The sequence below is a fragment of the Nocardioides sp. Root151 genome, from assembly GCF_001427925.1.
Classification (GTDB): domain Bacteria; phylum Actinomycetota; class Actinomycetes; order Propionibacteriales; family Nocardioidaceae; genus Nocardioides.
In genome coordinates this window covers 938638-1052133 of sequence record NZ_LMGG01000007.1, presented here as the reverse complement: position 1 = coordinate 1052133, position 113496 = coordinate 938638, and the positions used below count along the sequence as shown (strand labels likewise).

Annotated in this window: 102 protein-coding genes, 2 tRNA genes and 1 riboswitch (1 of these 105 only partly in view); of the genes, 32 read left to right on the top strand and 72 right to left on the bottom strand. The window is 70.5% G+C overall.

Translation table 11 applies throughout. The features are described 5' to 3' along the window. The 3 genes in view from gatB to gatC are tightly spaced (each overlapping or abutting the next) and all read right to left on the bottom strand, a layout consistent with a single transcriptional unit that may run on beyond the window. On the bottom strand, positions 1-388 hold the 5' end (the start) of the coding sequence (gene gatB / locus ASD66_RS22530) for an Asp-tRNA(Asn)/Glu-tRNA(Gln) amidotransferase subunit GatB (protein ID WP_056675950.1). Its footprint begins 1112 nt before the window's first position; only the first 388 of its 1500 coding nucleotides appear in the window; the start codon lies at positions 386-388; the stop codon falls past the left edge of the window. Beyond that, complete coding sequence (gatA, locus tag ASD66_RS22525) at positions 385-1965, bottom strand: Asp-tRNA(Asn)/Glu-tRNA(Gln) amidotransferase subunit GatA (protein ID WP_082599675.1); 1581 nt, start codon at positions 1963-1965, stop codon at positions 385-387. Before gatA ends, gatB begins: the two co-directional genes overlap by 4 nt. Further along, positions 1962-2306: an Asp-tRNA(Asn)/Glu-tRNA(Gln) amidotransferase subunit GatC gene (gatC, locus tag ASD66_RS22520; RefSeq protein WP_056675946.1), complete on the bottom strand. Its 345-nt coding sequence runs from the start codon at positions 2304-2306 to the stop codon at positions 1962-1964. Before gatC ends, gatA begins: the two co-directional genes overlap by 4 nt. An 84-nt stretch (positions 2307-2390) precedes the next feature. Here gatC and ASD66_RS22515 point away from each other — a divergent pair, with 84 nt between their 5' ends. The 4 genes from ASD66_RS22515 (at position 2391) to ASD66_RS22500 (ending at position 6369) form a co-directional block, all read left to right on the top strand. After that, entirely contained in the window at positions 2391-2909 is a 519-nt protein-coding gene (locus tag ASD66_RS22515; protein WP_056675943.1) for a SigE family RNA polymerase sigma factor, read from the top strand. Beyond that, on the top strand, positions 2902-4047 hold the full coding sequence (locus ASD66_RS22510; protein WP_056675942.1) for a YncE family protein: 1146 nt from the start codon (positions 2902-2904) through the stop codon (positions 4045-4047). The genes ASD66_RS22515 and ASD66_RS22510 overlap by 8 nt, the downstream gene beginning before the upstream one ends. Positions 4048-4111: 64 nt before the next feature. Beyond that, the gene (locus ASD66_RS22505) at positions 4112-5482 is read left to right on the top strand and encodes a mycothione reductase (protein ID WP_056675939.1); all 1371 of its coding nucleotides are present in this window, start codon (positions 4112-4114) and stop codon (positions 5480-5482) included. Next, positions 5479-6369, top strand: a complete 891-nt coding sequence (locus ASD66_RS22500; RefSeq protein WP_056892293.1) for an SGNH/GDSL hydrolase family protein — start codon at positions 5479-5481, stop codon at positions 6367-6369. Before ASD66_RS22505 ends, ASD66_RS22500 begins: the two co-directional genes overlap by 4 nt. Here ASD66_RS22500 and ASD66_RS22495 read toward each other — a convergent pair whose 3' ends face one another. Further along, the gene (locus ASD66_RS22495; protein ID WP_200950148.1) at positions 6370-6918 is read right to left on the bottom strand and encodes a chloramphenicol phosphotransferase CPT family protein; all 549 of its coding nucleotides are present in this window, start codon (positions 6916-6918) and stop codon (positions 6370-6372) included. Then, a complete protein-coding gene (ligA, locus tag ASD66_RS22490) occupies positions 6915-9023 on the bottom strand; it encodes an NAD-dependent DNA ligase LigA (protein ID WP_056892292.1) in 2109 nt (702 codons plus the stop codon). The genes ASD66_RS22495 and ligA overlap by 4 nt, the downstream gene beginning before the upstream one ends. 111 nt (positions 9024-9134) lie before the next feature. Between ligA and ASD66_RS22485 the strand changes: the two genes are divergently transcribed. The 3 genes from ASD66_RS22485 (at position 9135) to ASD66_RS22475 (ending at position 12193) form a co-directional block, all read left to right on the top strand. Beyond that, positions 9135-9755, top strand: a complete 621-nt coding sequence (locus tag ASD66_RS22485) for an alpha/beta hydrolase (protein WP_056675929.1) — start codon at positions 9135-9137, stop codon at positions 9753-9755. A gap of 115 nt (positions 9756-9870) precedes the next feature. Next, positions 9871-10467, top strand: a complete 597-nt coding sequence (locus ASD66_RS22480) for a TetR/AcrR family transcriptional regulator (RefSeq protein ID WP_056675927.1) — start codon at positions 9871-9873, stop codon at positions 10465-10467. Between the two features lie 76 nt (positions 10468-10543). Next, positions 10544-12193: an MFS transporter gene (locus ASD66_RS22475; protein WP_082599674.1), complete on the top strand. Its 1650-nt coding sequence runs from the start codon at positions 10544-10546 to the stop codon at positions 12191-12193. Positions 12194-12294: 101 nt separating this feature from the next. Here the strand turns inward: ASD66_RS22475 and ASD66_RS22470 are convergent, their stop codons facing one another. The 13 genes from ASD66_RS22470 to ASD66_RS22410 all read right to left on the bottom strand — a co-directional run bounded on the left by ASD66_RS22470 (position 12295) and on the right by ASD66_RS22410 (position 27721). Further along, positions 12295-13563 carry a hypothetical protein gene (locus ASD66_RS22470; protein WP_056892291.1) on the bottom strand — a complete coding sequence of 423 codons (1269 nt, stop codon included), beginning with the start codon at positions 13561-13563 and terminating at the stop codon, positions 12295-12297. Further along, positions 13556-14071 carry a SigE family RNA polymerase sigma factor gene (locus tag ASD66_RS22465; protein ID WP_056892290.1) on the bottom strand — a complete coding sequence of 172 codons (516 nt, stop codon included), beginning with the start codon at positions 14069-14071 and terminating at the stop codon, positions 13556-13558. The genes ASD66_RS22470 and ASD66_RS22465 overlap by 8 nt, the downstream gene beginning before the upstream one ends. A gap of 154 nt (positions 14072-14225) precedes the next feature. Continuing rightward, positions 14226-15239, bottom strand: a complete 1014-nt coding sequence (locus ASD66_RS22460) for a methionine synthase (RefSeq protein WP_235530205.1) — start codon at positions 15237-15239, stop codon at positions 14226-14228. After that, positions 15236-16342, bottom strand: coding sequence for a tRNA 2-thiouridine(34) synthase MnmA (gene mnmA / locus ASD66_RS22455; RefSeq protein ID WP_200950147.1), 1107 nt, complete (start codon positions 16340-16342; stop codon positions 15236-15238). The genes ASD66_RS22460 and mnmA overlap by 4 nt, the downstream gene beginning before the upstream one ends. A 1-nt stretch (position 16343) precedes the next feature. Then, positions 16344-17522 carry a cysteine desulfurase family protein gene (locus ASD66_RS22450; RefSeq protein WP_056675915.1) on the bottom strand — a complete coding sequence of 393 codons (1179 nt, stop codon included), beginning with the start codon at positions 17520-17522 and terminating at the stop codon, positions 16344-16346. A gap of 26 nt (positions 17523-17548) precedes the next feature. Further along, positions 17549-18181, bottom strand: coding sequence for a nucleotidyltransferase domain-containing protein (locus tag ASD66_RS22445; protein ID WP_056892288.1), 633 nt, complete (start codon positions 18179-18181; stop codon positions 17549-17551). Between the two features lie 101 nt (positions 18182-18282). Further along, on the bottom strand, positions 18283-19398 hold the full coding sequence (gene proB / locus ASD66_RS22440) for a glutamate 5-kinase (RefSeq protein ID WP_056892287.1): 1116 nt from the start codon (positions 19396-19398) through the stop codon (positions 18283-18285). Continuing rightward, positions 19395-21041, bottom strand: coding sequence for a GTPase ObgE (gene obgE / locus ASD66_RS22435; protein WP_082563485.1), 1647 nt, complete (start codon positions 21039-21041; stop codon positions 19395-19397). Before obgE ends, proB begins: the two co-directional genes overlap by 4 nt. 89 nt (positions 21042-21130) lie before the next feature. Beyond that, entirely contained in the window at positions 21131-21385 is a 255-nt protein-coding gene (rpmA, locus tag ASD66_RS22430) for a 50S ribosomal protein L27 (RefSeq protein ID WP_056675906.1), read from the bottom strand. A 75-nt stretch (positions 21386-21460) separates the two neighbouring features. Then, complete coding sequence (gene rplU / locus ASD66_RS22425) at positions 21461-21763, bottom strand: 50S ribosomal protein L21 (protein WP_056675903.1); 303 nt, start codon at positions 21761-21763, stop codon at positions 21461-21463. 191 nt (positions 21764-21954) lie between these two features. Beyond that, entirely contained in the window at positions 21955-25419 is a 3465-nt protein-coding gene (locus ASD66_RS22420; protein ID WP_056892286.1) for an Rne/Rng family ribonuclease, read from the bottom strand. Between the two features lie 342 nt (positions 25420-25761). Then, positions 25762-26469 carry a TIGR03936 family radical SAM-associated protein gene (locus tag ASD66_RS22415; RefSeq protein WP_056892285.1) on the bottom strand — a complete coding sequence of 236 codons (708 nt, stop codon included), beginning with the start codon at positions 26467-26469 and terminating at the stop codon, positions 25762-25764. Positions 26470-26539: 70 nt separating this feature from the next. Further along, on the bottom strand, positions 26540-27721 hold the full coding sequence (locus tag ASD66_RS22410) for a winged helix DNA-binding domain-containing protein (protein WP_056892366.1): 1182 nt from the start codon (positions 27719-27721) through the stop codon (positions 26540-26542). A gap of 142 nt (positions 27722-27863) precedes the next feature. Between ASD66_RS22410 and ASD66_RS22405 the strand changes: the two genes are divergently transcribed. From ASD66_RS22405 to ASD66_RS22395, 3 genes are read left to right on the top strand one after another with little or no spacing between them, the layout of a single operon-like run. Beyond that, positions 27864-28733: a hypothetical protein gene (locus tag ASD66_RS22405; RefSeq protein ID WP_056892284.1), complete on the top strand. Its 870-nt coding sequence runs from the start codon at positions 27864-27866 to the stop codon at positions 28731-28733. Further along, the gene (locus tag ASD66_RS22400) at positions 28730-29539 is read left to right on the top strand and encodes a DUF4190 domain-containing protein (protein WP_056892283.1); all 810 of its coding nucleotides are present in this window, start codon (positions 28730-28732) and stop codon (positions 29537-29539) included. Before ASD66_RS22405 ends, ASD66_RS22400 begins: the two co-directional genes overlap by 4 nt. Beyond that, positions 29536-30786, top strand: coding sequence for a CynX/NimT family MFS transporter (locus ASD66_RS22395; protein WP_235530203.1), 1251 nt, complete (start codon positions 29536-29538; stop codon positions 30784-30786). Before ASD66_RS22400 ends, ASD66_RS22395 begins: the two co-directional genes overlap by 4 nt. A gap of 64 nt (positions 30787-30850) precedes the next feature. Here the strand turns inward: ASD66_RS22395 and ASD66_RS22390 are convergent, their stop codons facing one another. Together ASD66_RS22390 and ASD66_RS22385 are read right to left on the bottom strand one after the other, a co-directional pair. Next, positions 30851-31228: a nuclear transport factor 2 family protein gene (locus ASD66_RS22390; RefSeq protein WP_056892282.1), complete on the bottom strand. Its 378-nt coding sequence runs from the start codon at positions 31226-31228 to the stop codon at positions 30851-30853. Positions 31229-31361: 133 nt separating this feature from the next. Continuing rightward, a complete protein-coding gene (locus tag ASD66_RS22385; RefSeq protein WP_235530201.1) occupies positions 31362-33329 on the bottom strand; it encodes a TIGR03960 family B12-binding radical SAM protein in 1968 nt (655 codons plus the stop codon). 208 nt (positions 33330-33537) lie between these two features. Here ASD66_RS22385 and ASD66_RS22380 point away from each other — a divergent pair, with 208 nt between their 5' ends. Next, on the top strand, positions 33538-37368 hold the full coding sequence (locus ASD66_RS22380) for an adenylate/guanylate cyclase domain-containing protein (protein WP_162254305.1): 3831 nt from the start codon (positions 33538-33540) through the stop codon (positions 37366-37368). 3 nt (positions 37369-37371) lie between these two features. On the opposite strand, the gene ASD66_RS22375 is transcribed toward ASD66_RS22380, so the two are convergent. Further along, positions 37372-38277 carry a hypothetical protein gene (locus ASD66_RS22375; protein WP_056892280.1) on the bottom strand — a complete coding sequence of 302 codons (906 nt, stop codon included), beginning with the start codon at positions 38275-38277 and terminating at the stop codon, positions 37372-37374. 219 nt (positions 38278-38496) lie between these two features. On the opposite strand from ASD66_RS22375, the gene ASD66_RS22370 reads away from it, so the two are divergent. The 4 genes from ASD66_RS22370 (at position 38497) to ASD66_RS22355 (ending at position 43850) form a co-directional block, all read left to right on the top strand. After that, on the top strand, positions 38497-41658 hold the full coding sequence (locus ASD66_RS22370; protein ID WP_162254304.1) for an MDR family MFS transporter/patatin-like phospholipase family protein: 3162 nt from the start codon (positions 38497-38499) through the stop codon (positions 41656-41658). Positions 41659-41792: 134 nt separating this feature from the next. Further along, on the top strand, positions 41793-42434 hold the full coding sequence (locus tag ASD66_RS24605) for a sensor histidine kinase (protein WP_156388847.1): 642 nt from the start codon (positions 41793-41795) through the stop codon (positions 42432-42434). Further along, on the top strand, positions 42431-43156 hold the full coding sequence (locus ASD66_RS24600) for a response regulator (RefSeq protein ID WP_056892277.1): 726 nt from the start codon (positions 42431-42433) through the stop codon (positions 43154-43156). The genes ASD66_RS24605 and ASD66_RS24600 overlap by 4 nt, the downstream gene beginning before the upstream one ends. A 16-nt stretch (positions 43157-43172) precedes the next feature. Then, positions 43173-43850, top strand: a complete 678-nt coding sequence (locus ASD66_RS22355) for a response regulator (protein WP_056892276.1) — start codon at positions 43173-43175, stop codon at positions 43848-43850. Positions 43851-43998: 148 nt separating this feature from the next. On the opposite strand, the gene rodA is transcribed toward ASD66_RS22355, so the two are convergent. Genes rodA through ASD66_RS22330 form a run of 5 tightly spaced genes read right to left on the bottom strand, consistent with a single transcriptional unit; the run spans position 43999 to position 49757 of the window. Further along, positions 43999-45183, bottom strand: coding sequence for a rod shape-determining protein RodA (gene rodA, locus ASD66_RS22350; protein ID WP_056675867.1), 1185 nt, complete (start codon positions 45181-45183; stop codon positions 43999-44001). 3 nt (positions 45184-45186) lie between these two features. Then, positions 45187-47301 carry a penicillin-binding protein 2 gene (mrdA, locus tag ASD66_RS22345; protein WP_056892275.1) on the bottom strand — a complete coding sequence of 705 codons (2115 nt, stop codon included), beginning with the start codon at positions 47299-47301 and terminating at the stop codon, positions 45187-45189. Beyond that, the gene (gene mreD / locus ASD66_RS22340) at positions 47301-47813 is read right to left on the bottom strand and encodes a rod shape-determining protein MreD (RefSeq protein WP_056675861.1); all 513 of its coding nucleotides are present in this window, start codon (positions 47811-47813) and stop codon (positions 47301-47303) included. Before mreD ends, mrdA begins: the two co-directional genes overlap by 1 nt. Position 47814: 1 nt before the next feature. Further along, positions 47815-48729 carry a rod shape-determining protein MreC gene (gene mreC / locus ASD66_RS22335; RefSeq protein WP_056892274.1) on the bottom strand — a complete coding sequence of 305 codons (915 nt, stop codon included), beginning with the start codon at positions 48727-48729 and terminating at the stop codon, positions 47815-47817. Continuing rightward, positions 48729-49757, bottom strand: coding sequence for a rod shape-determining protein (locus ASD66_RS22330; protein WP_056675856.1), 1029 nt, complete (start codon positions 49755-49757; stop codon positions 48729-48731). The genes mreC and ASD66_RS22330 overlap by 1 nt, the downstream gene beginning before the upstream one ends. Before the next feature lie 303 nt (positions 49758-50060). Between ASD66_RS22330 and ASD66_RS22325 the strand changes: the two genes are divergently transcribed. Then, entirely contained in the window at positions 50061-50648 is a 588-nt protein-coding gene (locus ASD66_RS22325; RefSeq protein WP_056892273.1) for a YciI family protein, read from the top strand. Between the two features lie 88 nt (positions 50649-50736). Beyond that, positions 50737-51276, top strand: a complete 540-nt coding sequence (locus ASD66_RS22320) for a DUF937 domain-containing protein (protein ID WP_056892272.1) — start codon at positions 50737-50739, stop codon at positions 51274-51276. Positions 51277-51344: 68 nt separating this feature from the next. Here the strand turns inward: ASD66_RS22320 and ASD66_RS22315 are convergent, their stop codons facing one another. From ASD66_RS22315 to ASD66_RS22275, 9 genes are all read right to left on the bottom strand, one after another. Beyond that, positions 51345-51974, bottom strand: coding sequence for a PepSY domain-containing protein (locus ASD66_RS22315; RefSeq protein ID WP_056892271.1), 630 nt, complete (start codon positions 51972-51974; stop codon positions 51345-51347). A 207-nt stretch (positions 51975-52181) separates the two neighbouring features. Next, entirely contained in the window at positions 52182-53552 is a 1371-nt protein-coding gene (locus ASD66_RS22310; RefSeq protein ID WP_056892270.1) for a sensor histidine kinase, read from the bottom strand. After that, entirely contained in the window at positions 53545-54222 is a 678-nt protein-coding gene (locus ASD66_RS22305; protein ID WP_056892269.1) for a response regulator transcription factor, read from the bottom strand. The genes ASD66_RS22310 and ASD66_RS22305 overlap by 8 nt, the downstream gene beginning before the upstream one ends. A gap of 82 nt (positions 54223-54304) precedes the next feature. After that, on the bottom strand, positions 54305-55294 hold the full coding sequence (locus tag ASD66_RS22300) for a hypothetical protein (RefSeq protein ID WP_056892268.1): 990 nt from the start codon (positions 55292-55294) through the stop codon (positions 54305-54307). Next, positions 55294-55722, bottom strand: a complete 429-nt coding sequence (ndk, locus tag ASD66_RS22295; RefSeq protein ID WP_056892267.1) for a nucleoside-diphosphate kinase — start codon at positions 55720-55722, stop codon at positions 55294-55296. Before ndk ends, ASD66_RS22300 begins: the two co-directional genes overlap by 1 nt. 42 nt (positions 55723-55764) lie before the next feature. After that, positions 55765-56259: a VTT domain-containing protein gene (locus tag ASD66_RS22290; RefSeq protein ID WP_056892266.1), complete on the bottom strand. Its 495-nt coding sequence runs from the start codon at positions 56257-56259 to the stop codon at positions 55765-55767. A gap of 4 nt (positions 56260-56263) precedes the next feature. After that, complete coding sequence (locus ASD66_RS22285; protein ID WP_235530199.1) at positions 56264-56632, bottom strand: DUF4233 domain-containing protein; 369 nt, start codon at positions 56630-56632, stop codon at positions 56264-56266. Then, positions 56629-57993 carry a bifunctional tetrahydrofolate synthase/dihydrofolate synthase gene (gene folC, locus ASD66_RS22280; RefSeq protein WP_056892265.1) on the bottom strand — a complete coding sequence of 455 codons (1365 nt, stop codon included), beginning with the start codon at positions 57991-57993 and terminating at the stop codon, positions 56629-56631. Before folC ends, ASD66_RS22285 begins: the two co-directional genes overlap by 4 nt. Positions 57994-58032: 39 nt before the next feature. Then, the gene (locus ASD66_RS22275; protein WP_056892264.1) at positions 58033-58947 is read right to left on the bottom strand and encodes a GNAT family N-acetyltransferase; all 915 of its coding nucleotides are present in this window, start codon (positions 58945-58947) and stop codon (positions 58033-58035) included. A gap of 117 nt (positions 58948-59064) precedes the next feature. Here ASD66_RS22275 and valS point away from each other — a divergent pair, with 117 nt between their 5' ends. Then, positions 59065-61689, top strand: coding sequence for a valine--tRNA ligase (valS, locus tag ASD66_RS22270; RefSeq protein ID WP_056675817.1), 2625 nt, complete (start codon positions 59065-59067; stop codon positions 61687-61689). Positions 61690-61768: 79 nt separating this feature from the next. Here the strand turns inward: valS and ASD66_RS22265 are convergent, their stop codons facing one another. The 4 genes from ASD66_RS22265 to ASD66_RS22250 all read right to left on the bottom strand — a co-directional run bounded on the left by ASD66_RS22265 (position 61769) and on the right by ASD66_RS22250 (position 65218). Continuing rightward, the gene (locus ASD66_RS22265; RefSeq protein WP_056892263.1) at positions 61769-62443 is read right to left on the bottom strand and encodes a hypothetical protein; all 675 of its coding nucleotides are present in this window, start codon (positions 62441-62443) and stop codon (positions 61769-61771) included. Positions 62444-62597: 154 nt separating this feature from the next. Next, positions 62598-63884 carry an ATP-dependent Clp protease ATP-binding subunit ClpX gene (clpX, locus tag ASD66_RS22260; RefSeq protein WP_056675811.1) on the bottom strand — a complete coding sequence of 429 codons (1287 nt, stop codon included), beginning with the start codon at positions 63882-63884 and terminating at the stop codon, positions 62598-62600. 88 nt (positions 63885-63972) lie between these two features. Beyond that, on the bottom strand, positions 63973-64581 hold the full coding sequence (locus ASD66_RS22255) for an ATP-dependent Clp protease proteolytic subunit (RefSeq protein WP_056675808.1): 609 nt from the start codon (positions 64579-64581) through the stop codon (positions 63973-63975). A gap of 4 nt (positions 64582-64585) precedes the next feature. Continuing rightward, entirely contained in the window at positions 64586-65218 is a 633-nt protein-coding gene (locus ASD66_RS22250; RefSeq protein ID WP_056675805.1) for an ATP-dependent Clp protease proteolytic subunit, read from the bottom strand. A gap of 170 nt (positions 65219-65388) precedes the next feature. Continuing rightward, a riboswitch (SAM riboswitch) is annotated at positions 65389-65502 on the top strand. A gap of 37 nt (positions 65503-65539) precedes the next feature. On the opposite strand from ASD66_RS22250, the gene ASD66_RS22245 reads away from it, so the two are divergent. Then, positions 65540-66751, top strand: a complete 1212-nt coding sequence (locus tag ASD66_RS22245; RefSeq protein ID WP_056892262.1) for an aminotransferase class V-fold PLP-dependent enzyme — start codon at positions 65540-65542, stop codon at positions 66749-66751. Positions 66752-66773: 22 nt separating this feature from the next. On the opposite strand, the gene ASD66_RS22240 is transcribed toward ASD66_RS22245, so the two are convergent. The 11 genes from ASD66_RS22240 to ASD66_RS22190 all read right to left on the bottom strand — a co-directional run bounded on the left by ASD66_RS22240 (position 66774) and on the right by ASD66_RS22190 (position 75490). Beyond that, on the bottom strand, positions 66774-67235 hold the full coding sequence (locus tag ASD66_RS22240; protein WP_056892261.1) for an SRPBCC family protein: 462 nt from the start codon (positions 67233-67235) through the stop codon (positions 66774-66776). Continuing rightward, on the bottom strand, positions 67232-68401 hold the full coding sequence (locus ASD66_RS22235; protein WP_056892260.1) for a lipase family alpha/beta hydrolase: 1170 nt from the start codon (positions 68399-68401) through the stop codon (positions 67232-67234). The genes ASD66_RS22240 and ASD66_RS22235 overlap by 4 nt, the downstream gene beginning before the upstream one ends. Before the next feature lie 114 nt (positions 68402-68515). Beyond that, positions 68516-69385, bottom strand: a complete 870-nt coding sequence (locus tag ASD66_RS22230) for an esterase/lipase family protein (protein ID WP_156388846.1) — start codon at positions 69383-69385, stop codon at positions 68516-68518. Between the two features lie 290 nt (positions 69386-69675). Then, a complete protein-coding gene (gene tig, locus ASD66_RS22225) occupies positions 69676-71076 on the bottom strand; it encodes a trigger factor (RefSeq protein WP_056892258.1) in 1401 nt (466 codons plus the stop codon). A gap of 50 nt (positions 71077-71126) precedes the next feature. Continuing rightward, positions 71127-71199 (bottom strand) — tRNA-Pro (locus tag ASD66_RS22220). A gap of 34 nt (positions 71200-71233) precedes the next feature. Then, a tRNA-Gly gene (locus ASD66_RS22215) sits at positions 71234-71307 on the bottom strand. Between the two features lie 83 nt (positions 71308-71390). Further along, positions 71391-72416 carry a PP2C family protein-serine/threonine phosphatase gene (locus tag ASD66_RS22210; RefSeq protein ID WP_056892257.1) on the bottom strand — a complete coding sequence of 342 codons (1026 nt, stop codon included), beginning with the start codon at positions 72414-72416 and terminating at the stop codon, positions 71391-71393. Between the two features lie 107 nt (positions 72417-72523). Further along, positions 72524-73372: an Fpg/Nei family DNA glycosylase gene (locus ASD66_RS22205; RefSeq protein WP_056675780.1), complete on the bottom strand. Its 849-nt coding sequence runs from the start codon at positions 73370-73372 to the stop codon at positions 72524-72526. Continuing rightward, positions 73365-73874 carry a ribose-5-phosphate isomerase gene (locus ASD66_RS22200; RefSeq protein ID WP_056675778.1) on the bottom strand — a complete coding sequence of 170 codons (510 nt, stop codon included), beginning with the start codon at positions 73872-73874 and terminating at the stop codon, positions 73365-73367. Before ASD66_RS22200 ends, ASD66_RS22205 begins: the two co-directional genes overlap by 8 nt. A gap of 87 nt (positions 73875-73961) precedes the next feature. Continuing rightward, positions 73962-74882: an alpha/beta hydrolase gene (locus ASD66_RS22195; RefSeq protein WP_056675775.1), complete on the bottom strand. Its 921-nt coding sequence runs from the start codon at positions 74880-74882 to the stop codon at positions 73962-73964. 38 nt (positions 74883-74920) lie between these two features. Continuing rightward, entirely contained in the window at positions 74921-75490 is a 570-nt protein-coding gene (locus ASD66_RS22190) for a hypothetical protein (RefSeq protein WP_056675772.1), read from the bottom strand. 250 nt (positions 75491-75740) lie between these two features. Here ASD66_RS22190 and ASD66_RS22185 point away from each other — a divergent pair, with 250 nt between their 5' ends. Both ASD66_RS22185 and ASD66_RS22180 read left to right on the top strand, forming a co-directional pair. Next, the gene (locus ASD66_RS22185) at positions 75741-76841 is read left to right on the top strand and encodes a S1C family serine protease (RefSeq protein ID WP_162254303.1); all 1101 of its coding nucleotides are present in this window, start codon (positions 75741-75743) and stop codon (positions 76839-76841) included. A gap of 41 nt (positions 76842-76882) precedes the next feature. Continuing rightward, a complete protein-coding gene (locus ASD66_RS22180; protein ID WP_082599667.1) occupies positions 76883-77254 on the top strand; it encodes a DUF2568 domain-containing protein in 372 nt (123 codons plus the stop codon). A gap of 20 nt (positions 77255-77274) precedes the next feature. Here the strand turns inward: ASD66_RS22180 and metG are convergent, their stop codons facing one another. Both metG and ASD66_RS22170 read right to left on the bottom strand, forming a co-directional pair. Then, a complete protein-coding gene (gene metG, locus ASD66_RS22175; RefSeq protein ID WP_056892254.1) occupies positions 77275-79068 on the bottom strand; it encodes a methionine--tRNA ligase in 1794 nt (597 codons plus the stop codon). A gap of 225 nt (positions 79069-79293) precedes the next feature. Beyond that, on the bottom strand, positions 79294-80022 hold the full coding sequence (locus tag ASD66_RS22170; protein WP_056892253.1) for a lysophospholipid acyltransferase family protein: 729 nt from the start codon (positions 80020-80022) through the stop codon (positions 79294-79296). 146 nt (positions 80023-80168) lie between these two features. Between ASD66_RS22170 and ASD66_RS22165 the strand changes: the two genes are divergently transcribed. Continuing rightward, complete coding sequence (locus tag ASD66_RS22165) at positions 80169-80750, top strand: GOLPH3/VPS74 family protein (RefSeq protein ID WP_056892252.1); 582 nt, start codon at positions 80169-80171, stop codon at positions 80748-80750. A gap of 18 nt (positions 80751-80768) precedes the next feature. On the opposite strand, the gene ASD66_RS22160 is transcribed toward ASD66_RS22165, so the two are convergent. Beyond that, the gene (locus tag ASD66_RS22160; RefSeq protein WP_156388845.1) at positions 80769-82052 is read right to left on the bottom strand and encodes an N-acetylmuramoyl-L-alanine amidase; all 1284 of its coding nucleotides are present in this window, start codon (positions 82050-82052) and stop codon (positions 80769-80771) included. Between the two features lie 98 nt (positions 82053-82150). Then, complete coding sequence (locus ASD66_RS22155) at positions 82151-82750, bottom strand: DsbA family protein (protein WP_056675750.1); 600 nt, start codon at positions 82748-82750, stop codon at positions 82151-82153. A 112-nt stretch (positions 82751-82862) separates the two neighbouring features. Here ASD66_RS22155 and pepN point away from each other — a divergent pair, with 112 nt between their 5' ends. Continuing rightward, positions 82863-85406, top strand: a complete 2544-nt coding sequence (gene pepN, locus ASD66_RS22150) for an aminopeptidase N (protein WP_056892364.1) — start codon at positions 82863-82865, stop codon at positions 85404-85406. 122 nt (positions 85407-85528) lie between these two features. Here the strand turns inward: pepN and ASD66_RS22145 are convergent, their stop codons facing one another. Continuing rightward, positions 85529-85918 (bottom strand): DUF5130 family protein, encoded by a 390-nt coding sequence (locus ASD66_RS22145; protein WP_056675747.1) that lies wholly within the window; start codon positions 85916-85918, stop codon positions 85529-85531. Beyond that, positions 85905-86252, bottom strand: a complete 348-nt coding sequence (locus ASD66_RS22140) for a hypothetical protein (protein WP_156388844.1) — start codon at positions 86250-86252, stop codon at positions 85905-85907. Before ASD66_RS22140 ends, ASD66_RS22145 begins: the two co-directional genes overlap by 14 nt. 88 nt (positions 86253-86340) lie before the next feature. Between ASD66_RS22140 and ASD66_RS22135 the strand changes: the two genes are divergently transcribed. After that, on the top strand, positions 86341-87396 hold the full coding sequence (locus ASD66_RS22135; protein WP_082563474.1) for a mechanosensitive ion channel family protein: 1056 nt from the start codon (positions 86341-86343) through the stop codon (positions 87394-87396). On the opposite strand, the gene ASD66_RS22130 is transcribed toward ASD66_RS22135, so the two are convergent. Continuing rightward, positions 87385-87810, bottom strand: a complete 426-nt coding sequence (locus ASD66_RS22130; RefSeq protein ID WP_056675739.1) for an OsmC family peroxiredoxin — start codon at positions 87808-87810, stop codon at positions 87385-87387. The genes ASD66_RS22135 and ASD66_RS22130 overlap by 12 nt on opposite strands. Before the next feature lie 116 nt (positions 87811-87926). Between ASD66_RS22130 and ASD66_RS22125 the strand changes: the two genes are divergently transcribed. After that, positions 87927-88313 carry a globin gene (locus ASD66_RS22125; RefSeq protein ID WP_056892250.1) on the top strand — a complete coding sequence of 129 codons (387 nt, stop codon included), beginning with the start codon at positions 87927-87929 and terminating at the stop codon, positions 88311-88313. Here ASD66_RS22125 and ASD66_RS22120 read toward each other — a convergent pair. Next, positions 88297-89166 carry an acyl-CoA thioesterase gene (locus tag ASD66_RS22120; RefSeq protein ID WP_056892249.1) on the bottom strand — a complete coding sequence of 290 codons (870 nt, stop codon included), beginning with the start codon at positions 89164-89166 and terminating at the stop codon, positions 88297-88299. The two genes, ASD66_RS22125 and ASD66_RS22120, sit on opposite strands and share 17 nt — an antisense overlap. 118 nt (positions 89167-89284) lie before the next feature. On the opposite strand from ASD66_RS22120, the gene ASD66_RS22115 reads away from it, so the two are divergent. After that, positions 89285-90499: an acetyl-CoA C-acetyltransferase gene (locus ASD66_RS22115; RefSeq protein WP_056675729.1), complete on the top strand. Its 1215-nt coding sequence runs from the start codon at positions 89285-89287 to the stop codon at positions 90497-90499. 101 nt (positions 90500-90600) lie between these two features. Next, positions 90601-91119, top strand: a complete 519-nt coding sequence (locus ASD66_RS22110; protein WP_056892248.1) for a MarR family winged helix-turn-helix transcriptional regulator — start codon at positions 90601-90603, stop codon at positions 91117-91119. 142 nt (positions 91120-91261) lie between these two features. Here ASD66_RS22110 and ettA read toward each other — a convergent pair whose 3' ends face one another. After that, positions 91262-92944, bottom strand: coding sequence for an energy-dependent translational throttle protein EttA (ettA, locus tag ASD66_RS22105; protein ID WP_056892247.1), 1683 nt, complete (start codon positions 92942-92944; stop codon positions 91262-91264). A gap of 139 nt (positions 92945-93083) precedes the next feature. Between ettA and ASD66_RS22100 the strand changes: the two genes are divergently transcribed. Both ASD66_RS22100 and ASD66_RS22095 read left to right on the top strand, forming a co-directional pair. After that, complete coding sequence (locus tag ASD66_RS22100; RefSeq protein WP_056892246.1) at positions 93084-93608, top strand: SigE family RNA polymerase sigma factor; 525 nt, start codon at positions 93084-93086, stop codon at positions 93606-93608. Then, complete coding sequence (locus ASD66_RS22095; protein WP_056892245.1) at positions 93605-94579, top strand: hypothetical protein; 975 nt, start codon at positions 93605-93607, stop codon at positions 94577-94579. The genes ASD66_RS22100 and ASD66_RS22095 overlap by 4 nt, the downstream gene beginning before the upstream one ends. 39 nt (positions 94580-94618) lie before the next feature. Here ASD66_RS22095 and ASD66_RS22090 read toward each other — a convergent pair whose 3' ends face one another. The 4 genes from ASD66_RS22090 to ASD66_RS22075 all read right to left on the bottom strand — a co-directional run bounded on the left by ASD66_RS22090 (position 94619) and on the right by ASD66_RS22075 (position 99913). Beyond that, entirely contained in the window at positions 94619-95119 is a 501-nt protein-coding gene (locus tag ASD66_RS22090; RefSeq protein ID WP_056892244.1) for a single-stranded DNA-binding protein, read from the bottom strand. Between the two features lie 217 nt (positions 95120-95336). Then, positions 95337-96992: a GTPase family protein gene (locus tag ASD66_RS22085; RefSeq protein ID WP_056892243.1), complete on the bottom strand. Its 1656-nt coding sequence runs from the start codon at positions 96990-96992 to the stop codon at positions 95337-95339. A 57-nt stretch (positions 96993-97049) separates the two neighbouring features. Beyond that, complete coding sequence (locus ASD66_RS22080; RefSeq protein WP_235530197.1) at positions 97050-98783, bottom strand: dynamin family protein; 1734 nt, start codon at positions 98781-98783, stop codon at positions 97050-97052. Then, on the bottom strand, positions 98780-99913 hold the full coding sequence (locus tag ASD66_RS22075) for a PrsW family intramembrane metalloprotease (protein WP_056892242.1): 1134 nt from the start codon (positions 99911-99913) through the stop codon (positions 98780-98782). Before ASD66_RS22075 ends, ASD66_RS22080 begins: the two co-directional genes overlap by 4 nt. Positions 99914-99962: 49 nt before the next feature. On the opposite strand from ASD66_RS22075, the gene ASD66_RS22070 reads away from it, so the two are divergent. Further along, entirely contained in the window at positions 99963-101408 is a 1446-nt protein-coding gene (locus tag ASD66_RS22070) for an aminopeptidase P family protein (RefSeq protein ID WP_235530196.1), read from the top strand. After that, positions 101408-102196, top strand: a complete 789-nt coding sequence (locus ASD66_RS22065; protein ID WP_056892241.1) for an endo alpha-1,4 polygalactosaminidase — start codon at positions 101408-101410, stop codon at positions 102194-102196. The genes ASD66_RS22070 and ASD66_RS22065 overlap by 1 nt, the downstream gene beginning before the upstream one ends. Positions 102197-102210: 14 nt before the next feature. Here ASD66_RS22065 and ASD66_RS22060 read toward each other — a convergent pair whose 3' ends face one another. Beyond that, positions 102211-102969 carry a class I SAM-dependent methyltransferase gene (locus ASD66_RS22060; protein WP_056892240.1) on the bottom strand — a complete coding sequence of 253 codons (759 nt, stop codon included), beginning with the start codon at positions 102967-102969 and terminating at the stop codon, positions 102211-102213. A gap of 153 nt (positions 102970-103122) precedes the next feature. On the opposite strand from ASD66_RS22060, the gene pyk reads away from it, so the two are divergent. Continuing rightward, a complete protein-coding gene (pyk, locus tag ASD66_RS22055) occupies positions 103123-104571 on the top strand; it encodes a pyruvate kinase (protein WP_056892239.1) in 1449 nt (482 codons plus the stop codon). A 194-nt stretch (positions 104572-104765) separates the two neighbouring features. On the opposite strand, the gene ASD66_RS22050 is transcribed toward pyk, so the two are convergent. From ASD66_RS22050 to ASD66_RS22015, 8 genes are read right to left on the bottom strand one after another with little or no spacing between them, the layout of a single operon-like run. Then, on the bottom strand, positions 104766-105470 hold the full coding sequence (locus tag ASD66_RS22050) for an SDR family oxidoreductase (RefSeq protein ID WP_056892238.1): 705 nt from the start codon (positions 105468-105470) through the stop codon (positions 104766-104768). A 16-nt stretch (positions 105471-105486) separates the two neighbouring features. After that, positions 105487-106329 (bottom strand): bifunctional allantoicase/(S)-ureidoglycine aminohydrolase, encoded by an 843-nt coding sequence (locus ASD66_RS22045; RefSeq protein WP_056892237.1) that lies wholly within the window; start codon positions 106327-106329, stop codon positions 105487-105489. Next, positions 106326-107699, bottom strand: coding sequence for an allantoinase AllB (gene allB, locus ASD66_RS22040; protein ID WP_056892236.1), 1374 nt, complete (start codon positions 107697-107699; stop codon positions 106326-106328). The genes ASD66_RS22045 and allB overlap by 4 nt, the downstream gene beginning before the upstream one ends. Positions 107700-107706: 7 nt before the next feature. Continuing rightward, a complete protein-coding gene (locus ASD66_RS22035; protein WP_056892235.1) occupies positions 107707-108582 on the bottom strand; it encodes a fumarylacetoacetate hydrolase family protein in 876 nt (291 codons plus the stop codon). A gap of 59 nt (positions 108583-108641) precedes the next feature. Continuing rightward, positions 108642-109823 (bottom strand): glycerate kinase, encoded by a 1182-nt coding sequence (locus ASD66_RS22030; protein WP_082599663.1) that lies wholly within the window; start codon positions 109821-109823, stop codon positions 108642-108644. An 11-nt stretch (positions 109824-109834) separates the two neighbouring features. Next, positions 109835-111610, bottom strand: a complete 1776-nt coding sequence (gene gcl / locus ASD66_RS22025) for a glyoxylate carboligase (RefSeq protein WP_056892234.1) — start codon at positions 111608-111610, stop codon at positions 109835-109837. Position 111611: 1 nt separating this feature from the next. Continuing rightward, a complete protein-coding gene (locus ASD66_RS22020; protein WP_056892233.1) occupies positions 111612-112514 on the bottom strand; it encodes a 2-hydroxy-3-oxopropionate reductase in 903 nt (300 codons plus the stop codon). A 20-nt stretch (positions 112515-112534) separates the two neighbouring features. Beyond that, complete coding sequence (locus tag ASD66_RS22015; RefSeq protein ID WP_235530226.1) at positions 112535-113182, bottom strand: hydroxypyruvate isomerase family protein; 648 nt, start codon at positions 113180-113182, stop codon at positions 112535-112537. Positions 113183-113496: the final 314 nt, after the last annotated feature.

Genomic DNA, 113496 nt, shown 5'->3' with positions numbered 1-113496 from the left:
CGCGCACGATCTCGCCCCCCTCGAGCTCGACGTCGAGGTAGCCCTCGAACGCGATCGGCTCGTCGTACTGCGAGGTCTGGAAGTTCTTTGGCATGTCCGGGTAGAAGTAGTTCTTGCGCGCGAAACGGCACCACTCGGCGATCTCGCAGTTCAGCGCGAGGCCGATGCGCATCGCCGACTCGACGGCCTTGGCGTTGACCACCGGCATCGCGCCGGGCAGGCCCAGGCAGGTCGGGCAGACCTGGCTGTTGGGCTCTCCGCCGAACACGGCCGGGCAGCCGCAGAACATCTTGGTGTTGGTGTTCAGCTCGACGTGGACCTCGAGGCCCATCGCCGGGTCGAACTTCTCGAGGGACTCCTCGAAGGACAGCAACGTGTCGGTGCTCATGCCATTTCTCCGGTGGTCGAGTAGGGAGGTCTCGATACGGGCGCAGAGCGCCCTACTCGACCACCGGGACCCGTGTCGAGACTGGGGGCCTGCGCCAGCAACGGGCCGCCCCACTTCTTCTCCAGCAACGTCTCGAGGGCAGCACCCACGCGGTAGAGCCGGTCGTCGGCCAGGGCCGGTGCCAGCACCTGGAACCCGGCGGGCAGGCCGTCCTCGGAGGCCAGGCCGCTGGGCAGCGAGATGCCCGGGACACCGGCCAGGTTGGCGGGGATCGTGGCGAGGTCGTTGAGGTACATCGCCAGCGGGTCGTCGAGCTTCTCCCCCAGCTTGAACGCCGTGGTCGGCGCGGTCGGCGAGACCAGCACGTCGGCCTTCTCGAACGCGGCCTCGAAGTCGCGGCTGATCAGCGTGCGCACCTTCTGCGCCTGGCCGTAGTAGGCGTCGTAGTAGCCGCTCGACAGGGCGTAGGTGCCGAGGATGATGCGGCGCTTGACCTCGTCGCCGAACCCGGCATCACGCGAGGCGCGCATGACGTCCTCGGCCGACGGGTCGCCGTCGGGCACGACCCGCAGGCCGTAACGCATCGCGTCGAACTTCGCCAGGTTGGAGGACGCCTCCGACGGCATGATCAGGTAGTACGCCGCCAAGGCGTGCACGAAGCTCGGGCAGGAGACCTCCACCAGCTCGGCGCCGGCCGAGACGAGCAGGTCGAGCGACTCCCGGAAGCTGGCCTCGACGCCTGCCTGGTAGCCCTCGCCTCCGAGCTCCTTGATGACGCCGACGCGGAGCCCACTCAGGTCTCCGGACGCACCCTGACGGGCGGCCTCGGCGAGTGCACCCACCGGCTCGTTGATCGAGGTGGAGTCGCGCGGGTCGTGACCGCCGATCACCTCGTGCAGCAGGGCAGAGTCGAGCACGGTGCGCGAGACCGGGCCGGCCTGGTCGAGTGAGTTGGCCATCGCCACGAGGCCGTAGCGCGACACCCCGCCGTACGTCGGCTTCACGCCGACGGTGCCGGTGACCGCACCGGGCTGGCGGATCGAGCCGCCGGTGTCGGTGCCGATCGCCAGCGGCGCCTCGAAGGCGGCCACCGCAGCGGCCGAGCCACCGCCGGAGCCGCCGGGGATGCGGTCGAGGTCCCACGGGTTGCGCGTCGGGCCGTACGCCGAGTGCTCGGTCGACGAACCCATCGCGAACTCGTCCATGTTGGTCTTGCCCAGGATCGGCAGGCCGGCCTCCTTGAGGCGGGTCACCACCGTGGCGTCGTACGGCGGGATCCAGCCCTCGAGGATCTTCGAGCCACAGGTCGTGGGCAGGCCCTCGGTGGCCAGCACGTCCTTGACCGCGATCGGCACGCCGTCGAGGAGCGAGGCGGGGGCGCCGGCGGCACGACGCGCGTCGGAGGCGGCGGCCTGGGCCAGCGCTCCCTCACGGTCGACGTGGAGGAACGCGTGGACTGCACCGTCGACGGCCTCGATGCGGTCGAGGAACAGCTCGGTCAGCGCGACGGACGTGGTCTCGCCGGCCTCGAGGGCGGCGACCAGGTCGGCGGCGGAGGCACGGAGGTAGTCGGTCATGCTTCCTCCCCCAGGATGCGCGGCACCGAGAAGCGCTGCCCCTCGGACGCCGGGGCCATGGCCAGCGCCTGCTCGGCGGTCAGCCCGGGCGTCACGACGTCGTCGCGGAACACGTTGGTCAGCGGCAGCGCGTGGGAGGTCGGCGGGATCTCGTCGGCGGCGACCTCGGCGATGGAGGCAACGGACTCGAGGATCACCGACAGCTGCGGTGCGAGGTGCTCCAGCTCGGCGTCGGACAGGTCGATCCGGGCGAGATCGGCAAGATGCGCGACCTCGTCACGTGAAATCTCGATACGACCACTCGTGCCTCGCGGGCTACTCGATCCAGGAATCTCAGGCATGGACCCGATCCTATGGCCGAACCACTCCCAACCGAATCCCGGGTCACCGCGTCTAGCGGGGTGACAATCACTTCGGGAGGACACATGGCACGACCACCATCCGACGCGGACTACGCAGAGTTCGTGCACGGCGTCTGGCCGCGGCTCTACCGCACGGCCTACCTGCTGATCGGCGACCACGCGACCGCGGAGGACCTGGTCCAGACGGCGCTCGCCAACACCTATGCGTCGTGGCGCAACGTCCGCTCCCTGGACGCGGCCCACGGCTATGCCCGCAAGGCGCTGATGAACACCGCCGCCTCGTGGTTCCGCAAGAAGGGCTGGCGCAACGAGGTGCCGACCGACGTACTGCCCGAGTCCGGCGCCGAGACCGACCCGTCCCACCGCCCGGCAGTGCTGGACGCGTTGAAGCTCCTGCCCAAGGGCCAACGGGCCGTGATCGTGCTGCGCTACTACGAGGACCTCGCCGTGTCAGAGACCGCGCGAATCCTCGACTGCTCCGAGGGAACGGTCAAGAGCCAGACCTCGGCCGCCCTCTCCCGGCTGCGCGTCCTGCTCGGCGACGCAGTCATCCCGCTCACCACTGGAGCCTCCAATGACTGAACGACTCTCACACCTGCTGCACGACGAGGCCGACCTCCTCGACATCCCCTCCGCTCCCACCGGACCGGTGCTCGCCAAGGGCCGTTCGATCCGGCGTCGTCGCCGAGCCACGAGCCTGGTCGCCGCGGCCGCCGTACTCGGTGTCATCGGTGGCGGTGCCGCCCTGCTGGCAGACGGTCCCGGTGGCGGTGACCGCACCAGCGACGCTCCCGTCTCCGCGACCGAGCGCTACCTGCGCGGCGGCGCGTACGCCGTGGGCAGCACCGTCTACTTCGGCGACCCCGGCAACGGACCGATCACGCTCGAGGAGAAGGTGAAGGCGCTCTACTACACCTCCGAGGGCGTCGTGGTCCGCACCGGCAAGACGCCGTGGACCGACGACTCCGGGCCCTCTCACTATGCGCTGGTCACCCCCACCGGTGACGTGCAGCCGCTCGATCTCGACCTCGGGGACCGGGTGCCGGCCACCGACCCGCACACCCAGACGATGGTCTACGCCGACGGCCAGCAGGGCGCCTGGGAACTGGTGGTCGTCGACATCAGCACCAACACCGAGGTGAAGCGCATCCCGTTCGAGGGCTCGTTCAGCTGGGGCGGCTGGGAGGCACCGCCGGTCGGACTGGCCGGTGACACCGCGTACGTCGGGATGGACGACGCCACGCTGGCCATCGACCTCGGAACCGGTGAGGCGAGCGTCGCCGAGGGGCTCGACAAGGCGACCATGCCCGAGGCCACCGGCGGTCACGCACTGACCACGGACTACAGCACCAGCATGGAGGTCGTCGACCTGGCCTCCGGCGAGAGGCTCCTGCAGATCGACCTGCCCGAGGGCCACCACTTCGGTGAGCTCTCCCCCGACGGCCGCTACCTGAAGGTCGTCGCGGAGGAGGAGCTCGACGAGAACGGCCAGATGGGTCCGGCCGACCCGGGCTTCGACGTGTACGACGTGGCGACCGGCGAGCACGTCTCGTTCGACCAGCAGCCCTGGGACTTCGGCTGGTCCCCCGACGGCCACCTGGTCAAGGTCACCCGCACCGAGGTGACCGTCTGCGATGCCAGTACCGGCTCCTGCACCACCGACGAGCAGGCCAGCGGAAAGGGCGAGATCAAGATCGCGGGCAACGCCTACGAGTCCTGACGCTCGAGACGGACGGGGCCATGGACCGGATTCAGGTCCATGGCCCCGCTCCTATGCTGGGCCCATGGCTCGCTACGACATCGCCGTCATCGGTGCCGGCTCCGGCAACTTCCTCGCCAACCGCTCGCTGCGCGACAAGCAGTTCGCGATCATCGAGGAGAACCTCTTCGGCGGCACCTGCCTCAACGTGGGCTGCATCCCGACCAAGATGTTCGTGCACACCGCCGACGTCGCCAACTGGATCCGCGACGCGGGCCGGTTCGGCATCGACGCGTCCCTGGACGGTGTGCGCTGGGCCGACATCCGTGACCGCATCTTCGGCCGCATCGACCCGAACTCCGCCGAAGCCCGCCAGGGTCGCGTCGACGGCGCCAACACCACGGTCCTCGAGGGCCACGCCACCTTCACCGGTGACCGCACGCTCGCCGTGGACCTCGGCGACCACGTCGAGGAGGTCACTGCCGACCAGGTCGTGATCGCCGCCGGCGGACGCCCGGTCATCCCGACCGAGATCGCGGAGTCCGGGGTGCCCTTCGAGACCAGCGACACGATCATGCGCATCGAGACGCTCCCGCGCACCCTCACCATCGTCGGCGGCGGCTTCATCGCCGCCGAGTTCGCACACATCTTCTCCGCGCTGGGCGTCGAGGTCACCCTCGTGGTGCGCGGCGACGCCCTCGTACGCCGAACCGACGCCGAGATCAGCGCCGGGTTCACCGAGCTGGCCACCAAGCAGTGGAACGTCCACCTGGGCCGCACCGTCACGACCGCGTCGGTGGACGACGGCGGGCTCCGGCTCGGCCTCGACGACGGCACCACCCTCGAGGCCGAGATGCTCCTGGTCGCCACCGGTCGTCGACCCAACAGTGACCGTCTCGACCTGGCCGGTACCGGCATCGAGCTCCACGACGACGGTCGCATCGTGGTCGACGAGTTCGGGCGCACCACCTCACCCGGGGTGTGGGCGCTGGGCGACATCTCCTCGCCGTACCAGCTCAAGCACGTGGCCAACCACGAGGCGCGCACGATCGCGCACAACCTGGCCCACCCCGACGACCTGAGGCCCTTCGACCACCGGTTCGTGCCGTCGGCGATCTTCAGCCACCCGCAGATGGCCGGCGTGGGGCTCACCGAGGCCGAGGCACTCGACGCCGGGCGCCGCGTCTCCACCAGCGTGCGGGCGTACGGCGACACGGCGTACGGCTGGGCGATGGAGGACACCACCGGCATCTGCAAGGTGATCGCCGACCGCGACACCGGCCTGCTGCTCGGCGCGCACATCATGGGGCCGGACGCCTCGACCCTGATCCAGCCGGCGATCCAGGCGCTGTCCTTCGGCCTGGGGGCACGCGACATGGCGCGCGGGCAGTACTGGATCCACCCCGCGATGGCCGAGGTCCTCGAGAACGCGCTGCTGGGACTCGACCTCCGGTGACCGCTCCGCACCCGACCGTCCGGCACAAGGCCGCCCTGGCCCTTGCCCTGCTCCCGATGCTCCTGCTCGCCGGGTGCGGCGGCGACGCGGCGACCGACATCGGCGACGTCGACACCCCGTCGGTGCGCTATGTCGCGCTGGGTGACTCCTACTCCGCGGCACCGGCGGTGCCGTCGTCGAAGGACGACGACGGATGCCTGCGCTCGACCCACAACTACCCGTCACTCGTGGCGAAGGAGTGGAAGCCCGACACGTTCGTCGACGTCACCTGCGCCGGCGCCGACACCGCAGACATGACGCGGCCGCAGTACCCCGCCATCAAGGCACAGCTCGACGCGGTCACCTCCGACACCGACGTCGTGACCCTCGGCCTGGGCGGCAACGAGTTCAACCTGTTCTTCACCCTCGTCGGCCAGTGCGCGTTCGTGCGCAACCAGGACCCCACCGGCTCGCCGTGCGAGGAGGCGATGAACGTGCGGGGCAAGGACAAGCTGCTCACCAGCATCGCCGCCACGCGCGGACGCATGGTCTCCGTGGTGCGCCAGATCCAGCAGTCGGCCCCCGAGGCGAAGGTGCTGCTGGTCGGCTACCCGCAGATCGTGCCGGCAACGGGCACCTGCCCCGACCTGCTTCCCCTTGCGGATGGCGACTACCGCTACGGCCGGATGGTCAACAAGGCGCTCACCGAGATGCTGGACGAGGTCGCGCGGGCCACCGAGACGACGTACATCGACCTCTGGAAGGCGACCGCCGGCCACGACATCTGCGCCGACGACCCGTGGATCAACGGTCAGCACCACGACCCGGAGCGCGGCGCGGCGTACCACCCGTTCGTCGAGGAGCAGGAGGCCGCCGCCGCGAAGGTGCTGGCCGCCCTCGAGGGCTGATCAGCCGCGGGCGAAGAAGCGGTCGCGGATCGTCTGGACGAGCGCCCCTGTGGACGCTCTCCCGGTGTCGACCTCGAGGTCGTAGGTGATGCCGTCGTGCACGGACTCGGCCTGCGCCGCGGCCATGCCCGGCGTGCGGTCGCCCCTGGCGGCCTCGCGTGCGGCGACGACGGCCGCGTCGCAGCGCACACCGACCCAGCCGACCGACAGTCCCGACAGCGCCGAGTGCCACCCTTGCTGACCGGCGGGGCCGCTGACGAAGTTGTCCTCGACGATCACCCGCGCGCCGGCCCGCACCATGGCCGCGATGCCGGTGCGCCACTGCTGCTCCACCGCGACGAAGTCGTCGCCCACGACCACACCGCCGTCCGGCTCGAGCACCAGCCCGTCGCCGGACAGCAACCGCGGCGGCGCGGCGTCGACGAGCGTGTCGACACCGAGCCGGAGCCAGGTGCCCGGCAGGGTCTCCTGCAACAACCTGGCCAGCGTGGTCTTCCCGGAGCTCGAACCGCCGTTGAGCACCAGCACCTGCGGCGGCGTACGGGTCATGCCAGCTCGCGGGCCGCGTCTGGCCCCTGGGCCAGCAGCACCTCGAAGCCTGCCTCGTCGAGGATGGGTACGCCGAGCTCGGCCGCCTTGTCGGCCTTGGAGCCCGCGGCCTCGCCGATCACCGCGAACGCGGTCTTCTTCGACACCGACGACGACGCCTTGCCGCCGCGGGCCAGGATCGCCTCCTTGGCCTGGTCGCGGCTGAACTTCTCCAGCGAGCCGGTGACCACGATCGAGAGCCCCTCGAGGGTGCGCTCGACGGACTCGTCGCGCTCGTCCTGCATGGTGACGCCGGCCGCGGCCCACTTGTCGACGATGGCGGTGTGCCAGTCGGAGCCCTCGCCGTCGAACCAGGCGCGCACCGACGAGGCGATCGTGGGCCCGACGCCCTCGGTGTCGGCGAGCACCTCCTCGGAGGCGTCACGCACCGCCTGGAGCGATCCGAACTGGGTGGCCAGGCCACGCGCGGCCGTCGGGCCGACGTTGCGGATCGAGAGTGCGACCAGCACCCGCCACAGCGGGACGTCCTTCGCGGTGTCGAGATTCGCCAACAGGCGTTGGCCATTGGCGCTCAGCTGAGGGCCGGCCTCGTCCTTCTTCGGGGCACGGGTGAACAGGGAAGCCCGCATCAGGTCGTCGGCGGTGAGGGCGAAGAGGTCGCCCTCGTCGTGTATCACCTTCGCCTCGAGCAGGGCCGCGGCAGCCTCGGAGCCGAGCCCCTCGATGTCGAACGCGCCGCGCCCGGCGACGTGGAAGACCCGGTCGAGCAGCTGTGCCGGGCACGAGCGGTGGTTGGGGCAGCGCATGTCCTTGTCGCCCTCGCGTTGCTGCACCAGCTCGGTGCCGCAGGCCGGGCACTCGGTGGGCATCACCCATTCGGCCAGGCCCTCGGGCCGCAGTGCCAGCACCGGACCGACGATCTCGGGGATCACGTCGCCGGCCTTGCGCAGGATCACCGTGTCGCCGGGGCGGACGTCCTTGCGCTTGACCTCGTGGCCGTTGTGCAGCGTGGCACGTTCGACGGTCGACCCGGCCACCTTCGTCGGCTCCATCACGCCGAACGGCGTGACCCTGCCCGTGCGGCCGGTGTTGACCTCGATGGAGAGCAGCTTGGCGTTGACCTCCTCGGGTGGGTACTTGAAGGCGATCGCCCATCGGGGCGCGCGGCTGGTCGAGCCCAGTCGACGCTGCAGGGACACCTCGTCGACCTTGACCACGACGCCGTCGATCTCGTGCTCGACCTCGTGCCGGTGCTCGCCGTACTCCTCGATGAAGCTGCGCACGGCCTTGAGGTCGGGCAGCACCCGGACCCTCGGAGACGTGGGCAGGCCCCACGCCTTCAGGGCGTCGTACGCCTGGGACTGCGCGGTCGGCGAGAAGCCCTCGCGGGCGCCGATGCCGTGGCAGACCATGCCGAGCGCGCGGGTCGCGGTGACCTTGGGGTTCTTCTGGCGCAGCGAACCGGCCGCCGCATTGCGCGGGTTGGCGAACGGCGGCTTGCCCTGGTCGCGCATCGCGTCGTTGAGCCGCTCGAACGCCTCGACCGGCAGGAACACCTCGCCGCGCACCTCGACCAGGTCGGGCACCGGGAACTCGTCGGTGCCGGTGAGCCGGTGCGGGATCGAGTCGATGGTCTTGACGTTGGGCGTGACGTCTTCACCGGTGCGCCCGTCGCCACGGGTCAGCGCCCGCACCAGGCGGCCCTTCTCGTAGAGGATGTTGATCGCGAGCCCGTCGACCTTCAGCTCGCACAGCAGCGCCGGTTTCTCGACCCCGTCGCGCACCAGCCGGGCGTGCCACGCCTCGAGCTCGTCGTAGGAGAACGCGTTGTCGAGGCTCTCCATGCGCTGGAGGTGGTCGACGGCGGTGAACTCCGTCGACACCGCTCCCCCGACCTTCTGGGTGGGCGAGTCGGGCGTGCGCAGCTCGGGGAACTCGTCCTCGAGCGCCTCCAGCTCGCGCAGGCGTACGTCGAAGTCGGCGTCGGACAACGTCGGGTCGTCGAGCACGTAGTAACGCCAGCGGGCGTCCTCGACCTGCTCGGACAGCAGTCGGTGGCGGTCACGGGCCTCGGGGGTCGCGGAGGAGACCTCGGAAGAACTCATGGGCACATCTTGCCGTGTCGCGCCCACAGTCGGGAGAGGCCATCCGATCCGCCCCTCCGCTCCGAAGACCACGTGCGAACATCGGACCACGCCCCATGAGAGGAACCCTGCGTGCACGAGCCCACCCTCACGCGGTACGACGCACCCAACGGCGGTCGTGGCGTGATCCTGATGCTGCACGGCGGCAAGCAGCACTCGTTCATGCCGGTCGACTGGCGCAGCACGTCCTGGCGCCGCTCGCACGCGATGCAGAAGTCGATCACGCCGCGGGCGCACGACGAGGGCGTCGGCACCTGGTTGCTGCGCTACCAGCACCGAGGCTGGAACGACGTGCACGCGCCCTCCCCGGTCCCCGACGCGCGGTGGGCCGTCGAGCAGGTCGTCCGGGCACTGGGCGACGTGCCGATCGTCCTGCTGGGGCACTCGATGGGCGCGCGCACCGCCGTGCACGTCGCCGACCACCCGCAGGTGGTCGGCGTGGTCGCGTTGGCGCCGTGGTTCGAGAAGCACGACCCCGTGGCCACGCTGGCCGACAAGCACCTCGCGGCGGCGCACGGCAGCCACGACCGGATCACCAGCCCCAAGGCCACCGCCGCATTCGTACGCCGGGCGCGGGACGTCGCCTCCTCGGTCGAGATGCACGACATGGGGCCGGTCGGGCACTACATGTTCAAGCGCATTCCCCAGTGGAACGACTTCGCGATCACGAGGTCCCTGAAGTTCTTCTCGTGACGGACAGAAAAATTCTTTCCGGATCCGGGAATTGATTGGACGCCGGCCGCGGTTGGGTTCTACATTGATGAAACGAAACAGTTTCGTTCCATCCGAGAACGCGAAGGAAACACACATGACACCGACCGGCCAGTCCGAGGTCTCCAGCGCACGGCCCCGCATCGAGGGCGACCGTGAGCAGGAGATCCTCGAGGCGACCCTGTCGGTGCTCTGCGACGTCGGCTACGACCGGCTGACCATGGACGCCGTGGCCACCAGGGCCAAGGCGAGCAAGGCCACCCTCTACCGACGTTGGTCCAGCAAGGCCGCCCTGGTGATCGACGCCTTGATCGCCGAGAAGCAACACCCCGACATCCCCGACACCGGAAGCCTGCGCGACGACCTGGTCCAGGTCAGCTGTGCCATGGGCGGACTGTCCGACGAGAAGCCGATCGGCATCCTCGCCAGTGTCCTCACCGCGATCAACCGTGACCCGGAGTTCGCCGCGGCGTTCCGCGAGCGCTTCATCGGGCCCAAGGTGGCCGCCAACCGCATCATCTACGACCGGGCGCGAGAGCGAGGCGAGATCCGTGACGACCTCGACATCGACATCATCGCCCCGGCCCTCGCCGCGATCGTCCTTCACCGGACGTTCCTCCTCGGCGACGCCCCGACGCCCGAGCTGATCACCTCGGTCATCGACCAGATCATCGTGCCGGCCTGCCGGCGCTGAGTTCCGCACCACAGAACGGTCCGTCACCACGGGCCGTCGACCTCCCGACCGCTCGAAACCCGAGATTGGATCTACCATGTCCGAAAAGTCCCTGTCCGAGGCGCTACCCGAGGTCCCGCCGCCGGTCTCCAAGGCCGAGAAGAAGCGTCTGGCCTGGGCCCTCGTGCTGATCTCCCTGGCCCAGCTGATGGTGGTGCTCGACAGCACCATCGCCAACATCGCCCTCCCGTTCATCGGCGAGGACCTCCACATCAACGAGGCGAACCTGACCTGGATCGTCACCGGCTACGCACTGGCCTTCGGTGGCCTGCTGCTGCTCGGTGGCCGACTCGGTGACCTCTACGGTCGTCGTCGCATCTTCATGGTCGGCGTCGTGGTCTTCGCGATCGCCTCGCTGCTCGGCGGCATCGCCTGGACCGAGCCGCTGCTGCTCTCGTCCCGTGCCCTCCAGGGTGTCGGGGCCGCAATGGCCTCCCCCGCCGCCCTCGCGCTGATCACCACCACGTTCCCGGCCGGCCCGCAGCGCAACCGCGCCTTCGCGGTCTACGCCGCCATGTCCGGCATCGGTGCGGCCGTCGGCCTGATCCTCGGTGGATGGCTCACCGGTCTCGACCAGCCCCTCGGCGTCGACGGATGGCGCCTGACCTTCCTGATCAACGTGCCGATCGGCCTGGTCGCGGCGGGCCTGGCCCCGCGCTTCTTCGAGGAGTCCGAGAAGCACGAGGGTTGGCTCGACATCCCCGGTGCGATCACCGGAACCTTCGGCCTGCTCGGTCTGGTCTACGGCTTCAGCCGCGCCGGCGACGAGCGCTACGGCTGGGGCAACGAGTGGACCATCGCCAGTCTTGCTGCCGGTGTCGCCCTCCTGGTGTTCTTCGCCGTGATCGAGTCGCGTGTCGAGCACCCGCTGCTCCCGGTGCGCGTCTTCGCCCACCGGACCCGCGCGGTCAGCTTCATCGCGATGATGATCCTGCCGGCCGCCATGTTCGCGATGTTCTTCTTCCTCAGCCTCTTCATCCAGAACGTCGTGGGCTACAGCCCGCTGCACGCCGGCTTCGCGTTCCTGCCGTTCTCGGTCGGCATGATCATCTCGGCCACGGCCGCGTCGAGCCTGATCAGCCGCGTCGACCCGCGCATCCTGGCCGGCACCGGTTCACTGGTCGCCGCCGCCGCACTGTTCGGGTTCTCCCGGCTCAGCGTCGACGAGTCCCCGAGCAACCTGCTCGGCGCACTCTCCGGTGACGCGGTGGGCGCAGACGTGAACTACTGGACCCAGATCCTGCCGTACGTGTTCCTGATGGCGCTCGGCATGGGCATGGTCTTCGTGCCGCTGACCCTGACCGCAGTGCACCACCTGCGGGCCCAGGACTCCGGCGTCGGCTCGGGCGTCCTGAACACCATGCAGCAGGTGGGCGGTGCGCTGGGCCTGGCCGTCCTCGCAACGGTCTCGCTGCACTTCACCCGCAACACCGGCGAGGAGATCGCACCCGGCCTGACCAAGGCCGCGATGGACGCCGGCCTGCAGGAGAAGCTCAGCCCGGCGAAGTTCGAGGAGACCATGGGTCAGCTGACCTACCTCGGCGCCTTCACCGACGGTGCGACCACCGCGTTCCTTGTGGGTGCCGCAATGATGCTGACCGCCTCGGTCATCATCTGGCTCTTCCTCGACGTCAAGCACGAGGAACTCGCCACCGACGGCCCCGAAGCCCAGGTCCACGTCGGCTGATCATCTTCACCAAGTCACGAACGGGCCGGTCGGGAGTAAGTCTCCCGCCCGGCCCGTTCGGTCATTTCAGTCGAGGTCGATCACTGCGTCGGGTCACCGGGTCACTGGGGCGTCTCGAACTCCAGCGCGGAGCCCTCGTCGACCCGTTCCGGCGTGGTCAGCAGGTCGTACGTCGGATCGAGCAGCATCGCCTTCATCTCATCGAGCGAAACCTCGAGTTCGGGATTGGCGTCGGCGCTGAACGGCCTCTCGCGCATGTTCGTCGAGTCCAGGGAGATCTGCAGCAGTCGGTCGTCGTCCTGCAAGGTCACGCTCAGCCGTCCGGGTTGACGCACTGGACCGATCTCCCAGGTGACGCGCATGGTGCCGCGATCGGTCTCCTCCTCGACGCACCGGCCCGTGCAGGACCCCGGTGCCTCGTCACCGGGTGGGGCCGACGAGGCCGACAGGATCAACACGTTGGGTCCGGTCTCGATGCCACCCGGGAACGAGAGCTTCACGGCGGTGACCTCCTGCGGCGTGGTCTCCTCGAACTCCTCCTCCATGGAGGTCGGCTCGGCGGCCATGTGGTCCAGCGCGATCGCGGCCAGCGCCGGGAAGGTGATCGGCACTCGCGTCTCCGCAGTCTCGGTCTCGAATCCGTCGAGCCTCGACCCGGCGTCGACGGCCTCCTGCGTCGTCTTCAGCCCGAACCGGGGGTCGGTGGCGATCGACGTCATCTCGTCGACGCTGATCGACAGGTCGAGCTCGCGCGGGTCGCCGGTGATCTGGTCGCCGGCGTACATCACCCACGTGTACTCGCCCTTGCGCTGCTGGGCCACGATCACGATGCCGGGGTCCTCCTCCGGCATCTCCTCCTGCCACGCGAGCGTGACCTTGCCCTGGTCCGTCGACCACGAGTCGCAGGTGGTCCCGTCCTCGCCACAACCGAGGTCGTCGATCGCTCCCGGGGCCGCGGCGGCCAGGAGCAGGTCGCCATCCTCCGCCTCGCCCGGGTCGAAGCGCAGGTCCGCACCGACCGCGCCCGGGTCGAGGCTCCCCTTGAAGTCGTCCGCGTCACCCATGGACGCCGGCTCGGCGTCGACGTGCTCGAGCACGATCGCGGCGAGGGCCCCGGGAGTCGTGACCGCGACCAGGTCGGCCGGGGTGGTGGTCACCACGTTCCGGTCCGCGTCGCCGCCCTGGAGAGCAGCGACGACTCCCGCCGTACCCACGACGACGGCAAGGGCCGCGACCCCGGCCGCCCCGACCGCGAGGCGACGTCGGCGACGGGCGCGGTGGCCGACGTCGAGCAGTGCACCGGTGTCGAGCGGCGGTACGTCGATGGAGGTGGTGGCGTCGTGCAGACGATCGCCGAACGGGTCAGTCATGGGTTCCTCCTGCGGGGACGATCTCGGGGCCGAGGGTCGTGCGCAGCCGCTTCAGCGCGTCGGAGCACTGGCTCTTCACCGTGCCCTCGGAGATGCCGAGGATGCGAGCGGTCTCGGCGACGCTGAGGTCCTCGAGGTAGCGCAGCACCACGACCGCCCGCTGTCGCGGCGGCAGCCCGGCGACCTCGTCGACCAGCCAGCGCCGGTCCTCGGGGTCTGCGTCACGGGTGCCGCGGTCCGGGAGCTCGGCGGTCGCGTGCTCCTTCTGCCAGGACTTCCTGCGGAACCACGACAGCGCCGTGTTCACCAGGATCTTGCGGGTGTAGGCCTCGGCCGCATCCGCGACGCGCAGCTTGGGCCACGACACGTAGGTCTTCACCAGTGCGGTCTGCACCAGGTCCTCGGCGAGCGCGTGGTCGTGGACCAACAGGTAGGCGGTGCGGTAGAGCGCGGACCAGCGTGCGCTCGCGAACTCCGCGAACTCGGCGTCCCCCGGTGGACGGGTCATGTGCGTTCCTCCTCGGCATGCACCCCATCAGATGCGCGTGACCCGCGGTTGGGTTGGGTCGGTCGCCGAAAAGAAGATCTTCGCGACAAGGATGCGATTCGCTGTCACCCGGTGACAGTGAATCGCATCCTTGTCAGAGCGTCGTGGGCTGGCCTCAGGACGTGAGGTTCGCCGCGCTCTTCCGGGAGAGTTCGAGTGCGGCGCGCGCCCAGGCCGGGTCGGCCCCGGCGAGGCCGCACGAGGGCGTGACCACCAGTCGGTCGGTCGGCTCGAGGCCGAGCATGTCGAGGAGCCGCAGCAACCGCTCGGAGACACTGCCCTCGGTCGGCCGCGGGTTCGGGGCCAGGGACGGGACGGCGCCGAGCAGCACCCGGTCCCCCGCTTCGACGGCCTCGGCCAGGGCGTCGTACGACCCGGGCACGAGCAGGTCGAGGTCGATGCTGATGCCGCGGGCACCGGCGCCGCGGAGCAGCGCGATAGGCACGTCGGGGGCGCAGCAGTGCACGATCGGGGTGGCCCCGGCGCCGGCGATCGCGGCCATCACCTGCTCGAGTGCCCCTGAGGCCTCGGGCGGATGCACGGCACGGTGCTTGCCCCAGCCGGACGCGGTCGGGATCTGCGCGGCCAGGACCGCGGGGAGCGCGGGCTCGTCGACCTGCACGAGGATCTCGGAGGCACCCGGAACCCGACGGCGTACGTCGGCGACGTGGTCGCGCAGCCCTTCGGCCAGTGCCTCGGCGAGCTCGCGTCGGGCACCGTGATCGCTCAGGACCTTGTCACCACGCGGCTTCTCGACCGTGGCGGCGAGAGTCCAGGGCCCCGCGACCTGCACCTTGAAGACACCGGTGAAGTCCTGCACCTGCTCCTCGATCGCGTCGAGGTCCTGTGACAGGAGCGACCGGGCCCGGCGGTGGTCGATGCCGGAGTGGTCGGTCAGCCGCCAGCCGGCGGGCTGCAGGTCGGCACCCAGTCCGCTGACCACCGCGAGTCCACGGCCGGTCATGGTGGCGGCGGCGCCGCGCCCGGGCAGCTCGGGCAGGTGCACCAGGTCGGGCAGCTCCCCGACCACCACGCGCACGGCCTCGCCGAAGTCACGCGCGTTGTCGGCCTCGTTGGCGAGGGCTCCACCGCCGGGCATCGAGCCGATGCCGGTCGCCAGTGCGCTCACGCGGTGCCGACTGCCGTGCGCGACGTGGCCGAGATCGTGGCCGAGCCGACCACGCGGGTGCCGTCGTAGATCACCGCGGCCTGGCCGGGCGCGATGCCCTCGGCCGGGTCGAGCAGCTCGATGACGACGTCGTGACCGTCCGTCGTGACGACGGCCCGGTGCTCGGATCCGTGCGCCCTCAGCTGCACGGTGCCCTCGAGTCGCTCGGGGACGGTGCCGCACCAGCGGGCCTTGATGCCCTCGATCCGGTCGATGCGCAGCTCTTCGCGCGGCCCGACGGTCACGGTTCCGGAGACCGGCTCGATGTCGAGCACGAAGCGCGGCTTGCCGTCGGGCGCCGGGCGGCCGATGCGCAGGCCCTTGCGCTGGCCGATGGTGTAGGCCGTGGTGCCCTCATGCTGTCCGAGCACCTCGCCGGTGGCGTGGTCGACGATGTCGCCGCTGTCGTTGGGGGCCCGGTCGCCGAGCTTCTCCTTCAGCCAGCCGGCGTTGTCGCCGTCGGCGATGAAGCAGATGTCATGGGAGTCGGGCTTGTTGGCCACCATCAGCCCACGGCGCTCGGCCTCGAGGCGGACGTCGCCCTTGACCGAGTCGCCGAGTGGGAACAGCGAGTGGGCCAGCTGCTCCTGGGTGAGCACGCCGAGCACGTAGGACTGGTCCTTGCCCATGTCGACCGCGCGGTGCATCTCGATCAACCCGTCGGAACCGGTCTCGAGCTGCGCGTAGTGACCGGTGACCACCGCGTCGAAGCCGAGCGCCAGGGCCCGGTCGAGCACGGCGGCGAACTTGATCTTCTCGTTGCAGCGCAGGCACGGGTTCGGCGTACGGCCGGCGGCGTACTCGGACATGAAGTCCTCGACGACGTTCTCGTGGAACTCGTCGGACATGTCCCAGACGTAGAACGGGATGCCGATCACGTCGGCGGCCCGGCGCGCGTCGTTGCTGTCCTCGATCGTGCAGCAGCCGCGGGCGCCGCTGCGGTAGGACTTGGGGTTGCGCGACAGGGCGAGGTGGATGCCGGTGACGTCGTGGCCGGCCTCGGCAGCGCGTGCGGCAGCAACGGCGGAGTCGACGCCGCCGGACATCGCGGCCAGAACCCTCACGTCACGAGCCCTTCCGGGCACCGGCCGCGCGGGCCCGCTCGACTACCGGACCGATCGCCTCGACCAGGGCGTCGATGTCGGACTGCGTGGTGGTGTGGCCGAGCGAGAAACGCAGCGAACCCCGCGCCTCGGCCTCGGTGCAGCCCATCGCCAGGAGCACGTGCGAGGCCTGCGGCACACCGGCGTTGCAGGCCGAGCCGGTGGAGCACTCGATGCCGCGGGCGTCGAGCAGCATCAGCAGCGAGTCGCCCTCGCAGCCCGGGAAGCGCAGGTGAGCGTGACCGGGCAGCAGGTGCGCCGGGTCTCCGTTGCGCACGGCGTCGGGGACGATCGCGCAGACCCGGTCGACGAGCTGGTCGCGCAACGCGGCCAGCCGGACGTGGTGGTCGGCCTGCGACTTCACCGATGCCTCGACCGCGGCCGCCAGTCCGGCGATCGCGGGAGTGTCGATGGTGCCGCTGCGGATGTCGCGCTCCTGTCCGCCGCCGTGCACCAGCGGCGTGACCTCGAGCTCGCGGCGTACGACGAGGGCGCCGACCCCGAACGGGCCACCGACCTTGTGCCCGGTGAGCGTCAGGGCGTCGACTCCCGAGGCCGCGAAGTCGACCGGCACGGCGCCGATCGCCTGGACGGCGTCGGTGTGGACGGGAATACCGTGGGCGGCGGCCAGCTCGACGATCTCGTCGATCGGCTGGATCGTGCCGACCTCGTTGTTGGCCCACATCACGGAGATGAGCGCGACGTCGTCGGGGTTGCGCTCGACCGCGGCGCGCAGCGCGTCAATCTTGAGGCGACCGAGCGAGTCGACCGGCAGCAGCTCGACCTGCGCGTCCTCGTCCTCGGAAAGCCAGTGCAGCGGGTCGAGCACGGCGTGGTGCTCGATGGCGCTGCTGAGGATGCGGGGGCCCCGGTTCGCCGAGCGCATGCGGGCCCAGTAGATGCCCTTGAGCGCCAGGTTGTCCGCCTCGGTGCCACCGGAGGTGAAGACCACTTCGCCGGGTCGGCAGTTGAGGGCCTGCGCGATCTGCTCGCGCGACTCCTCGACCACCCGGCGCGCGTGACGCCCGGAGGCGTGCAACGACGACGGGTTGCCGACCGCGGTCAGCTGTGCAGTGAGTGCGTCGACGGCCGCCGGGAGCATCGGCGTCGTGGCGGCGTGGTCGAGGTAAACGGTCGTCATTGCATCTTCAAGGGTACGGCGCGCCGTCATATGACGCCTAACCACCGGTGCTCCGCGTCCTCACGACGTACGGCGTCGCGCAGCCACGCCCGCTCGTTCTCCCCGAGCAGTGGCCACGCGGCCACGAGGTCGCGCAGGTCCTTGGATCGGTCGAGGCGGGCCTTGTGCTGGAGCACGACCTCGGGCCGCAGGTAGCGGATGCCGTCGGCGGCCACCCAGGTCACGTCGTCCAGTGGCGCGTGCCATGCGGGGTCACGCCGCGAGACCCACTGCCCCTCGTGGTCCTCGCTGAGGATGCAGTCCATGATCCACGGTGCCGTGGCGTGCTCCCGCAACCAGACCTGGCTGGCTCCCTCGTGCAGCTCGGGCCACGTGTCGTTGACCGGGCGTATGGCGCCGGCCCCGGCACCCCACGCGTGGTAGCGCCCATGCACCACGTCGAGCAGCTTCGGCAGGTCACGCGCGAAGATCACCACGTCGATGTCCTCATGCGGCCGGGGGACGCCGGTGAACGCCTCGATCGCCCAACCGCCGACGACCCACCACGGTGCCTCGAAGTCGCGGAGGAACTCCACGGTCTCCGCCGGGTCGAGGGAGTCCCACGCGCCGTACAGCCGCTGGAACTCGATCTCTTCCTCGTCCTCGGTCAGGTCGGCCACCCGGACAGGTTAGAGGGTCCGCGGTCCAGCATGTCGGCCAGGGATTCGAGGACAGTCCCGTCCGCGGCACGGTGGCCGTCACGGTCCGATGGAGTCGACGCTCAGAGCAGCACGAGGTCGTCGCGGTGCACGACCTCGCGTTCGTAGGCCGCACCGAGCTCCTTCTTCAACGCGTGCGACGACTTGCCGGCCAGCGACGGGATCTCGTCGGCGTCGAAGTTCACCAGGCCGCGGGCCACGGGGACGCCGTCGGGCCCGACCAGGTCGACCGGGTCACCGCCGACGAAGCCACCGGTCGCGCCCACCACGCCGGCCGCCAGCAACGACGCACGCCGTTCGACGACGGCCTTGACCGCGCCGGCGTCGAGCAACAGCTGACCCTTGGGCTCGGTGGCGTGCGCGAGCCACAGCAGTCGCGTGGGCCGGCGCTTGCCGGTGGCGTGGAAGAGCGTGCCGACCGGCTTGCCGGCCAGGGCCTCCCCCGCCTGCGGGGCCGAGGTCAGGACGACGGGGATGCCGGCACCTGTCGCGATGGCGGCTGCCTCGACCTTGGTGTGCATGCCGCCCGTGCCGAGGCCGGCTGCGCCGGTCGACCCGATCGACAGGCCTGCCAGGTCGGCCGAGGAACGCACGTTCGGCACGAGCGAGGTGCCCGGGGTCGCGGGGTTGCCGTCGTACAGCCCGTCGACGTCGGAGAGCAGCACCAGAAGGTCGGCGTGCACGAGGTGGGCGACCAGGGCGGCCAGGCGGTCGTTGTCGCCGAAGCGGATCTCGGACGTGGCGACGGTGTCGTTCTCGTTGACGATCGGCACCACCCCGAGCTCCAGCAGCTTGGCCATCGTCTGGTGCGCGTTGCGGTAGTGGGAGCGACGGGTGACGTCGTCGACGGTCAGCAGCACTTGCCCGGCGGTGAGTCCGTGCCGGGCCAGCTCCTCGGTGTAGCGGTGCACCAGCAGGCCCTGGCCCACCGACGCGGCGGCCTGTTGCGCGGCCAGCCCGCGCGGACGCCGAGCCAGCCCCAGCGGAGCCAGGCCGGCGGCGATGGCACCCGAGGAGACCAGCACGACCTCGACGCCACGGGCGCGGACGGCAGCCAGCGTGTCGACCAGGTCACGAACTCGCGACGGGTCGATGCCGCCGGCGGCGGTGGTCAGCGACGACGACCCGACCTTGACCACGACGCGGCGCGCCGCGGTCACCTGGTCGCGCGCGCTCATGACTCGTCGGCCTCCGTGGCCCGCTCGGTGGTCGCGTCCTCGGCAACATCGGTGCCGTCCACCTGCTCGGCGACAGCGTCCTCGGAAGCATCGGTGCCTTCGCCGGCCACCTGCGCGTCGGGGTCGAACTCGTTCCAGTCGGGGTCTTCCTCGGAGCCGACGACGTACGACATGGGGCCGGCGTCGCCGCTGTCGAGGCGACGGGCCACGTCGGCACGGGTCTCGGTCTCGGAACGCTCGGGCATCTGCTCCTGGATGTCACGACGGCGGGTCGCCGCGGGGCGCTCCTCACGCAGCCGTTCGTCCTCGCCACGACGGCCGAGCATCTCCGCACCGGCCTCGATGCCGGGCTTGAAGTCGAAGACGACCGCGTTGTCGGCGTGGCCGATCAGGACGGCGTCGCCCTCCTCGGCGCCGAGCTCGACCAGCTTCTTCTCCACGCCGAGGGCGTTGAGGCGGTCGGCGAGGAAGCCCACGGCCTCCTCGTTGTTGAAGTCGGTCTGACGCACCCAGCGCTCGGGCTTCTCGCCACGCACGCGCCAGCCCTCGCCGGTCTCCTTGATCGTGAAGTCGCCCGAGCCGTCGGCCGACTTCGGACGGATCACCATGCGGGGCACCTCGACGACCGGCTTCTCCGCACGAGCCCGCGAGACCAGCTCGGCCATCGCGAAGGTCAGCTCGCGCATGCCCTCTCCGGAGGCGGCGCTGACCTCGAAGACCCGCAGGCCGCGGTCGCGCAGCTCCTCGACGACGAACGAGGCGATGTCGCGCCCGTCGGGCACGTCGACCTTGTTCAGGGCGACCAGGCGCGGGCGGTCCTCGAGGCCGCCGTACCGGCTGAGCTCGTTCTCCATGATGTCGAGGTCCTCGACCGGGTTGCGGCCGGGCTCGATGGTGGCGGTGTCGATGACGTGCAGCAGGGCCGCGCACCGCTCGATGTGGCGCAGGAAGTCGTGGCCGAGACCGCGTCCGTCGGCGGCACCCTCGATCAGGCCGGGCACGTCGGCCACGGTGAACGTCGTGTCACCGGCGCGTACGACGCCGAGGTTCGGCACCAGTGTCGTGAACGGGTAGTCGGCGATCTTGGGCCGGGCCCGCGAGATCGCCGCGATCAGCGAGGACTTGCCGGCGCTCGGGAAGCCGACCAGGCCGATGTCGGCGACGACCTTCAGCTCGAGGACGATGTCGAGCTCGTCGCCGGGCTCGCCGAGCAGCGCGAAGCCGGGCGCCTTGCGCTTGGAGGAGGCCAGTGCGGCGTTGCCGAGGCCACCGTTGCCGCCCTTGGCGATGACCAGCTCGGTGCCGGCGCCGACCATGTCGGCGATCACGTTGCCCTTGTCGTCGGTGACGACGGTGCCGTCGGGAATGGGCAGCACCATGTCGGCACCGTGGGCGCCGTTCTTGTGCGACCCGGCGCCCTGGCGGCCGTTCTCACCTCGGCGCACCGGGCTGTGGTGGTAGTCGATGAGTGTCGTGATGTCGGGGTCGACGCGGAGGATCACGGACCCGCCGGGTCCACCGTTGCCGCCGTCGGGGCCACCGAGAGGCTTGAACTTCTCCCTGTGGACCGACGCGACACCGTTGCCGCCCCGGCCTGCTGCGACGTGCAGCTTGACCTGGTCGACGAATGTCGGAACTGCCATGGAGATCTCCTGGTGGTCTAAATGCCGAAGGCGCCCCTAGATCCTAGGGACGCCAACGGGATGATGCGTGGGTGCGGGTGAGCGTCAGTTCACTCGCCCGGCAGGATGTTCACGACACGACGGCCGCGCTTGGTGCCGAACTCGACCGCGCCGCCGACGAGGGCGAACAGGGTGTCGTCACCGCCGCGGCCGACGCCGCTGCCCGGGTGGAAGTGCGTGCCGCGCTGGCGGACGATGATCTCGCCGGCGTTGACGGTCTGGCCGCCGTAGCGCTTCACGCCGAGGCGCTGGGAGTTCGAGTCGCGACCGTTCTTGGTGGACGCGGCGCCCTTCTTGTGTGCCATTTCTGAATCCTTTGTCGAGTCGAGGAACAACCAGGGCGGCAGCGCGGCGACGAAGTCGACCCGCTCGCCCCAATGTCACTGGGAGATGTCGGTGACCTTGACCTGGGTGTACTTCTGACGGTGACCCTGGCGCTTCTTGTAACCGGTCTTGTTCTTGTACTTCTGGATGATGATCTTGGGGCCCTTGGTGGCGCCGAGGACCTCGACGGTCACGGATGCCTTGTCGAGGCCGGTCGAGGTGACGTCTTCACCGTCGACGAGCAGGACCACGGGGAGGGTCACCGACTCACCGACAGCGGTCTCCACCTTGTCGATCTCGATGACGTCGCCCACGGCAACCTTCTGCTGGGTGGCGCCTGCGCGCACGATCGCGTACACCGCGGTCTCCTTCGTCGAGTGACTTCTACTTCAAATCTCTGGGCTCCGGGGCCAGTCACGCGCGGGCGCGGATGTCCGTCAGGACAACGCCGGGTGGTGGCCACGCAGAGAGGGCATACGGATGCATACCGAAGAGCAATACTACGGTTCCCGGGGCCCGACCGCAAAACGAGCGGACCCCGGTCGCCCGGTCAGTGCTTGCGGCCGCCCTTGTTCTTCACCGGGACGTGCAGGTCGGCGCCGCCCTCGGAGGCCGGAGCGCCTGCCTCAGCGGTCTCCGGTGCGGCCGTGGAGCCGGCTCCGGAGGCCCGGCTGGCACCGCGACGACCACGCGTGCGCGTGACCACCTTCGGGGCCTCGACGGGTGCTGCGTCGGAGACCTCGGGGGCCGCCGGCGGTGCGGTCACGGTGAGCGCCTCCACGACCGGGGTCGTGTGTACGCCGCTGGGCCGGCTGGCCCGACGACGGGTACGGGTGACCACCTTGGGTGCCTCGACCGGAGCTGCCTCGACGTGTTTCTCGGCCTCGACGGGCTTGTCGGTCTCGACAGGTGCCACGGCGACCGGCTTCTCGGCCTCGACCGGGGCCGACTGCTCGCCCCGAGCCTGGTTCTGCGTGCTGCTCCCGCCCTGCGCGTCCGCGTCGTCGGCAGCCCTGTCGGCTGCGGCGTCTGCCGTGTCCGACGTGTCGGCGGACCTCGTCGTACGACGGCGGTTGGCATTGCGCGAGCCGCGAGTGCGGGTCGTGGTGGTGGTCGTCGGTGCGGGTGCCTCGGCCGGGGCCTCGGACGTGGTGTCGACGGTGGGCTCGGCGTCGCCCGTCGCCTCGTCCGACGCGTCGACCGGGGACCGGTCGGCGTTCTCCGGACGGGCCACCGCGGCCACGTCCTTCGGCGAGGGCGGTGCCGGCGGGGTGGCCCGGGAGTCGTTGCCCCGCTGGTTGCCGTTGCCGCTTCCCTGGTTGCCCTGGTTGCCGCTGTCGTCGCCCTTGCGGCCGCGGCCGCGACGGCCACCGGAGCGGGCGCCGTCGTCGGTGTTCTTCTGCTCGACGGGCATGTCGTGCACCATGATGCCGCGGCCCTGGCAGTGCTCGCAGTCCTCACTGAAGGCCTCGAGCAGGCCGGTGCCGATCCGCTTGCGGGTCATCTGGACCAGGCCGAGCGAGGTGACCTCGGCGACCTGGTGACGGGTGCGGTCGCGACCCAGGCACTCGACCAGGCGACGCAGCACCAGGTCGCGGTTGCTCTCGAGGACCATGTCGATGAAGTCGACGACGATGATGCCGCCGATGTCGCGCAGCCGGAGCTGGCGGACGATCTCTTCAGCGGCCTCGAGGTTGTTCTTGGTGACGGTCTCCTCGAGGTTGCCCCCCGAGCCGGTGAACTTCCCGGTGTTGACGTCGACGACCGTCATGGCCTCGGTGCGGTCGATGATCAGCGAGCCACCGGAGGGCAGCCAGACCTTGCGGTCGAGCCCCTTGGCGATCTGCTCGTCGATGCGGTACGTCGCGAACGAGTCCTTGCCGTTGGGCGACTCGAAGCGCTCGAGACGGTCCTGGAGGTCGGGCGCCACCTCGGCGACGTAGCCCTGGACGGTGTTCCAGGCGTCCTCGCCCTCGATGACCAGCTTGGCGAAGTCCTCGGTGAAGAGGTCGCGGACCACCTTGAGGGTCAGGTCGGGCTCTCCGTAGAGGAGCTTGGGAGAGTTGCCGGACTTGGCCTTCGACTCGATCTCGTCCCAGCGGGCCTTGAGGCGCTCGACGTCCTGGGTCAGCTCCTCCTCGGAGGCACCCTCGGCTGCCGTGCGCACGATGACGCCGGCGGTGTCGGGGACGATCTCCTTGAGCAGCGTCTTGAGGCGGCTGCGCTCGGTGTCGGGCAGCTTGCGGGAGATGCCGCTGGTGGTGCCGTCGGGCACGTAGACCAGGAACCGGCCGGCGAGGCTGACCTGGCCGGTGAGGCGGGCACCCTTGTGGCCGATCGGGTCCTTGGTGACCTGCACCAGGATCGACTGGCCGCTGGTCAGCACCGACTCGATCTTGCGGGGCTGGCCGTCCTTGTGACCGAGCGCGGCCCAGTTGATCTCACCGGCGTAGATCACGGCGTTGCGGCCCTTGCCGATGTCGACGAATGCCGCCTCCATGGAGGGCAGCACGTTCTGCACGCGGCCGACGTACACGTTGCCGATCAGCGACGTCTGGGACTCGCGGGCGACGTAGTGCTCGACGAGGACCTTGTCCTCGAGCACGGCGATCTGGGTGAGGTCGGGGCGCTGGCGGATCACCATGTTGCGCTCGACCGACTCGCGGCGGGCCAGGAACTCGGCCTCGCTCACGATCGGGGCGCGGCGACGTCCGGCCTCGCGGCCCTCGCGGCGACGCTGCTTCTTGGCCTCGAGGCGGGTGGAACCGGCGACGGCGGTGATCTGGTCCTCGGCCGAGCGCGACTGGCGCACCCGGGTGACGGTGTTCTCGGGGTCGTCGGAGGCTCCCCCACCGGAGTCACCGGCGCGGCGGCGACGGCGACGACGACGGGTGCCACCTGCGCCGTTCTCGCCGGTCTCGTCGTCGTCGGAGGAGTCGTCCTCGTCGGTGTCGGCGTTCTGCTCGTTGCCCTCGCCCGCGGAGTCGGGGCCGTCGCCGGCCTTGCGACGGCGGCGGCCGCCACGGCGGCGACGACGACGCGGTCCGCCGCTCGTCTCTCCCGCCTCGTCGTCGGCGTCGGTGCCGTCGGTGCCGTCGATCGACTCATCAGGGGCGGCGTCGTCGGAGGCAGCCTCGTCGACCTCTTCCTCGAGTTCCTCGGCCTTCGCCTTGGCACCCTTGCCCTTGCCGCCCTTGCCCTTGTTGCCGCCCTTCTTGGCCGGCTTGTCGGACTTCTCGGCTCCGGACTTCTCGTCCTCGGCCGGGGCATCGTCGGTCTGCGCCTCGTCGACCTTGGCGTCGTCGGCCTTGGCGGTCTGTGCGTCGGCTGCCTCGGGAGCGGTGGACTTCTTGGCCTTGCCGCCGGACTTCTTCTTGGGCTTCGGCTTCTCCTCCGCCGCCGCGCTCTCCGGCACGGCGTCCTCGACGGCCGGCGAGGCGGTGGCCTCGGGCTCAGTGTCCTCGGGTGCGGCCGACTCGGCCTCGACCGAGACGACCTTGGTCCGGCGGGTACGCCGCACCGGTGCCTTGGTCGGCTCGGGAGCCTGGAACAGCAGTGCCGTGGCGGGTGCCAGCGACTCGGCCTCGGCCTCGGCCGTGGTGTCGGTGGCGGGCGCGTCGGTGGTCTCGTCCAGGGGCAGGACTTCCTGGGCGGCGACCTTCTTGGCTGCGGTGCGCTTGGCCGGGGCCTTCTTGGCCGCGGTCTTGCGGGCGGTGGTCTTGCGGGCCGCCGTCTTCTTGGCGGGGGGTACCTCGGCTGGAGGGGCCTCGTCGGACGTCGGCGCGTCGCCGGCGACGGGCTCGACGGCCGGCTCGTCAGCCGGGGCCGCAGCAGCGGTCTTCTTCGCGGCGGCACGCTTGGCGGGCGCCTTCTTGGCCGCGGTCTTGCGGGCGGTGGTCTTGCGAGCCGCCGTCTTCTTGGCGGGGGCGGCGTCGGTCTCGACCGCCGCGGACTCGGTGGGCACCGGGTCCGAGGGAGTTGATTCCGTGGTGCCGGTGTTGTCGTCGTCGAGCATGTCGCGCTCCTCGGCAGCCGTGGCCCTTTCAGGTGGCCTGCTACCAGTCCGACGCGTGATGCTCCGTGTGGGTCACCACGCGTTAAGCCTTCAGGTGGCGACGAAGAACTCCGCAGGGCGTCATCGAGTGCCTGCCATGTCACCTGCCGCGGTCGCCGGGCCTGATCGTGTCGCTCTCACCAACACGGGGCCGCGTCGCGGTCTGGTGACGACCTCCACTCCATGTGCCGGTGCCTCGGGGGCCTCGGCGAGAACGTCGTCGGGTCGGTGTGTGCGGCAAGCCGCAGCACGGTGACCTGTGGCGAGTATCGCACACAGGCGCCGAAACCCGGCCAATGCCGATCAGGCCAGCGGGTCGCCGATCGCGCCGTCGTCGAGGAGGACGCCCTGGGCGGCCCGGGTCAGCAGGGTGCCGCCGGAGGCCAGGTCGAGGCCGGCCACCTGCGCCAGACCGGTGAGCACGTCGTCGGGTCGCACGCTGGGGACGCCGTGGACCAGCACGACGTCGATCCGCACGCCCCGCTCGGTGGCGGAGGCCGACATCGAGCGCACGGCGCCCCGGCAGTCGAAGGTGCGCAGGCCCTTCTTGGTCATCCGCTCGACCGAGACCTCCTCGGCAGCCAGGAACCGCGCGACCGCGTCGACGGCCACCTGGGCGTCGAGGGCGAGGTCGATCTGCCAGTGGCTGGCCTGCAGGTTGTCGGCCAGCGACCCGCCCGGCGACACGACGACCTCGAGGATGTCGAGCCCGTCGGGGAGCGCCTCGGCGAGAAGCTCGTGCATCGCGGCCGGGTCGACGATCTCGGCGAGCGCGATCTCGAGGTACTCGGCCTCGCTGGCGGACCCGGTCGGCGCCGCGCCGGCGTACGAGATGCGAGGGTGCGGGTTGAAGCCCGAGGAATAGGCCATCGGCACGCGGGCCCGGAAGACGGCGCGTTCGAAGGCCCGGCTGAAGTCGCGGTGGCTGGTGAACCGGAGCCGGCCCCGCTTGGCGTACCGGATGCGGAGTCGCTGGACCGGAGGGGCTTGTTGTTCGGGCTGTTCACGCACGGGGGCACGATATCGGGCGCGGCACGGTCACGCCGATTCCGCGCGGGCCGGCCCCGGGCCGCCTCCGGGCTCAGGGCAGCCGGGCCGACTTCATCTGCCGGGATGCGTAGACGCTGGAGATGCGGACGCCGCCGAGCCAGCGGGTGAGCCGGTCGCCCTCGACGTCGAGGGCGGCGCGCGCACCGGCCGGCAACGGGCCGCGGGGCACCACCGAGACCACGCCGGCGTCGTCCTGCACCCAGCAGCCGATGATCCGCCCGTTCCACCAGGCGGTGGTGCCGCCGTTGCCGTTGCTGTCGAAGAGATAGGGCACGTCGGCAGGGTCGAGATAGAAGTCGCGCTCCTTCCAGCCCATCGTGGTCGGGTCGAGCACCGGGAGCAGCGCGGCCCAGTCGTCGACCGGCTCGACCGGGTCGAGGTCGTCGGGAAGCACCCACCCCGTGCCACCCCCGTCGAGAGACACCTCCACCGCGTCGACGTCGGCGAGTGCCCGACGGGCCGCGGTGACGGTCGACCCGAGCCACCACTGCACGTCGCGGGTGGTGCCGGGGCCGAAGGTCCGCAGCCAGCGGCGGACCAGCTCGGCGTAGCCTTCGTCGGTCGAGAGAGGCTCGGGCCGGTCACCGATCCACTCCCCGGTGGGCGTCCACGCCGCCCGCGACAGCCGCCAGTGGCCGTTGTTGACGCCGCGCATGATCAACCCACGTGCGCCGAGCCAGGTCAGCACGCGCGGGGCGATCGGCACCTCTCCGCCCCACTTCGCGTCGGGGTTGCCGACCATGACCCTGCCGTCGAGCTGCGGCACCGCCTCGCGGATCTGCGTGGTCGACCGCGGTGCGTCGGCCAGCAGCGCGAGCACGGCCTCCTCGGCTCGGGCCAGCCAGGCTGCTCCGTCGTCATCGAGACCGGCGCGGACGACGTCCTTGCTGATCTTGGCGTGCTCCTGCGTGGCCACCCGCGCCGAGGCACTCCCCCACGCCGCGGGCAACAGGTCGCGAGGGAAGACGAACAGCGTGCGGCGCATCGCGAGCTGCTTGACCAGGGTGCGGTCGTCGTACAACGCGGCCTCGACGTCGGCGACCGACGAGTCGGACCTGGCCGCGACGGCAAGGTGCACGCTGGGCGGCTCCGTGGCGTGCAGGACGGTCATCGCGCGGGTGGCCGGGACGGGGCCGTCGACCCGGTGCGCGGGGGCGATCGCATGCCGCCTGGCGAGGCGGGCCCGGCGCTGGTCGTCGTCGATGTGCTGCATGACCACCAGCATGCCGTCCGACGCCGACACCCGGCTCGGGCACGCCCGGTGCGGGGAACAGGTTTGTGGAGGCCAACTGTCGGATAGTCTGCCCCCGAATCACCAACCGCCATGGGCCACAGCCGACCCGGAAGGTCAGTACATGTCGAACCAGCCGCCGTACCCCGGCCCACCCGAGGAACCGACCCGTCAGACGGGCGGCCAGCCGCAGAACCCTTACGGGCAGCCGCAGCAGCCTCAGAACCCGTACGGCCAGCCGCAGCAGGGCAACCCCTACGGGCAGCCCCAGCAGCCTCAGAACCCGTACGGCCAGCCCCAGCAGGGCGCACCGCAGCAGGGCAACCCCTACGGACAGCCCCAGCAGCAGAACCCCTACGGCCAGCCCCAGCAGGGCGCACCGCAGCAGGGCAACCCCTACGCGCAGCCGGGCCAGCAGAACCCGTACGCGCAGCAGGGTCAGCAGCAGTACGGCGGCCCGCAGCAGCAGTACGGTCAGCAGTACGGCGCGCCCCAGGGCGGCGGTTCCGGCGGCGGCAGCAAGAAGAAGTGGCTGATCCCGGTCCTCCTGATCGTGCTGATCGCGGCAATCGTCGGCGCCGTCTTCGGTGTCATGGCCCTGACCGGCGACGACGACAAGGACTCGGGCGTCGCCATCGACGACCTGACCGCCGGCACCTGCATCAGCAGCGACGACATCGCCGACGGCAGCGGCACGATCGACTCCATCGAGGAGACGAAGTGCGACGAGGACCACGACGCAGAGGTCTTCGCCACCTACGAGCTCAGCGGTGACGACGCCAAGGAGTTCGACATCGACGCTGCGGGCAGCAAGTGCGTCGAGGAGCTCGAGAGCAAGGGCACGTCGTTCGACGACCTGGCCAGTGACGGCAACGAGGTCCGCCCGCTGGTGGGCAGCGACGACCCGTCCGAGGGCGACCAGGTCGTGTGCTTCATCCGCAACAGCGACGGTGACGCACTCACCGAGCAGATCGTGTCAGGAGACAGCGAATGACCCAGCCCCCCTATCCGGGTTCCGAGGGCGAGTCGGGCGACCAGTCCGGCAACAACGACCTTCCGCCGACGCACCAGCCGTACGGCCAGAAGAACGACCCGCCGGCCTACGGTGGCGACCAGCCCGCCTACGGCCAGCAGCCCTACGGCCAGCAGCCGGCGTACGGCCAGCCTGCTGGTGACCCGTACGGCGCCTGGCAGGGCGGCAACGACGCCGGCAAGGGCACCGACGGCCTCTCGATCACCGCCTTCGTGCTGAGCATCGTGTGCTGCTTCCTCGGCATCATCGCGGTCATCCTCGGCATCATCGGCCTGGGCCGCACCAAGAACGGCCAGCGCAAGGGCCGCTGGGCGGCAGTCACCGCGATCATCCTCGGCATCATCGGGCAGCTGGCTGCGATCGGCATCGGCATCGCCATCTTCGTCGTCGCCAGGAACACGGTCACCCTCGACAACGCCGAGGTCGGCCAGTGCGTCAACGTCGACAAGGACGGCGACTCGGTGATGATCACCAAGAAGGACTGCTCCGACGACCACGACGCCCAGATCGTCCACGTCGGCAAGTTCGAAGAGGTCGAGAACTCCGGCTTCATGCCGTCCAACGCCGACGACGTCACTGACGCGGGCATCGCGCTCGGCGTCTGCTCGACGCTCGTGGGTGACCAGGCCGCCACCATCGAGGAAGACCTCGATGGCAAGGTCGAGTACGGCATCGCCAACGAGGACAACAGCCCCTCGTCCGACGAGAAGTTCCTCTGCTACGTCGGCCGCAGCGACGACGAGAAGCTGGACAAGAAGATCGGTTGAGCGACTCACCCGCTTCAAGGAACGGCCGTCGGAGCTTCTCCGACGGCCGTTCTGGTCATCGCGTCTCGGGCAACTTGCTGATCCTTGGCGCGATCGTGATGCTGGCGCTCAACCTGCGTCCGGCCGCGGTCAGCGTCGGCCCCGTGCTCGCCGAGGTCTCCGATGGGCTGGCCATGTCGCACACGCTGGCCGGCGTCCTCACCTCGCTGCCCGTCGTGGCGTTCGCCGGCTTCGGCGCACTCGCCCCGGGGCTGGCCCGGGCCGTCGGCGTCCACCGGGTCACCCTGCTCTCCCTGGTCGTGGTCGCGGCCGGCCTGGGGCTCCGGGCCGTCGTCGACTCTCCCGCTGCATTCCTCGCGCTCTCGATGGTGGCGCTGGCCGGCATGGCCGCCGCCAACGTGCTGCTGCCCTCCCTGGTCAAGCTGCACTTCCCCGACCGGGTCGGCGCAGTCACCGCCATCTACACCACCGCCCTGGCGATCGGCCTGACCGGTGCCCTCACCCTCACCGTGCCGATCGCCGACACGTACGGCGGCTGGCGGATCGGCCTCGGTGTCTGGGCGATCGTCGCACTGGTGGCCGCACTGCCCTGGCTGTTCATGGTCGGGCACGACCAGCACCCCGACGCCGAGCCGCATGACATCCGGCTCGCCCAGGTCGCCCGCACCCGGCTGGGGCTGGCGATGGCGCTGTTCTTCGGGCTCCAGTCGCTGCAGGCCTACGCCGTCTTCGGCTGGTTCGCCCAGCTGTGGCGCGACAACGGCTACTCCGCGACGCATGCGGGGCTGTTGCTCGGCGTGGTGGCTGCGGTCAGCATTCCGCTGTCGTCGTGGATCCCCGCGGCCGCTGCTCGCCGTACCGACCAGCGCGGCGTGCTGCTGGCCGTGATGGCCTGCTACCCCGTCGGGTACATCGGCCTGATACTGGCGCCCCACTCGCTCGCCATCCTGTGGGCGCTGCTGGTCGGCATCGGCGCCTGCACGTTCCCGCTGATCCTGACCATGATCGGCCTGCGCTCAAGGACTCCCGCGGGCACCGCCGCGCTCTCCGGATTCACCCAGTCCGCCGGCTACCTGCTCGCCGCAGTCGGCCCGTTCACGGTCGGCGCGATCTACGACGCCACGGGCGGCTGGACCTGGCCGCTGGCCTTCCTCCTGGCGCTCACCGTGCCGCAGCTGCTGATCGGGCTGTACGCCGCCCAGCCCCGCTTCATCGAGGACGAGCTGTCGCGACCCGTGCGTTCTTGATGCGCGAACCGTGGGTTCTTGATGCGCGAACCGTGGGTTCTTGACGTCCATCGACCTGCCCGGGTCACCAGCGCTCGATCAGGCCTTCGGGTCGCGCGGGCGGGTCGTACGGCTCGGGCCAGAAGTCGGTGACCTTCGTGATCAACCCGGCACCGTCGAACTCGAAGAAGGCCTGGGCGTCTCCGGCCTCGCTGCCGTCGAGCCGCCAGGTGAACCAGACGACCGCCTGGGTCCCGTCGCCGATCACGACGTACGGCGTCAGCTCCCACTCGCCGGGGTAGGTGCGGTTGAACTCGAGATAGCCCTCTCGTCCCGCGATCCGCTCACGGGTCTGCGGCATCTCGTAGACCACGTCGACGGTCATCAGTGCAGCCCAGGCCTCCCAGTCGCGCGTCTGGAGGGTCTCGACGAAACGGCGGGCCAGGGCAGCGGTGTCGGTCATGCCGCACAGCCTAGAAGGCCCGGCCCGGCCGGATGGCCGATGACTTCGGCCGCGAGAGTTCCAGTTCGTACGCGTTCACGCAGGCGACTCGTACGAACTGCGACTCTCGGTGAACGAAGGACCGGGCCCGCGGTCAGACGACGGAGAGCGGCAGGAGCCTCTGGCCGGTCGGGCCGATCTGGATCTCGGTGTTCATCTCGGGGCAGACGCCGCAGTCGTAGCAAGGGGTCCAGCGGCAGTCCTCGACGTCGATCGACTCGGGGTCGAGCGCGTCCTCCCAGTCGGCCCAGAGCCAGTCCTTGTCGAGACCGGAGTCGAGGTGGTCCCAGGGCAGGATCTCGTCGTACTCGCGCTGGCGGGTGGTGAACCAGTCGAGGTCGACGCCGGTGCCCTCGAGGCCGCGCTCGGCGGCGGACTCCCAGCGCTCGAAGGAGAAGTGCTCGCTCCAGCCGTCGAAACGGCCGCCGTCGCGCCACACCTCCTCGATGATGCGCCCGACCCGGCGGTCACCGCGCGAGAGCAGGCCTTCGATGATGCCGGGGCGACCGTCGTGGTAGCGGAAACCGATGGCGCGGGCGAACTTCTTGTCGGCCCGCACGGCGTCGCGCAGCTTCTGGAGACGGGAGTCGGTGGTCTCGTGGTCGAGCTGGGAGGCCCACTGGAACGGGGTGTGCGCCTTCGGCACGAAGCCGCCGATCGAGACCGTGCAGCGGATGTCGTTGCGACCGGAGACCGCGCGGCCCTCGGCGATCACCTTCTTCGCCAGGTCGGCGATCTCGAGAACGTCTTCGTCGGTCTCGGTCGGCAGGCCGCACATGAAGTAGAGCTTCACCTGGCGCCAGCCGTGGGAGTACGCCGCGGAGACCGTGCGGATCAGGTCTTCCTCGGTGACCATCTTGTTGATCACCTTGCGCATGCGCTCGGAGCCACCCTCGGGCGCGAAGGTCAGGCCGGAGCGACGCCCGTTGCGGGAGAACTCGTTGGCCAGCGAGATGTTGAACGCGTCGACGCGCGTCGACGGCAGCGAGAGCGAGACGTTGGAGCCCTCGTAGCGGTCGGCCAGGTCCTTGGCCACCTCGGCGATCTCGGTGTGGTCGGCGCTCGAGAGCGAGAGCAGGCCGACCTCTTCGAAGCCGGACTTGCGGATGCCGTTCTCGACCATCGCGCCGATCGTCTCGATCGACCGCTCGCGGACAGGGCGGGTGATCATGCCGGCCTGGCAGAACCGGCAGCCGCGTGTGCAGCCGCGGAAGATCTCGACGGAGAAGCGCTCGTGCACGGTCTCGGCCAGGGGCACCAGCGGCTTGGCCGGGTAGGGCCAGGCGTCGAGGTCCATCAGCGTGTGCTTGCGGACCCGGTCGGGAACACCCGGCCGGTTCGGGGCCACGGAGCCGATGCGGCCGCGGTCGTCGTACGACACGTCGTAGAACTTCGGCACGTAGACGTTATTGCTCTTGGCCAGGCGCAGCAGGAGCTCGTCGCGCCCGCCGGGACGGCCCTCGATCTTCCACTCCTTGATCACCTCGGAGATCGCCAGCACGATCTCCTCGCCGTCGCCCAGAACGGCCGCGTCGATGAAGTCGGCGATCGGCTCGGGGTTGAAGGAGGCGTGTCCACCGGAGAGCACGATCGGGTCCTCGTCGGTGCGATCGACCGCGTGCAGCGGGATCTGCGCCAGCGACAGGGCGTTGAGCATGTTGGTGTAGCCGAGCTCGGTCGAGAAGCTCAGGCCGAAGACGTCGAAGGAGCGCACCGGGCGGTGGGCGTCGACGGTGAACTGCGGGATCGGGCCGTGCGCGTCGCCCTCGCGCATGATCTTCTCCATGTCGGGCCACACCGAGTAGGTGCGCTCGGCGACGATCCAGTCACGCTCGTTGAGGACCTCGTAGAGGATCGCGACGCCCTGATTGGGCAGGCCGACCTCGTAGGCGTCGGGGTACATCAACGCCCAGCGGACCGTGGGTCCTTCGGGCGCGCAGTCCCAGTCCTTGACGGTCGAGTTCAGCTCGCCGCCGACGTACTGGATCGGCTTCTGCACCGAAGGAAGCTTCGGCTCGAGACGTGAGAACACGGACTCGGGTGCGGTGATGGTGGCGGGCACTACGTAACCTCTCGGGGGCGCAAGGGGACGACAGACAAGGGTACGCCGGGGTGTCGGTGACCGCGATTCCTCGACCGGCGCCACCGGCCGTCCCGATCCCGGGCGCGGCATGCCCCGCCCGTGCGACAGCCGGACCCTCCCCAGATTTGGGGACGCCCGACCCGAGGGTTCCTGCGACGCTGGACGTGGAATGAGAGCTGTGGGTCCCGTGAACGTCCGACCGGAGCACGCGGCGTACCTGCCCCGCTTCCTCCCCCGATGGGCGGAGACCACCGAGGGCCTGGTCCACCGTGAGGTCGACGCGAGCCTCGTCATGTTCGACATCAGCGGCTTCACCAGGCTGACCGAGCGCCTCTCCGGGCAGGGACGAGCGGGCGCCGAGGAGCTCAGCGAGGTCCTCGACACCGTGTTCAGCGCGTTGGTCGTCGAGGCCGAACGCGAGGGCGCCGACCTGCTCAAGTGGGGCGGCGACGCCGTGTTGCTGATGCTCGACGGCGACGAGCACGCACCACGGGCGGCCCGTGCCACGCTCGGCATGCACCGGGTGCTGGCCAAGGTCGGGCACCTGAGCACCTCCGTGGGGCGGGTGGTGCTGCGTGCCTCCAGCGGCATCGATTCCGGCATCACACACCTGGTCCTGGCCGGAGACCCACTGGTGCACCGGGAGCTGATCGTGCTCGGCCCGACGGCGAGCGAGGTCTGCCGGGTCGACGCCAGCGCGGAAGGTGGGCAGATCGTGGTCAGCCCGGCCACCGCGCGGCTGCTGCCGACCGCGTCGCTCGGGGCGCAGGAGCCCCGCGGCCGACTGCTCAACGCGCTGGCCGGGGCGACTGCCGCTCCCCCGCACCCGACGGCCCCGATCCCCTCGGAGGTGGTCGCCTCCCTGTTGCCTCCGCAGTTGCGCACGCACCTCACGCGCACGCACGAACCCGAGCACCGCGTGGTCACCGCCGCCTTCGTCCTCTTCGACGGCACTGACGACCTCCTGCGCGAGCAGGGACCCGAGCACCTGGCCCGGGCGGTGGACGAGCTGGTGCGCAACGTGCAGGGCTCGGTGGCCAGGCACGGGGTCTCCTTCCACGAGACCGACATCAGCATCGGTGGCGGCAAGTTCATGCTCGTGGCGGGAGCGCCGCTCAGCACGGGCGACGACACCGATCACCTGCTCTCGACCGTTCGGCTGATCCTCGACCGGGCCGGTGAGATCCCGATCCGCGCCGGCATCGCACGTGGTCGCGTGTTCACCGGCGACCTGGGTCCCACGAGCCGGCGCACGTACTCGGTCAAGGGTCACGCGGTGAACCTGGCTGCACGCCTTGCCTCCAAGGCGGCCCCCGGTGAGTTCCTCGCACCCAGCGAGCTGCTCCACCACTCTCACCGCGGGTTCGACCTCACCACCCGGGCGCCGCTGGCCCTCAAGGGCATTGCCCGTCGGGTCAGCACGGTCGCGGTGGGCTCACCCCGCGGCGGGGAGGACTCCAGGGCCGCGACCGTGCTGGTCGGTCGCGAGGCCGAACTCGACGTCCTCACCTCGACTCTCGACCGCCTCGGCGGGGACAGCGCGGGCGCCGGACGCACCGGTGGCGCGGTGGAGATCGTGGGCGACCCCGGAATCGGGAAGACCCGACTTGTCTCCGAGGTGCTGTCCGGGGCGGACGACTTCGCGACGCTGGTCGGCTCGGGCGACCACGGCGGAGCCCAGGCCCCCTTCGGCGCCGTGCGCCCCCTCCTGGTCACCGCCCTGGGAATCGGTGGGCTCCGGGACCGCGTCGTAGCTGCCACACGGGTCCGTGACCGGGTCGACCGCGCGGCCCCGGAGCTGGTCGCGAGGCTGCCGCTCCTCGACGCGATCCTCGACGTCGGACTCGTCGACGTGCACGACGAGGTGGCTGCCCTGGACGAACAGTTCCGTAGCGAGGCCCTCCAGCAGCTGGTGATCGACCTGCTCGGCGCGCTCTTCCACGACCCACTCCTCCTTGTCGTCGAGGACACCCACCTGCTGGACGCGGCCAGCGGCGAGATCCTGTCGCGGATCGCGGCCGAGACGGGGCGTCGTCCGTGGCTGCTCGTCACGTCCTGTCGCGAGGACTCCGGAGGATGGCGGTCACCGGACGCCGAGCGAATCATGCTCGGACCGTTGGACACGAGCTCGGCTCGCACTCTTGCCGAGGTGGTGACCGCCGAGGCCCCATTGCCACCCGCCGCTGCGGAGGCGCTGGTACGCCGAGCCGGTGGCCACCCGCTGTTCCTACGCGAGCTCACCCTCGCTGCCGTACGAGGGGACGACCTCGGCGAGCCACCGGAGTCGGTCGAGGAACTGTTCGCCGTCCAGCTCGACGGCCTCCCCGGTGTCGACCGGGCGCTGCTACGTCGAGCCGCGGTGCTCGGCGACTCGTTTCCGCTGGGCCTGCTCGGCCGGATGCTGGAGGAGCCCGGCCGCGCACCCGTGGGACTGTCCGTCCTTCGTCGGGCGCTCGGCCGGCTGGACGGGTTCGTGGTCTCCGAAGAGGGCGGGCGGATGGCGTTCCGACATGCGATCCACCGGGAGGTGGCCTATGCCGGCCTCCCCTTCCGGACCAGGGCGGCGCTCCACGTCCGCGCGGCCGAGATCCTCGAGGAGGACCCCGGGGTGGCCGCCACGCACCCCGAGCTGCTGGCCCACCACTTCTTCGCCGGCGGCCGGTTCGAAGAGGCGTGGCGGCACGCCCGCAATGCCGGGCGTCGCGCCAACGAGCGCTTCGCACCGGCCGCGGCGGCCGACGCGTTCGCCCGCGCCGCGCAGGCCGGCCGCCGCAGCCACCAGGTCCCGCCCGAGGAACTGGCCAGCGATCTCGAGGCGCTCGGTGATGCGCTCTTCCTCTGCGGCCGTTCAGATGCCGCGGACACCGCCTATCACCAAGCCGGCTGGGCCAGTGGGCACTCCTCCTCCGGCACGGCACTGCTGATGCTCAAGCTGGCCAAGGTCGCGCAGCGGCAGGGGCGCCACTCGCTGGCCCTTCGAAGGCTGACCCTCGGCCTGCGCAGCGCCGGCGCCTCACCCGACCCCGACTCGGCGGCCCATCGGGCCCGGATCCTGGCCCGCCGGGCCGTGGTGCTGATCAGCCAGGGACGGTACGGCGCCGCCGAGGTCGCCGCACGGGAAGCCGTGGCTGTGGCCTTGCTGGCCGACGAGACGGACGCCCGCGCCCAGGCACACCTCGTGTTGCACAGCGTTCACCTCTTCACCGGCACCCCAGACCTCGACCACCACGGCGAGGCCGCCCTGCGACTGTTCGAGGAGACCGGCGACCTGGGTGGTCAGGCGCACTCGCTGAACAACCTCGCGATGCGCAGACTGCTCCAGGGCGACTGGGCCCAGGCCCTCGAGATGTTCGGCAGGGCCGCGGCCATGTTCGCCAAGGTCGGCGACGCGGCCAATGAGGCCAACGCGTCCTACAACCGGGCCGATCTGCTCAACCGTCAGGGCCGGTACGCCGAGGTCGCCGTGCAGTTGGAGGGGGTCATGCGGGTGGCCCGGGCGGTCGGCGACGAGGAGCTCGTCGGACTCGTCCTGCGCGAGCAGGGTCGGGCGCTGTCCAGGGACGGCCGGCCCGAGGGCCAGGCGCTCCTGCTGTCCGCCCGCGCGCTGCTGGACGGTTTGGGCGAGCCGCACGAGGTGACCGACACCGACATCGCGCTTGCGGAGGCGCACCTCATGGCGGGGCGCCCCCGCCCGGCCCTCGACACGAGTGCCGCGGCCATCGCAGCCGCCCGGGCACTCGGCGCCGTGACGCTGCTGCCCTCGGCGTACCGCATCCGCGCCGCGGCACTGATGGAGCTCGACGACCTCCCCGGTGCCGCGCTGGCGCTGACCGAGGGCCTCGAGCTCAGCTCGGCGACCGAGCTCGCGCACGAGCGCGGGTTCCTCAGGGTTGTGGCCGCTCGTCACGCCACGCTGACCGGGCGGGGCAACGGCTGGCCGACCCCCGCCGAGGCCCAGCGGACCCTGGAGGAGCTCGGGGTGGTCAGGGTGCCTCTGCCGTGGCCCACCGGCACGTGAGCGTCACGGGTGGCTGGCGCGGATGTCGAAGTCGAAGAGGAGCACGCTGAAGAGGTCTCCCGCGCCGTCGCGGTTGCTCTGCACCGCGTCGAGGCACACGGTCTGGTCGTCGCCGAGTCGTCCCTTGGCCGGGCACTGCGGGGCCTGGGCGAACGCTCCCTGGTTCGTCACGTCCACCAGGAGCGGGAACTGCCCCACGCCTCCCTTGCCGCACAGCGACTTGTCGCAGCCGATCACGAAGGACGCGGGCGCCACCTTCGTGTAGAGCGGCGCGCCCGACCCGTCCTTGAGGTCGACGGCGGCGGTGACCAACCCGGCCTGGTTCGTCGGGTCGGTGATGCAGGCGAGGATGCCGGTGCAGGCGCCCACGGACATCAGGATCTGGCCGTTGGCGCCGTTGGGCAGCTGAAGGTAGCCGCAGACCGGGGCGGTGGCGGTCGGGACGGCGCATCCCGGGTCGGTGACCGTCGTCGGTGCACCCGGCGTGCCGCCGGCGCGTACGGCCGTGGCGGCGACGTCGATGGTCGCCCCTCCGGGATCCAGGTCGACCCCGGAGGAGACGGCGACGTCCAGGACGACGCCGTTGCCGAAGGCGGAGTAGGTCGCCGTGATCGTGGTGCGGGACCCGCCCCTCGGGATCACCCCGCTCGGCCTCCCGGACAGCGCGCCCGGGCCGGACTGCTCCGACAGGACGACGGTGGTCGCCTTGGTGACCGGCAAGGGGACGCCCTGGGGGTCGCGCGCCTCCACGACGACAGAGAAGGGGCGCCCCTTCACGGCACCGGCGAGGCCCGTGCCGGCGTCGTTGACCGCCACGACCACGAGGGAGCCCTTCGACTGGCCGCCGACAGCAGACTGCGACACCACACCGGTCAGGGTCGCGGCCACGACGAGCGCGAAGACTGCCATGAGGCGGAGTGGACGACGAGCTGAGTGTCGGGACATGGGCGTCGCCTGTTCTGGTCGGGATTGGGCACCGTCTCCAGACTGGCCCCAAACCCCGCCGGGCGCATGCTCAGAATGGCGTACGCCGGCACGCCCGTCACCTCCCCCAGATGTACTAGCACCGCTGACCGAGCACGCCCTCGTCGGTGCTCTCTAGCCTTCGGACTGGGAAGGGGAACACGAGTGACAGTGCACCTGAAGTCGGCCTCGGACGCGGCAGGAACGAGCCGGTTGGCGCAGGGGACAGTGTTGTTCGTCGCGGCCATGGGCGCCTTCCTCGCCTTCCTCGACGTGACGGTCGTGAACATCGCGTTCCCCAGCATTCGCGCGTCCTTTCCGGGGACCTCCATCAGTGAGCTGTCGTGGGTCCTCAACGTCTACAACATCGTGCTGGCCGCGGCCATGGTCGTCTTCGGACGCCTGGCCGACCTGTTCGGGCGCCGCCGTCTCTACATCGCCGGGCTCACGCTCTTCGTGGCGGCATCGGTGCTGTGCGCGGTCGCCGGATCCGTGCCGTGGCTGCTGGTGGCCCGCGGGCTGCAGGCGTTGGGGGCCGCGATGCTGGTACCGGCGTCCCTGGCGCTGGTGGTGGAGGCCTTCCCCGCTGCGCGGCGGGCCCACGCGGTCGGCCTGTGGGGGGCCAGCGCCGCGGCGGCGGCGGGGCTCGGTCCACCGATCGGGGGCGCGCTGGTCGAGTGGGGCAACTGGCGCTGGGCCTTCCTGGTCAACGTGCCGTTCGGGCTCCTCGCGATCGTGGCGGCCCGGCGGGGCCTCGTGGAGAGCCGCAGCCCGGGACGTCGCAAGGTGCCCGACCTGCGCGGCGCCCTCGCCCTCGCGGTCGCCCTCGCCCTGCTGACCACCGCCATCACGACCGGGAACGACTGGGGCTGGACCAGCATCGGCGTCCTCCTGTGCGTGGTCGGCGCCGTGGTCGCCACCGCCGCCTTCGTCGCCAGCTCGCGCGTGCATCCTTCCCCGCTCGTCGACCGCGACCTGCTCCGGGTGCGTGGCTTCGTCGTCGCCAACACCGCATCGACGATCGCCGGCATGGGCTTCTACGCCTACCTGCTGACCAACGTGCTCTGGCTGCAGTACGTCTGGGGCTACGACGTGCTGACCTCAGGGCTGGCACTGGTCCCGGCGGCCCTGGTGGCCGCCGTGGTCGCTGGCGTGCTCGGACCGCTCGCACAGTCCCACGGGTACCGACTGGTCGTGATCCCCGGCGCGATCCTCTGGGCTGCCGCCTACGTCTGGTACGCGCTCGAGGTCGGCGTCGAGCCGCGCTTCGTGTCCGAGTGGCTGCCCGGGCAGGTGCTCAGCGGGATCGGCGTCGGGGCCACCCTGCCGATCCTGGGCAGCGCGTCCCTCGCCTCGGTCCCGGGAGGTGGTTACGCGACCGCGTCGGCGGTCAACGCGAGCCTCCGGCAGCTCGGGGGCGTGCTCGGCATCGCCGCGCTCGTGGCCATCATCGGTACGCCGGGCCCTGGCGAGGCCGTGGAGGCATTCCGCCACGGGTGGCTCTTCGCGGCCGCCTGCTTCGCGGCCTGTGCCGTGGTCAGCCTCGCGCTCGGGGGGCGGCACGAGGGCGAGGCGACCGGCGCCGACGACCTCCTCGCCACGGCCGGGAGGGGGCTCGTGATCACGGTTCCCGAGCCCGGTGCCGACGGCGCCGGGGACGAGGTGTCGACCGGGACGGTGGGGCAGGCAGACTCCCTCCTCTCCCGGCTCGGCCCGGAGGCCCGAGCAGACCTGGAGGCCTCGTCCGAGCGGGTCCTGCTCGCGGCCGGCGACGTGTTGTTCCGGGCCGGCGACCCGGCGGACGCGGCGTACACGGTGGTCACCGGACGGCTGGAGGTCTCGGTCGCCGGGAGGTCTCTCCGGCTGCTCGGCCCGGGCGCGGTCCTCGGGGAGCTCGCGCTGCTCACGGACTCGGACCGGAGCGCCACCGTCAAGGCCAGACGCGACTCCGTGCTCCTGCGGCTGCGGCCTCGGGCCTTGCGCGAGGTGATGGACAACGCGCCGGGCGCGGGGCGCGCGGTGGCCACGGTCCTGGCCGGTCAGCTGGCGCACCCCGCCGTACCCGTGCGCGGCCAGAGTGGCTCACGAACCGTCGCCGTCGTCGGGCTGCATCGCGGTGCCCCGTCGCGCGAGGTGGCCGAGGGGATCCGCTCCTGTCTCGTCCCGCACCTCGCCGTCGAGCTGACCGGCCCACTGGACGACGAGTCGCTCGCCCGTGCCGAACGGACGAACCCCTGCGTCCTCCTGGTCGCCGAGGACCCGGGGACCGACCCGGAGTGGTGGGCCCGGGCGGTCCGGCAGGCCGACCAGGTCGTCGCCGTCTGCAGCGGCGACCGGCGGCCCGAGCAACCGCGGCCCGAGCTGCCGCCCGGGCCCGACCTGGTCCTCGTCGGCCCGGGACCCACCGGGAAGGACCGCTCCGGGTGGGCGCGGGCGACCGACGCCTGGCAGGTGACCGCCGTCGACAACCTGGTCCCCGGTGCCCTGCGCCCCCTGGCCGATCGGATCACCGGTCGCTCCCTCGGCCTCGTGCTCGCCGGAGGAGGCGCCCGCGCACTGGCCCATGTCGGCCTCCTGGCGGCACTGGAGGAAGCCGGTATCGTCGTGGACCGGATCGCGGGCTGCAGCATCGGTGGGGTCCTCGCGGGCCTGCACGCGTCCGGCCGGTCCGCAGCCGAGATGCGCGAGATCGTGTACGCCGAGTTCGTGCGCCGCAAGCCGTTCTCGGACTACACGGTGCCGCGGGTGTCGTTGGCCAAGGGCGACCGCCAACGGGCCGCACTGCTCCGCAGCTTCGGCGAGACCACGATCGAGGAGCTGCCGGCGCAGTTCCGGTGCGTCAGCACCGACCTGCTCGCACGTGAGGTGGTGGTGCACCGACGAGGAAGCGTCGTCGATGCCCTGATGGCCACGTCCGCGCTGCCGGGACTGTTCCCGCCGGTGCAGCTCGACGGTCGGCTGCTGGTCGATGGTGGCGTGCTCGCCAACCTGCCCACGGGGGCACTGCTCGAGCGGGACGAGGGCCCGGTGATCGCGGCCAACGTGGGGATGGGGGGCTCGACCGAGAGCGGTGGTGCCACACGCAACGACCGAGCCCTGCGCACTCCCTCACTCGGCGAGACCCTCCTGAGGACCATGCTGATCGGCAGCGGCGGTGCGGCAGCTGGCGCGCTCGCGGCCGGTGCGACCGTGGTGACCCTGCCCTCGATGGGAGCCGGCCTGCTCGAGTTCCACCAGTTCGACCTGCTCTACGACGCCGGACTCCTGGCCGGCCGCCGGCTCGTGGCCGCCAGGGAGGGCGCGCCCGCACCTACCGCAGACGGGTGACGCAGCACCCCGGATCGATGGTCCGATGTGACTATTGTCCGTCGGCTGTGGGCGCCCATAGGTTGTAGGGATCAACCGCCTGTGGTTCCGGCGGATGCTGCCCACCTCGGCTCCGGGCCGGCGGAGGGACACGCATGACCACGACAACGACGAGAGGTCGGGTGTCGCACGAGCCCGACGTCGACCCGGTGCGCGGCCTGTGCCACGACATGCGGCAACCGTTGGCCGCGATCCTGGCCCTCGCCTCCCCCTCTCCTCGCGACACCGCGGACGGCGACCTGCTCCGCAGGCTCGGGCTGATCTCCGACCAGACACGTTGGCTTGCCCGCTTGGTGGACGAGGTGCTCGTCGACGCTGCCGACGACGAGGTCGCCGCGCTCGACGTGGCTGCCTGTGCCTCCCTGGTCGTGGCGGCGTCTGCTGCCACGTCCAGCTGCCGGGTGAGTGTGGAGGGATCGTCGCCTCGGTGCCTCGCGCGTCCGACCGCCCTGACCCGCGCTCTCTCCTGCGTGGTCGACAACGCCGTACGAGCGGCTGGACCGGACGGCGCCGTCGCGGTGACCGTCGACCGGGAGGCAGAGCGGGTCATCGTCACGGTCCGGGACGACGGCCCGGGTCTGGGGTGGGTGCCGGAGCGGACCTCCCTCGGGCTGGCCCTCACCCGGGCGTTGATCGCCGCGTGCAACGGCACCTTCGACCTGCGGCCGCACCCGGACGGGGGCATGGTCGCCCGCATCGGTCTCGCCCACGCCGCCTCGTCTCCGGTGGCGTCATGAGGCTGGTCCTCGGCGACGACCACCTCCTGCTGCTCGAGGCGATGGCCCTGGGCTTCACGGACCATGGGCACGAGGTGCTCGCCCTGGCCACAACGCGCCGGCAGACCCTGGAGGCCGTGCGCACCCACGCCCCCGACGCGTGTCTGCTGGACATCGGGTTCCCGGACGGCAGCGGTCTCGACCTGATCGGTCCGCTGCTGGCTGCGAGCGCGACCACCCGGGTGGTCATCATGTCCGGCTGGACCGAGCACACCTCGGTCGCCCGGGCCCTGCGCGAGGGCGCCAGCGGCTTCGTCGGCAAGGGAAGGCCCTTCCCGGACATCGTGTCGTACGTCGAGCGAGCCGGAGCCGGGCACCTGGCGGTGGACCCCGACCTGGTGCACGGGGCCGGGCACGGCGATGCGATCCGCCCGGATCCGCTCTGGCAGCTGCGCTTCCTGACCACTCGCGAGTGGGACGCTCTGGGTTGCCTCATGGACGGACTGAGCACTGCCGAGATCGCGACCCGACTCGGGGTGCGTGCGAGCACCGCGCGCACGCACGTGCAGGGCGTGCTCACCAAGCTCGGCGTCCACTCACGACTCCAGGCCGCCGCCCTGCTCACCGCCCATTCCTCCTCAGTCACCTGGCCTGCCCACTCGCGGGGTGGGGCCGTGACCTGGTCTCCCCCCGATGACGCAGCCGACGATGGCCCGCTCGGAGGTTCACGCCAAGCCATCTGAGGCGGAAGGTGGAACCGTGTCCACACGAACCAGGGTCGCGATCGTGGACGACCATCGGGTCTTCAGCGACGCAATCGCAAGCCGCCTCGGCACGGAACCCGACCTCGTGGTGGTCGGCACGGCACGCGACTCCGCCGCGACGTGGGCCCTCTTCCGGGACCAGCCCGTCGACCTCGTCGTCCTCGATCTCTACTTGCAGCAGGAGGACGGCCTGGAGCTGGCAAGGGACCTGCTCGCCTCGTGGCCGGCACTGCAGGTGGTGCTGGTCACCGGCATGGACGCCGACCACCGCGGTCTCGAAGCGCTCCGCTCGGGGGTCCGTGGGTGGGTGTCCAAGACCGGCTCCGCCGAGAGCCTGGTCGAGGCGATCCGTGCGGTGGCCGACGGCCAGACCCGGGTGCCCGGGCGTCTCCTGACCACCGTCTGCGCATCATTGCCGGCCTGGGGCACCAGGGAGGCCGACGACGACAACGCGATCCGACGGCTCTCCGAGCGCGAGCTCGACGTCCTGCGCTGCCTGGTCGACGGTCTCTCCCGCAAGGAGATCGCCCTGCGCTTGGGCATCGCGGCGAACACCGTCCGCTCACACGTCCAGAGCATCCTGCACAAGTTCGAGGTGCACTCGACCTTGACGGCTGTGGCCGTCGCCCGACGAGCCGGGGTCGAGGGCACCCCTCGGTCGGTCGGCCCCTGACGCACCCGGATGGCCCCGCGCCGAGCGCAAGAACCACCGGTTCGCGCATCAACAATTGCAGGCTCGCGACGCAAGAGCACGCGGTTCGTGCATCAACAATTGCAGGCTCGCGCATCAAGAACACACGGTTCGCGACGGTACGGCGAACTCAGCGGGAGACGAGGGAGCGCGGAGTGACGAACCGGGTCGGCAGTGAGGCCGTCGAGCGCAGGTGGATGTTCTGCAAGAGGCCCAGCGCGAGCATGCCGGCGAACATCGACGAGCCGCCGTACGACACGAACGGCAGCGGCACACCGGTGACCGGCATGATGCCCAGGCACATGCCGATGTTCTGGAACGCCTGGAAGCCGATCCAGCAGGCGATGCCGGCCGCGGCCACCCGCCCGAACATGTCCTCGGAGTGCATCGCGATCGCCAGGCTGCGCCACACGACGACGCCCAGCAGTGCGATCAGCACGCCGGCGCCGACCAGGCCGAACTCCTCGCCGGCGACGGTGAAGATGAAGTCGGTGTGCTGCTCGGGCACGAAGCCGGAGCGGGTCTGGGAGCCGTCGAAGAGGCCCTGTCCGAAGACTCCGCCGTTGCCGATCGCGATGCGGGCCTGCTCGACGTTGTAGCCGGCCCCGCGCGGGTCGAGCTCGGGGTTCGTGAACGCCATGAACCGGTCGATCTGGTAGTCCTTCAGGAACCCGGCCGCCACGGCCACCCACGCCACGACCACGCCGGCGCCCAGCAGGCCGGCCAGCCAGCGGCGCGGTGCACCCGAGATCGCCAGCACGCCGAACACGGTGGCGGTCAGCACCAGCATGGTGCCGAGGTCGGGCTGCAGCAGGATCAGCGCGGCGGGTACGGCGGCGATGGCGAGCATGCCGACCACGTCGCCGGTGCCGACCTTGCGACGCCACGACCCCTCGGAGCGTTCGGCGACGAGCAGGGCCATGCCGATCACCACGGCCAGCTTGGCGAATTCCGAGGGCTGGATCGACATGCCACCCAGCATCAGCCAGGAGCGCGACCCGTTGATCGTGCTGCCCATGACGAGCACCAGCACCAGCCCGATCACCGACGCGAAGTAGATCAACGGCGCGACGATCCGCACCCAACGGTGGTCGGTGGCCAGCACCATCACCATCAGCACGATGCCGATGGCGACATTGACCAGCTGCTTCTTGAGGTACGTCGTCGGGTCACCGTCGGTGAGCCCGTCGCGGTGGGAGGTGGCCGACCAGACCAGCAACGAGCCCAGGGCGACCAGCGCCATGGACGCGGCCATCAGGATCCAGTCAAGGCCCGGCGCCCTGCGCGCAGCCGGCGATTGCCGTGTGGGAGACATGGCCTAGTCCTTCTTCCTGGGCGGCAGCACGCTGCCGTCCTGGGCGAAGACCGGCAGCTCCTTGCCGGCCACGACTCCGGGGATCGCGGCCCGGTCGCGCTTCACGGCCTCGCCGTCGATGCCGTAGAGCGTCTCCCAGATCTTGCGTACGGCGGGCCCGGAGGTGCCCGAGCCGGTGCCGCCCTGCGAGACCATCATCACCACGACGTAGTCGCCGCTGTACGACGCGACCCATGAGGTCGACTGCTTGCCGTAGACCTCGGCGGAACCTGTCTTGGAGCGGATCGGCACCTCGTCGAGCGGGAAGCCGCCCATCCGCCAAGCCATCGTGCCCTGACGCGTGACGCCCTTCAGCGCGTTGTCGATGTAGCCGAGGACGCTCTTGGGCACCTTGACCTGCCCCTGCTTCTCGGGCTTGATCCGGCGGACGAGGTTGCCGGCGGGGTCGACGATCGCCTTGCCGACCCGCGGCTTCCAGAGCGTGCCGCCGTTGGAGATCGCGGCGTACGCCCGGGCCAGCTGGAGCGGGGTGACGATCGTGTCGCCCTGGCCAATCGCGAAGTTCACCGCGTCACCGGCGCGGTAGGCGTAGCCCTCCACGCAGAACTCGTGGGCGAACCGGCGCAGGAACGAGCTGGCGTCCTTCGGCGGGTTCTTCTCGAGGCCGCAGTAGTAGTCCTTCATCGACTCGTAGTAGGCGCGCTTCCACTTGCGGTCGGCGATGCGCCCCGACGCCTCGCCGGGGAGGTCGAGCCCGGTGGTGGAGCCGAAGCCGAACTTCTTGGCCTCCTCGACCAACGGGTCCTTGGCGTTGACGTCGGAGACGTCGGAGCCGAACCGGCGCCAGAAGTCGTAGCCGACGCGGTAGAAGAAGGTGTTGCACGAGACCTCGAGGGCCTTGTCGAAGCCGATGAACCCGTAGGCACCGGACTCGTAGTTCTTGAACGCGCGGTTGCCGACCTGGAAGGCCGACGAGCAGTTCAGCCGGGTGTCGGTCGTGTAGCCGTGGGTCAGGGCGCCGGCGGTCATCATCGGCTTCCACGTCGAGCCGGGGGCGAACTGGCCCTGCGTGGCCCGCGACAGGAGTGGGGTGCCGGCCTGCTCGGAGTAGAGCCGCGCCAGCTGCTTCTGGGTGATGCCGTTGACCCACACCGACGGGTCGTACGTCGGCTGGCTGGCCATCGCCACCAGTCGACCCGTGCGGGCCTCCATCACCACGATGGCGCCGGAGTCGGCGACGTAGTTCTTGCCGGAGACCTCGTCGAAGGTCTTGCGCGCCGTCTTGATCGTCTCGGCCAGCTGCTGCTCGGCCACGGCCTGCACCTTGGCGTCGATCGAGGTGACCAGGGTGTCGCCCGGCGTGCCGGCGTCGAGGCTGTGCTCCTTCATCACCGCACCCATGGAGTTCACCTCGACCCGCTGGTAGCCGGGCATCCCGCGCAGGAACGCGTCGTACTCCTTCTCGACCCCGGCCCGTCCCACGCGTGAGGCGCCGTTGACCGAGATGTCGTCGTCGGCCTCCGCCTCGTCGAGCTCACCCTCGGTGATCGGGCTCAGGTAGCCGAGGATGTGCGCGGCGTTGACGCCGTAGGGCTGGGGGTAGGCACGCACGGACTCCTGCTGGGCGAGCACACCGGGGTAGTCCTCGGCCTGCTCCTTGATCAGCAGCGCGACCCGGGTCTTGACGTCGGCGGCGATCGGCACGGGCTGGTAGGGCGAGCCGTTCCAGCACGTGCCGACCACGGCGTCGGCGTCGCCACAGTTGACCAGGCGCGCCTTGACGGCGGACACCTTGGCGCCGGTGGCCTTCGCCACCCGGCGGATCAGCTGGAGGCGTTGGTCCTCGGGCAGCTTGCCGAGCGTGGTGCGGTCGAGCGAGATCACCCACGAGCTGCGGTTCGCGACCAGTGGGCGGCCCTGCGCGTCGACGATCAGCCCACGGTCGGGCTGGAGCACGATCTCGCGGATCGACTGCGAGGCGGCCTTGGCCTGGTAGACCTCGCCGGCGGCGACCTGGAGGTACCAGAGCCGGGCGAACAGGGTGACGAAGAGACTCAGCACCAGGGCCTGGACCACGATCAGTCGCAGGCGGCTGCGCTCCCCCGTGCTCGACGCCATCAGTAGGCCACCTGGGCGGGCTCGAGCCGCCGGAACAGCAGCATCACCGGTGGCAGCACGAACGGCGTGAGCAGGACGTCCCAGACCACGGCGACCAGGATCACTTCGAGCATGTCGGACACGCCGACGACGGGGTCGCGCAGCAGCAGCCCGGAGAGGGCGAAGATCGAGGACCCGACGAACGACGCGGCGGCCACAGTCAGGACGGTGACGACCGCGGTGGGGCGGATGTCCTGGCGGGCCCGGCCGGCGAGATAGCCGACGATGACCAGGGCCAGCGCCCAGCGCCCGGCGATGTGGTCGGCGGGCGGTGCGAGGTCGATCAGGACGCCGGCGACGAAGCCCAGGGTGGCCGCGAACTGCGGCCCCCGGACCAGCGCGGCACCGACGACCACGAGCAGGGCGAGGTTGGGCACGATGCCGTCCCAGGCGAAGTGCGGGAACAGGCTCACCTGGAGCACGGTCGCGAAGGCCACCACGGCAAGGGCGACGAGGCCACGGAGCAGCGTCATGTCAGTCCTCTCCCTGTCCGGCGCGGACCACGTCACGGTCGGAGCTGGAGCCGGTGGGTACGACGACGCCGACCAGGTCGAGGGCGGTGAAGTCGACGAAGGGTTCGATCACGGCACGTCGGGAGGTCTCGCGCGGGCTGTTGATCACCGAGACCACGCGGCCGATCGGGACGCCGGCGACGTACGGCGTGCCGTCCTTGCTGCCCCACGTCGTGACGACGTCGCCGGCGTTGGCGACCACGGAGTCGTCCATCAGGTCGAGGTCGAGGCGGCCGGTGCTGTCGATGATGCCGCGACCGCCGAGGAAGCCGATCTCCATGCTCGAGGCCAGGCGGCCACCGACCACGGAGTCGGCGTCGACGATCAGGAGCACGGTCGCGGTGGTGCGGGTGACCCGGATGACCCGGCCGACGAGGCCGTCGTTGCTGAGCACCGTCATGTCGGCGTGGAGTCCGGAGTCGGTGCCGGCGTCGATGGTCACCGTGTGGGAGAACGACTGGCCGGAGCCGACCGCGATGACATGGGCCGGCACCAGGTCGTAGCCGGTGTCGGCGGCCGCACGCGTGAGGCCGTCGTACTCGGCGAGGCGGTTGCGGTCGAGCCCTGAGGTCTCGACGGTGCGCCGCAGCTCGGCGTTCTCGGCCTCGAGCTCGGAGACCTGCTCGCGGAGGTCCTTGCGGGTGCCGAAGTAGTCGGGGACGGCCGCGAAGGGTCGTACGACGCCCGCGGTGAACGTCTCGACGGGACCGAACGCCTCACCGGCGACTCGGCGGGCAGGTTCCATGGGCGAGTCCTGGCCGCCGTGGGCGTCGAGGGTGATCAGCGTGGCGCAGGCCAAGAGCAACGCGACGACCACGGACCCGGACGGACGGTTGCCCTTCTCGCGGCCGTCGGACCCCTTCCAGCGTTGCTCCATCAGAACCGCCGCGGGTCGGTGACCAGCACCTGCTGGAGGGCTTCGAACTCCTCCACGCACTTGCCGGCGCCGAGGGCGACCGAGCTGAGTGGTTCGTCGGCGACGTGCACCGGCATGCCGGTCTCGTGACGGATCCGCTCGTCGAGGCCGCGCAGCAGTGCGCCGCCCCCGGTGAGCACGATGCCGCGGTCCATGATGTCGCCGGCCAGCTCGGGAGGCGTCTGGTCGAGCGTGGTGCGCACCGAGTCGACGATGTTGTGCAAGGGCTCCTCGAGGGCCTGGCGGACCTCGGCGCTGGAGACCACGACGGTGCGCGGCAGGCCGGAGACCATGTCGCGGCCGCGGACCTCGGCCTCGGGCTCCTTGGGCAGCGGGAACGCCGACCCGAGGGTCATCTTGATCTCTTCGGCGGTGCGCTCCCCCAGCATGAGGGAGTACTCCTTCTTCATCCACGCGATGATCGCCTGGTCGAGGTCGTCGCCGGCGGTGCGGATGCTGAGGCTGGTCACGATGCCGCCGAGTGAGATCACCGCGACCTCGGTGGTGCCGCCGCCGACGTCGACGACCATGTTGCCGGTGGCCTCGTGCACGGGGAGCCCTGCGCCGATCGCCGCCGCCATCGGCTCCTCGATGATGTAGACGCGTCGGGCGCCGGCCTGGTAGCCGGCCTCCTTGACGGCGCGCTGTTCGACCGCGGTGATGCCGCTCGGCACGCAGATCACCAGGCGGGGCTTGGCGAAGTAGCGACGGCGGTGCACCTGCTGGATGAAGAAGCGCAACATCTGCTCGGTCGCGTCGAAGTCGGCGATCACGCCGTCCTTGAGGGGTCGGATCGCGGTGATGTTGTCCGGCGTACGGCCGATCATCCGCTTCGCCTCGTGGCCGACGGCGAGGATCTCATTGGTGGTGGAGTTGAGGGCGACCACGGACGGCTCGTCGAGCAGCACGCCCTTGCCGCGGACGTAGACGAGTGTGTTCGCCGTACCGAGGTCCACGGCCATGTCGCGACCGATGAGGCTGTTCGCCATCCGAAACCCTTGCTCGTGTGCGGTAGGTGGGGGAAGTTGCGTGTCGCAACCGCACGACACGCCCGCATCCGAGGGTAGGTTCGGCGACCGGCGTTCCCCGGTAGGACACGCGGTAACAGGCCCGCAGCGGTCGTGGCCGGCGGGCCGGTCGGTTGGCTGCCCGCAGTCAGAGTAGGACTTGGACCTCCGGGCACCATGGTGGTGATCGCTGCCTGCTACGCGGCGGGCAGCCCGGAACGCCCGTCGCCGACGAGCCAGACCCCTGGCTCTCCGGACGCATGACTCCGACAACCAAGGATCCGCATGGACTACCTCATCCACAGCCGCGCCTCAGCCCTCGCTGCGGAGACTGACGACGACCACGATCTCGACGAGCGCCACTGGGCGTATTACGACAGGGTCGCCGACGCGCTGACGGCGCGCGGCCCCCTGTTGGGCCCCGACCGACAGTCCTGGTTGGGCAGCATCCACGTGCTGGAGCTGCCCAGCCCCGAAGCGGTTCTGGCGTTCATCAATGACGAGCCGTACCACCAGGCCGGGGCGTACGCCGAGCACTCGGTGTGGCGCTTCACCAACCTCATCGGCCGCACCATGTGGGAGTTTCCTCAGCCCGTGGACCTGCCGTTGTTCTTCATGCTGGTCCGTCCGGAGAATTCGGCCGCGCTGCAGGACAGCGAGTCGTGGCAGCTCCCTCCGGGCGTGGCCGGGGAGCTCGCGGTCTGCGGGATCCTTGAGGAGGCGGACGCCGAACACAGTCCTGCCCGGGGCGTCGCGGTCGCCGCTCCCGCGCCGAACCGTGACGCAGCGAACGCGGTGTTCGAGAAGGCGTTTCCGTCCCTGGCCGGGGAACCGCTGGAAGTTCACGACTGGCGCTTCGGCGGCCGCCAGTGACCCGCCAGTCCGGGCGCGGGACCACCGCTGACACTGCGGCTCACTGAGGCCATGGTCAACCCGCGGCTCCGCGCAGTAGGTTGCCTCCATGTCAGACATCGACGACCTCCTGGCCTCCCTCCCCCTCGACCGGATCAGTGCCGATCTCGGTGAGGACCCGGCCGCCGTGGAGCAGGCCGCCAGGGCCGCACTGCCCGCCCTGATCGGCGGCCTCGACGCCAACGCCCAGGATCCGGCCGGCGCCGCGTCGCTCCTCGACGCGCTCGGCCAGCACGAGGACGGCGACCCCGCCGACCTGTCCCGGGTCGACACGGCAGACGGCGAGAAGATCGCGGCCCACATCTTCGGCAACCAGCAGGACCAGGTCATCAACCAGCTCGGCAGCACCGGCGCCTCGTCGGGCCTGGTCAAGAAGCTGCTGCCCATCCTCGCGCCGATCGTGCTGTCCTGGCTGGCGTCCCGGATGACCTCGAAGGGCGCCGCCCCCTCCAAGACCGAGGACAAGTCCGTGCTCGGCAGCGTGCTGGAGCAGGTGCTCAAGGGCGCCATCGGCGGCGGCGCGTCCGGCGGCGCGGGCAAGATCATCTCCGACGTGCTCGGCGGCCTGCTGGGCGGCGGCCGCCGCTAGCCGCGGTCAGACGCAGAACGGCGTGCATCCCGTGGGGACGCACGCCGTGTCTGTGTGTGGGAGAGAGATCAGTCGTCGCGATGGCTGTCGAGGACAGTGAAGTCCTTGTCGAGCCGCACACTCCACTCGGTGCCGTCGGCCTTCGTCACCTCGACCTCGTAGCGTCCGGCACCGCCGTCGTCATCGCGGTCGACGTCGGTGACGTTGCCGCTCCCGATCTCCGCGAGCGCGGCCTTCTTCGCCGCGGTGTCCTCGGCGGCGGTCAGCGGCTTGTCGTCGGCGTCACGGTCACCATCACGGTCGTCGTCGGTGCGGCCGTCGTCGTCGCGGTCGTCGTACCGGTCGTCGTCGGGACCGTCGGTCTCCGTGCCGACCACCTTGTAGTCCTTGTCCAGACGTACGTCGACCTCGGCGCCGTCCTCGCGGGTGACCTCGAGCTCGTAGAACCCGTCATCCTTCTCGGCCTCGGTGACCTTGCCGCCACCGGCCGTGTCGACCGCCACCTGGGAGGCGCGGTGACGCTGGTCGCCACGGAGGTCGTCGTCGGCCGACGCGCTCCACACGACTCCTCCGACGCCGAGCACCGCGAGCGCTGCCACGGCCGGGACCAGCACCCGGCGGCTGCGCCAGCTGGGCGTGCCGGTGGCGGCTGCCTCGTCGTTGTTGGTGCCGGTCTCGTTGGTGGGTGTCTCGTTCATGGGACTCGTCCTCTCGTTGATTTTCAAGCGATGAGAAGAGCCTGTCAGTGGGCCGCTGAACCCACGCTGAACGCACCTGAAGGCCCTTTCAGGCTGGCGATCAGGCGCAAATCCACTGCAGATTGGTGGCTGCTGGCTGTTTCGCCGACCAGGGACAGCCAACAGCCACCAACGAGTCACCGGGTGCGCGTCGCGGAGCGAGCGCGATCAGGCGCGTGGGAGCCGTACGACGAAGCGCGCGCCGCCTGGCGCGGACGCGGTGACGGACGCTTCTCCGCCGTGGGCGCGGGCGATCTCGCGCACGATGGCCAGGCCGAGCCCGGAACCGCCGTCGTCGCGGGCCCGGGCCTCGTCCAGACGGACGAAACGCTCGAAGATGCGCTCGCGCTCCCCTTCGGGCACCCCGGAGCCGTCGTCCTCGACGACCAGCTCGACGCCGGCCGGGTCCGAGGACACACTGACCCGCACCTGGGTGCGGGCATGGCGCAGCGCGTTGTCCACGAGATTGCGGGTCACCTGCGCCAGGGCGGCCCGGTCGCCGAGCACCCGGCCCGGAGCGATGGCGCTGCCATCGACGCGGACCTCCCGCGGCTGCCCGAGCCGGCGGGCCCGGTCGACCTCGGCCAGGGCCAGGTCGTCGAGGTCGACCTCGCGGGCGGGTCCGCCGGCCACGCCCTCGTCGGCGCGGGTCAGCATCAGCATCTGCTCGACCAGCCGTTGCATGCGCGCGGACTCCTCGAGCACGGCCTCCGCGAGCTCGCCCTCGGGCATGGCACCGGGGTGCGAAATCACGACCTCGGCGGTCTGGCGCATGCCGGCGAGGGGCGAGCGCAACTCGTGACTGGCGTCGGAGACGAAGCGTTGCTGCCGGTCCCGCGAGGTCTCGAGCCGGTCCAGCATCGAGTTCATGGTGCGTGCGAGACGGTGGATCTCGTCGCGTGATGCGGGCACGTCGACCCGCCCGCTGAGATGCTCGCCGGTGATCTGGTCGACCTGCCCGCGCATGCGGTCCACCGGGGCGAGGGCACGGCCGACGACGACCCAGGTGGTGGCGCCGACCACGAGCAGCACGAGGGGAAGGCCGAGCCCGAGCAACGGGACCAGCGCGGACGTCGACTCGTCGGCGTCCTCCTGGGAGATCCCGACACTGACGACGTAGTCCCCCTCGTCGGCGTCGGCCTCCTCCGCGGCCACCACGTAGTCGTGGTCGCTGCCCGGCAGCTCGACGCCTCGAGCGTCGTCGTCCGGCAGCTCGGCCGCCACCGCCTGTGAGGTGAGGACGACGGACCCGTCGGGGCCGCGCACCACGATCACGACGTCGTCGGGGTCGTCGTCCTCGTCATCGTCGTCCCCCGGCTCGTCGGCGCCGAGAGACTCGGGTACGCCGGTCTGCTCGATCTGGTCGGCCAGCGACGAGGCGCGCTGCTCGGCGCTCGTCTCGAGACCGTCGAGCAGCGACTGCCGCATCAGCACGACCAGCAACGCTGCCCCGGCGACGAGGGCCACGAGCACGACCAGAAGCGCCCCAACGGTGGCGCGCAGGCGCACCGAGGCCCGGCCGCCCAGTCGGCTAGCCACCGTTGCCCGCCAGTCGGTAGCCGGCTCCGCGCAAGGTCTGGATCGCCTCGCGCCCGAACGGCCGGTCGACCTTGTTCCGCAGGTGGCGGATGTAGACCTCGACGATGTTGGGGTCACCCTCGAAGTTGACGTCCCAGACTGCCTCGAGGATCTGGGTCTTGGAGACCACGTCGCCGGTGTGCCGCATCAGGAAGGCGAGCAGCGAGTGCTCCCGCGTGGTCAGCTCGAGCTCGGTCTCGCCCCGCCACACGCGTCGCGCCGCCGGGTCGAGGCGCAGGTCGCCGGCCTCGAGCACGGTGGGGCGCTCGGTGGCGCCGCGCCGGATGATCGCGCGCAGACGGGCCACCAGGACCGGGAACGAGAACGGCTTGGTCAGGTAGTCGTCGGCACCGGTGTCGAGCCCCTCGACCTGGTCCCACTCGCCGTCCTTGGCGGTGAGCATCAGGATGGGCGTCCAGTTCTCCTCCTCGCGGAGGGTGGCGCACACCCGGTAGCCGTTGATGCCGGGAAGCATCAGGTCGAGCACGATCGCGTCGTAGTCGTTCTCGCGGGCCAGCCACAGCCCGTCGGTGCCGTCGGCCGCGACGTCGACCGCGAACCCCTCGGCCTCGAGTCCGACCTTCAGGGATCGGGCCAGCCGCTTCTCGTCGTCGACCACCAGCACGCGCATGGGGTCGATTGTGACGGGTGCCGGCTGAACGCGCGCTGAACGCGCCGCCGAGCGTCGCACTCGCCGTTCGAGGCCGTGTCGCCTAGAAGTCGCAGGCCGACCGTGAGCGGAGCACCGTGGCCCGGTCGAGCCGCAGCAGCATCGGCACTCGCTCCTCGTCGATCCACGGCTCGGCGCCCGCCTCGCTGACCACCCAGAGGTCGCGTCCGCGGAACTGCACGTCCTCGGCGCCGGGGACCGACGCGACCTCGCGGCCACGCGGGCCGTGCAGCTCACCGCACGAGATGCGCGAGGACGAGTGCCACACCCCGGTCCGGTCGCCGGTGATGCCCTGCACCCGGTTCGGCACGCGACCGCGCCCGGTCACCCCGGCGTCGGTCGCGTCGCGGACCGCGTGGCGGAGGTCGTCGACGCCGGGTCGGCGTACGTCGTCGAGCGCGAACCACGTCATCCGGCCCGACCCCTCTGCGGCGTACGTCGCGAAGCCGAGGCGCCCGTCGTGGATGAGCAGTGTCGACCCCTTGATGCCGGGCTCGATCCGCCAGACCCGCACGACGGGGTCTCCGCGGCCGATGCGGTCGGGGTCGAGCAGCCAGAGGCGTTCGGCCTCGGCCAGCCAGAGGCCGTCGTCGGTCAGCTCGAGGCCGCCGCCGTGCCGGCAGAACGTGAGGCGACCGCCGTACACGTCGGCCTCGATGCGCGGCGTGAACCCGGTCGTGCGCCCGGTGCGCAGGTCGACCTTCGCCACCTGGCAGGCGCGATCGGTGCGCTTCTCGACCCAGCCGTAGCCGCCGACGTACGCCGTACGCCCGCGCAGGGCCAGGCCCTGCGGCACGAACCCGTCGTCGGCGTGGTCGATCCAGTACGCCGCACACACGGCGTGGTCGACCGGGTAGGAGCGCAGCCGCTTCGCGCCGTACGACGGCGTCCGGCCGCGCACCTCGTCGTGCGAGACGCCCCGGCAGCGGTCACCGGGTTCGGCGCGTGGTTCGTCGGAATCGCCGGAGTCGCCGGAGGAGGTGCACGCGGCGAGGAGCAGGAGCAATCCCAGGACCGCTCCCGCGATGCGCATCAGAGCTCGGGGAACCAGATGCCGATCTCGCGGGCGGCCGACTCGGGAGAGTCGGAGCCGTGCACGATGTTCTGCTGCACCTTGAGGCCCCAGTCGCGGCCGAGGTCGCCGCGGATGGTGCCGGGCAGGGCGCCGGTCGGTTCGGTGGACCCGGCCAGGGACCGGAACCCCTCGATGCAGCGCTGGCCCTCGATGACCATCGCGGTCACCGGGCCGGAGGACATGAACTCCACCAGGGGCTCGTAGAACGGCTTGCCCTCGTGCTCGGCGTAGTGCGCGGCGAGCTGCTCCCGGGTCGGGGTCAGGACGGCCAGCGCCACGGGAACGTAGCCCTTGGCCTCGATGCGGCGCAGCACCTCCCCACTGAGTCCGCGACGGTAGCCGTCGGGCTTGACCAGGACCAGGGACTTCTCGATCGATTCGCTCACGGCGCACAGCCTAACCAGCGGAGCAGCGAGCCGGTCCCCCGGTCAGGCGGTACGCCGGGCGCGGCGCCGGAGCAACCCGATGCCCAGTCCCGCGGCGAGCACGACGATCACGGCAGCGACCACGCCCCACTCGGTCGAGAGGCCGGCGCCGATCGCGGCGTAGAACGCCGAGATCCCGATCGTGGTCCACACCAGCGCCCAGGCCGCGCACCCCGGAAGCATCACGAGGGTGTAGCGCCAGGCCGGCATCCGGATCACGCCGGCGCCGGCGTTGACCACGGTCTGGGCGCCGATAGTCAGGAACGAGAGCGGGACGGCGAGGGCGCCCCACCGACGCAACGAGTCGAGGCCGCGCCGGGCCGACGTACCGTCGAGCCAGGCATGCACCTTCAGCGCGAAGCCGTGGGTCGGTGCCGTGTGGTCGAGGGCCTGCTGGGTCACCGCCCTGGCGATCCAGTACGTCGCCTGGGCACGCAGGAACACCACGACGAAGAAGACGGCCCAGACCGTCGGGCCGGACCCCTCGGGGAGGTGCACTGCCTCAGTTCTCGGCCTCGTAGGCGGCGTACGCGGCGGCCCGTTCCCGTTCGATCTTCTTGCCGAGGAAGTAGGCCGTGCCCCACAGCAGGGCGAACAGTCCGCCGAGGAAGAACATCGTCGGCACCAGGAAACCGAGCGCGATCGCCGCGACCTGGATCGCCCAGCCGAGGCCGTAGGCCCACTCGGCGCGCAGCATGCCGGCCGCCACGATGCAGGCGACGGCCAGGCCGAGGCCGAGGGTCAGGGCGGTGCCGACGGACACGTCGGCGATGGTGATCAGCACGGGCGTGGTCAGGCCGAGCGCGATCGCCTCGAGGGTGAGGATGCCCGCGCACATGCCGCGGCGAGGTGACCTCTGCGGCCCGCTCACTGGTTGCGCCCCTTCAGCATCGCCCTCGCCTCGCCGACGGTGACCACGGATCCGGTGACCAGCACGCCGCCGGCACCGAAGGTGTCGCTGATCGCCTCGCCGGCCTCGGCCATCGTGGTGGCCTGGTCGATCGCGTCGGCCAGGCGCGGCGTCGTCGTGACCCGGTCCTCGCCGAAGACCTCGCGGGCCACTTCGGCCAGCGCCTCGGCACTCATCGACCGGTCGGTCGAGTTCTGGGTGCAGATGATGTGGGAGAAGTGCGGCTCGAACGCAGCCAGCACACCCTCGTAGTCCTTGTCGGCCATCACGCCCATCACCCCGATCAGCGGCGAGAACGCGAAGGAGTCCTCGAGCGCGGCCGCCGTGGCCTCGGCGCCGTGCGGGTTGTGGGCGGCGTCGAGCACCACGGTCGGGCTGCGGCGGATCACCTCGAGTCGACCGGGTGACGTGACGGAGGCGAACGCCTCACGCACCACCTCGTCGGAGAGTGCCTCGTCGCCGGCGAAGGCCTCGACGGCGGCCAGGGCGACCGCGGCGTTCTGGGCCTGGTGGGCGCCGTAGAGCGGGAGGAACAGGTCGTCGTACCGCCCCCGGAGGCCCTGCAGGCTGATCGTCTGGCCGCCGATGGCCGGCACCCGGGTGATCACGCCGAACTCCATGCCCTCACGCGCCACGGTGGCGTGCACCTCGGCCGCGCGGGCCAGCAGCACCTCGGCCACCTCGGGGGTCTGCTCGGCAATCACGACCTGGGCACCCTCCTTGATGATGCCGGCCTTCTCCTGGGCGATGGCGGTGGCACTGTCGCCGAGGTACTTCGAGTGGTCGATCGCGATCGGGAGCACGACGGCCACCTGGCCGTCGGCCACGTTGGTGGCGTCCCACGAGCCACCCATGCCGACCTCGACGATGGCCACGTCGACGGGGGCGTCGGCGAACGCGCTGAACGCCATGCCGACCACGGTCTCGAAGAACGACAACGGGTGGGGCTGGTCGGAGTCGACCAGGTGGGTGTAGCCCGCGACGTCGTTGAACGCGCGGACGAACGCCTCGTCGTCGAGCGGCTCGCCGTCGATGCTGATCCGCTCGCTCATCTTCTCCACGTGCGGACTGGTGAAGCGACCGGTGCGCAGGTTCATGGTGCGCAACAGCGCGTCGATCATCCGCGACGTCGAGGTCTTGCCGTTGGTGCCGGTCAGGTGGATCACCGGGTAGGAGTGCTGCGGGTCGCCCAGCAGCTCGGTGAAGGCGCGGATCCGGTCGAGGCTGGGCTCCAGCTTGCTCTCGGGCCAGCGGGACAGGAGTGCGTCCTCGGCCTCGGCGAAGCTCTCGGCGGGACGGGGCTGCGAGGAAGGTTCAGTCATGGCGCCTTGAGTCTAGTTGCGGACTCTCGCGCCCACGATTCACGGTTCGAGGCGCAGGTTCGCCATGTCGACGACGGGCCGGTAGCCCAGCCGCTGGTAGATCGCGTTCGAGACCGGGTTGGCCTGGTCGGTGAACAGGCACACCCGTACGCCTGCTTCGACGTACGACCTCGACACCTCGGCCACGGCCGCGCTGGCCAGGCCATGCCCGCGGTGTTCCCGCGGCGTGTAGACCGGCCCGATGCGGGTCACGCCGTACGACGGCAGGTTGGCGCCGGTGACGTGGACCGGGACGTCGTGCTCGTCGACCCAGACCCAGATGCGCTCCTCCGTGATCCGCTCGAGGAGGTCCTCGATCCCGAAGCTCTCACCGACCGTCGGGTCGGAGGTGCGGCCGGCCTGCTCGGCGGCCTCGACGTGGAAGGCCCGGAACCAGCCGAGGCAGAGCTCGGCCTCGGCCGGCCTGGCCAGTCGCAACGATCCGGCCGGCAGGGTCGATGGCGGGGTCAGCTCGCCGAGCTCGAAGAGCCGGGTGTGCTCCTCGATGACCGCGCGGCCGCCGCTGAGCAGCGCGAGCTCGTCCATCAGCTGCTGGGCCGCCGGCAGGGCGCCGTTCGCCGCGGCGATCACGGCACCACGGGCGTGCAGCACCCGGGCCAGCTCACGGGCACCCGCCTCCGGCATCTCCTGCACGAACAGTGGGTACGGCGGGAACGGTGCCGTGCGCATCGCCGTACCCACGACGGCGCCCGAGGCATCGCGCACGGCCGCCCACCACTGCTCGTAGCCGCGGTCGACGACCGGCTCGCCGGCGTCGCGGGCCCGCGCCATCCGGGCCGTGACGGTGGTGACGACGGTGCGGGTGACCGGGTCCTCGGCCAGGTGGTCACCGGCCACCGCGAGGAAGTCGCGCGGGTCGGTGAAGAGCTCCAGGGTCACGTCGTCGTCCGCCATGCACGAACGCTAATCGGGAGGGCCCGGCTCGGGGAACGGGTTTTCGCCGGATCCGCCGCCGTCCGCCACCGGGAACGGGTTCGCGGCACATCGCTTCCCACACGTAACATTCGGCCCATGACTGAGAACCCTGACAACGCCGACCTGTCCGAGACGACGCCCGCCGCCGCGCGCGCCGTCGTCGTACCGGACAAGCCCGCGCTCGAAGGGCTCGAGGCCAAGTGGTCCGAGAAGTGGAAGGCCGAGGACACCTACCGCTTCGACCGCACCCAGCCGCGCTCGATGGTCTACTCGATCGACACTCCCCCGCCGACCGTCTCCGGCTCGCTGCACGTCGGCCACGTCTTCTCCTACACGCATCCCGACCTGATCGCGCGCTACCAGCGCATGCAGGGCAAGTCGATCTTCTACCCGATCGGCTGGGACGACAACGGCCTGCCGACCGAGCGCCGGGTGCAGAACTTCTACGGTGTCCGGTGCGACCCGTCGCTGCCGTACGACCCCGACTTCACCCCGCCCGAGAAGCCCGACCCGAAGAAGCAGGTGCCGATCAGCCGGCCCAACTTCGTCGAGCTCTGCGAGGAGCTCGTGGTCGAGGACGAGAAGGCGTTCGAGGCCCTGTGGCGCACCGTCGGCCTGTCGGTCGACTGGAAGGAGCACTACACGACCATCGGGCCCAAGGCCCAGACGGTCAGCCAGCGCGCCTTCCTGCGCAACTTCGCCCGCGGCGAGGCCTACCTGCAGGAAGCCCCCACCCTGTGGGACGTCACCTTCCAGAGCGCGGTCGCCCAGGCTGAGCTCGAGGCCCGCGAGTACGCCGGCGCCTACCACCGGGTCGCCTTCCACAAGCCCGACGGAGACCAGATCTTCATCGAGACCACGCGTCCCGAGCTGATCCCGTCGGTGGTGGCGCTGATCGCGCACCCCGACGACGAGCGGTACGCCGAGCTGTTCGGCACCACGGTCACCTCGCCGGTCTTCGGCGTCGAGATCCCGGTGCTGGCCCACACCGCGGCCGAGCCCGACAAGGGCGCCGGCATCGCGATGTGCTGCACGTTCGGTGACCTCACCGACGTCACGTGGTGGCGCGAGCTCCAGCTGCCGGTGCGCACCCTCATCGGCCGCGACGGACGCTTCCTGCGCGAGACCCCCGACTGGCTCTCCTCCGAGCAGGCCTCCGCCGCCTACGAGGAGCTCAAGGGCAAGACCGCGTTCAGCGCCCGCGAGGCCGTGGTCGCCCGGCTCAAGGAGACCGGCGACCTCGACGGCGACCCCAAGCCGACCAAGCGGATGACGAACTTCTACGAGAAGGGCGACAAGCCCCTCGAGATCGTCGCCACCCGCCAGTGGTACATCCGCAACGGCGGCCGCGACACCGAGCTGCGCGACGAGCTGGTCGAGGACGGCAACGCCATCACCTGGGTGCCGACCCACATGAAGCACCGCTACGACAACTGGGTCGGCGGCCTCAACGGCGACTGGCTGATCTCGCGCCAGCGCTTCTTCGGCATCCCGTTCCCGGTCTGGTACTCCCTCGACGCCGAGGGCGAGCCCGACTACGACCACCCGCTGCTGCCCACCGAGGACCAGCTGCCGGTCGACCCGTCGACGGTGGCCCCGCAGGGGTACGACGAGGGGCAGCGCGGCAAGCCGAACGGCTTCATGGGCGACCCCGACGTGATGGACACCTGGGCGACCTCGTCGCTGACCCCGCAGATCGCCGGCGGCTGGGAGTCCGACCCCGACCTCTTCGGGCGGGTCTTCCCGATGGACCTCTGCACCCAGGCCCACGACATCATCCGCACCTGGCTGTTCTCACGGGTGGTCCGCTCGCACCACGAGAGCGGTGCCGTGCCGTGGACGCACGCGATGATCTCCGGCTTCATCATGGACCCCGACCGCAAGAAGATGTCGAAGTCCAAGGGCAACGTCGTGGTGCCCAACGAGATCATCGACAAGTTCGGCGCCGACGCCGTGCGCTGGCGCGCTGCGATGGCTCGACCCGGTCTGGACTCGCCGTTCGACGAGACCCAGATGAAGGTCGGCCGTCGCCTGGCGATGAAGGTGCTCAACGCCTCCAAGTTCGTGCTCGGCATGGTCGGGGCCACCGAGCTGAACCCGCCGGCGATCTCCGCTCCCCTCGACTGCGCGCTGATGGGCGGCCTGGCCAACGTGGTCACCGAGGCGACCGAAGCCTTCGAGGCCTACGACTACACCAGCGCCCTCGAGGCCGTCGAGAAGTTCTTCTGGGAGTTCTGCGACGACTACCTCGAGCTGGTCAAGGAGCGGGCGTACGCCGAGGACGGCGGCAGCGCCACCGAGTCGGCCCAGGCCACCCTCGCCGGAGCCCTGCACGTGCAGCTGCGCCTGCTGGCGCCGTTCCTGCCCTACGTGACCGAAGAGGTCTGGTCGTGGTGGCAGGAGGGTTCGGTGCACACCGCGTCCTGGCCCACCGCCACCGAGCTGGGCTCGGCGGCCGCCGCTGACCCGAGCATGCTGACCCACGTGGCGGCTGCCCTCGGTGGCATCCGTGGCGCGAAGTCGCAGGCGAAGGTCACCCAGCGCACCGAGGTCACGCGGGTGGAGTTCACCGGCACCCCCGAGGCACTGGCTGCCATCGACAAGGCCCGTGACGACCTGAGTGCGGTCGGCAAGGTCACCGGCGAGTTCGTGCTGACCCCTGTCGAGGACGCCACCGCCCTGACCGTCGCGGCCGAGCTGGCTCCCGCTCCCGAGAAATGAGCATCGACCTGTCGTGAGTTCGCGAACTCACGACAGGTCGCCGCGAACTGGCGACGGGTCGACACGAACTGGCGACGGGTCAGCGGTGGTGGCCGTGCGCCTTCGAGTGGCCGTGCGCCTTGCCGTGGTGGCCGTGCGCCTTCGAGTGGCCGTGCGCCTTGCCATGGTGGCCGTGCGCCTTCGAGTGACCCCGTGCCTTGCCGTGACCGTGACCGTCGAGCTTGAAGTGACCGCGGGCCCTGAAGTCGCCGCGGACCTTCAGGTTGTCGACACGCAGGTTCAGGCTCTTGTGGTTCGCCTTGCCGTGCGCCTTGCCGTGCTTCGAGTGGTCCAGGACGGAGGCGTGCGGCCCGGCCGGCCGGCGTACGGTCACCCGCGGCTGGGCGCGATGCACATTCGTGCTGCGGGCCTTGTGGTGCGAGGTGGCCTTGCGCGGAAGGTACGCCGCACGGGCGCGCGGCTTGGCCTTCGTCCTGGTCGTCGGCGAAGTCGTGGCCTGCTCCGGCCCGGAACTGCTCGACGTGGGCCCGACGGTCTCGCTCGGCCCGGTCAGTGCGACGAGGACGCTCGGAGACGTGGTCCGTCGTGCGTCACCGCCGAACAGGTCGGCTCCCGTGTTGATCGCGGACGCGGCGAACCGCGGCAGCCCGGGGGCGTTGATCGCATCCGACTTCACGGTGAAACCCATGAAGACAGCACAGATCACCGCAATCACCACGAAGGCGAACAGCGGCTTCTTGTGTTCGGAGCTCATGCACGTCCCTGACTCGACCGGACCAGACGCGTCAATCTTCCCTGAACAGGTCGAGATTCACCGCATCAGAAGCGGGAAATGACCCGAACGGACTATGCGCACCCACCCGTGTCGGCCCCCCGGGCCGCACGCGGTGATCAGGCCCGGCGAGGGGTCAGGCCGACTTCTTCTTCTTCGGCTCGGCCTCGCGCGGGATCAGGGTCGGGTTCACGTTGTCCTCGACGACTTCACCGGTCACCACGACCTTGGCGATGTCGCCTCGGGACGGGACGTCGTACATGACGTGGAGCAGGACTTCCTCGATGATCGCGCGCAGGCCGCGGGCACCGGTGCCGCGCTCCATCGCCCGGTCGGCGATCGCGGCGATGGCCTCGTCGGTGAACTCGAGCTCGACGCCGTCGATGGCGAAGAGGCGCTGGTACTGCTTGACCAGGGCGTTCTTCGGCACGGTGAGGATCTCGACGAGCGCCTCACGGTCGAGCTTGGTGACGCTGGTGATCAGCGGGAGGCGGCCGATGAACTCGGGGATCAGCCCGAACTTGGTGAGGTCTTCGGGGCGCACCTGGGACATGAGGTCCTCGGCGTCGCGTTCGGCCTGGCCGCGGACGTCGGCGGTGAAGCCGAGCGTCTTCTTGCCGACCCGCTGCTCGACGATGTGCTCGAGGCCGGCGAAGGCACCTCCGACGATGAACAGGATGTTGGTGGTGTCGATCTGGATGAACTCCTGGTGCGGGTGCTTGCGCCCGCCCTGGGGCGGCACCGACGCCGAGGTGCCCTCGAGGATCTTCAGGAGGGCCTGCTGCACGCCCTCGCCGGAGACGTCGCGCGTGATCGAGGGGTTCTCCGACTTGCGGGCCACCTTGTCGATCTCGTCGATGTAGATGATGCCGGTCTCGGCCTTCTTGACGTCGTAGTCGGCGGCCTGGATCAGCTTGAGCAGGATGTTCTCGACGTCCTCACCGACGTAGCCGGCCTCGGTCAGGGCCGTGGCGTCGGCGATCGCGAAGGGCACGTTGAGCATGCGCGCGAGGGTCTGGGCCAGGTAGGTCTTGCCGCACCCGGTGGGGCCCATGACGAGGATGTTGGACTTCGCCACCTCGACGGCCTCGTCCTTGGCGTGCTTGCCGGCCGTGTCGAGCGACGCACCGGCCTGCACCCGCTTGTAGTGGTTGTAGACCGCCACGGCGAGGGACTTCTTCGCGTGCTCCTGGCCGATCACGTAGGAGTTGAGGAACTCGAAGATCTCCTTCGGCTTCGGCAGCTCCTCGAGACCCACCTCGGAGCGCTCGCTGAGCTCCTCCTCGATGATCTCGTTGCAGAGGTCGATGCACTCGTCACAGATGTAGACACCCGGTCCGGCGATCAACTTCTTGACCTGCTTCTGGCTCTTTCCGCAGAAAGAGCATTTCAACAGGTCGCCTCCGTCACCAATGCGTGCCACGGGCGGTCATCCTTCCTCTGCCTGATCAACTTCTCGACGGTACCCCGTGCCCGGCCGCTTGCGCTGCCGGACACGAGGTCCGATCGGGTCATGCGAGCGCGGGGAGCGCCTTGCGGGATTCGAGGATCGCGTCGACCAGGCCGTATTCCACGGCCGCGTCGGCGGTGAGGATCTTGTCGCGCTCGATGTCGCGGCTGACCTCCTCGACCGGCTTGCCGGTGTGGTCGGCGATCATCTTCTCGAGCAGCTCACGCATGCGGATGATCTCGTTGGCCTGGATCTCCAGGTCGGAGATCTGGCCGCCCTGGCCCTCGGTGTAGGGCTGGTGGATCAGGATGCGGCTGTTGGGCAGCGCCAGGCGCTTGCCGGGCGCACCCGCGGCGAGGAGTACGGCGGCAGCCGAGGCAGCCTGCCCCAGGCACACGGTCTGCACCTCGGGCTTGATGAACCGCATCGTGTCGTAGATCGCGGTCAGCGCGGTGAAGGAGCCACCGGGGCTGTTGATGTAGATGGAGATGTCGCGATCGGGGTCCATCGACTCGAGGCAGAGCAGCTGCGCCATCACCGCGTTGGCGATGTCGTCGCTGATCGGCGTGCCGAGGAAGATGATGCGGTCCTCGAAGAGCTTGCCGTAGGGGTCGATGCGCCGGAACCCGTAGGAGGTGCGCTCTTCCCACTGGGGGATGTAGTAGTTCATGGGGTCAGGCCTTTCCGTGGGCCGGGCGGCCTTCGTCTGCGGTCTCGCGGGCGTTGGTGATCACCTTGTCGATGAGGCCGTACTCGAGGGCCTCGCCGGGGGTGAACCAACGGTCACGGTCGGAGTCGCGCTCGATCTCTTCGATGGTGCGGCCGGTGTGGTGGGCGATCAGCTCACCGAGCTGCTTCTTGAGCAGCAGGCTCTGCTGGGCCTGGATCTTGATGTCGGAGGCCGAACCACCGATGCCGCCCGACGGCTGGTGCATCATGATGCGCGCGTGGGGCAACGCGTAGCGCTTGCCCTGGGTGCCGGCGCAGAGCAGGAACTGGCCCATCGAGGCGGCCAGGCCCATGCCGACCGTGGCGACGTCGTTGGGGATGTAGTTCATCGTGTCGTAGATCGCCATGCCGGCGTCGACGGACCCGCCCGGACTGTTGATGTGCAAGAAGATGTCGGCCTCAGGGTCCTCGGCCGAGAGGAGCAGGAGCTGGGCGCAGATCGCGTTGGCGTTCTGGTCGCGCACCTCGGAACCGAGGAACACGATGCGCTCGCGGAGCAACCGCTGGTAGATGTGGTCGTCAAGCCCGTAGGACGCGCCGCCGCCGTTGGCTTCGACAGAGCGTCGGGGCTCATTCATGTGGCTCTGATTCTGGTTCACGAGAGCGACATTAGCCGCCCGGACCGACACATCCACGCGTCGGACACCCCTGTTCGCCCACAGCAGATTCGACAGGCGGGGCCATCCCGGAGCGAACCCGGGATTCCCGGGTCGCGGCCGGGCAGGGTTCCGGCTAACATCCTGACCACGGTCATGAGTGCCAGCACCAAGCCCCGGCTTGCTGGCCGCCAACCCTCCTCCGCGGTGGGGTGGCCCGGGTGACGACCTGGCCCGTTGCGCGGTGCAACGGGCAAGCGCGGATCTCGACGCTTCGGGGTCCCGGAACCCCGGAGGTCACCCATGTCCCTGCTCGCCACTCTCCCTGCCGTCGTCGGTGCCGATCTCACGGTGCCCGTCGGCGACGGCGTGCTGCCGTACGCCAACCTCGACTACGCCGCCTCGGCGCCCTGCCTGGCCGCTGTGCAGGAGGCGGTCACCCGGGCCCTGCCGACGTACAGCAGCGTGCACCGGGGTGCGGGCTACGCCTCGCAGGTCACGACCCGCGCCTACGAGGAGGCACGCGAGACCGTGCGGGAGTTCCTCGGCGGGCCGCAGGCCGTGGTGTTCGTGCGCAACACCACCGACGCCTTCAACCTGCTGGCCCGGGCCGTGCCCAGCGGCACCAGCGTGGTGGTCTTCGACTCCGAGCACCACGCCACGCAACTGCCCTGGCGCCACGCCGTACGCCTCACTCCCCCGGCCACCCCGGCCGCGGCCGTCGCCGCCGCACGCGAGGCGCTGGAGGCCTGTCCGGTCGGGCCGCGACTCCTCGTGGTCACCGCCGCCTCGAACGTCACCGGCGAGCTGTGGCCGGTGCGGGAGCTCGCCGACGTGGCCCACGCGTGCGGCGCGCGGATCGCGGTCGACGCGGCGCAGTACGTCGCGCATCGACCGCTCGACGCCACGGGCCTGGACTACGTGGCCTTCTCGGGTCACAAGCTCTATGCACCCTTCGGGACGGGCGTGCTGGCTGGCCGGGCGGACTGGCTGCGCGCCGCGGCGCCGTACCTCCGCGGCGGTGGGGCGACCCGCAGCGTGGCCCCCGACGGGCGCGTCGAGTGGACTGCGGACGCCGAGCAGCGACACGAGGCCGGCACCCCCAACGTGCTCGGCGCGGTCGCCCTCGCCGCTGCCTGCCGCGAGCTCTCCGCCGACTGGGACGCCGTCGTCGCGGCCGAGACGCGCCTCCTCGAACGGCTGCGTTCGGGCCTGGCGCAGGTGCCCGGCCTGCGCGAGCTCAGCCTGTGGGGACCCGACCACCCACGGCTCGGCATCCTGGCCTTCACCGTCGAGGGCCACTCAGCCCGCGACGTCGCACAGCACCTCGCGGACAGGCACGGCATAGGCGTGCGCGATGGCAAGTTCTGCGCCCACCCGTTGCTGGCCCACCTGCTCGGCGGGTCCGGCGGCTGCGACGAGGACGGTACGGCGGTGCGCGCCAGCCTCGGCCTCGGCACGGTGGACGAGCACGTGGACCGCCTCGTCGCCGGGCTGCGCGAGCTGGTGGGGTGACCGGCTCGAAACGGTGCGGAGCTCAGCGCTCGACGGCGGCCTTCAACCGGTCGAGGGTGCGGGCCATGCCGGTCTCGAGCTCGTCGGCGTGGTCCTCCTTGCCACCGAGGGCCAGGGTGGCGAACACCCTGCCCAGGAGGGTCAGCTGCCGCGGCACGGGTCGACGGTGCACGACACGGGTGCCGCTTCCCGACTCCTCCAGCTCGTAGATCCAGCGGGCGCCGCTGGACGTGGTGTCCCAGCTGAGGCGCCGGACCGGCTCGACCTCGGCGACCACGTTGCGCGTCGGCCACACGACGAGCTTGCGCCGGTTCACGCCGAGGTACCACTGCCCGACGCGCAGGCCGCCCCTCTTCAGCGGCAGCATGCGCACGGTCTCGGGACTCAGCTCGGACATCCGGGAGAGGTCCGAGAGCACCGCCCAGACCTGCTCGGGTGTCGCCTCGATCGTGGTCTCGGCGCGCAGCTCTCGCTCGGCGGTCATCGCAGCCAGCTCCTCATCGCGTCGTGGACGTCGGGGTGGTTGAGCAACCCGAAGTGGTCGGATCGTGGCACGTGCAGCACGTCGGCGTCCGGGAAGAGGTCGGGGTGCCGGCGGGAGCGGCCGTGTGCGGACGGCACCCGCACCAGCAGGTCACCGACCAGGTGCCCGACGGGGTGCCGGGCCGACCCTGTGAGCGTCGCCGCGACGAGGCGGTAGCGCACCCCGGGCAACGGCGGTACGTCGTGGCCGAGTCCGTCGACGAGGTCCTCGATGCCGACCGAGCGGTGGTCGAGGATGCGCCCGAACGCCGAGGTCTCCGGCAGGTGGGCCAGCAGCCGGCTGCCGTGGCCGACGGCGATCGCGAGCGGTGCTCCGGCGTGGGGGCTGCCCAAGGTGATCACGTCGCTGATCAGGCCCGTCCACGGCCGGTCGTCGTCGATCGCGACGGCGCAGGCGGCGCGCGCCACGAGCCCGCCCATCGAGTGGCCGACGAGGGCGATCTGCGAGACCTCGACGGGCCACCCCGTGGTGAGGTCGCGCAGCAGGGCGGCCACCTCGATGCCGTTCTCGCGGATCGGACGGCCGGTGTTGAGCCGCACCATGACCACGCTCCAGCCGAGGCCGGCCAGGGTCTCGGCGTACGTGCTGCCGACGGTGTCGCGGTGGAGGTCCCAGAAGGACTCGTTCTCGGACAGCCCGTGGAGGAGCACGGCGACCCGGCCGGTCGCAGCCGGGAAGGCCTCGGCGAGGGCGTCGGGCGTGACCGGCACGTCGCGGCCGTCGCGTCGTACGGCGGTGGTGATCGAGAGGCGCGACCCCTCGTCGGCGAAGCGGTCGCCGATCAGCCCGTTCAGCGCGGCCCGGACGAACCTGCCGCGCGGCGAGTCGTCGAGGCGTGGGCCGACGCCCTGGCTGCCGGCGGCCTTCAGGGCGACGGTCCCGGCGGAGAGTGCGACGCCGATCGAGGTGTAGACGGTCGACGAGATGCCGTCGTGCACGAGTCGGACGCCGCGGGCCTTGCCGCCCGTGGCACGGTCGAGCACGCCGTACACCCGTCCGGCCCAGGCCCGGTGGGTGTCACGGACGGTGCGCAGCACGATCTCGTCGCCGTACGCCGGCAACAGGCCGAGCACGTCGACGACTCCGGGACCGGACGCGTCGCGCATGGTGCACCTCCAAGAACATTGAGTGCACACATGTTCACTCAAGTGTCGGGGTCGGCGCAACCCGTTGAGGGTCAGGTCACCCCGAACGGCGCGCGATCTGCCCCCGATCGAGGCTCAGGCCAGCCAGGCGAGCATGGCCTGGTGCACGTCGGGATGGTTGACCAGCCCGATCTCGTGCGTCGGCACGTGGTGCAGCGTTGCGCTCGGGAAGAGCGAGCGGGCCTTGCGGGGACGCATCGGCAACCGGTGCCGCCACCACAGCACGTCGCCGAGCAGCCCGCCGAGGCGGCTCTGCTGCAGGCGGGTGTGCGGCGTGATCAGGGCGTAGCGCGCATGCGGCAGGGGCTGCGCCGACACGTCCACCACGTCATCGGTGACGATGCCGGCCAGCTCCTCGTCGACCCGACGGGACAGCGGGACCATGGTGCGCCCTGCCGGCACGGCGAGGTGCGGCGTGCCGAGAAGCACCACGTCGGAGACCAGCTCGTGCCATGCGTCGGGCGTCTGGTGGCGCAGTGCGCAGGCCGCGCGCAGCACCAGTCCCCCGCGACCGTGCCCGATCAGCGCGATCCTGCGTACCGGCACCGGCCAGCCGTCGACCAGCGCCTGGAGCGTGGTCGCGACCTCGACGGCCGTGCCCTCGCCCGGGGACACCCGCACGTTCACGGGCGTCCAGTCGAGCAGCGCGGCAAGGCGGCTGGCGTAGGTGCCACCCACCTGGTCGAGGTGCCGCAGCCAGGCCGACTCGTCCTCGTCGGTGTCGGGCACCAGCACCACGATGCGGTCGGTGGCGTGCGGGAAGGCCGACTCGAGGGCGGCGGGCTCGGCGGCCACATCGGCGCCGGCAGCGCGCAGCGCGACCGGCGCCAGGTCGGGGTCGGGCCGGGTGCGGACCAGCGGCGCGGCCAGTGCCAACGGCGAGCTCCGCAGGCCCAGGCGCCACAGGAGGCGCCACGGCGCGGTGACGACCGACGAAGTGCTCACCGGGACAGTGTCCGGGGTGCCGGTGGCCGGGACAACCATCCACGCCGTGATGAGACGCGCGATCCGCCCACCAGAGGGCTACCCCTCGTCCTCGATGTGTTCATGTGAACAGGCAGTTCGCGTGTCGGGGTGACACGGTGACCGCGCACCGTGCCCCTCGCCGGTCGAACTGCCTGTTCAAGGGAACTGCCGACGCTGGCCGGACAATGCGCAACGCGCCCCGGTCAGCACAGCTGCTGTCCGGGGCGCGTCGTCGACGGTGTTGCCCAAGCGGCTGCCCGGGCGGTTGCTCAGGCCTCTTCGGTGGTCTCCGCGTCGGCGTCCACTGCGTCCGCGGACGCCTCTTCGGACGTCTCGGGCTCGCCGATGGTGCCGTCGGGGCGGAGGTTCTTCAGCTCGACCACGTTGCCGGAGGCGTCCTTGACGACCGCCGACTCGACGATCGTGGCCAGCGCCTTGCCGCGCAGGATCTCCTGGACGAGGTCCGGGATGTGGTTGTGCTCGAACATGTGGTTCGCGAACTCCTGCGGGTCCTGGCCGGACTGCTGCGCGCGACGGATCAGGTGCTCGGAGAGTTCCTGCTGGTCGACGCCGAGCTCCTCCTTCTTCGCCACCTCGTCGAGGATGAACTGCGCGGTCACCGCGTCGCGGACCCGGCGGTCGAGGTCGGCCTCGAACTCCTCGACGGTCTGCTTCTCGTCCTCGAGGTACTTCTCCATCGTCAGGCCTGCGTAGACCAGCTGCTGCTCGACGTTCTGGCGACGGGCGTTGAGCTCCTCGGTGACCAGGGTCTCGGGCAGCGGGATCGAGACCTGCTCGAGCAGCTTCTCCAGGACGGCGTCACGGGCCTCGGCGGCCTGCTCGAGGCGCTTGCCGCGGGTCAGGCGCTCACGCACGTCGGCGTTGAACTCGTCGACGGTGTCGAACTCGGAGGCCAGCTGGGCGAACTCGTCGTCGACCTCGGGCAGCTCCTGCTCCTGCACCTGGCCGACCGTCACCTCGACCTCGACGGGCTCGCCGACCAGGTCGCCACCGACCAGCTCGGAGCTGAAGTTCTTCGTCTCGCCGGCGGCCATGCCGACCAGCGCCTCGTCGAGTCCGTCGAGCATGCCGCCGCGACCGACCTGGTAGGACATGCCGGCGACCTCGGCGCCCTCGAGCACCTCGCCGTCCTTGGTGGCCTTGAGGTCGAGGGTCACGAAGTCGCCGTCGGCGGCCACGCGCTCGACGGTCTTCAGGGTGCCGAAGCGCTCACGAAGGGCCTGCACCTGCTCCTCGACGTCGGCGTCGCTCACGGCGACGTCCTCGACCTGGGCCTCGACGCCGTCGTAGGCCGGCACCTCGATCTCGGGCTTGACGTCGACCTCGGCGGTGAACTCGAGGGTCTCGTTGTCCTCGAGCTTGGTCACCTCGATCTCGGGCTGGGCCAGCGGCTCGAGGTTGTTCTCCTGGAGGGCCTCGATGTACTTCTTGGGAAGCATCTCGTTGATCGCCTCGTCGAGGACGGCGCCACGGCCGACCTGACGGTCGATGACCGCTGCCGGGACCTTGCCACGGCGGAAGCCGGGGACGTTGATCTGCTGGGCGATCTTCTTGTACGCCGCGTCGAGGCTCGGCTTGAGCTCCTCGAAGGGCACCTCGACGGTCAGCTTGGCCCGGGTCGGGCTCAAGGTCTCGACGGCGCTCTTCACAGGTTTCTCCTCATGGGTCAGGGAATGGTGCGGGTGCAGGGGATGTGCTGTCGGGGCGACAGGACTCGAACCTGCGATCTCCTGCTCCCAAAGCAGGCGCGCTAGCCACTACGCTACGCCCCGCCAAGTAGCCGTCAGAGCGAGCCTGAGCGGCACTTGGAGCGGATGACGGGAATCGAACCCGCGTAATCAGTTTGGAAGACTGAGGCTCTACCATTGAGCTACATCCGCGCGCACATTTGTGCGGTGTCATGGTGCCACACGCGCGGGGGTCGCTCCCAATCAGGTTCACCCGGCTGCGGACGGCCGAGCAGTCAGCGGCGGTGCAGCAACAGGAGCGCACGGTCGTCGTTGCGCGAGCCCAGCGCATCGATCAGTCTCCGTGCGGCATTGTCGAACCCGCTGCGCAGGAGTCGCTCGCCCTGCCCCTGGAGCTTGTCGATGCCGAGGCTGATGTCACGGGTCGGCGTCTCGACCAGACCGTCGGTGTAGAGCAGCACGGCGTCGCCCGAGCGCATCCGGCCCCGTACCACCGTGAACTCGGCGTCGTCCATGAGTCCGAGGATCGGGCCCTCCGACTCGTGCACGATCCACTTGCCCGACCCGGCCAGCAGCTGGATCGCGGGTGGGTGCCCCGCCGTACGCACGGCGAAGTCACCGGTGTCGAGGTCGATGGTGAGGTGTACGGCGGTCGCGAAGCCCTCGTCCCAGTTCTGCCGCATCAGGTAGTCGTTGGCGGCTGGCAGGAACTCCTCCGCGGTGAGCGCCACCAGCAGCCCGCCGAACGCCCCCGAGAGCAGCAGGGCACGGGTGCCGGCGTCCTCGCCCTTGCCCGAGACGTCGACCACCACGAAGTCGAGGCGATTGTCGTTGCCCTTGCGTGAGGCGACCACGAAGTCGCCGGCGAACGGCGTACCGCCGGCCGAGCGCAGCGCCGACTCGGCGTACCAGTTGGCCGGCAGGTCGGGCAGGGTGCCCTGGCTGAGGATGCGGTCGCGCAGGTCGACCAGCATCGACTCCCCCTGCATTCCGGCGACGCCGAGGCGCGAGCGCCGGAACGACGAGAGGAGCGTGATGAAGCCCAGCAGGAACAGCACCACCACCCCGATCACCAGTCGAGGTGTGAGCGGCGACTGCTTGGTGACCGCGAACGCGAGCACGGCAAGCACGAAGACCAGGAACCACGGCAGGTCTCGCGGGCTCAGGAACAACCCGCCCAGGAACATCGGCAGCACGACGAGGGTGAGCGGCCAGACGCCAGGCGCGACCGCGAAGAGGGCGGCGCACACCGCGGTGAGGACGATCAGTGACATCAGGGTGAGGTTGTCGGTGGCGACCATCCTGCGCCGCCACGTGGTCCACCGTCGCCTCGCTCGCCTGCTCAGGGGTTGACCGGACCGGGCCACGTCAACCCCTCTCTGGAGACGAACACCGGAAATTCCAGCCCTTACCCTAGGCCAGCGCGCGAGCGGAAGCGCGGCTGACAGCGTGGACACCAGAACGAGTTTCGGCCGACCAGCGGCTCCGTCCTGATCGCCGCACCACACACGTGGCATGCGCGACCAGTACGACGGTAGACGTAGACCTCGCCTCCGTGGTCGTCTTTCCGCGGATCTCTTCCCATCGCCTCGGGGGTGTGCTCCGGGCGCACCGTGTCGATCCGGCCAACCCGGACGCCGTACGACATCAGCTCGACGAGGTCGTCCCAGATCGCCTGGAACTGGCTGCGCCGCAGGCTCCGGCCCGGCCGCAGCGGGTGCATCCGGTGCCGGAAGAGCACCTCGGCGCGGTAGACGTTGCCGACGCCCGCGATCACTGCCTGGTCCATCAGCAGGTCGCCGATCGGGCGGTGGCTGGCCGAGATGCGGCGCCAGGCCCGCTCGGGGTCGGCGTCGGCGCGGAGCGGGTCCGGTCCGAGCCTGGCCAGGATCGCGTCGCGTCCCGCCACTCCGGTCAGGTCGCACTGGGTGGCGCCACGGAGGTCGGCGTACGCCGGCCGCTCGCCGCCGGCGAACAGGCGGAGCCGCACCTGGCCCTGCGGGTGCGGGATCTCCTCGACCCCGGCCGCGACGTCGAACTTGCCGATCAGGCCGAGGTGGACGTGGACGAACCGCTCCCCCTCGAACTCCACGAAGAGGTGCTTGCCGGCAGAGTCGGCACCGACCAGCAGGCTGCCGTCGACGACGGCCGCGTCGGCGGCCGAACGGCCGGTGGGACTCTGCACACGCACGGTTCGGCCGGCGAACGCGTCACCGAGCTCGTTCGCCAGACGGCGGAGGGTGTGTCCCTCAGGCATCCGCGGGCCCGCGCAGGGCGGACTCCGGCAGGGGCGGCAGCTCGCCGTCGATCTCGTACGTCGACAGCTGGCCGATGCGACGCACGTGGCGCTCCTCGTCGGTGAACGGCGTGGCCAGGAAGACCTCGACGAACCGGGTCATCTCCTCGACGGTGTGCATGCGACCGCCCACCGAGATGACGTTGGCGTCGTTGTGCTCGCGGGCCAGCACGGCGGTCTCCTCGGACCACACGAGGGCCGAGCGGACACCCTTGACCTTGTTGGCCGCGATCTGCTCGCCGTTGCCCGAGCCGCCGATCACCACACCGAGGCTGTCCTGGCCCTCGGCACGCTCGGCGGCGACACCCTCGGCCGCCCGCAGGCAGAAGACCGGGTAGTCGTCGAGGGCGTCGTAGACGAACGGGCCGTGGTCGACGACCTCGTGGCCGGCCTCGACGAGCCAGTTGAGCAGGTGGTCCTTGAGTTCCAGTCCGGCATGGTCGGATCCGAGGTGAACGCGCATGCGACGGATTCTAGTGGTCGTCGCTGGAAGGTCGTCGGGGGTGGCCCGTGTGCGGGACACACGACGAACTTCCCGCGTCGTCCACTTTCAGACCAGCATCCGCAGGAATCCGGCGACCTGACGGGTCAACGGCTCGGCCGCGTCGAACGCGTCGGGGTGGCGCCAGAAGCCGTGCACCATGCCCAGCTGCCGGCTCGCCACGACCTGGACGCCGGACTCGGCGAGCAGGTGCGCCAGGTGCTCGCCCTCGTCGCGCAGCGGGTCGTGCTCGGCCGTGACGACGAGCGTCGGCGGCAGGGTGTCGAGGTTCTTCGCCAGCAACGGCGCAAAGTCGGGGTCGGTGTGGTCGGCGGGCGTGGCGGCGTACTGCTCCCAGTACCACTGCGCCTCGGCCCGGTCGAAGCCCTCGGCCGCGGTCTCGTAGGACTCGAAGCCGCCGGTCGGGTCGAGGAACGGGTAGATCAGCGCCACGCCCGCGAAGCGTCCCGGGTGGCGCAGCGCGGCGACCAGCGCGAGGTTCGCCCCCGCACTGTCACCGTGCACGAAGACGGGGATCCTGTCCCGCCGTTGCGCGTCGTCGTACGTCAACCAGCTCTGGCCGGCCAGCGGGAAGTTCTCTTCCAGCCAGGCGAGCACCGTGTCGACGTCGTCGGGCGCTGCGGGGAACCGGTGCTCGGGTGGCCGGCGGTAGTCGACGCTGAGCACTGCGAGGCCACTGCGGTTCGCCAGCCGACGGCAGGCGGCGTCGTGGACGTCGACGTCGTTGAAGACGAAGCCGCCGCCGTGCAGGTGCACGACGAGCCCGGCCGTCGACGAGGCCGGTCGGTAGAACCGGCACGGCACTCCCCCGGCGTCGACGTCACGCACCTCCGCCACGTCCTCGCGGGGTTGACGGGCCGCGACCGCGCGCGCCTCGGCACGCGCGGCCGCGATGTCGTACGACGGATCATTGACCGGCTGTACGCCGGCCTGGGCTTCGACGGCGCGCCGCGCCTGGGGATAGAGCACGTCCGGATCGTAGCCAGCCCGACAGCAGGGTCAGTGGGTCAGCGGGCCAGCAACGCGTCGAGGCCCACCGCCACGGCGGCCGCGACGCGGAAGTCGACGCGCTGGTCGTGCACCGTGACGGTGTACTTGTCGCGCAGCGATCCCTTGCGCTCACTGGAGAACAGCTGGGCGCCGTTGGGGTCGGTGAAGTCGAAGTGGAACCGCAGGAACGGGATGTCGCTGAACCGGCGGAGCACGGCCACCAGGCCGCTGCGCTCCTGGCCGGTGCCGGCGAACCCGGGCCCCTCGATGTGGAAGGTCGAGCGGAACAGGCTGGCCTTGAAGTCCTTGCGGAAGAAGCCGATCGGCTGCCCCTGCTCGTCGGTCACGTCGTAACCGGCGTTGAGGTCGATCTTCTTGCGGGCCTTGAAGCCGAAGACCGGGCGGGTCTTGGCGGCGTCGCTGAAGAAGGTCACCTGCTCCTTGAAGGCCATCCGCTTCTGCTCGGCGAGGGCGAGAAGCTGTCCTTCGGTTCCGTCGGGGTTGGCGGCGATGATCTCGTAGCGGTTCACCATCATGGTGATCTTCTGCTTCACGAAGAACTGGGGGACGTACATCTCGGCTGTCATGGTCTGGACCTTAACCAGCCGGACAGCACCACAAACCCGGACCCACACCGAACTCACAGGTTCTTCTGAAGAGATCTTGGGTTTTGCGCGGTGAACTCTTCCCATGGCCCCCTCAACCTTTCCGCCGCAACAGCCCACGTCACCTCTCCCGCCGCAGCAGCCCGCACCGACCGCGGGCGCCGGCAAGTCGCGTCGACGTTGGCGACCGGTGGCGGCTGGGCTCGCCGTGGGAGCCACGCTCTCCGCGGCCGTGGCAGTCCCCCTGACCTGGCAGCTGGTGGACGCCTCGAACGACGGCGCCCGCATGGGCGCGAGCGCAGCGCCGGCGAGCGGCACCGACCTGCCGGGCACCGGCGACTCCAACATCTCCGGTGGCGGATCGACCACACTGCCGTACGGCGACCAGGGCCAGGTGCAACCCCAGGACATCGGCCGGTCGACAGCCGAGGCGGCCACCGACGAGCAGTCGAAGGGCGTGCTGCTGATCGAGAGCACCCTGACCGACGGGTCGGGTGCCGGCACGGGGATGGTGATCGACTCGGACGGTGTGGCCCTGACGAACTACCACGTCGTCGACGGCGCCACCGACCTCAAGGCGACCGTCGCGGCCACCGGTGAGACCTACCCGGTGACGGTGATCGGGCACGACGAGTCGGCCGACGTGGCGCTGATCCGGCTCGAGGGCGCCAGCGGTCTCGACACGGTCGCCACCGATGACGACGACGTGGCGACCAGTGACGCCGTGACCGCGGTCGGCAACGCGCAGGGCCAGGGTTACCTGACCGCCCTGGGCGGCACGGTCACCGCGACCGGGCAGCAGATCACCGCCGGCGGCACCGGGTCCTCCGAGCAGCTCACCGGCCTCGTCGAGACCGACGCCCCCGTGGTCGGCGGCTACAGCGGCGGCCCGATGTACGACGCCGAGGGCGAGGTCGTGGGGATCACCACGGCGGCGGCCTCCAACGGCACCCGCAGCTATGCGATCCCGATCGACACCGCCCTTGCGGTGGCCCAGAAGATCGAGAGCGGCGACGAGTCCGGGACCGTGCAGATCGGCCCGAACGCGTTCCTCGGCATCTCGATCGCCGCCACCACGGGAGCTGCGAACGGCGGCACGGGCAGCGGCGCGACAGTCGCGGGAGTCGAGGACGACGGCCCCGCCGCGGGAGCCGGGATCGTCGCAGGAGACACCATCACCGCGGTCGGCGACGCCACGGTCGGCTCGGCCGAGGACCTGCTGGCCGCGGTCGCCGACCACGAGCCCGGCGACAGCGCGCAGATCGCCTGGACCGACGCCTCCGGCGCCACCCACCAGCAGACGGTCACCCTCGCGGAGAGCCCGCTCGCCTGAGCCTGACCCGGGCCACGCCCTGCGGGCCCTAACCTTGCGGCATGACGCGAGTGCAGGCCCCGGCGGCCGTCGGCTGGACCGTCCTGACCCTGGTTTTCGTCGACGAGCTGCTGGCCATGGCGGCCGCGGGGGTCTGGGGTGCCCACGCCGGTGGAGTCCCCCTGGCCGTCGTCATGCCGGTCGTCGTGGTCGCCGTGTGGTGGGCGTTCGCCTCACCCAAGGCGCCGTACGGCGGGCCGGTCGTCCGACCGGTCACCAAGGTGCTGGTCTTCGGACTCGCCACCGCCGGCCTGGCGCAGGCCGGTCACCACGAGTGGGCGCTGGCCTTCCTCGCGTTCTCCGTGATGGTCAACGCCGCCGCACAGCTGCCCGGGGTGCGGGGCCTCACCGAGTCAGCCGACCTGGCCGGCTGAGCAGGCTCAGCCGAACAGGGTCACTCGGCGAGCCGGGCCAGCTCCTCGTCGACGATCGCGGTGTCGAGCTTCACGAAGACGGGGGTCGGCTTGGCGACCGGCGTACCGACCTTGATCGGTGCCCGTTCCCAGGCCCGCACCCCGCTGTAGTCGCCGGTGATGATCGGGTAGCCGGCACCGCCGTCGAGGTCGTCGGCCTCGACCACGTGCGGCATCGGCTGCACGTCGCCGGTGCCACCGAAGACCTCGTCGACCGCGTTGGCGGAGAACGGCAGGAACGGCGACAGCACGAGGTTGAGGTCGGCCACGCACTGGGCGACCACGTGGAGCACGGTGCCGAGTCGCTCGCGCTGGTCGTCGCCCTTGAGGGTCCACGGCGCGGTGTCGGTGACGTACTTGTTCACCTCGGCGACAGCCCGCATCGCCTCGCTGATCGCCTGCTTCTGGCGGTGGGCGCCGAGCAGCTCGCCGACGCTGCCGAAGGCGGCCTCGACGGTGGCCAGGATCGTGGTGTCCTCGTCGGTGAGCTCGCCGGCGGCCGGGATCTCGCCGAAGTTCTTGGCGATCAGGGTGGCCGTGCGGTTGACCAGGTTGCCCCAGCCCGCGACGAGCTCGTCGTTCGTGCGGCGCACGAACTCGGCCCAGGTGAAGTCGGAGTCCTGGTTCTCCGGGCCTGCGGCGGCCACGAAGTAGCGGAACGCGTCGGGCTGGTAGCGGCTGAGCAGGTCGCGGACGTAGATCACGACGCGCTTGGAGGAGGAGAACTTCTTGCCCTCCATGGTGAGGAACTCGCTGGAGACCACCTCGGTCGGCAGGTTCAGCTCGCCGTACTCGCGCGGCTTGCCACCCTTGTCGCCCTTGCCGGAGTAGGCCAGCAGCTCGGCCGGCCAGATCTGGCTGTGGAAGGTGATGTTGTCCTTGCCCATGAAGTAGTAGGACAGCGCCTCGGGGTCGTTCCACCAGGCGCGCCAGGCGTCGGCATCGCCGGAGCGACGGGCCCACTCGATGCTCGCCGAGAGGTAGCCGATCACCGCGTCGAACCAGACGTAGAGCTTCTTGGTCGGGTTGTCCTGCCAGCCCTCGAGAGGGACCGCGATGCCCCAGTCGATGTCGCGGGTCATCGCCCGCGGCTTGATCTCCTTGAGGATGTTCTGGCTGAACCGGATCACGTTGGGGCGCCAGGTGCCCGATGCCTCACGCTCGTCGAGCCAGCCGGTCAGCGCCTCGGCCAGCGCGGGCAGGTCGAGGAAGAAGTGCTGGGTCTCGATGAACTCCGGCGTCTCGCCGTTGATCTTCGACTTCGGGTTGATCAGCTCGTGCGGGTCGAGCTGGTTGCCGCAGTTGTCGCACTGGTCGCCGCGCGCGCCGTCGGCGCCACAGATCGGGCAGGTGCCCTCGATGTAGCGGTCGGGCAGGGTGCGCCCGGTCGACGGCGAGATGGCGCCGTACGTCGTCTGCTCGACGAAGTAGCCGTTCTCGTAGACGCCCAGGAACATCTCCTGCACGACGGCGTGGTGGTTGCGTGCCGTCGTACGCGTGTAGAGGTCGTAGGAGATGCCCAGCGCGGTGAGGTCCTCGGCGATCAGCCGGTGATTGTGGTCGGCGAGCTCCTGAGGGGGTACGCCGGCCTCGTCGGCGGCGATCAGGATCGGTGTGCCGTGCTCGTCGGTGCCGGAGACCATGAGCACGTCGTGGCCGGCCATCCGCATGTAGCGACTGAAGACGTCGGAGGGCACACCGAAACCGGCCACGTGGCCGATGTGGCGCGGGCCGTTTGCGTACGGCCAGGCGACGGCGGACAGGACTTTGCTCATGGGGGTGATCCTAGATGGGTCATTCCGAGGGGAGATGCCGGGCTCGCGTCACCCCGCATCCCGGCCGGCGGCGTTGTCCTCGACTCGACGGGCCTCCGGCCCGCCTTCGCTCGTCCGCCTTGCCGGACCGGGCGCGGATGCACCGCTCCCTGATCCGGCACCCCTTGGAATGACCCATCTGGGTCGGGCGGTCGGGGCCGGTCACACCGGTTTCCCAACGATGGATCACTGCCGGTGGCGCAGCCTGTGCACCAGGACACCGAGACCGACCGCGGCCACGCCGGCCGCGATCACTCCGGGGCGGGACTTCAGGCGTCGGTAGTCCTCGTCGATCGTGGGCCAGAGCGTCTGCGCGGTCAGGGCCTGGGCCAGCTCCGGGGTGGCGGTCAGGTCGTCGACCGGGACCGGCTCGCCGAACGCGATCTGCACTCGGCGCGGCAGCGGCCAGCGTCGCTTCTCGGTGCCGGTGATCGCCGTCGGGATGATCGGTGCGCCGGCCTCGATGGCGATCCTTGCGGCCCCGCGTCGTGGCGTGCCCAGGGACAGCGGGTCACTGACCCGGGTGCCCTCGGGGAAGAGCGCCAGCACGTCGCCGCGCTCGAGGATCGCCTTGGCGGTCTCGATGGCCTCGGCGTCGGACTCGCCGCGCTTGACCGGGAAGCCGCCGAGCAGCAACAGGAGCCGGCCCCTGCGGCCGCGGAACAGCTCGGACTTGCCCATGAAGAAGATCCGGCGCCTGGTCACGGCGGAGATGAAGAAGGCGTCCCAGAAGCTCTTGTGGTTGGGCGCGATCACGGCCGGCCCGTGCTCCGGGATGTTCTCCCTGCCGGTCGCGCGCATCATGAAGAGCAGCCGCAGGACGGGCATCATCAGCACCTTCACCAGCAGCCAGGCGACCTTGCTGGTGCCGCGTCGGGCGATCTCGTGGGCTTCCTCATGGCTCAGGTCAGGCATGCCGACATGCTGTCACGCCGCCTTCCCGCGGGCGCTACGGTCGTGGTCATGTCCACGCTGATCGCCGAAGACCTGCTCCTGCTCCTGCTCGACGACGACTCCGGGAAGCTCGACGCCACTACCTCACCCCGCTGCTCGGCGGTGCGGTGCTGATCGAGCTGGCCATGGCCGAGGCCCTCGAGGTCCGCAAGAACGGGACCTGGTCGTCCGCGAAGGTGCACGTGCTGACCGACGCCCGACAGCCGGCCGACGCGATCCTGGTCGAAGCGCTGCGCACCATCGGCGACAAGGAGCGCACCGCCCAGGACCTCGTGAACCGCCTCGGCAAGGGGCTGAAGGAGACCCTGCTCGAGCGCCTGGTCGCGCGCGGCATCATCGCCCACGAGGAGGACAGGCTGTGGGGCATCTTTCCCCGGGAGCGGTGGCCCGCGATCGACTCCAGCCACGAGGACGCCGTACGCCGGCAGCTGGCTGGGGCCCTGCTCGAGGGCGCGCGGCCCGCGGACCGGACCGCCGCGCTGGTCGCGCTGCTGCACGCCGTGAGCAAGGCACACCGCATCCTCGCTGACAACCACGGCATCGCCGCCAAGCAGATCCGCAGCCGGGCCAAGGAGATCGCCGACGGCGAATGGGCGGCCAAGGCCGTGCGCGACGCGGTGGCCTCGGCGCAGGCCGCGATGACCGCAGCCACCACGGCCGCCACGACAGCCGCAGTCGTCTCCTCCTGACGGCCTCGGTCGACGCCGTCAGCTGTAGTAGCGGAGCCGGCGCTCGGCTCGCGTGCGGATGTCCGGCAGCAGCCGGTAGAGGCGTGCCCCCGGGCAGGCCGTGTCGTTGGTGTCGCGGTGACCGTCGATCCGGTACAGCGCAACCCGCCTGCCGGCCGGATACTTGTCGCTCCCCTTGGAGTACATCCAGGTGCGGCCCGTTGCGTGCTGGCCGTCCAGGTCGAGCTTCCAGGCCGCGAGACGGACGATCGCAGTGACGGCGTACGTCGTCGGGTTCCTGGACTCGTAGTTGCCGATCACCGCGATGCCGACACTGTTGTGGTTGAAGCCGAGCGTGTGCGCCCCGCGGACTCGCTTGCGGGCCCCACCCGACCGGCCGATCCAGCTCCTGCCGAAGCGGTCGACCAGGAAGTTGTAGCCGATGTCGAACCAGCCGAGCGTCTGCGTGTGGTAGCGGTACATGCCGCGCAGGATGGCGGGGACGTCGGCACGCGAGTAGTCGTTGGCCGAGGCCGTGTGGTGCACGTGCACCTGCTTGATGATGTTGGTGTAGACCGGCGAACCGTTCAGGTAGTCGGGGTTGGGCTTCCACACCGACCGGCCGTAGAGCGGCGGCCGGGGGGCCTTGGTCGGGCGGGCAGCCGCCGACGTCGTGCCTGCCGACCTCGTCCGGGCCACGGTCGTCGCCGTCGCCGCACCCGAACCCTGCGTCGCGGACGCGGCCGGGGTCGCGGTGGCGTCCGCGGTCGCGGTGGCGTCCGCGGCCAGCACACCCGGGTCGATCAGCACGAGGTCGAGGCCGGTCGTCGCTGTCGTGCGCACCTGGACGCCGTCGGACCTGCCGACCCAGAGCAGCTCGGTGCCGCGCCTCGTGGCCTGCCGTGACTCGGCGTCACCGACCGTCGGCCCGTCGGTCAGCGCCTCGAGGTGCGTCCACTCCGACCAGCCGCGCGCGTTGCGGAAGCGCACGTCCACCTCGGGCCGGCCGCTGGCCCAGGTGACCGCGACCATCTTGTAGGCGTCGGTGGTCAGACGCTGCGTCAGGTGCCGCCCACGCGCATCGGCGACCAGTCCGCGACCTCGCGCCAGCGGCACCGTCGCGGCGCGCACGACACTGCCCTTGTCCTTCACCAGGGGGACGTCGGGAGCGGCGCCGCTCGTGGTGCGCGCGGCGTGGTCGTCGGTGTCGTCGCCCGACCACAGCAGGGCGACCAGGCCGGTGCCCACGAGGGCGGTGACGACGGCCAGGCACAGGGCAACACGAACGGGCGGGCGGACATGGTCTTTCCGAGTAACAGACATGACCTGATCCATCATGCGTCACATCCGTCACAAATTCGACCCGGCGCGAGCCGTCGACGTGTCGTCGTACCGCCCGCGCGGGTCGCCGTACGGGCGGCTCAGCTGAAGTCGAGGTCTCCGGTGCGGGTGCGCTTGAGCTCGAAGAAGTAGGGGTACGCCGCCAGCCCGACCGCCGCGTCCCAGAGCTTCCCGGCCTCTTCGCCGCGGGGCACCTTGGTGATCACCGGGCCGAAGAACGCGGAGCCCTCGATCGAGATCACGGGCGTCCCGACGTCCTCGCCGACCTGGTCCATCCCGGCGTGGTGCGACTTCTTCAGCGCCTCGTCGTAGTCGGTGGAGTCCATCGCGTCGGCCAGCTCGAGCGGCAGGTTCGCCTCGCCCAGAGCCTTCTCGACCAGGTCGCGGTCGATCGGCTTCTTCTCCAGGTGGATCTGGTTGCCCATCGCCGTGTAGAGCGGCAGCAGCACCTCGTTGCCGTGCGCCTGCTCGGCGGCGATCGCGACCCGCACCGGGCCCCAGGCCGGCTCGAGGAGCTTGCGGTAGTCGGCGGAGATGTCCTTGTCCTGGTTGAGGTAGGCGAGGCTCATCACGTGCCACTCGACCTCGATGTCACGCACCTCCGCGACCTCGAGGACCCACCGGGAGGTGAGCCAGGCGAAGGGGCACAGCGGGTCGAACCAGAAGTCAGCTTTCGTCATACAACGATCAACCGGCCGGGTCCGGCGATTGTTCCCGGCCTCACAGGACTTGCTCCCCGGGAGGTCGGTAACAATTGGATCGCGTTGTGACGTGGGTGACATGATGCGCAGCATGCCTGGAACCAACCTCACCCGCGAGGAAGCGCAGATCCGCGCCGCCCTCCTCAGTGTCGAGTCCTACACCGTGGACCTCGACGTGACCACGTCCGAGACCACCTTCGCCTCGACGACGACCGTGCGCTTCACGTGCACCGAGCCCGGCGCGACCACGTTCGCCGACCTGGTCGACGCGACGATCCACTCGATCACGCTGAACGGCGAGACCGTCGACCCCGCGACGGCGTACGCCGACAGCCGAATCACGCTCACCGGCCTGGCCGCCGAGAACGAGCTCGTCGTGACCGCCGACTGCACGTACTCCCACTCGGGTGAGGGTCTGCACCGCTTCGTGGACCCGGTCGACGACCGGGTCTACCTCTACTCGCAGTTCGAGGTGCCCGACGCCCGTCGCGTGTTCACCACCTTCGAGCAGCCCGACCTCAAGTCCGTCTTCACGTTCAACGTGACCGCGCCGTCGCACTGGAAGGTCGTCTCCAACGCGCCGACCCCGTCTCCCTCCGACCTGGGCAACGGCAACTCGGTGTGGAACTTCCCCGAGACCAAGAAGATGTCGACCTACATCACCGCGGTCGTGGCCGGCGAGTACCACGAGGTCCTCGACACCTACGAGGGCAAGTTCGGCACGATCCCGCTGGGCCACTACTGCCGCCAGTCGCTGGTGGAGTTCCTCGACCGCGACGAGCTGGTGAAGGTGACCAGCCAGAGCTTCGAGTTCTTCGAGGAGCAGTTCGACTTCCCCTACCCGTTCGAGAAGTACGACCAGCTCTACGTCCCCGAGTACAACATGGGCGCCATGGAGAACGCCGGCTGCGTGACGCTGCGCGACGAGTACCTCCCCCGCTCCCGGCAGCCGCGCTCGTTCTACGAGTTCCGCACCTCGGTGATCACCCACGAGATGGCGCACATGTGGTTCGGCGACCTGGTCACCATGAAGTGGTGGGACGACCTCTGGCTCAACGAGTCGTTCGCCGAGTGGGCCTGCTACTGGTGCGAGGCCGAGGCCACCGACTTCACCGACGCCTGGACCGGCTTCGCCAACGCGCGCAAGCAGACCGGCTACCGCCAGGACCAGATGCCGTCGACGCACCCGATCGCGGCCGACAACTACGACCTCGAGGCGGTGGAGGTCAACTTCGACATGATCACCTACGCCAAGGGCGCCTCCGTGCTCAAGCAGCTGGTCGCGTGGGTGGGCCTCGACCCCTTCCTCGCCGGCCTGCGCCAGTACTTCAAGGACCACGCCTACGGGAACTCCGAGTTCACCGACCTGCTCAGCGCCCTCGAGAAGGCGTCGGGCCGGGAGCTCGACAGCTGGGCCAAGGAGTGGCTGCAGACCGCCGGCGTGAACACGCTCGCACCGGTCTTCGAGCTCGACGCCGAGGGCAACTACTCCTCGCTCTCCGTCGCCCAGACCGCCCACCCCGAGTGGCCGACCCTGCGTCGCCACCGTCTCGGCATCGGGTTCTACAACCGGGTCGACGGCAAGCTGGTCCGCGACACCTATCTCGAGGTCGACGTCGAGGGCGAGTCCACCGACATCACCGAGGCCGTCGGCCTGGCGCAGCCCGACCTGCTGCTGCTCAACGACAACGACCTGGCCTACGCCAAGATCCGGCTCGACGAGCGGTCCCTGGCCACGGTCATCGACGGGCTCTCCTCGCTCGAGGACTCCCTGGCCCGGGCGCTGTGCTGGGGCTCCGCGTGGGACATGACTCGCGACGCCGAGATGGCGGCCACCGACTTCGTGAAGCTGGTGCTGGCCAACATCGGCACCGAGACCGACTCGTGGGGCGTCAGCCGCATCCCGACGTACGCCGCCCAGGCGGTGCACAGCCTCTCCGCGCCGGCGAACCGTGCCGCACTCTCCGACCAGTGGGAGACCGGGCTGCGCGAGCTGCTCGGCTCGGCCGAGCCGGGCAGCGACCACCAGCTGACCTTCGCCCGCAGCTTCGCGGCGACGGCGCACACCGACGCAGCACTGGCCGACCTCGAGGCCCTGCTCGACGGCTCACTGGTGCTCGAGGGCCTCGCCGTCGACCAGGACCTGCGCTGGGCGCTGCTGACCGCGCTGGCCAGCGCCGGTCGCGCCGACGACGCCCGCATCGACGCCGAGCTGGAGAACGACAACACCATCTCCGGCAAGGAGCACGCGGCCGCCGCCCGTGCCGCGCGCCCGGACGCCGACGCCAAGGCCGCCGCGTTCCAGGCCGCCATGCTCGACGCGTCGACGCCCAACGAGACCGCGCGCAGCATCACGTTCTCGTTCCACCAGCCGGGCCAGGAGGAGGTGCTGGCGCCGTACGTCGCGAAGTACCTGGAGGCCGCCGACTCGGCATGGAGCACCCTCGGCGCGCACAAGGCGTCGGTGGCCATGGAATACATGTTCCCGCGGGTGCTGGCCTCGGCCGAGCTGCTCGAGACCGTGGACGCCTGGCTCGCGTCGACCCGGGCCAACCCCGGCGCCAAGCGCTACGTGCTCGAGGGCCGGGCCGACGTCGCGCGCTACCTGGCCGCCCAGGAGCGCGACGCGCAGTAGCTCCGGCGCACTTCCCACGAAATACAGTTGCTCCCCACGGAAAGTCTTCCGTGGGGAGCAACTGTCTCCCCGGTGCACCGGGGAGAACGACAGCGGTGAACCAGCCGTCGGCCGGGCGTCGGTCAGGCGTTGGTCTGGTGCAGGGTCTTCGGGCCGTGGGCGTGCTCGGCGATCTGCGTGATGCCCTGGCGCACGCCGTCGGCGAGGTTGCCCTCGGCGAAGTGCGACTGCATGGCGGTCACGACATGCGCAATCTCGGCGTCGGTCACCTTGCGGCGTACGGCGGCACCCGTGACGATCTCGAGGATCCGCGAGCCCGGGTCGACCAGGATCAGGATGCTCTTGGTCGGTGCGACCAGGGTGTTGTGCAGGCGCGTCGCGAACGGCCGGGGCTCACCCTCGACCGGGCCGACGAACACCGAGAACTCGAAGCGGCACAGCTGCTCCGCCTTGCGGATCGTGGTGTCGATCGCGAGCCGCTCGGCGTTGCTGAAGTAGTCACCACTTGCCACTTGCGCCACCCGCCTGCGAAGCCTCGGTGTCGGGAGCGGCGAGCTCGTCGTTGCTCTTGCGCGGGCCGCCGAACCACTCGGGGTCGGGGCCGTGGGCGCCGCCGGAGAGCTTCTCGCCGCGGGCCAGGGCCGGCAGGTAGACGGCCAGGGCGATCAGGAGGAACAGGAGGATCGGGACACCCGCGAGCAGGGCGAGAGCGTGCACCGGGTCGACGTCGGCCGGGTTGCTCCAGCCGTCGGGCACGCTGGCTCCGGCCGGCGAAGCGAGAATCACCCCTCCACCGACGATGCCGAGCATCGCCGTGGCTGTCGCGAACCGTGCAGCGCGTCGCATCGCGCGAAATTCAGTCGAGGTGTTCACACCCAGCATGATATCGGCTCCTGACTTTGCCTCGCGCCATGGTGCCCGTAGCCTCCGTCACATGCCAGCACTCGACCAGTACGACCAGTGCGGACAGGACGGAGCAGTCTCCTGCCGCGTGGTCTGGAAAATGACCGGAAACGAGACCGCGGCCGACCTCGCCGAGTGGCTGATCGGCAAGCCCCTGGCGATCGCCGGGCTCATCCTGATCGCGCTCGTCGCGAGGTGGCTGCTCCACCGACTGATCGACCGGGTCGTGCGCCAGACCGAGGACGGATCGGTCACCGGGCGGGTCAGCAACATGACGTTCGGCGGCCGTTCCGTCGGCTCACGCTTCGGCATCAGTCCCACCGACGCCGCCACCCGCAGGATGGCTCGGGCGCGCACCATGGGCTCGCTGCTCAAGAGCATCGTCACCGGCGTGATCTTCACGATCGTGCTGATCATGACGATCTCGGAGCTCGGCTACGACGTGGCTCCACTGATCGCCAGCGCCGGAATCCTCGGTGTCGCGCTCGGCTTCGGCGCCCAGGCGCTGGTGCGCGACTTCCTCAGCGGCATCTTCATGATCTTCGAGGACCAGTACGGCGTGGGCGACTCGATCGATGTCGGCGAGGCCACCGGCACGGTCGAGGCGGTGGGCCTGCGGGTCACCCGTCTGCGCGACGTGAACGGCACCGTCTGGTACGTCCGCAACGGCGAGATCCTGCGAGTCGGCAACATGAGCCAGAACTGGGCCCGCACCGTGCTCGACGTGGCCGTGGCCTACCACGAGGACATCTCTCGCGTACGCCGCGTGCTCGCCGACGTCGCCCACGACCTGTGGCAGGACGACGAGTTCCGCGGTGTCGTCATCGAGGAGCCGGAGATCTGGGGCGTGCAGGAGGTCGGCGCCAACGGCGTGCTGATCCGGGTCGCGTTGAAGACCGCGCCTCAGGAGCAGTGGGCGGTCGGTCGCGAGCTGCGCCAGCGGATCAAGGCGCGCTTCGACTTCGAGGGCATCGAGGTGCCCTATCCCGAGTGGGTCGTGCGGGACCCCGCCCACCAGGGCAGTGCCGTGGCACCGACGGGCTCCACGGCACCCACCCCGGAGGCGGACGGCTCGTCAGCCGAGTGACGCGCTCAGCGTGATCGTCGTACCCGTGAGGGCCTGACTGACCGGGCAGTTCGCCTTCGCGTCCTCGGCGGCCGCGACGAACGCTGCCTCGTCGATGCCCTCGACCGCGCCGACCACCGTCAGGTGGATGCCGGTGATGCCGGTGCCCGGGGTGAACTCGACGTCGGCCTTGGTGTCGAGCGTCGTCGCGGGGGTGCCGGCCTTGGCCAGGCCGTTGGAGAAGGCCATGGAGAAGCAGGCCGAGTGTGCGGCGGCGATCAGCTCCTCGGGGCTCGTCTTGCCGCCCGGCTCCTCGGCGCGGGCCGGCCAGGACACGTCGTAGGTGCCGAGTCCGCTGGAGTCGAGGGTGACCTTGCCGGAGCCCTCGAACAGGGTGCCTTCCCAGCGGGTGCTGGCGGTGCGGGTCGTTGCCATGGTGCTCCTCCGTGTGCGGGTGGGGGTGCCGGTGTCGGCGGGACGCTGCCGAGTCTTCCACGGCAGGGTCGGCCCCGGGTAGGAGTCGGTTCGGGCGTCCCGGCCACAATGGGGGCATGGGCAGCGACGACGTGACGTTCTACGACGAGATCGGTGGCTTCGAGACCTTCCGCCGCATCGTCGGCCGGTTCTACGAGGGCGTCGCCACCGACCCGCTGCTGCGGCCGATGTATCCCGAGGAGGACCTCGGGCCCGCGACCGAACGCTTCACGCTGTTCCTGGTGCAGTACTGGGGTGGCCCCACGACCTACTCCGACAACCGTGGCCACCCTCGTCTTCGCATGCGGCACGCGCCGTTCACGGTGACACCGGCCGCGGCCGAGCGCTGGCTGGTGCACTTCCGGGCCGGTCTCGACTCCGTCGAGCTGACACCAGAACAGGACCAGCGGTTCTGGGACTACGTGACACACGCAGCCCAGTTCATGGTCAACTCGCTCGAGTGAGCTCGCGCCGTAGCAGCTCGCGATAGGCCTCCGGGGCCGGGGCCGCGGTCTGCTTCTCCTGGTCGAAGGTCACCATCACGACCCGGGCCCGGCTCAACACCCGCTCGCCGTCGAGGATCTCCGACTCGACGACGAACGACGAGTTCCCGACGTGTGAGATACGGGAGCGGACGTCGTACGCCTCGGGGCGGAAGAGGATCGGGGTCTTGTAGGTGACGTTCATCTGGGCCAGCACCATCGGCACCCGGGTGGTGCCCTCGCTGACGCCCTCCCAGATCTGCATCATGTAGGCGATGCGGGCCTCCTGGAAGTACTCGAAGTACTTCACGTTGTTGACGTGGCCGTAGACGTCGACGTCGGAGAAGCGCACCCGCAGGGGATAGTGCCCACCACCCACCGCGGGAGCCGGCGTCAGCGGCGCGGTCGGCGGCAGCGGGCTGTCCTCGAGGAACCGGGTCAGGGTCGCGCGCTCGTCGGCCGAGATGCGGCGCGGCCGTTCCTCGGCGAAGACGAACGGGGTGAGCACCGAGGTCGCCTGCAGGTAGACCACCCGGCCCTCGGGAGTCTCGTCGTACACCTCGTAGGCCATCGTGAACGTGGCCGCCCTGATCTCGCTGACCCAGCTCTCGATCTTGACCGGCTCGGCACGGAAGGTGAGCGGGCGGGTGTACTTCACGTCGTGGCTGACCACGACCACGCCCTCGGCCAGGTCGTTGGCGCGACTGTCGGGGGCGTGCGTCAGCAGCATGTCGATGCGCGCCTCCTGGAGGTAGTCGACGTACGTCACGTTGTTGACGTGACCGAGCAGGTCGAGGTCGGCCCAGCGGATGGGGCACTCGTAGACATGGCGCACGCCGTCAGTCTCCCAGAGGGATGCGGGCCCGGCTGATGGGACCTCCTCCCCGGACAGACGTCGGACCGGATTACTCTGGCCGGAGTAGCACGACCCCTTCACCCCTGATCGGAGAAACATGCCCGAGGCAGTCATCGTTTCCGTTGCTCGCTCCCCCATCGGGCGAGCCAACAAGGGCTCGCTCAAGGACTTCCGTCCCGACGATCTCACCGCACTGATCGTCAAGACGGCGCTGGACAAGATCCCTGCCCTCGACCGCAACACGGTCGACGACCTCTACCTCGGCTGCGGTCTCCCCGGTGGCGAGATGGGCAACAACATGGGGCGCATCGTCAACGTGCTCAACGACATGGACCAGGTGCCGGGCGCAACGATCACCCGCTACTGCGCTTCGTCGGTGCAGACCACCCGGATGGCGTTCCACGCGATCAAGGCCGGCGAGGGTGACGTGTTCATCTCGGCCGGCGTCGAGACGGTGTCGCGCTTCAAGAACGGCACCTCCGACCACATCCCGAACACCCGCAACGCGGTCTTCGACGACGCCATCGCGCGCACCGACAAGTACGCCGAGGGCGGCCAGGACTGGCACGACCCGCGCGAGGACGGCCTGCTCCCCGACGCCTACATCGCCATGGGCCAGACCGCGGAGAACGTCGCCCGGCTGCGCGGTCTTGACCGCAAGGAGCTCGACGAGTTCGGCGTCCGCTCGCAGAACCTGGCCGAGAAGGCGATCAACGACGGCTTCTGGGCCCGCGAGATCACCCCGGTCACCACGCCCGACGGCACCGTGGTCTCCACCGACGACGGTCCCCGGGCCGGCGTCACGTACGACGCGATCTCGCAGCTGCAGCCGGTCTTCCGGCCCGACGGCGTGGTCACGGCCGGCAACTGCTGTGCCCTCAACGACGGCGCCGCGGCCGTGGTGATCATGTCCGACACCAAGGCCGCCGAGCTCGGTCTCACCCCGCTGGCGCGCATCGTGTCGACCGGCGTCTCGGGCCTCTCCCCCGAGATCATGGGCCTCGGCCCGGTCGAGGCGACCAAGCGCGCCCTGGCCAACGCCAACATGAGCATCGGCGACATCGACCTCGTCGAGATCAACGAGGCGTTCGCCGCCCAGGTCGTGCCGTCGTACCAGGACCTCGGCATCGACATCGACCGGCTCAACGTCAACGGTGGCGCGATCGCGGTCGGCCACCCGTTCGGCATGACCGGCGCGCGCCTGCAGAACACGATGATCAACTCGCTGGACTGGCACGACAAGTCCACCGGCCTGATCACCATGTGCGTCGGTGGCGGCCAGGGCATGGCGCTGATCCTCGAGCGCGTCTGAGCTCCACACCGCCTGCACGAAGGCCCCCGGGACACTCCCGGGGGCCTTCGTCATTCGCGACATCGCATGTTCGGGGGTCCCGCACGTCTAGACTGCCCCGCATGACGGACAGCATCTCGGACGCTGCCGCCGCGAAGACTCGTTGGCTCGATCCTGATCAACAACGTGCGTGGCGTGCATACATGGTGGGGACCACCCTGCTCACGGACCGCCTCGACGACGAGCTTCGTGACGCCTTCGGCATCGGCCTGAACGAGTACGAAGTGCTGGTGCGCCTCTCCGAGCGCGAGGACCACTCCCTGCGGATGTCCGCGCTGGCGGACGCCATGCGGTTCAGCCGGAGCCGGGTCACCCACACCATCAAGCGCATGGAGGCCGCCGGCTGGGTGCGCCGCAGCGAGGCCACCGACGACGGGCGCGGCATCTTCGCGCACCTCACCGAGACCGGTTTCGCCCTGCTGGTCAGGGCCGCCCCGATCCACGTGGCCGGCGTCCGCGCCCACCTGGTCGACCTCGTCGCGGCCGACGACTTCGCCGCGATGGGCCGGGTCATGGACGCGGTCGTCGACCAGCTGGCCGAGGACCACCCCGAGGCCGATCTCCGCACCCCCGGCAGCTGAGCGGCCTCGTGGGCGCTCGCGGAGCGACCACGATCGTGCACAGGGGGTGTCTAGACACACGAGAACGCGAAGAAGCGACCCGGACCATGCAGGTGCACGGTCCGGGTCGCTTCACGTCGTACGGCGGGTGCCGCCGTCCGAGTCAGTCGCGGGTGAGGCGGCGGTGCGTGACGCGGTGCGGACGGGCCGCGTCGGCGCCGAGGCGCTCGATCTTGTTCTCCTCGTAGGAGGCGAAGTTGCCCTCGAACCAGAACCACTTGGCCGGGTCCTCCTCGTCGCCCTCCCACGCCAGGATGTGGGTGGCGACACGGTCGAGGAACCACCGGTCGTGCGAGGTGACCACGGCGCAGCCGGGGAAGTCGAGGATCGCGTCCTCGAGTGACGACAGGGTCTCGACGTCCAGGTCGTTGGTGGGCTCGTCGAGGAGCAGCAGGTTGCCGCCCATCTTCAGGGTCAGCGCCAGGTTGAGGCGGTTGCGCTCACCACCGGAGAGCACGCCGGCCTTCTTCTGCTGGTCGGGGCCCTTGAAGCCGAACGACGCGACGTAGGCCCGCGAGTTCATCTCGAAGTTGGCGACCTTGATGAAGTCGAGCCCGTCGGAGACGACCTCCCACACGTTCTTGTTGGGGTCGATGCCGCCGCGGCTCTGGTCGACGTACGACAGCTTCACCGTCTGGCCGACCTTGAGCTCGCCCTCGTCGGGCTGCTCGCCGCCGGTGATCATGCGGAACAGCGTGGTCTTGCCGACGCCGTTCGGGCCGATGACGCCGACGATGCCCGCGCGGGGCAACGTGAACGACAGGTCGTGGAACAGGGTGCGGTCGTCGAAGCCCTTGGCCAGGTCATGGGTCTCGAGCACGATGTCGCCGAGTCGTGGGCCTGCCGGGATGTTGATCTCGGACGTGTCGATCTTGCGCATCCGGTCGGCTTCCTTGGCCATCTCCTCATAGCGCGCGAGACGCGAGCGGCTCTTGGTCTGCCGGGCCTTGGCGTTGGAGCGGACCCACTCGAGCTCCTTCTCCAGCATCTTGGCGCGCTTGGCGTCCTTCTGGCCCTCGATCTTGAGCCGGGACTGTTTGGTCTCGAGGTACGTCGTGTAGTTGCCCTCGTAGGGGTGGGCCTGGCCGCGGTCGAGCTCGAGGATCCAGGTTGCGACGTTGTCGAGGAAGTACCGGTCGTGGGTGACCGCCAGGACGGCGCCCGGGTAGTCCTTGAGGTGGTTCTCGAGCCACTGCACGGACTCGGCGTCAAGGTGGTTGGTGGGCTCGTCGAGGAGCAGCAGGTTGGGCTGCTGGAGCAGCAGCTTGCAGAGGGCGACCCGGCGACGCTCGCCACCGGAGAGGTTGTCGACGATCGCGTCCGGCGGCGGGCAGCGCAGTGCGTCCATGGCCTGCTCGAGGCGGCTGTCGAGGTCCCACACGTTGGCGGCGTCGAGCTCGCTCTGGAGGTCGCCGGCCTCCGCGTTGATCTTGTCGAGGTCGGCGTCGGGGTCACCCATGGCCATGTAGAGCGCGTCGAGGCGTGCCATCTTGGCCTTGGTCTCGGCGACGGCCTCCTCGACGTTCTCGAGGACGGTCTTGCCCTCGGACAGCGGCGGCTCCTGCTGGAGCATGCCGACGGTCGCGCCGGGGGTCAGGATGGCGTCGCCGTTGTTGGCCTTGTCGAGCCCGGCCATGATCTTCAGCAGGGACGACTTGCCGGTGCCGTTGGGCCCGACGACGCCGATCTTCGCGTCGGGGAGGAACGAGAGGGTGACGTTCTCGAGGACAACCTTGTCGCCGTGCGCCTTGCGGACGTTACGCAGTGTGAAGACATACTCAGCCATGGGCGCGAGCCTACGGTGCGCGGGCGGTCCGGCTCCAACCGGTGCCCGCCGAGGAACCTGTCTGAGACCAATCGTCCGGTGAGGGCGTCTTGAGGGTGACGGTCCCAACGGGGGACCGAACGGACAAGGAGGCGCAGGCGTGAAGGACCCACGGGGGAACGATCGCGACTACTCGGAGTTCGTCGCCGCACGGTCGAACCAGCTCTACCGGCACGCCTACCTGCTCACCACCTCGCCGCACGGTGCCGAGGATCTCCTGCAGATCGCCCTCGCCAAGGCGTACGTCGCCTGGTCGCGGGTGACCCGTGCCGATGACCCGGTGGCCTACGTGCACGGCATCGTCACCAAGTCGTTCCTCTCCGAACGGCGTCGGCGCAGCAGCACGGAGCTCACGCTCGCCGAGCTGCCCGACCGTGGAGCGACCGACGCGGACCCGGCCCAACGCCTGGCCCTGATGCAGGCACTGGGCACGCTCGGGCGACTCGACCGGGCCGTCGTGGTGCTGCGCTACTGGGAGGACCTGAGCCTGCGCGAGACCGCGCACCAGCTCGGGATCAGCGAGCCGGCGGTGAAGAACCGCAGCCTGCGCGCGCTCCGCTCCCTGCGGGAGCTGCTGGGTGAACCTGCCGCCCTGTCCGATTCAGCGAATGGAGACCAGCGATGAACCTGGAACCGCACCACGACGACTGGGCAGACCACGACGAGCATGCAGTGCGCGACGTGCTGCACTCCTCGATGAACGACGTCTCGGCACCCCTCGGTGTCGAGGTCGGCGCCCGCCGGCTCGGACGCCGGATGCGGACGCGTCGGCGCCTCGGAGGAATCGCGGCCGGCGGCGTGGCAGCAGCCGCCCTGGCGATCGGCGTACCCATGGTGATCGGCGGCGGCAACGACGTCGACGAGCGCCCCGACAACAGCGCCGTCGCCACCGAGCCCTCCTCGTCGCCCAGCGAGGACGGCACGCAGCGCGACCCGGACGCCCCCGCCTGGTGGAGCATGCCGGCCGGCGAGATGGCCGAGACACTCGCCGACCTCCTCCCCGCCGGCGTGACGCTCAGCGACCCGGTGACCACCAACACCGACCGTGCACCAGGTGAGCCACTGGCCGAGATGGAGGGCTATCTGGTCGCCACGCTCACCACCGAGGACGGGCCCGGCAAGGTCAACCTGGTGCTCACCGGCGACCAGTCCGAGTCGGCATCGTCCACCGAGGGCGAAGACGGGGGCAGCGTGCCGTCGACGCTCAACGAGTCCGACGAGGTCGAGTCACCGGAGGGCGAACCCGACGAGGTCGAGTCGCCGGAGGGCGAACCCGAGGAGGTCTCCGGTCCGGCAGGGACGTCCCACTACGACTGCAGCCCGGAATCTGACACGGACCCGAAGCACTGCACCGTGATCCGCGACGGCGACGGCCGCGTGATCGGGCGCATCCTCGACACCACGGCCGACGGCGTGCGAGACCTGTCGATCACCTTGGTCGCCCCGGACAACGGCACGGTGATGATCAACGTGGCCAACACCCTGTCCGAGAAGTGGCCCTACGGTGCGACGCCCACGGCTCCCGACGTGGCCCTCACGCTGGCACAGTTGAGGACCATCGCCGAGAACCCGGTCTGGACGTCGTACCGACCCTGACCCCGGTCGCCCGGAGCAGCACCGGGAGTCGGTCGCCCGTCAGGCGGCCGGCTCCTCGGTGCGCTCGCGGGCCATGAAGTCGTCGATCGTCTCGCCGTTGCTGCTGATCTGGGGCCCACCGACGCCGAAGCCGGCGTTGTGCTCGGCGATGACCTGCGGGTCGATGCCCTCACCCGAGCCGCCCTCACTCTTGGTGAACGAGGCCGTGCCCTTGTTGAAGTCGTGGCCCACCGAGATCGCCTCCACCACGTGGTTGACGTGTTCGTTGCCCTGCTCGTCCTTCCAGATCTGGGCGGTGAGTCGGCCGTGCACCACCACGGCGTGGCCGGAGGCCAGCGACTCCGCGCAGTTGATGCCGAGGGTGCGCCAGGCATTCACGGTGTACCAGTTGGTCGGCGAGTCGACCCAGGCCGACTGCGGCTTGTTGTAGCGCCGCGGCGTGGAGGCGACCCGGAAGGTGGCCAACGGTGCGCCGCCCGCGTCACGGAAGTTCACCTCCGTGCCGACCCAGCCCTGGAAGGTGATCATCGTTTCGTTCATGTCGTGCGTCCTTGTCTCTCGATCGGTTTCGATGGGACAAGACTGCGGAGCCGGTACGACGAACGCCGGCCCGAGCAGCACGCACTGTGGAGAACCCGCACACGAACCGACATGTGTGCGAAAACCGGTCGCCCACCGCCGAACTGGCGACAGGTCGACCCGAATTCACGACGGGTCGACCCGAACTCGCGACAGGTCGACCCGAACTCCCGACAGGTCAGCGCAGGGCGGTGGCGAGACCTTCGCGGACCCGGCCGTAGGCGTCGAGCTCGCCCTCGATCGGCTGGATCACGAGGTTCTGGCTGATCCCGCGGATCTGCCCGCGCAGACCCTTGTCGGCGGCGCGCGCCCGCGACCGCGCGGTCAGTGAGACCAGCACCTTGCAGAACAGGGCCAGCACGATGCCGAGCAGCACTCCCCCGATCAGCATCAGCGTCGGGATCGGGAAGCCGGCCAGGTCGGGCGTCGGCGGCTCGGGCATGCGCAGGTAGGCCATCACGGCCAGCACGCCGAGCCAGATGCCCCCGGCGAGCGCAGTGAGGATCAGCAGCCACTGCAGCACCCGGACGGTGCTGGCCCACCACGGCAGCTTCGCGACGCCGAGGTCGGTGCCGGCCAGCGCAGTGTCGAGCTCGTCGCCGATGCGCTCGTTGTTGGACACCGAGGCGTTGCGGACCGCGGTGCGCCACGGCTCGGTCAGCCCGGAGCCCACCTCGTCAGCGACACCACGCACGGCCGCATCGACCCGGGCCCGCTGCACCTTGGTGGCCTGCGGGATCGAGGTGCGCGAGGCCCTGGTCAGCGCCCGCCCCTCCTTGCCGAGGTCGAGGTGCAGCCGCTTGAGCGGGTCGGGCTTGAGCTTCGAGATCCAGGAGGTGACCGGCCAGCCGGTGGCCCGTCCGGCGCGGATCCGGGTGGAGGACTCCACTGCGTCGACCACGATCGGCACACCGGCCGCGTCGGCGAAGGCGTTCTCCAGCTCGGCGACGCGCTCCTTGGTCGGAGAGGCGGCACGGCCGGTGCCGGAGGCCGCGGAGAGGCTCTCGGCGACGGCCTTCACGTCGGCTTCCAGCCGCGACTTGGTGGCCTTCTTCCCGGCCACCCGCTTGGCGAGCTCGTCCTTGAGCGCGTTGAGTCCGAGGTCCTCGCGTGCGCTGATCGGGAGCACCTTCACCTCGCCGAGGCCGTCGGCGTCCAGCAGCCGGCGTACGTCGGCGACCATCGCGTCACGACGGTCGGGGGCGACGGTGTCGATGTGGTTGAGCACCACGATCATGATGCCCGCGTGGCCGGCCAGCGGCTTGAGGTAGCGGTCGTGCACCGCGGCGTCGGCGTACTTCTGCGGGTCGAGCACCCACACGAGCACGTCGGCCAGCTTGACCAGCCGGTCGACCTCGAGGTGGTGGGAGACCTCGGTGGAGTCGTGGTCGGGCAGGTCGAGCAGCACGGTGCCGTTGAGGCGCCTGTCCTCGCGACCCGTGTCGAGCATGGAGTCGCGGGTGACCTGGTGCCGGGAGGGGATGCCGAGCCACTCCAGCAGCTCCTCGGCGCCGTCGCGGCCCCACACGCAGGCAGTGGCCCACGACGTCGTGGGTCGGCGTACGCCGACCGCGGAGAGCTCGAGCCCGGTGAGTGCGTTGAAGGTCGAGGACTTGCCCGACCCGGTCGCACCGGCCAGCGCGATGACGGTGTGCTCGGCGGAGAGCCGCAGGCGGCTGCTCGCGCGGTCCACCACGGCCTGGCCCTCGTCGACGAGGGCGTCGTCGAGCCGGCCGCGTGCCTGCTGCACGGCGGCCTCGAGCCCGGCGACGCGAGCTCCCAGATCGGATCCCCTGGAGACCAGCTTCTTGGCCCCTTCGAGCAACGACGTCATCTTCTCCCTCGGAGATTCACATGGGCTTGTGGCGAAACTCTATGCAACGGCTGGTGCTCAGGCCGAATGGTCGCCGCCCCCGGGGCGTTCACGGTTCGCGAATCGCTCGTCGGTGACCCTGCGGGCGGCCTTGCGCAGCCGCTCCGGCCCGTCGGCGTCGACCCCGAGCGCGTCGACGAGTGTCGTGAACCGCGCACGCTCGGTGGCCAGCAACGCGTCCACCCGCCGGGTCAGGTCGCGACGGGCCCGCTCGGCCAGCTCGCGGACCGCCTGGTCGCCGAACACCGCCTCGAGCAGCTTCTGCCCGATCACCGCACTGCCCCCCGCGATGCCGGCCTCGGCACCGGTCACGCCGGCGGTGTGGGCAAAGACGATCACCATCAGGGCAACCGAGAGGCCGTTGACGCCGTAGGCCAGGAACCGGGCGGTGCCCCGCTTGTCGGCGCCCTCGCTGCGCACCATGTCGAGCACGTCCTGCTGCCACTCGCGCACGGCCCGCTCGGCGTCGCGCCGGAACTCGCGTGACGCCCGGCCGAGGTCGACGGAGCCACCGGCCAGCAGGGCCTTGCCCTGGGCGGTCGAACGCCAGGCCCCGGCGGCACGTTCGGCCGCGGCCTCGGCGTGCTCGAGCAGCAGCGTCTCGAGGCCGGACTCGACCGCGACGGTGACCCGCTCGGCCTGGTGCGGCTTGCCCTTCACGGCGGCGACCACACGGTCGCGCACGCGTCCGACCCGGGACTCCAGGGAACGCAGCAGCTCTCCGGTGCCGACGAACTCCTGCCACCGGGCCAGCACTTCGCCGCGCAGCAGGGTGCCGTCGGCACTGGCGCTGGCGATCGCCTCGGCCGCGTCGTCGTACGCCGTGTCGACATCGGCGCGCAGGGATGCGGTGGCCGCCACCTGCTCGTCCAGGGCGTCGGCGACGGCGTACGCCCGCGACGACACGGAGCGGATGGCGCCCTCGAGGGTCTGCTTGACCACGGCAGCCCGCGCGTCGGCGTCGGCGGCCAGCGACTCGAGCCAGCCCCTGATGTCCTTCACCGCGGCGGCGGGCAGCAGGCCCTGGTCGTCGACGGTGCCCTCGGTGACCACGAACAGCGGCGAGTCCTTGAGCCCTCGGCTGGCCAGCATGCGGGCCAGGTGGGCGGCAACGGTCTCGATGGCGTCGGCGGGAGTGCGGTCGAGGACGATCGCGACCGCGGTGCTGCGGTCGGCTGCCTGCTTGAGGAACTCCCACGGCACCTGGTCGGCGTACCGCGCGGCGGAGGTGACGAAGAGCCAGAGGTCGGCGGCGGCCAGCAGCTGCGCGGCCAGGGTGCGGTTGCGCTCCTCGACGGAGTCGATGTCGGGTGCGTCGAGCACGGCCAGCCCGGCCGGCACGGAGTCGGCCGGCACCAGCTGCAGGGCCGACGGGTCACCGGTGGCCCGCTCGGTGCGCTCGAGGTCGGGAAGGATGCGGTCCTGGCCGAACCAGTGCGCGTCCTCGGGGTTGTGCACGAGGACGGGAGACCGCGTCGTCGGGCGGAGCACGCCGGGCTCGGTCACCCGGGTGCCGACCAGCGAGTTCACCAGCGTCGACTTGCCGGCGCCCGTCGAGCCACCGACCACGGTCAGCAGGGGCGCGTCGATCGTCATCAACCGCGGGATGACGTAGTCCTCGAGCTGGTCGACCATCTCGGTGCGAGCGGCACGCTGCTCGTCCACCCCGGGTACGTCGAGCGGGAGCGGCGACTCCTGGAGCGCGCCGCGCAGTCGCACGAGCGCGGTGAGCATCGTCGTGGAGCCACTCATCGGTGACGGCCTCCTGCAGGAATGGGCGTGGGGAACGCGATCAGGGGCCGAACCGCGTGCATGCGCTCCACGAACGCCTGTCCCCGCTGGGCAAAGTTGCGGGGCGCCGTGCCCCGGAGCACGCGATGGTGAAGGTACCCCAGTTCGACTGCCGCCTGCTGATAGTCCCTCATCGCCTGCGCGCCGCGGGCACCGCCTCGGGCCCGGGCGAAGGCGCGGGCCTGGCGTCGGGCGCGCAGGTCGACGACGTGCGGGATGTCCTGCGGCGCGATCAGGCCGCGGGCCGCGGCGTCCTGGAGTGCCCGGGCGAGCAGGTCGCGCTCACGGGTTCGGGTCCACACCGCGAGCACCACCAGCAGCACGAACACCGGGATCATCACCAGCAGGTAGACCCCGAAGAAGCCGGCGCCGTTGGCCAGCAGCGTCGAGCCGTTCCAGGCAGCGTGCAGCCCGACCGCGAGGGCGTAGCCGACGACCGGGCCGAGGATGCGGACGGCGGTCGACCGGCTCGAGACCGCCAACCCGATGCCGATGCCGGTCATCGCGGTGAACAGCGGGTGGGCGAACGGGCTGACGATGCAGCGGACCACGAAGGTCGCGCCGAGTCCTGGCAGTCCGCCGGGGGCGCCGCCCTCGGTGCCGTTGTAGGCCGCGGTCAGATAGAGGATGTTCTCGGTGAACGCGAAGCCGATGCCGACCATGCCGGCGTAGACGATGCCGTCGAGGATGCCGTCGAACTCCTGGCGGCGCCAGACCAGCAGGAGCACCAGGAACAGTCCCTTGGTGAACTCCTCGGACAGCGGCGCGACGATCGCCAAGGATGCTTCGTTGGACCAGCCGCCCACGAAACCGCCGACACCCTGCACCACCAGGGCCAGGAACGTCGCGACGAAGGCACCCCAGGCCAGGCCGAGCGCGAGCAGCGTCTTCGGCTCCGGTTCGTAGCGGTCGAGCCACAGGTAGCAGGCGATCAGCGGCCCGACCGGGACCAGGGCGAAGATCGCCGCGAGTACCACCGAGGGGCCTTCTCCGGACAGCGCTGTCACCAACGCGATCGGGATCGCCGCCAGCGCCGCGATCAACGAGACCACGATGGTGAAGACGAGGCTCTCGTGGCGGCGTACAGGCATGGGGGGAAGCGTATCTGCTCGCGTGGCGGGTGAGTCGTATGGTGGAGTCGTGAGCGAGATCGAGAACACACACCCCGAGTCCTCTGACCATTCGGCAACACCCCAGCCGAAGACCGAGTCCCACGACCAGGCCGTCCCGGAGGCGTGGTCCGCCTTCATGCGCCAGGGCTGGGCAGACCGCGAGTCCGACGTACCCCCGCATCCCGTGACGGCGCCCGCCGCGGCCCGCCGCCAGCGCCTGTCCGACGCGTTCCCCGGTGAGCGCCTGGTGATCCCGGCCGGCAACTACAAGGTGCGCGCCAACGACACCGACTACCGGTTCCGCCCCGACACGGCGCACACCTACTTCTCCGGCAACCAGACCTCCGACGCGGTGCTCGTCGTCGAGAGTGGCGAGGCAACCCTGTATGCCCGGCCGCGCTCGGGCCGCGACACGGACGAGTTCTTCCGTGACCGCCAGTACGGCGCACTCTGGGCCGGCCGGCGTGCCTCGCTGAGCGAGATCTCCGCGTCCCTCGGCGTGACCACCAAGCACATCGACGACCTGCCGGCGGCGCTGTCCGGCACCGGGAAGACCCGCGTGCTGCGCGGCATCGACCGCACGGTCGACGGCCTCGTCACCGGCGACGAGGAGCGCGACCGCGACTTCGCCCGCGTCGCCTCCGAGATGCGACTGGTCAAGGACGAATGGGAGCTCGGCGAGCTGGCCGAGGCGTGCGACATCACCACGCTCGGCTTCGAGGACTCCGTCCGTGACTGGGACAACGTCCTGAAGTACGGCGAGCGCTGGATCGAGGGCACGTTCTTCCGCCGGGCGCGCGCGATGGGCAACGACATCGGCTACGACTCCATCGTCGGCGGCGGCAGCCACGCCACGACCCTGCACTGGATCGAGAACTCCGGCCCGGTCACGCCCGGCGAGATGCTGCTGCTCGACATGGGCGTCGAGGGCACCAACCTCTACACCGCCGACGTCACCCGCACGATCCCGGTCGACGGCACCTTCACCCCGTTGCAGCGCGACCTCTACGACCTCGTCCACACCGCGCAGGAGGCCGGCATCCAGGCCGTGCGCCCCGGCGTACCCTTCCTCGCCGCGCACCACGCCGCGATGGAGGTGCTGGCCACCGGGCTCGGCGACATGGGCCTGCTCCCGGTCTCCGTCGAGGAGGCGCTCGACCCCGAGTCGAAGGTCTACTCCCGTTGGACCCTCCACGGCACCAGCCACATGCTCGGCCTCGACGTGCACGACTGTGGCTCCGCGGCGCCGGAGGTCTACCCGAAGGGCGACCTGGCCGAGGGCATGGTGCTCACGGTCGAGCCGGGGCTCTACTTCCAGGAGGACGACCTGCTCGTCCCCGAGGAGCTGCGCGGCATCGGCATCCGCATCGAGGACGACATCGTGGTCACCGCCGACGGGTTCAAGAACCTGTCGGAGTCCCTGCCCCGCACGTCGTCCGACGTCGAGGCCTGGATGGCGCGACTGCAGGGCTGATGCGCTGGTTCGCGGCAATGCTGGCCGTCGCCGGGCTGACGCTGGTCACTCTGTCTGTGGGCGCGCTCGTCCCCGGCACGGCGCAGGCCGCCGACCGCTCGCCGTTGCCGGTCGGGACCCACTGGGACTACCAGCTCGGTGGCGCCCGGCCGGTGCCCGCGTCGGTCGGCGTCGTGCTGCGTGATCGCCGCGCGACGCCGGTCCGGGGCCGCTACAACATCTGCTACGTCAACGCGTTCCAGACCCAGCCCGACGAAGGACGGTTCTGGCGCACCCGCCAGCACCTGATCCTCAAGCGCGACGGTCGCCCGGTCGTCGACTCGGCCTGGGGCGAGAAGCTCCTCGACCTCCGTACACCGGCCAAGCGGCGCGCCCTCGCCCACATCGTGGGCGCGTGGATGTCCGGCTGCGCCCGGGCCGGCTTCGACGCCGTCGAGCTCGACAACCTCGACTCGTTCTCCCGCAGCCGACGACTCATCACGCCGCGCCAGACCAAGGCGTACGCCGCATTGCTGACGCGCCGGGCCCACCGGTCCGGGCTCTCGGTCGCCCAGAAGAACTGGCCGGCCCTCGACGGACGACGCATCGGCTTCGACTTCGCGGTCGCCGAGGAGTGCGCGCGCTGGCACGAGTGCGGCGCCTACGCGGCCCACTACGGACGCCGGGTCCTCGTCGTCGAATACCGCGACCGCGACTTCAGGCGGGCCTGTCGCAACCAGGGTGGCCGGCTCTCGGTGCTCCGCCGCGACCTGACACTGTCGCGCACCGGCGTACGGCGTTGGTGCTGAGCGGGCTCACCTGACTAGACGCGGCCGACCACGCACCACGTCGTACCCGTGATCTCGAGGTCGGTTGCCGGCATGAGGGATGCGGCGGCCTCACGCAGGGCTTGGCGCTTCTCCTCGTCGAGTCGCGCGTAGTGGTCGCCGACCGGTCCGGTGCCGTTCGTCATCGGTTCCCACCAGTCCTCGAACGTGGGCAGGTGCACGTGGATGGTGAGCTCCGACTCCACCCGGTCCTCGAAGCCGGCCTCCGCGAAGAGCTGGGCGAGGTGGCCGCGCCGGCAGCCGGGGATGTTCGCCTCGCTGGCACCCCCCGGCTCGACTCGCTCGGCGGCCCGCCAGTACGTCGTCAGCGGGGTCCGCTCGCCGGCGTGGTCCCAGGCGCAGGCCGCCACGACTCCCCCGGGTCTGGTCACCCGGGCCATCTCGCGCAGCCCGGCCACCGGGTCGGCCATGAACGGCACCACCAGCTGGGCCATCGCCACGTCGAACGTGTCGTCGTCGTACGGCAGCGCCTCGGCGGACCCCCGTCGTACGTCGACTTCTGGGAGGCGGTCGCGGAACGCGGCTACGAAAGACTCGGACGGGTCGATCGCGCAGACCGCCTCGGCGCCCAGCTCTCGCACCAGCACCGTGGTGAGCGCGCCGGGACCGCAGCCGACGTCGAGCGCGCGCTGGCCGGCGCGCACTCCCGCCGCACAGATGAACTCCTCGGCCATCGGCGTGGAGTAGCGGCCCATGAACCTGCCGTAGGCGTCGGCCCCGACCTCGAATCCCATGCCAGAACGCTAGTCCGCAGCGGCCGACCACGGCATCACCCGCATGGGTCAGAAGTGCGCCACTCGGCGCGATTTCGGAATTTCTATTCCAGATTGTGGAATTCTTGCTCGAATGTCACCCACGCACGAGCCGACGCGCCTACGGTCGTTCACATGCGCAGAGCAAAGATCGTCGCCACCCTCGGCCCGGCCACCTCGACCCCGGAGCAGATCGGCGCCCTCGTGGACGCCGGCATGGACGTCGCGCGCCTGAACATGAGCCACGGCACGCAGGCCGACCACGAGAAGTCCTACCTGATGGTGCGCGAGGCCGCCGAGGCCTCGGGCCGCGGCGTCGGCATCCTGGCCGACCTGCAGGGGCCCAAGATCCGCCTCGGCCTCGTGCCGGACGGCCCGATCCGGCTGGCCCAGGGTGACCCCTTCACGATCACCACGCGGGACGTCCCCGGAGACGCGCGCCTCTGCTCCACGACGTACGCCGGCCTGGCGGGCGACGTCTCCCCCGGCGAGCGCATCCTGATCGACGACGGACGGGTCACCCTCGAGGTCACCGCCGTCGAGGAGACCGAGGTGCACACCGAGGTCGTCGTCGCCGGGCCGATCAGCAACCACAAGGGCATCAACCTCCCGGGCGTCGCGGTGTCGGTGCCGGCCCTGTCCGAGAAGGACAAGGACGACCTGCGCTTCGCCCTGCACCTGGGCGTCGACCACATCGCGCTGTCGTTCGTGCGCTCGGCCCAGGACGCCGAGGACGTCCGCGCGATCATGCGCGAGGAGGGCATCGTCCGCCCCGTCATCGCGAAGATCGAGAAGCCCCAGGCCATCGACAACCTCGACGAGGTGATCAAGGCCTTCGACGCCTTCATGGTCGCCCGTGGCGACCTCGGCGTGGAGTGCCCACTGGAGGACGTGCCGTTCCTGCAGAAGCAGGTGATCGAGAAGGCCCGCCGCAACGCGAAGCCGGTCATCGTGGCGACCCAGATGCTCGAGTCGATGATCTCGGCACCGCAACCCACCCGGGCCGAGGCCAGCGACGTCGCCAACGCCGTGCTCGACGGCGCGGACGCCGTGATGCTCTCCGGCGAGACCAGCGTGGGCGACCACGCCGTCGCCGCTGTCGCCACGATGGCCCGGATCATCGAGTCCACCGAGGACCACGGGCTGGCCCGGATGGCCGCGATCGACTGGCAGCCGCGGACCAAGGGCGGCGTGATCGCCAAGGCTGCCGCCGAGGTCGCCGACCGGCTGGGCGCCCGCTACCTGGTCGCGTTCACCACCACGGGGGACTCGGCCCGGCGCCTCTCGCGCTACCGCAGCCGGATCCCCGTGCTCGCCTTCACACCGGTCCCCCTGGTCCGCTCGCACCTGAGCCTTTCCTGGGGCGTCGAGACGTTCGTCAGCGCCGAGGTCGAGAACACCGACGCCATGGTGCTGCAGATCGACGAGGCCCTGCTCGCCTCCGGTCGGGTCGCCGCGGGTGAGCTGGTGGTGCTGATCGCCGGCACGCCGCCCGGCACCCCCGGCTCGACCAACGCGCTCCACGTGCACCGGGTCGGCGACGCGTTCAACGCCGTGGCGCCGGCGTACCGCCGAAGGGCCTGACGAGAGGCAAGACACCCCAACCGCGGTGCGACGAGGTCCGGTGACCACTGCGTCTGCCGGGCCGACCGGCTCGTTCTGCCCTGGGTGGTTGAGGCCAATCGGCCCAGCAGACCCAGCGTGCGACGAACTTCTCGCCGCCCCGGACAACCGGAACAGCACAGCACGGCGCCTGACGGCCGCTGCGGACGAGCTGTTCAGCCGCGACCGGCGTAGGGCATGCCCGTCGCGAGGATCGTCATGGCGGGCACGCTGACTCCCAGTGGGAGCCGCGCCATCGCGACGACGGCATCCGCCACGTGGCGGGGGTCGAACGTCGGCTCGGTCTGCCCGAAGCCCGAGGTCATCTCGGTCGCGGCATTGCCGATGTCGATCTGACCGACCGCGATGTCGTGGGCGCGCCCATCCAGGGCCAGCGCCTTCGTCAGGCCGGTCATCGCGTGCTTGGTGGAGGTGTACGCCGCACTCCCCGGCCGCGGCGTGTGTGCGGAGATCGACCCGTTGTTGATGATCCGGCCGCCTCGCGGGTCCTGGCGCTTCATCTGCCCGAAGGCCGCACGGGCACAGAGGAAAGCGCCGGTCAGGTTGACCGAGACGGTGTCGAGCCAGTCGTCCACGGCGATCTCGTCGACCTCGCCCTTCGGGCCGAAGGTGCCGGCATTGTTGACGAGCACGTCGACCCGACCCCAGGCGTCGACCACCGCGGCGAAGGCCGTGTCGACACTCGAGGGCACCGTGACGTCGGTCGGCAGCACGAGGGCGTCAGAGATCGACTCGGCGGTCTCCTCGAGCGCGTCGGCACGACGACCCAGCAGGGCGACCGAGAAGCCGGCCCCGGCCAGGCCGTGCGCGATGACACGACCCAGGCCGGAGCCGGCTCCGGTGACGACAGCTACAGGCATCAGAGGACCAACGCCGTCACACGAACTGACGGCTCAGCTTGGCGTGCCGGTTGACGTCCTTGTAGAGCAGGTAGCGGAACCGACCGGGCCCGCCGGCGTAGCAGGCCTGCGGGCAGAAGGCGCGCAGCCACATGAAGTCGCCCTCCTGCACCTCGACCCAGTCGTTGTTCAACAGGTACATCGCCTTGCCCTCGAGCACGTAGAGCCCGTGCTCCATGACATGGGTCTCCGGGAACGGGATCGAGCCGCCCGGCTCGAAGTTGACGATGTTGACGTGCATGTCGTGGCGGACGTCGGTCGGGTCGGCGAACCGCTGGGTCGACCACGCACCGTTGGTGCCGGGCATCTCGCCGGCCTCGACGTCGACCTCGTTGGTCACGAACGCCTCGGGCACGTCGATGCCGTCGACGAACTGGTAGGCCTTGCGGATCCAGTGGAAGGTGGCGGTGGCGTCGCTGGTGTTGTGCAGGGTCCAGGCCGAGCCGGGCGGCAGGAACGCGTAGCCACCGGGCCCGAGGTCGTGCTTCTCCCCCTCGAGGTCGAGGACCAGGTCGCCCTCGACCACGAAGACCACGCCCTCCGCGCCCTCGTCGAGCTCCGGCTTGTCGCTGCCACCTCCCGGCGAGACCTCGACGATGTACTGCGAGAACGTCTCGGAGAAGCCGGACAGCGGCCGGGCGATCACCCAGAGCCGGGTGTTGTCCCAGAACGGCAGGTTGCTGGTCACGATGTCGCGCATCGTGCCGCGCGGGAGGACGGCGTACGCCTCGGTGAAGGTCGCCCGGTCGGTGGTGAGCTCGCTCTGGGCCGGGTGCCCGCCCTTCGGGGCGTAGTAGCGCGGCGATGCTGGGGTGGTCATGCTCCTCCTCGGGTCAGCAGGCGGCCCTGGGGCTCGGCCTGCTCGGTGATGTCGATGCGCCGACCGCGCAGCCAGGTGCTGCGGACGACACCGGCCAGCGGGCGACCGGCGTACGGCGTGATGGCGTTCTTGTGGTGCAGCTTGTCGACGTCGACGACGAACGCGTCGTCCGGCGCGAAGACGGCGAAGTCGGCGTCGTAGCCGATCTCGATCCGGCCCTTGCTCCGCAGGCCCGCCTGCCGGGCCGGGGCCTGGCACATCCAGCGGGCCACGTCGACCAGGGTGAAGCCGCGACGGCGGGCCTCGGTCCAGACCGCCGACAGGCCGAGCTGGAGCGAGGAGATCCCGCCCCAGGCGACTCCGAAGTCGCCCGTGTCGAGGCACTTGAGGTCGACCGTTGACGGCGAGTGGTCGGTCACGACCATGTCGATCACGCCCTCGCGCAGACCCTCCCAGAGCAGCTCGCGGTTGGCCGCCTCGCGGATCGGCGGGCAGCACTTGAACTGCGTGGCGCCGTCGGGGACCTCCTCGGACGAGAAGGTCAGGTAGTGCGGGCAGGTCTCGGCGGTGATCTGGACGCCCTCGCGTCGCGCGCTGGCCAGCATCGGCAGCACGTCGGAGCTCGACACGTGCAGGATGTGCACCCGGCAACCGGTCCAGCGGGCCAGCTCGATCACCTGCGCGACGGCGAGGTTCTCCGCGCCACGCGGTCGGCTGTGCAGGAAGTCGTCGTACGTCTCGCCGTGGGCGGTCGGCGCCCGCTCGATCGCGTGGGTGTCCTCTGCGTGCACGATCATCAGCCCGTCGAAGGAGCGAAGCTCGCGCATCGCCTCCTCGAGCTGGTCGGGGTCGAGGTGCGGGAACTCGTCGACGCCCGAGTGCAGCAGGAAGCACTTGAAGCCGAACACGCCGGCGTCGTGGAGCGGCCTCAGGTCGGGCACGTTGCCTGGGATGGCGCCACCCCAGAAGCCGACGTCGACGAAGGCCTGGCTCTCGGCTGTCTTGCGCTTGAGCTCGAGGGCCGGGACGTCGCAGGTCGGCGGAATGCTGTTGAGCGGCATGTCGACGATCGTGGTGACGCCGCCGGCGGCCGCAGCCCTGGTGGCGGACGTGAAGCCCTCCCACTCGGTGCGCCCCGGATCGTTCACGTGCACGTGCGAGTCGACCAGGCCGGGCATCAGCACCTCGTCGTCGGCCAGCTCGAGGAGCTCGGCACCGTCGAGCTCGGAGTCGAGCGGCTCGATCGCGACGATCCTGCCGTCCTTGACGCCGATGAGACGGCCCACCTCCCCAGACGTGCTCACCACACGACTGGCACGGATCACCAGGTCGCAGGGCTCGTTGACCTGTGCTTCGACTTCTGTACTCATCAAGACCTCACTGTAGTTCCAGAGATGCGTCGTGGATCCCCGAAACCGGGGTGCGCTGTCGCCCCAGACCGATGACCTCAGCCTCGACCACGTCGCCGTCCCGGAGATAAGGCTTGGGCTCAGGGCGGCCGGCGGCGACTCCCCCGGGGGTTCCGGTCAGCACCAGATCCCCCGGCTCGAGGGTCATCAGGGTCGAGACGTAGGCCAGCAGCTCGCCGACGCCGTACGCCATCAAGGAGGTGGTGCCGGACTGGCGCACCTCGTCGTTGACCGTGAGGGTCAGCGTCAGCGCCTGCGGGTCGCCCACCTCGTCGGGCGTCACCAGCCACGGCCCGATCGGGGTGAAGGTGTCCGCGCACTTGCCCTTGGCCCAGGTCGGCCCCGCGGCGATGCGCGAGCGTTCGGAGACGTCGTCGGCCGTGACGTAGCCGCCGACCGAGGCGAGCGCGGCGGAGGGGTCGTGACAGCGCGACAGGCGAGCGCCCATCACCACCCCGAGCTCGACCTCGTGGTCGGTCGTGGTGCTGCCCGCGGGCAAGGCGATCGTGTCAGCCGGGCCGCACACCGAGGTCCCCGGCTTGAGGAACACCACCGGCTCGTCCGGGATCGACGCGCCGGTCTCGAGGGCGTGGTCCTTGTAGTTCAGCCCGATCCCGACCACCTTGCCTGGACGGGCCACGGGTGCGCCCAGCCTGAGTCCGGGGGGCAGGACCGGCAGCGCGCAGGCGTGCACCGCCTGTCGCGTGGCCGCCATCCGCACCGGATCGGTGAGCAGCCGGGCGTCGATGTCGTCGGCGACCGAGCTCAGGTCCCGCAGCAGGCCGCTCGCGTCGAGGGCTGCCGGGCGCTCGCGGCCGATCGCGCCGACCCGGAGCAGCTTCATGCCTCACCGCCGTCGGCGATGATGAAAGGGGGTGCTTGGTCAGCACTCATGGGGTCTCCTCAGTTCATGGCGAGTGGGTGTCGCCGCAAGTTCGTCGCGACACACGACGAGCTTCCGGTGGTCCCCACCAGGTGGGTCTCAGCGATCTGCTGGCCCAGTCGTTCGAGCAGGGGGACGCCGTCGCTCATGCAGCGACTGACGTCGGGTTCGAGATCGGTGAGGGCGTACGCCGCCTCGATGCCGGCCGTGTTCAACCGCGCGGCATCGAGCCGGTTGACGCCACACACGGCGACGACCGCGATGCCCAACGCCCCGGCGGCCTCGGCCACTCCCGCGGGTGCCTTGCCGTGCAGGGTCTGGGCATCCAGGGCGCCCTCGCCGGTGATCACCAGGTCGACGCCGGCCAGCCGTTCGTGGAAGCCGACGAGATCGAGCACCAGGTCGATGCCGGGCCGGAGCTCGGCGCCGAGCAGGGCCAGGGCGGCGAAGCCCACACCACCGGCGGCCCCGGCTCCGGCGGCCTCCCGGAGGTCGGTGCCGGTGGTGGTGGCCACGACGTCGGCCCAGTGGCTGAGCGCGTCGTCGAGGTCGACCACCTGGCCGGGACCGGCTCCCTTCTGCGGGCCGTAGGTCGCGGCCGCGCCGACGGGCCCGGTGAGCGGGTTGTCCACGTCGCAGGCGACCACGAACTCCACTCCGTGGGTCCGCGCGCGCAGGTCGGCGAGGTCGAGCGACTCGAGATCGGCGAGGGCCGCTCCCCCGGAGCCGATCGGCCGACCGGCGCCGTCCAGGAGGCGGGCGCCCAGGCCCTGCAACAGCCCGGCGCCCCCGTCCGTGCTGGCGCTGCCACCGATGCCGACCACGATGCGTCGGCAGCCGTCGGCGATCGCGGCGGCGATGACCTGACCGGCGCCCAGGGTGCCGGCCGTCATGGGGGCCTGGTCCGACGGCAGCCGGACCAGGCCGGACACGTCGGCCAGCTCGACGACGGCCACGTCGTCGCGGCGCGCGTAGGCCGTGTCGACCGGCTCACCGGTCGGGCCGGTGGCGGTCACCGGGACGTTCGCGAAACCGGCCGCGAGCGCGGCCGCCAGGGTCCCGTCTCCCCCGTCCGCGACCGGCACGGAGTCGACGTCGACGTCCGGCCGGGCACGACGTACGCCGGAGCCCACCGCCGCCGCAACCTCGGCGGCGGTGAGCGACCCCTTGAACTTGTCGGAGGCGATCAGGACCCTGGGCATCGAGAGTCCACTCAGTCCAGCGGAGTGATCGCGGTGGGCGCGTGCTCGCCGCGTTCGGCCAGCTCCTCGAACTCGACGACGTTGTCGATCTCGAGCCCCATGGACACGTTCGTGATGCGCTCCATGATGACCTCGACCACGACCGGGACCTCGAACTCGACCATCAGCTTCTTGGCCTGTTCGAGCGCCGGCAGGATCTCGTCGGGCTCGAAGACGCGGATCGCCTTGCAGCCCAGGCCCTCGGCGACCTTGACGTGGTCGACGCCGTAGCCGTTGAGCTCGGGACTGTTGACGTTCTCGAACGACAGCTGGACGTGGTAGTCCATCTCGAAGCCACGCTGTGCCTGACGGATCAGGCCCAGGTAGGAGTTGTTCACCACGACGTGGATGTAGGGCAGGTGGAACTGCGCACCGACCGCGAGCTCCTCGATCAGGAACTGGAAGTCGTAGTCGCCGGACAGCGCGACCACGGTGGCCTCGGGGTCGGCGGCCGCGACGCCGAGGGCGGCGGGCACGGTCCAGCCCAGGGGGCCGGCCTGGCCGGCGTTGATCCAGTTGCGCGGCTTGTAGACGTGGAGCAGCTGCGCGGCCTGGATCTGGGACAGGCCGATCGTGGAGACGTAGCGGGTCTCGGGACCGAAGGCCTTGTTCATGTCCTGGTAGACACGTTGCGGCTTGACCGGCACGTTCTCGAAGTCGGTCCTGCGCTGCAGCGTCCGCTTGCGCTCGGCACACTCGCCGGCCCAGGTGGTGCGGTCGGCCAGCTTGCCCTGTGCCGCCCACTCCTTCGCCACCTCGACGAAGACCTCGAGCGCGGCCCTGGCGTCGGAGACGATGCCGTAGTCGGCCCCGAAGACGCGACCGATCTGGGTCGGGTCGATGTCGACGTGCACGAACGTGCGGCCCTGCGTGTAGGTTTCGACGCTGCCGGTGTGGCGATTGGCCCACCGGTTGCCGATGCCGATCACGAAGTCGCTGGCCAGCATGGTCGCGTTGCCGTAGCGGTGCGAGGTCTGCAGGCCGACCATGCCCGCGGTCAGCGGGTGGTCGTCGGGGATCGTGCCCCAGCCCATCAGGGTCGGCACGACCGGCACACCGGTGGTCTCGGCGAACTCGACCAGCAGGTCGGACGCGTCGGCGTTGATGATGCCGCCGCCGGCGACGATCAACGGGCGTTCGGCCGCGTTGAGCATGGCCAGTGCCTTCTCGGCCTGGGCGCGGGTCGCCGCGGGGCGACTGACCGGGAGCGGTTCGTAGGTGTCGATGTCGAAGTCGATCTCGGCCATCTGGACGTCGATCGGCAGGTCGACCAGGACCGGGCCCGGACGTCCTTCGCGCATGATCTGGAACGCCTTCTGGAAGGTGCCCGGCACCTGCGCGGCCTCCATCACGGTGACCGCCCATTTCGAGACCGGCTTGGCGATGGAGGCGATGTCGACGGCCTGGAAGTCCTCCTTGTGCAGCTTCGCGACCGGCGCCTGTCCGGTGATGCAGAGGATCGGAATCGAGTCGGCGGACGCGGAGTAGAGGCCGGTGATCATGTCGGTGCCGGCCGGGCCCGACGTACCGATGCAGACTCCGATGTTTCCGGCCGCGGCCCGGGTGTAGCCCTCGGCCATGTGCGAGGCGGCCTCGACGTGGCGGGCCAGCACGTGCTTGAGCCCGCCGTGTGCGCGCAGGGCGCTGTAGAACGGGTTGATCGCGGCGCCGGGCAGGCCGAACAGCTGGTTGGCCCCTTCCTTCTCCAGGATCAGGACGGCGGCGTCGACCGCGCGCATGCGTGCCATGTCAGTTCTCCTTCTGGGTGGTCGAGGTCTCGGTGCCGCTGAGGCGCTCGACGCCTCGCAGCAGGCCGGAGTGGTCCAGAGCGCCGTCGCCGTTGGCGAGGGCGCTGCCCATCAGCTGGGCGACGAGCGAGCCGAGGGGTACGACGACACCGGCCTCGCGGGCGGCGCTGGTGACGATGCCCATGTCCTTGTGGTGCAGGGCGATCCGGAAGCCGGGCTCGAAGGAGCGGGACAGCATGTTCTCCTTCTTCTGGTCCAGCACCTTGGAGCCGGCCAGCCCACCGCCGAGCACCTCGAGGGCGGCCTTGGTGTCGACCCCGTAGGCCTCGAGGAAGACCACGGCCTCCGACAGTGCCTGGATGTTGGCGGCGACGATGAGCTGGTTGGCCGCCTTGACGGTCTGGCCGGAGCCGCTCGGGCCGACGTGGACGATGGTCTTGCCGACCGCGTCGAAGACCGGCTTGGCGGCCTCGAAGTCGTCGGCCGCACCGCCGACCATGATCGACAGGGCGGCGTTGACCGCGCCGGCCTCGCCACCGGACACCGGTGCGTCGACGAGCCGGAACCCGTTGTCCTGCGCCTGCTTCGCGAGCTCGACGGTGACGTCGGGGCGGATGCTGGAGAAGTCGATGATCAGCGCCCCCGCCTTGGCGCTGGCAAAGACGTTGCCGTCGCCGGCGAGCACGTCGGTGACGTCCGGCGAGTCCGGAACCATCACGCACACGATGTCGGCGTCGCGCACGGCGTCGGCGATCGACTCCGCGGTGCGGCCGCCGGCGTCGACGAGCGGCTTGGCCTTGTCCGGGGTGCGGTTGTAACCCGCGACCGAGTGGCCGGCGTTGGCCAGGTGGACGGCCATGGGGCTGCCCATGATGCCGAGTCCGATGAAGGCGATGTTCGTCATTGGTGTGGCTCCTCTTCGTTTCAGTGGGCGGCGGCGGCCGACGTACGGCGCTCGCGGGAAAGCCAGTCGAAGCTGTCGACCGAGGTGGTGGACGGCTTGTACTCGAGGCCGACCCAGCCGGTGTAGCCGCCGGCCTCGAGGGCGGCGAGCTGGCGCATCAGCGGAAGGTCGCCGGTGCCCGGCTCGTTGCGGCCGGGTGCGTCGGCGATCTGCACGTGGGCGACCCGGTCGACGTGGTCGGCGATCACCCGGTCGACGTCGTCGCCGTTGACGGCCAGGTGGTAGAGGTCGGCAAGCAGGCCGACGTTGGTGACGTCGTGGCGCGTGCGGACCCGGTCGATGACCGCGAGGGCGTCGACGGCCGTCTTCAGCGGGTACGTCGGGGTGCCGCTGACCGGCTCGACCAGGACGGTGCCGCCGATGCGGTCCGCGGCACGGGCCGCGAGTGCGAGGCTCTCGGCGCCGATCTCGTCCTGCTCGTCGGCGGAGACCCCGTCGACGCGGTTGCCGTAGAGGGCGTTGAAGGCCCTGCAGCCGAGTCGCTCGCCGATGCCGACGGTGACGTCGATGTTGTCGCGGAACTCCGCGGAGCGGGCCGGCCACGAGACCAGGCCGCGGTCGCCGCCGGGCATGTCGCCGGCGAAGAAGTTGAGACCGACGAGCTGCACGCCGGCGTCCTGGATCGCACCGACGAAGGCGTCGACGTCCCGGTCCGCGGGCACGGCCTCGGCGAAGGGCCANCCAGAACTCGACCGCGTCGAAGCCGGCCGCCCTGACCGCGGCGGGGCGCTCGAGCAGGGGAAGGTCGGTGAACAGGATCGAGCAGTTCACCTCGTAGCGCAGGGTGTGGTCCATGAGGGGNCCAGAACTCGACCGCGTCGAAGCCGGCCGCCCTGACCGCGGCGGGGCGCTCGAGCAGGGGAAGTTCGGTGAACAGGATCGAGCAGTTCACCTCGTAGCGCAGGGTGTGGTCCATGAGGGT

Excerpts from the sequence above, each read along its gene's own strand:
- ASD66_RS22320 (WP_056892272.1), top strand. The coding sequence starts at position 50,737 with ATGTCAGACATCGACGACCTCCTGGCCTCCCTCCCCCTCGACCGGATC.
- ASD66_RS22140 (WP_156388844.1), bottom strand. The coding sequence starts at position 86,252 with ATGCGACGCGCTGCACGGTTCGCGACAGCCACGGCGATGCTCGGCATC.
- ASD66_RS22325 (WP_056892273.1), top strand. The coding sequence starts at position 50,061 with ATGGACTACCTCATCCACAGCCGCGCCTCAGCCCTCGCTGCGGAGACT.
- folC (WP_056892265.1), bottom strand. The coding sequence starts at position 57,993 with ATGACTGAACCTTCCTCGCAGCCCCGTCCCGCCGAGAGCTTCGCCGAG.
- obgE (WP_082563485.1), bottom strand. The coding sequence starts at position 21,041 with ATGGCAGTTCCGACATTCGTCGACCAGGTCAAGCTGCACGTCGCAGCA.
- ASD66_RS22510 (WP_056675942.1), top strand. The coding sequence starts at position 2,902 with ATGACTGAACGACTCTCACACCTGCTGCACGACGAGGCCGACCTCCTC.
- ASD66_RS22405 (WP_056892284.1), top strand. The coding sequence starts at position 27,864 with ATGTCGAACCAGCCGCCGTACCCCGGCCCACCCGAGGAACCGACCCGT.
- ASD66_RS22030 (WP_082599663.1), bottom strand. The coding sequence starts at position 109,823 with ATGCCCAGGGTCCTGATCGCCTCCGACAAGTTCAAGGGGTCGCTCACC.
- ASD66_RS22210 (WP_056892257.1), bottom strand. The coding sequence starts at position 72,416 with ATGGTCGCCACCGACAACCTCACCCTGATGTCACTGATCGTCCTCACC.
- ASD66_RS22505 (WP_056675939.1), top strand. The coding sequence starts at position 4,112 with ATGGCTCGCTACGACATCGCCGTCATCGGTGCCGGCTCCGGCAACTTC.
- ASD66_RS22085 (WP_056892243.1), bottom strand. The coding sequence starts at position 96,992 with ATGACGTCGTTGCTCGAAGGGGCCAAGAAGCTGGTCTCCAGGGGATCC.
- ASD66_RS22190 (WP_056675772.1), bottom strand. The coding sequence starts at position 75,490 with ATGACAGCCGAGATGTACGTCCCCCAGTTCTTCGTGAAGCAGAAGATC.
- pyk (WP_056892239.1), top strand. The coding sequence starts at position 103,123 with ATGCGCAGAGCAAAGATCGTCGCCACCCTCGGCCCGGCCACCTCGACC.
- ettA (WP_056892247.1), bottom strand. The coding sequence starts at position 92,944 with ATGGCTGAGTATGTCTTCACACTGCGTAACGTCCGCAAGGCGCACGGC.
- ASD66_RS22160 (WP_156388845.1), bottom strand. The coding sequence starts at position 82,052 with ATGTCTGTTACTCGGAAAGACCATGTCCGCCCGCCCGTTCGTGTTGCC.
- ASD66_RS24600 (WP_056892277.1), top strand. The coding sequence starts at position 42,431 with ATGAGGCTGGTCCTCGGCGACGACCACCTCCTGCTGCTCGAGGCGATG.
- ASD66_RS22470 (WP_056892291.1), bottom strand. The coding sequence starts at position 13,563 with ATGACTGACCCGTTCGGCGATCGTCTGCACGACGCCACCACCTCCATC.
- ASD66_RS22095 (WP_056892245.1), top strand. The coding sequence starts at position 93,605 with ATGAACCTGGAACCGCACCACGACGACTGGGCAGACCACGACGAGCAT.
- rodA (WP_056675867.1), bottom strand. The coding sequence starts at position 45,183 with ATGTCTCCCACACGGCAATCGCCGGCTGCGCGCAGGGCGCCGGGCCTT.
- gatA (WP_082599675.1), bottom strand. The coding sequence starts at position 1,965 with ATGACCGACTACCTCCGTGCCTCCGCCGCCGACCTGGTCGCCGCCCTC.
- ASD66_RS22475 (WP_082599674.1), top strand. The coding sequence starts at position 10,544 with ATGTCCGAAAAGTCCCTGTCCGAGGCGCTACCCGAGGTCCCGCCGCCG.
- ASD66_RS22495 (WP_200950148.1), bottom strand. The coding sequence starts at position 6,918 with ATGACCCGTACGCCGCCGCAGGTGCTGGTGCTCAACGGCGGTTCGAGC.
- ASD66_RS22060 (WP_056892240.1), bottom strand. The coding sequence starts at position 102,969 with ATGGGATTCGAGGTCGGGGCCGACGCCTACGGCAGGTTCATGGGCCGC.
- ASD66_RS22200 (WP_056675778.1), bottom strand. The coding sequence starts at position 73,874 with ATGCGCGTTCACCTCGGATCCGACCATGCCGGACTGGAACTCAAGGAC.
- ASD66_RS22110 (WP_056892248.1), top strand. The coding sequence starts at position 90,601 with ATGACGGACAGCATCTCGGACGCTGCCGCCGCGAAGACTCGTTGGCTC.
- ASD66_RS22170 (WP_056892253.1), bottom strand. The coding sequence starts at position 80,022 with ATGCCTGACCTGAGCCATGAGGAAGCCCACGAGATCGCCCGACGCGGC.
- ASD66_RS22480 (WP_056675927.1), top strand. The coding sequence starts at position 9,871 with ATGACACCGACCGGCCAGTCCGAGGTCTCCAGCGCACGGCCCCGCATC.
- ASD66_RS22300 (WP_056892268.1), bottom strand. The coding sequence starts at position 55,294 with ATGCGCATCGCGGGAGCGGTCCTGGGATTGCTCCTGCTCCTCGCCGCG.
- pepN (WP_056892364.1), top strand. The coding sequence starts at position 82,863 with ATGCCTGGAACCAACCTCACCCGCGAGGAAGCGCAGATCCGCGCCGCC.
- ASD66_RS22125 (WP_056892250.1), top strand. The coding sequence starts at position 87,927 with ATGGGCAGCGACGACGTGACGTTCTACGACGAGATCGGTGGCTTCGAG.
- ASD66_RS22515 (WP_056675943.1), top strand. The coding sequence starts at position 2,391 with ATGGCACGACCACCATCCGACGCGGACTACGCAGAGTTCGTGCACGGC.
- mreD (WP_056675861.1), bottom strand. The coding sequence starts at position 47,813 with ATGACGCTGCTCCGTGGCCTCGTCGCCCTTGCCGTGGTGGCCTTCGCG.
- ASD66_RS22050 (WP_056892238.1), bottom strand. The coding sequence starts at position 105,470 with ATGCCTGTAGCTGTCGTCACCGGAGCCGGCTCCGGCCTGGGTCGTGTC.
- ASD66_RS22315 (WP_056892271.1), bottom strand. The coding sequence starts at position 51,974 with ATGAACGAGACACCCACCAACGAGACCGGCACCAACAACGACGAGGCA.
- ASD66_RS22375 (WP_056892280.1), bottom strand. The coding sequence starts at position 38,277 with ATGGCAGTCTTCGCGCTCGTCGTGGCCGCGACCCTGACCGGTGTGGTG.
- metG (WP_056892254.1), bottom strand. The coding sequence starts at position 79,068 with ATGAGCAAAGTCCTGTCCGCCGTCGCCTGGCCGTACGCAAACGGCCCG.
- ASD66_RS22275 (WP_056892264.1), bottom strand. The coding sequence starts at position 58,947 with ATGGCGGACGACGACGTGACCCTGGAGCTCTTCACCGACCCGCGCGAC.
- valS (WP_056675817.1), top strand. The coding sequence starts at position 59,065 with ATGACTGAGAACCCTGACAACGCCGACCTGTCCGAGACGACGCCCGCC.
- ASD66_RS22205 (WP_056675780.1), bottom strand. The coding sequence starts at position 73,372 with ATGCCTGAGGGACACACCCTCCGCCGTCTGGCGAACGAGCTCGGTGAC.
- ASD66_RS22090 (WP_056892244.1), bottom strand. The coding sequence starts at position 95,119 with ATGAACGAAACGATGATCACCTTCCAGGGCTGGGTCGGCACGGAGGTG.
- proB (WP_056892287.1), bottom strand. The coding sequence starts at position 19,398 with ATGAGCGCGCGCGACCAGGTGACCGCGGCGCGCCGCGTCGTGGTCAAG.
- ASD66_RS22390 (WP_056892282.1), bottom strand. The coding sequence starts at position 31,228 with ATGACCGACACCGCTGCCCTGGCCCGCCGTTTCGTCGAGACCCTCCAG.
- ASD66_RS22265 (WP_056892263.1), bottom strand. The coding sequence starts at position 62,443 with ATGAGCTCCGAACACAAGAAGCCGCTGTTCGCCTTCGTGGTGATTGCG.
- ASD66_RS22250 (WP_056675805.1), bottom strand. The coding sequence starts at position 65,218 with ATGAATGAGCCCCGACGCTCTGTCGAAGCCAACGGCGGCGGCGCGTCC.
- ligA (WP_056892292.1), bottom strand. The coding sequence starts at position 9,023 with ATGAGTTCTTCCGAGGTCTCCTCCGCGACCCCCGAGGCCCGTGACCGC.
- ASD66_RS22065 (WP_056892241.1), top strand. The coding sequence starts at position 101,408 with ATGCGCTGGTTCGCGGCAATGCTGGCCGTCGCCGGGCTGACGCTGGTC.
- ASD66_RS22115 (WP_056675729.1), top strand. The coding sequence starts at position 89,285 with ATGCCCGAGGCAGTCATCGTTTCCGTTGCTCGCTCCCCCATCGGGCGA.
- ASD66_RS22155 (WP_056675750.1), bottom strand. The coding sequence starts at position 82,750 with ATGACGAAAGCTGACTTCTGGTTCGACCCGCTGTGCCCCTTCGCCTGG.
- mrdA (WP_056892275.1), bottom strand. The coding sequence starts at position 47,301 with ATGGCGTCGAGCACGGGGGAGCGCAGCCGCCTGCGACTGATCGTGGTC.
- mreC (WP_056892274.1), bottom strand. The coding sequence starts at position 48,729 with ATGGAGCAACGCTGGAAGGGGTCCGACGGCCGCGAGAAGGGCAACCGT.
- ASD66_RS22240 (WP_056892261.1), bottom strand. The coding sequence starts at position 67,235 with ATGACCGCCGAGCGAGAGCTGCGCGCCGAGACCACGATCGAGGCGACA.
- ASD66_RS22410 (WP_056892366.1), bottom strand. The coding sequence starts at position 27,721 with ATGCAGCACATCGACGACGACCAGCGCCGGGCCCGCCTCGCCAGGCGG.
- ASD66_RS22305 (WP_056892269.1), bottom strand. The coding sequence starts at position 54,222 with ATGCGCGTGCTGGTGGTCGACGACGAGAAGCGGCTGGCCCGATCCCTG.
- rpmA (WP_056675906.1), bottom strand. The coding sequence starts at position 21,385 with ATGGCACACAAGAAGGGCGCCGCGTCCACCAAGAACGGTCGCGACTCG.
- ASD66_RS22255 (WP_056675808.1), bottom strand. The coding sequence starts at position 64,581 with ATGAACTACTACATCCCCCAGTGGGAAGAGCGCACCTCCTACGGGTTC.
- ASD66_RS22245 (WP_056892262.1), top strand. The coding sequence starts at position 65,540 with ATGTCCCTGCTCGCCACTCTCCCTGCCGTCGTCGGTGCCGATCTCACG.
- allB (WP_056892236.1), bottom strand. The coding sequence starts at position 107,699 with ATGAGTACAGAAGTCGAAGCACAGGTCAACGAGCCCTGCGACCTGGTG.
- gcl (WP_056892234.1), bottom strand. The coding sequence starts at position 111,610 with ATGGCACGCATGCGCGCGGTCGACGCCGCCGTCCTGATCCTGGAGAAG.
- ASD66_RS22020 (WP_056892233.1), bottom strand. The coding sequence starts at position 112,514 with ATGACGAACATCGCCTTCATCGGACTCGGCATCATGGGCAGCCCCATG.
- ASD66_RS22450 (WP_056675915.1), bottom strand. The coding sequence starts at position 17,522 with ATGACGACCGTTTACCTCGACCACGCCGCCACGACGCCGATGCTCCCG.
- ASD66_RS22180 (WP_082599667.1), top strand. The coding sequence starts at position 76,883 with ATGACGCGAGTGCAGGCCCCGGCGGCCGTCGGCTGGACCGTCCTGACC.
- gatC (WP_056675946.1), bottom strand. The coding sequence starts at position 2,306 with ATGCCTGAGATTCCTGGATCGAGTAGCCCGCGAGGCACGAGTGGTCGT.
- ASD66_RS22035 (WP_056892235.1), bottom strand. The coding sequence starts at position 108,582 with ATGAAGCTGCTCCGGGTCGGCGCGATCGGCCGCGAGCGCCCGGCAGCC.
- ASD66_RS22080 (WP_235530197.1), bottom strand. The coding sequence starts at position 98,783 with ATGAGTGGCTCCACGACGATGCTCACCGCGCTCGTGCGACTGCGCGGC.
- ASD66_RS22330 (WP_056675856.1), bottom strand. The coding sequence starts at position 49,757 with ATGGCGAACAGCCTCATCGGTCGCGACATGGCCGTGGACCTCGGTACG.
- ASD66_RS22045 (WP_056892237.1), bottom strand. The coding sequence starts at position 106,329 with ATGACCACCCCAGCATCGCCGCGCTACTACGCCCCGAAGGGCGGGCAC.
- ASD66_RS22135 (WP_082563474.1), top strand. The coding sequence starts at position 86,341 with ATGCCAGCACTCGACCAGTACGACCAGTGCGGACAGGACGGAGCAGTC.
- ASD66_RS22420 (WP_056892286.1), bottom strand. The coding sequence starts at position 25,419 with ATGCTCGACGACGACAACACCGGCACCACGGAATCAACTCCCTCGGAC.
- ASD66_RS22235 (WP_056892260.1), bottom strand. The coding sequence starts at position 68,401 with ATGCGCGACGCGTCCGGTCCCGGAGTCGTCGACGTGCTCGGCCTGTTG.
- ASD66_RS22465 (WP_056892290.1), bottom strand. The coding sequence starts at position 14,071 with ATGACCCGTCCACCGGGGGACGCCGAGTTCGCGGAGTTCGCGAGCGCA.
- ASD66_RS22400 (WP_056892283.1), top strand. The coding sequence starts at position 28,730 with ATGACCCAGCCCCCCTATCCGGGTTCCGAGGGCGAGTCGGGCGACCAG.
- ASD66_RS22130 (WP_056675739.1), bottom strand. The coding sequence starts at position 87,810 with ATGGCAACGACCCGCACCGCCAGCACCCGCTGGGAAGGCACCCTGTTC.
- ASD66_RS22075 (WP_056892242.1), bottom strand. The coding sequence starts at position 99,913 with ATGCCTGTACGCCGCCACGAGAGCCTCGTCTTCACCATCGTGGTCTCG.
- ASD66_RS24605 (WP_156388847.1), top strand. The coding sequence starts at position 41,793 with ATGACCACGACAACGACGAGAGGTCGGGTGTCGCACGAGCCCGACGTC.